The sequence below is a fragment of the Gemmatimonadaceae bacterium genome (genome assembly GCA_036504815.1).
In the GTDB taxonomy this organism is placed as follows: domain Bacteria; phylum Gemmatimonadota; class Gemmatimonadetes; order Gemmatimonadales; family Gemmatimonadaceae; genus PNKL01.
This window is the reverse complement of record DASXUN010000021.1, coordinates 288358-403700: the sequence shown is the minus strand read 5'-3', so window position 1 is coordinate 403700 and position 115343 is coordinate 288358. Positions and strand designations below refer to the sequence as shown.

At 66.8% G+C, this 115343-nt stretch carries 96 protein-coding genes and 1 tRNA gene (2 of these 97 only partly in view); 48 read left to right on the top strand and 49 right to left on the bottom strand.

Annotation, left to right across the window (positions count from 1 at the left end; translation table 11 throughout):
• From VGJ96_11410 to VGJ96_11400, 3 genes are all read right to left on the bottom strand, one after another.
• Window positions 1–2426, bottom strand: the 5' portion of a protein-coding gene (locus VGJ96_11410; GenBank protein ID HEY3287712.1) for an amidohydrolase family protein. Its footprint begins 211 nt before the window's first position; only the first 2426 of its 2637 coding nucleotides appear in the window; the start codon lies at window positions 2424–2426; the stop codon falls past the left edge of the window.
• A gap of 80 nt (window positions 2427–2506) precedes the next feature.
• Window positions 2507–3427: a glutamate--tRNA ligase family protein gene (locus tag VGJ96_11405; protein HEY3287711.1), complete on the bottom strand. Its 921-nt coding sequence runs from the start codon at window positions 3425–3427 to the stop codon at window positions 2507–2509.
• Complete coding sequence (locus VGJ96_11400; protein ID HEY3287710.1) at window positions 3411–4766, bottom strand: DEAD/DEAH box helicase; 1356 nt, start codon at window positions 4764–4766, stop codon at window positions 3411–3413. The genes VGJ96_11405 and VGJ96_11400 overlap by 17 nt, the downstream gene beginning before the upstream one ends.
• Window positions 4767–4859: 93 nt before the next feature.
• Between VGJ96_11400 and VGJ96_11395 the strand changes: the two genes are divergently transcribed.
• Window positions 4860–6188, top strand: a complete 1329-nt coding sequence (locus tag VGJ96_11395) for a Zn-dependent hydrolase (GenBank protein ID HEY3287709.1) — start codon at window positions 4860–4862, stop codon at window positions 6186–6188.
• A gap of 36 nt (window positions 6189–6224) precedes the next feature.
• Here the strand turns inward: VGJ96_11395 and VGJ96_11390 are convergent, their stop codons facing one another.
• Genes VGJ96_11390 through VGJ96_11375 form a run of 4 tightly spaced genes read right to left on the bottom strand, consistent with a single transcriptional unit; the run spans window position 6225 to window position 7638 of the window.
• Entirely contained in the window at window positions 6225–6662 is a 438-nt protein-coding gene (locus VGJ96_11390) for a DUF2721 domain-containing protein (protein ID HEY3287708.1), read from the bottom strand.
• A gap of 16 nt (window positions 6663–6678) precedes the next feature.
• A complete protein-coding gene (locus VGJ96_11385) occupies window positions 6679–6954 on the bottom strand; it encodes a hypothetical protein (GenBank protein ID HEY3287707.1) in 276 nt (91 codons plus the stop codon).
• 6 nt (window positions 6955–6960) lie between these two features.
• Window positions 6961–7476, bottom strand: coding sequence for a GNAT family N-acetyltransferase (locus tag VGJ96_11380; protein HEY3287706.1), 516 nt, complete (start codon window positions 7474–7476; stop codon window positions 6961–6963).
• Between the two features lie 3 nt (window positions 7477–7479).
• The gene (locus tag VGJ96_11375) at window positions 7480–7638 is read right to left on the bottom strand and encodes a hypothetical protein (GenBank protein ID HEY3287705.1); all 159 of its coding nucleotides are present in this window, start codon (window positions 7636–7638) and stop codon (window positions 7480–7482) included.
• Between the two features lie 143 nt (window positions 7639–7781).
• Here VGJ96_11375 and VGJ96_11370 point away from each other — a divergent pair, with 143 nt between their 5' ends.
• On the top strand, window positions 7782–9428 hold the full coding sequence (locus tag VGJ96_11370; GenBank protein ID HEY3287704.1) for an amidohydrolase: 1647 nt from the start codon (window positions 7782–7784) through the stop codon (window positions 9426–9428).
• A gap of 222 nt (window positions 9429–9650) precedes the next feature.
• Here the strand turns inward: VGJ96_11370 and VGJ96_11365 are convergent, their stop codons facing one another.
• Complete coding sequence (locus VGJ96_11365) at window positions 9651–10277, bottom strand: CatB-related O-acetyltransferase (protein ID HEY3287703.1); 627 nt, start codon at window positions 10275–10277, stop codon at window positions 9651–9653.
• A gap of 120 nt (window positions 10278–10397) precedes the next feature.
• Between VGJ96_11365 and VGJ96_11360 the strand changes: the two genes are divergently transcribed.
• The 4 genes from VGJ96_11360 (at window position 10398) to VGJ96_11345 (ending at window position 16342) form a co-directional block, all read left to right on the top strand.
• On the top strand, window positions 10398–12176 hold the full coding sequence (locus VGJ96_11360) for an FAD-dependent oxidoreductase (GenBank protein HEY3287702.1): 1779 nt from the start codon (window positions 10398–10400) through the stop codon (window positions 12174–12176).
• Complete coding sequence (locus VGJ96_11355) at window positions 12173–13972, top strand: 2-oxoacid:acceptor oxidoreductase subunit alpha (GenBank protein HEY3287701.1); 1800 nt, start codon at window positions 12173–12175, stop codon at window positions 13970–13972. The genes VGJ96_11360 and VGJ96_11355 overlap by 4 nt, the downstream gene beginning before the upstream one ends.
• Entirely contained in the window at window positions 13969–15024 is a 1056-nt protein-coding gene (locus VGJ96_11350; GenBank protein ID HEY3287700.1) for a 2-oxoacid:ferredoxin oxidoreductase subunit beta, read from the top strand. Before VGJ96_11355 ends, VGJ96_11350 begins: the two co-directional genes overlap by 4 nt.
• A 127-nt stretch (window positions 15025–15151) precedes the next feature.
• Window positions 15152–16342, top strand: a complete 1191-nt coding sequence (locus VGJ96_11345; GenBank protein HEY3287699.1) for a DHHA1 domain-containing protein — start codon at window positions 15152–15154, stop codon at window positions 16340–16342.
• A 67-nt stretch (window positions 16343–16409) separates the two neighbouring features.
• On the opposite strand, the gene VGJ96_11340 is transcribed toward VGJ96_11345, so the two are convergent.
• On the bottom strand, window positions 16410–18017 hold the full coding sequence (locus VGJ96_11340; protein ID HEY3287698.1) for an O-antigen ligase family protein: 1608 nt from the start codon (window positions 18015–18017) through the stop codon (window positions 16410–16412).
• Between the two features lie 103 nt (window positions 18018–18120).
• On the opposite strand from VGJ96_11340, the gene VGJ96_11335 reads away from it, so the two are divergent.
• The 4 genes from VGJ96_11335 (at window position 18121) to VGJ96_11320 (ending at window position 21759) form a co-directional block, all read left to right on the top strand.
• Window positions 18121–19329 carry a carboxypeptidase regulatory-like domain-containing protein gene (locus VGJ96_11335; GenBank protein HEY3287697.1) on the top strand — a complete coding sequence of 403 codons (1209 nt, stop codon included), beginning with the start codon at window positions 18121–18123 and terminating at the stop codon, window positions 19327–19329.
• A gap of 70 nt (window positions 19330–19399) precedes the next feature.
• Window positions 19400–19975 (top strand): hypothetical protein, encoded by a 576-nt coding sequence (locus VGJ96_11330; GenBank protein ID HEY3287696.1) that lies wholly within the window; start codon window positions 19400–19402, stop codon window positions 19973–19975.
• Window positions 19976–20016: 41 nt separating this feature from the next.
• Window positions 20017–21294 carry an MgtC/SapB family protein gene (locus VGJ96_11325; protein ID HEY3287695.1) on the top strand — a complete coding sequence of 426 codons (1278 nt, stop codon included), beginning with the start codon at window positions 20017–20019 and terminating at the stop codon, window positions 21292–21294.
• Between the two features lie 24 nt (window positions 21295–21318).
• Window positions 21319–21759, top strand: coding sequence for an OsmC family protein (locus tag VGJ96_11320; protein ID HEY3287694.1), 441 nt, complete (start codon window positions 21319–21321; stop codon window positions 21757–21759).
• Between the two features lie 3 nt (window positions 21760–21762).
• Here the strand turns inward: VGJ96_11320 and VGJ96_11315 are convergent, their stop codons facing one another.
• Genes VGJ96_11315 through VGJ96_11305 form a run of 3 tightly spaced genes read right to left on the bottom strand, consistent with a single transcriptional unit; the run spans window position 21763 to window position 22925 of the window.
• Entirely contained in the window at window positions 21763–22218 is a 456-nt protein-coding gene (locus VGJ96_11315; GenBank protein HEY3287693.1) for a cbb3-type cytochrome c oxidase subunit I, read from the bottom strand.
• Between the two features lie 38 nt (window positions 22219–22256).
• Window positions 22257–22703 (bottom strand): cbb3-type cytochrome c oxidase subunit I, encoded by a 447-nt coding sequence (locus tag VGJ96_11310; protein HEY3287692.1) that lies wholly within the window; start codon window positions 22701–22703, stop codon window positions 22257–22259.
• Window positions 22704–22727: 24 nt separating this feature from the next.
• Window positions 22728–22925: a DUF542 domain-containing protein gene (locus VGJ96_11305; GenBank protein HEY3287691.1), complete on the bottom strand. Its 198-nt coding sequence runs from the start codon at window positions 22923–22925 to the stop codon at window positions 22728–22730.
• Between the two features lie 199 nt (window positions 22926–23124).
• Between VGJ96_11305 and VGJ96_11300 the strand changes: the two genes are divergently transcribed.
• Window positions 23125–23301 carry a hypothetical protein gene (locus VGJ96_11300; protein ID HEY3287690.1) on the top strand — a complete coding sequence of 59 codons (177 nt, stop codon included), beginning with the start codon at window positions 23125–23127 and terminating at the stop codon, window positions 23299–23301.
• 36 nt (window positions 23302–23337) lie between these two features.
• Here VGJ96_11300 and VGJ96_11295 read toward each other — a convergent pair whose 3' ends face one another.
• The gene (locus VGJ96_11295; GenBank protein ID HEY3287689.1) at window positions 23338–25038 is read right to left on the bottom strand and encodes an AMP-binding protein; all 1701 of its coding nucleotides are present in this window, start codon (window positions 25036–25038) and stop codon (window positions 23338–23340) included.
• Window positions 25039–25227: 189 nt separating this feature from the next.
• Between VGJ96_11295 and VGJ96_11290 the strand changes: the two genes are divergently transcribed.
• Both VGJ96_11290 and VGJ96_11285 read left to right on the top strand, forming a co-directional pair.
• Entirely contained in the window at window positions 25228–26463 is a 1236-nt protein-coding gene (locus tag VGJ96_11290) for a M20/M25/M40 family metallo-hydrolase (GenBank protein ID HEY3287688.1), read from the top strand.
• A gap of 25 nt (window positions 26464–26488) precedes the next feature.
• Window positions 26489–27133, top strand: a complete 645-nt coding sequence (locus VGJ96_11285) for a thermonuclease family protein (GenBank protein ID HEY3287687.1) — start codon at window positions 26489–26491, stop codon at window positions 27131–27133.
• A 66-nt stretch (window positions 27134–27199) separates the two neighbouring features.
• On the opposite strand, the gene VGJ96_11280 is transcribed toward VGJ96_11285, so the two are convergent.
• The 5 genes from VGJ96_11280 to VGJ96_11260 all read right to left on the bottom strand — a co-directional run bounded on the left by VGJ96_11280 (window position 27200) and on the right by VGJ96_11260 (window position 34205).
• Window positions 27200–27691, bottom strand: coding sequence for a DUF411 domain-containing protein (locus VGJ96_11280; protein HEY3287686.1), 492 nt, complete (start codon window positions 27689–27691; stop codon window positions 27200–27202).
• A gap of 82 nt (window positions 27692–27773) precedes the next feature.
• Window positions 27774–31034, bottom strand: coding sequence for a CusA/CzcA family heavy metal efflux RND transporter (locus VGJ96_11275; GenBank protein ID HEY3287685.1), 3261 nt, complete (start codon window positions 31032–31034; stop codon window positions 27774–27776).
• 10 nt (window positions 31035–31044) lie between these two features.
• A complete protein-coding gene (locus VGJ96_11270; GenBank protein ID HEY3287684.1) occupies window positions 31045–32397 on the bottom strand; it encodes an efflux RND transporter periplasmic adaptor subunit in 1353 nt (450 codons plus the stop codon).
• Between the two features lie 8 nt (window positions 32398–32405).
• A complete protein-coding gene (locus VGJ96_11265; GenBank protein ID HEY3287683.1) occupies window positions 32406–33773 on the bottom strand; it encodes a TolC family protein in 1368 nt (455 codons plus the stop codon).
• Between the two features lie 78 nt (window positions 33774–33851).
• Window positions 33852–34205, bottom strand: a complete 354-nt coding sequence (locus VGJ96_11260) for a hypothetical protein (protein HEY3287682.1) — start codon at window positions 34203–34205, stop codon at window positions 33852–33854.
• Between the two features lie 242 nt (window positions 34206–34447).
• Here VGJ96_11260 and VGJ96_11255 point away from each other — a divergent pair, with 242 nt between their 5' ends.
• A complete protein-coding gene (locus tag VGJ96_11255) occupies window positions 34448–34966 on the top strand; it encodes a hypothetical protein (protein ID HEY3287681.1) in 519 nt (172 codons plus the stop codon).
• A 12-nt stretch (window positions 34967–34978) separates the two neighbouring features.
• On the opposite strand, the gene VGJ96_11250 is transcribed toward VGJ96_11255, so the two are convergent.
• Window positions 34979–35563: a TlpA disulfide reductase family protein gene (locus tag VGJ96_11250; GenBank protein ID HEY3287680.1), complete on the bottom strand. Its 585-nt coding sequence runs from the start codon at window positions 35561–35563 to the stop codon at window positions 34979–34981.
• A gap of 125 nt (window positions 35564–35688) precedes the next feature.
• Between VGJ96_11250 and VGJ96_11245 the strand changes: the two genes are divergently transcribed.
• The 8 genes from VGJ96_11245 (at window position 35689) to VGJ96_11210 (ending at window position 46650) form a co-directional block, all read left to right on the top strand.
• Window positions 35689–37419: an amidohydrolase family protein gene (locus tag VGJ96_11245; protein HEY3287679.1), complete on the top strand. Its 1731-nt coding sequence runs from the start codon at window positions 35689–35691 to the stop codon at window positions 37417–37419.
• A 38-nt stretch (window positions 37420–37457) separates the two neighbouring features.
• Window positions 37458–38852 (top strand): amidohydrolase, encoded by a 1395-nt coding sequence (locus tag VGJ96_11240; GenBank protein HEY3287678.1) that lies wholly within the window; start codon window positions 37458–37460, stop codon window positions 38850–38852.
• 1 nt (window position 38853) lies between these two features.
• Window positions 38854–40194, top strand: a complete 1341-nt coding sequence (locus VGJ96_11235; protein ID HEY3287677.1) for an amidohydrolase family protein — start codon at window positions 38854–38856, stop codon at window positions 40192–40194.
• Window positions 40191–41621 (top strand): M20/M25/M40 family metallo-hydrolase, encoded by a 1431-nt coding sequence (locus VGJ96_11230; GenBank protein ID HEY3287676.1) that lies wholly within the window; start codon window positions 40191–40193, stop codon window positions 41619–41621. Before VGJ96_11235 ends, VGJ96_11230 begins: the two co-directional genes overlap by 4 nt.
• 63 nt (window positions 41622–41684) lie before the next feature.
• The gene (locus VGJ96_11225) at window positions 41685–43943 is read left to right on the top strand and encodes a DUF5916 domain-containing protein (protein HEY3287675.1); all 2259 of its coding nucleotides are present in this window, start codon (window positions 41685–41687) and stop codon (window positions 43941–43943) included.
• Between the two features lie 147 nt (window positions 43944–44090).
• Window positions 44091–44993, top strand: a complete 903-nt coding sequence (gene rocF, locus VGJ96_11220) for an arginase (protein ID HEY3287674.1) — start codon at window positions 44091–44093, stop codon at window positions 44991–44993.
• 59 nt (window positions 44994–45052) lie between these two features.
• Window positions 45053–45976 carry a carbon-nitrogen hydrolase family protein gene (locus tag VGJ96_11215; protein HEY3287673.1) on the top strand — a complete coding sequence of 308 codons (924 nt, stop codon included), beginning with the start codon at window positions 45053–45055 and terminating at the stop codon, window positions 45974–45976.
• 116 nt (window positions 45977–46092) lie between these two features.
• The gene (locus VGJ96_11210) at window positions 46093–46650 is read left to right on the top strand and encodes an ester cyclase (protein ID HEY3287672.1); all 558 of its coding nucleotides are present in this window, start codon (window positions 46093–46095) and stop codon (window positions 46648–46650) included.
• Between the two features lie 63 nt (window positions 46651–46713).
• Here VGJ96_11210 and ettA read toward each other — a convergent pair whose 3' ends face one another.
• Window positions 46714–48387: an energy-dependent translational throttle protein EttA gene (ettA, locus tag VGJ96_11205; GenBank protein ID HEY3287671.1), complete on the bottom strand. Its 1674-nt coding sequence runs from the start codon at window positions 48385–48387 to the stop codon at window positions 46714–46716.
• Between the two features lie 166 nt (window positions 48388–48553).
• Between ettA and VGJ96_11200 the strand changes: the two genes are divergently transcribed.
• The 3 genes from VGJ96_11200 to VGJ96_11190 are packed head-to-tail and all read left to right on the top strand — an operon-like array spanning window position 48554 to window position 50663.
• Window positions 48554–49267: a cytochrome c biogenesis protein CcdA gene (locus tag VGJ96_11200; protein ID HEY3287670.1), complete on the top strand. Its 714-nt coding sequence runs from the start codon at window positions 48554–48556 to the stop codon at window positions 49265–49267.
• Window positions 49258–49770 (top strand): TlpA disulfide reductase family protein, encoded by a 513-nt coding sequence (locus VGJ96_11195; GenBank protein ID HEY3287669.1) that lies wholly within the window; start codon window positions 49258–49260, stop codon window positions 49768–49770. Before VGJ96_11200 ends, VGJ96_11195 begins: the two co-directional genes overlap by 10 nt.
• The gene (locus tag VGJ96_11190) at window positions 49770–50663 is read left to right on the top strand and encodes an alpha/beta hydrolase (protein ID HEY3287668.1); all 894 of its coding nucleotides are present in this window, start codon (window positions 49770–49772) and stop codon (window positions 50661–50663) included. Before VGJ96_11195 ends, VGJ96_11190 begins: the two co-directional genes overlap by 1 nt.
• 45 nt (window positions 50664–50708) lie before the next feature.
• On the opposite strand, the gene VGJ96_11185 is transcribed toward VGJ96_11190, so the two are convergent.
• Window positions 50709–51242 (bottom strand): 2'-5' RNA ligase family protein, encoded by a 534-nt coding sequence (locus VGJ96_11185; protein HEY3287667.1) that lies wholly within the window; start codon window positions 51240–51242, stop codon window positions 50709–50711.
• Window positions 51239–51997, bottom strand: coding sequence for a phosphatase PAP2 family protein (locus VGJ96_11180; protein HEY3287666.1), 759 nt, complete (start codon window positions 51995–51997; stop codon window positions 51239–51241). Before VGJ96_11180 ends, VGJ96_11185 begins: the two co-directional genes overlap by 4 nt.
• Before the next feature lie 93 nt (window positions 51998–52090).
• On the opposite strand from VGJ96_11180, the gene VGJ96_11175 reads away from it, so the two are divergent.
• Genes VGJ96_11175 through VGJ96_11160 form a run of 4 tightly spaced genes read left to right on the top strand, consistent with a single transcriptional unit; the run spans window position 52091 to window position 56218 of the window.
• Window positions 52091–52921: a hypothetical protein gene (locus tag VGJ96_11175; GenBank protein ID HEY3287665.1), complete on the top strand. Its 831-nt coding sequence runs from the start codon at window positions 52091–52093 to the stop codon at window positions 52919–52921.
• A complete protein-coding gene (gene menC, locus VGJ96_11170) occupies window positions 52918–54045 on the top strand; it encodes an o-succinylbenzoate synthase (protein ID HEY3287664.1) in 1128 nt (375 codons plus the stop codon). Before VGJ96_11175 ends, menC begins: the two co-directional genes overlap by 4 nt.
• Entirely contained in the window at window positions 54042–55226 is a 1185-nt protein-coding gene (locus VGJ96_11165; GenBank protein HEY3287663.1) for a M20 family metallopeptidase, read from the top strand. The genes menC and VGJ96_11165 overlap by 4 nt, the downstream gene beginning before the upstream one ends.
• Window positions 55199–56218, top strand: coding sequence for an L-threonylcarbamoyladenylate synthase (locus tag VGJ96_11160; protein ID HEY3287662.1), 1020 nt, complete (start codon window positions 55199–55201; stop codon window positions 56216–56218). Before VGJ96_11165 ends, VGJ96_11160 begins: the two co-directional genes overlap by 28 nt.
• On the opposite strand, the gene VGJ96_11155 is transcribed toward VGJ96_11160, so the two are convergent.
• A complete protein-coding gene (locus VGJ96_11155) occupies window positions 56184–57407 on the bottom strand; it encodes a phospholipase D-like domain-containing protein (GenBank protein HEY3287661.1) in 1224 nt (407 codons plus the stop codon). The two genes, VGJ96_11160 and VGJ96_11155, sit on opposite strands and share 35 nt — an antisense overlap.
• A 224-nt stretch (window positions 57408–57631) precedes the next feature.
• Here VGJ96_11155 and VGJ96_11150 point away from each other — a divergent pair, with 224 nt between their 5' ends.
• The 6 genes from VGJ96_11150 to VGJ96_11125 are packed head-to-tail and all read left to right on the top strand — an operon-like array spanning window position 57632 to window position 65064.
• Entirely contained in the window at window positions 57632–59758 is a 2127-nt protein-coding gene (locus VGJ96_11150; GenBank protein ID HEY3287660.1) for an acyl-CoA dehydrogenase family protein, read from the top strand.
• Between the two features lie 12 nt (window positions 59759–59770).
• Complete coding sequence (locus tag VGJ96_11145) at window positions 59771–61618, top strand: hypothetical protein (GenBank protein HEY3287659.1); 1848 nt, start codon at window positions 59771–59773, stop codon at window positions 61616–61618.
• 27 nt (window positions 61619–61645) lie between these two features.
• The gene (locus tag VGJ96_11140; GenBank protein HEY3287658.1) at window positions 61646–62455 is read left to right on the top strand and encodes a hypothetical protein; all 810 of its coding nucleotides are present in this window, start codon (window positions 61646–61648) and stop codon (window positions 62453–62455) included.
• Between the two features lie 11 nt (window positions 62456–62466).
• Window positions 62467–63492 (top strand): hypothetical protein, encoded by a 1026-nt coding sequence (locus tag VGJ96_11135; protein ID HEY3287657.1) that lies wholly within the window; start codon window positions 62467–62469, stop codon window positions 63490–63492.
• A 30-nt stretch (window positions 63493–63522) separates the two neighbouring features.
• Complete coding sequence (locus VGJ96_11130) at window positions 63523–64446, top strand: enoyl-[acyl-carrier-protein] reductase (GenBank protein HEY3287656.1); 924 nt, start codon at window positions 63523–63525, stop codon at window positions 64444–64446.
• 9 nt (window positions 64447–64455) lie between these two features.
• The gene (locus VGJ96_11125; protein ID HEY3287655.1) at window positions 64456–65064 is read left to right on the top strand and encodes a hypothetical protein; all 609 of its coding nucleotides are present in this window, start codon (window positions 64456–64458) and stop codon (window positions 65062–65064) included.
• Between the two features lie 67 nt (window positions 65065–65131).
• Here the strand turns inward: VGJ96_11125 and VGJ96_11120 are convergent, their stop codons facing one another.
• On the bottom strand, window positions 65132–68308 hold the full coding sequence (locus VGJ96_11120) for a glycosyl hydrolase (protein HEY3287654.1): 3177 nt from the start codon (window positions 68306–68308) through the stop codon (window positions 65132–65134).
• A 141-nt stretch (window positions 68309–68449) separates the two neighbouring features.
• Here VGJ96_11120 and VGJ96_11115 point away from each other — a divergent pair, with 141 nt between their 5' ends.
• The 4 genes from VGJ96_11115 to VGJ96_11100 all read left to right on the top strand — a co-directional run bounded on the left by VGJ96_11115 (window position 68450) and on the right by VGJ96_11100 (window position 73336).
• Entirely contained in the window at window positions 68450–69385 is a 936-nt protein-coding gene (locus VGJ96_11115) for a hypothetical protein (GenBank protein ID HEY3287653.1), read from the top strand.
• Between the two features lie 66 nt (window positions 69386–69451).
• Window positions 69452–71920 (top strand): alkaline phosphatase family protein, encoded by a 2469-nt coding sequence (locus VGJ96_11110; protein HEY3287652.1) that lies wholly within the window; start codon window positions 69452–69454, stop codon window positions 71918–71920.
• Window positions 71917–72948: a lysylphosphatidylglycerol synthase transmembrane domain-containing protein gene (locus VGJ96_11105; GenBank protein ID HEY3287651.1), complete on the top strand. Its 1032-nt coding sequence runs from the start codon at window positions 71917–71919 to the stop codon at window positions 72946–72948. Before VGJ96_11110 ends, VGJ96_11105 begins: the two co-directional genes overlap by 4 nt.
• The gene (locus tag VGJ96_11100) at window positions 72911–73336 is read left to right on the top strand and encodes a hypothetical protein (GenBank protein ID HEY3287650.1); all 426 of its coding nucleotides are present in this window, start codon (window positions 72911–72913) and stop codon (window positions 73334–73336) included. The genes VGJ96_11105 and VGJ96_11100 overlap by 38 nt, the downstream gene beginning before the upstream one ends.
• Window positions 73337–73464: 128 nt before the next feature.
• Here VGJ96_11100 and VGJ96_11095 read toward each other — a convergent pair whose 3' ends face one another.
• From VGJ96_11095 to VGJ96_11085, 3 genes are read right to left on the bottom strand one after another with little or no spacing between them, the layout of a single operon-like run.
• Complete coding sequence (locus VGJ96_11095) at window positions 73465–74349, bottom strand: sensor domain-containing diguanylate cyclase (GenBank protein HEY3287649.1); 885 nt, start codon at window positions 74347–74349, stop codon at window positions 73465–73467.
• Complete coding sequence (locus VGJ96_11090; GenBank protein ID HEY3287648.1) at window positions 74346–75638, bottom strand: HD domain-containing phosphohydrolase; 1293 nt, start codon at window positions 75636–75638, stop codon at window positions 74346–74348. Before VGJ96_11090 ends, VGJ96_11095 begins: the two co-directional genes overlap by 4 nt.
• A complete protein-coding gene (locus tag VGJ96_11085; protein ID HEY3287647.1) occupies window positions 75635–77713 on the bottom strand; it encodes a hypothetical protein in 2079 nt (692 codons plus the stop codon). The genes VGJ96_11090 and VGJ96_11085 overlap by 4 nt, the downstream gene beginning before the upstream one ends.
• A gap of 184 nt (window positions 77714–77897) precedes the next feature.
• Here VGJ96_11085 and tkt point away from each other — a divergent pair, with 184 nt between their 5' ends.
• On the top strand, window positions 77898–79910 hold the full coding sequence (gene tkt / locus VGJ96_11080; GenBank protein ID HEY3287646.1) for a transketolase: 2013 nt from the start codon (window positions 77898–77900) through the stop codon (window positions 79908–79910).
• A gap of 59 nt (window positions 79911–79969) precedes the next feature.
• Here the strand turns inward: tkt and VGJ96_11075 are convergent, their stop codons facing one another.
• Window positions 79970–81292 (bottom strand): MFS transporter, encoded by a 1323-nt coding sequence (locus VGJ96_11075; protein HEY3287645.1) that lies wholly within the window; start codon window positions 81290–81292, stop codon window positions 79970–79972.
• Window positions 81293–81449: 157 nt separating this feature from the next.
• On the opposite strand from VGJ96_11075, the gene VGJ96_11070 reads away from it, so the two are divergent.
• From VGJ96_11070 to VGJ96_11060, 3 genes are read left to right on the top strand one after another with little or no spacing between them, the layout of a single operon-like run.
• Complete coding sequence (locus VGJ96_11070; protein ID HEY3287644.1) at window positions 81450–82484, top strand: putative zinc-binding metallopeptidase; 1035 nt, start codon at window positions 81450–81452, stop codon at window positions 82482–82484.
• On the top strand, window positions 82481–83491 hold the full coding sequence (locus tag VGJ96_11065; protein HEY3287643.1) for a hypothetical protein: 1011 nt from the start codon (window positions 82481–82483) through the stop codon (window positions 83489–83491). Before VGJ96_11070 ends, VGJ96_11065 begins: the two co-directional genes overlap by 4 nt.
• Window positions 83492–83537: 46 nt before the next feature.
• Window positions 83538–85034, top strand: a complete 1497-nt coding sequence (locus VGJ96_11060) for a CoA-acylating methylmalonate-semialdehyde dehydrogenase (protein HEY3287642.1) — start codon at window positions 83538–83540, stop codon at window positions 85032–85034.
• Window positions 85035–85247: 213 nt separating this feature from the next.
• Here VGJ96_11060 and VGJ96_11055 read toward each other — a convergent pair whose 3' ends face one another.
• From VGJ96_11055 to VGJ96_11045, 3 genes are all read right to left on the bottom strand, one after another.
• Complete coding sequence (locus tag VGJ96_11055; protein ID HEY3287641.1) at window positions 85248–86582, bottom strand: aspartate aminotransferase family protein; 1335 nt, start codon at window positions 86580–86582, stop codon at window positions 85248–85250.
• 163 nt (window positions 86583–86745) lie between these two features.
• Window positions 86746–88071: a hypothetical protein gene (locus tag VGJ96_11050; GenBank protein ID HEY3287640.1), complete on the bottom strand. Its 1326-nt coding sequence runs from the start codon at window positions 88069–88071 to the stop codon at window positions 86746–86748.
• A 481-nt stretch (window positions 88072–88552) separates the two neighbouring features.
• Window positions 88553–88625: transfer RNA gene (locus VGJ96_11045), tRNA-Phe, on the bottom strand.
• A 144-nt stretch (window positions 88626–88769) separates the two neighbouring features.
• On the opposite strand from VGJ96_11045, the gene VGJ96_11040 reads away from it, so the two are divergent.
• Window positions 88770–90032, top strand: a complete 1263-nt coding sequence (locus VGJ96_11040; protein ID HEY3287639.1) for an MFS transporter — start codon at window positions 88770–88772, stop codon at window positions 90030–90032.
• Here VGJ96_11040 and VGJ96_11035 read toward each other — a convergent pair whose 3' ends face one another.
• On the bottom strand, window positions 90033–91532 hold the full coding sequence (locus tag VGJ96_11035; GenBank protein HEY3287638.1) for an AMP-binding protein: 1500 nt from the start codon (window positions 91530–91532) through the stop codon (window positions 90033–90035).
• Between the two features lie 127 nt (window positions 91533–91659).
• Here VGJ96_11035 and VGJ96_11030 point away from each other — a divergent pair, with 127 nt between their 5' ends.
• Window positions 91660–92154: a hypothetical protein gene (locus VGJ96_11030; protein HEY3287637.1), complete on the top strand. Its 495-nt coding sequence runs from the start codon at window positions 91660–91662 to the stop codon at window positions 92152–92154.
• Between the two features lie 74 nt (window positions 92155–92228).
• On the opposite strand, the gene VGJ96_11025 is transcribed toward VGJ96_11030, so the two are convergent.
• Window positions 92229–93485, bottom strand: a complete 1257-nt coding sequence (locus VGJ96_11025; GenBank protein HEY3287636.1) for a RagB/SusD family nutrient uptake outer membrane protein — start codon at window positions 93483–93485, stop codon at window positions 92229–92231.
• An 11-nt stretch (window positions 93486–93496) separates the two neighbouring features.
• Window positions 93497–96370, bottom strand: a complete 2874-nt coding sequence (locus VGJ96_11020) for a TonB-dependent receptor (protein HEY3287635.1) — start codon at window positions 96368–96370, stop codon at window positions 93497–93499.
• Window positions 96371–96645: 275 nt separating this feature from the next.
• Here VGJ96_11020 and VGJ96_11015 point away from each other — a divergent pair, with 275 nt between their 5' ends.
• The 3 genes from VGJ96_11015 to VGJ96_11005 are packed head-to-tail and all read left to right on the top strand — an operon-like array spanning window position 96646 to window position 100308.
• Window positions 96646–97992, top strand: a complete 1347-nt coding sequence (locus VGJ96_11015) for a pitrilysin family protein (protein HEY3287634.1) — start codon at window positions 96646–96648, stop codon at window positions 97990–97992.
• Entirely contained in the window at window positions 97989–99416 is a 1428-nt protein-coding gene (locus VGJ96_11010) for a pitrilysin family protein (protein HEY3287633.1), read from the top strand. Before VGJ96_11015 ends, VGJ96_11010 begins: the two co-directional genes overlap by 4 nt.
• Window position 99417: 1 nt before the next feature.
• The gene (locus tag VGJ96_11005; GenBank protein HEY3287632.1) at window positions 99418–100308 is read left to right on the top strand and encodes a prephenate dehydratase; all 891 of its coding nucleotides are present in this window, start codon (window positions 99418–99420) and stop codon (window positions 100306–100308) included.
• Window positions 100309–100507: 199 nt separating this feature from the next.
• On the opposite strand, the gene queF is transcribed toward VGJ96_11005, so the two are convergent.
• The 15 genes from queF to VGJ96_10930 form a co-directional block, all read right to left on the bottom strand.
• Complete coding sequence (gene queF / locus VGJ96_11000; GenBank protein ID HEY3287631.1) at window positions 100508–100903, bottom strand: preQ(1) synthase; 396 nt, start codon at window positions 100901–100903, stop codon at window positions 100508–100510.
• 1 nt (window position 100904) lies between these two features.
• Window positions 100905–101831 (bottom strand): rhomboid family intramembrane serine protease, encoded by a 927-nt coding sequence (locus VGJ96_10995; protein ID HEY3287630.1) that lies wholly within the window; start codon window positions 101829–101831, stop codon window positions 100905–100907.
• A 13-nt stretch (window positions 101832–101844) separates the two neighbouring features.
• On the bottom strand, window positions 101845–102504 hold the full coding sequence (locus VGJ96_10990) for a hypothetical protein (protein ID HEY3287629.1): 660 nt from the start codon (window positions 102502–102504) through the stop codon (window positions 101845–101847).
• Window positions 102501–103520 carry a D-alanine--D-alanine ligase gene (locus VGJ96_10985; GenBank protein HEY3287628.1) on the bottom strand — a complete coding sequence of 340 codons (1020 nt, stop codon included), beginning with the start codon at window positions 103518–103520 and terminating at the stop codon, window positions 102501–102503. Before VGJ96_10985 ends, VGJ96_10990 begins: the two co-directional genes overlap by 4 nt.
• A 4-nt stretch (window positions 103521–103524) precedes the next feature.
• A complete protein-coding gene (locus tag VGJ96_10980; protein HEY3287627.1) occupies window positions 103525–104922 on the bottom strand; it encodes a pyridoxal-phosphate dependent enzyme in 1398 nt (465 codons plus the stop codon).
• Between the two features lie 68 nt (window positions 104923–104990).
• Entirely contained in the window at window positions 104991–105389 is a 399-nt protein-coding gene (locus tag VGJ96_10975; GenBank protein HEY3287626.1) for an energy transducer TonB, read from the bottom strand.
• The gene (gene mutS / locus VGJ96_10970; protein HEY3287625.1) at window positions 105386–108061 is read right to left on the bottom strand and encodes a DNA mismatch repair protein MutS; all 2676 of its coding nucleotides are present in this window, start codon (window positions 108059–108061) and stop codon (window positions 105386–105388) included. Before mutS ends, VGJ96_10975 begins: the two co-directional genes overlap by 4 nt.
• Complete coding sequence (locus VGJ96_10965) at window positions 108058–108837, bottom strand: SPOR domain-containing protein (protein HEY3287624.1); 780 nt, start codon at window positions 108835–108837, stop codon at window positions 108058–108060. Before VGJ96_10965 ends, mutS begins: the two co-directional genes overlap by 4 nt.
• Window positions 108838–108995: 158 nt before the next feature.
• Window positions 108996–110027, bottom strand: a complete 1032-nt coding sequence (gene holA, locus VGJ96_10960) for a DNA polymerase III subunit delta (GenBank protein HEY3287623.1) — start codon at window positions 110025–110027, stop codon at window positions 108996–108998.
• A gap of 40 nt (window positions 110028–110067) precedes the next feature.
• The gene (locus tag VGJ96_10955; protein HEY3287622.1) at window positions 110068–110691 is read right to left on the bottom strand and encodes a hypothetical protein; all 624 of its coding nucleotides are present in this window, start codon (window positions 110689–110691) and stop codon (window positions 110068–110070) included.
• Window positions 110692–110917: 226 nt separating this feature from the next.
• Complete coding sequence (locus VGJ96_10950) at window positions 110918–111547, bottom strand: sigma-70 family RNA polymerase sigma factor (GenBank protein ID HEY3287621.1); 630 nt, start codon at window positions 111545–111547, stop codon at window positions 110918–110920.
• Window positions 111548–111784: 237 nt separating this feature from the next.
• Window positions 111785–112339 (bottom strand): NUDIX hydrolase, encoded by a 555-nt coding sequence (locus VGJ96_10945; GenBank protein ID HEY3287620.1) that lies wholly within the window; start codon window positions 112337–112339, stop codon window positions 111785–111787.
• Window positions 112336–113700: a pitrilysin family protein gene (locus tag VGJ96_10940; GenBank protein HEY3287619.1), complete on the bottom strand. Its 1365-nt coding sequence runs from the start codon at window positions 113698–113700 to the stop codon at window positions 112336–112338. Before VGJ96_10940 ends, VGJ96_10945 begins: the two co-directional genes overlap by 4 nt.
• Complete coding sequence (locus VGJ96_10935) at window positions 113697–114980, bottom strand: pitrilysin family protein (protein ID HEY3287618.1); 1284 nt, start codon at window positions 114978–114980, stop codon at window positions 113697–113699. Before VGJ96_10935 ends, VGJ96_10940 begins: the two co-directional genes overlap by 4 nt.
• 246 nt (window positions 114981–115226) lie before the next feature.
• Window positions 115227–115343, bottom strand: partial view of an MBL fold metallo-hydrolase gene (locus VGJ96_10930; GenBank protein ID HEY3287617.1) — the 3' end only. The gene runs 1275 nt beyond the window's last position; the window shows 117 of its 1392 coding nt (coding positions 1276–1392); its start codon lies off the right edge, out of view; its stop codon occupies window positions 115227–115229.

Here is a 115343-nt window from a genome sequence, read left to right as displayed (position 1 = left end):
CGCAGGTTGAGCCGCGCCGCCGGCATCGCGGTCATCTTGTTGATGGCCTGCTCGAGCGTGAGCACGTGGTCCTCGCGCACGTACTTGCCCAGCACGCGCGGGAAGGTGCCGTAATTGCGCGGGTGCGGCACCCCTTCGCCGAGCTTGGTCAGGCGTCCGTCGCTGGCAATCATCGTCATCGGGTGCGCCATGATGCGCTTCACGTCCGCTTCCTCGATGACGTGATACACCATTCCCGCCCCGCCCTTCAGCACGCCTTCCAGGATGAGCGGCACCGCATTCTCCGGCGTCGGCTTGAGACCGCGCTGGATGGCCCAGTCGGAGAGCGTCTTCCCCTGCAGCGACTTGTCCCACGCGACGATCGCGAACTGCACCCGGCTGATGTCGCCGCCGCCGCGATCGTTGAGCAGCAGGTCGATCATTCCCTTGGTGATGCTGTCCCTCAGCACGGGATTGTCGAGCCGCTTGCGCAGTTCGACGTTGCCGCCGGCCAGCGCCCAGGGTGGGATCAGCACGCTGAGTGACGTGAACGACGCGGTGAACGGGTACTGGTCAATCATCACGTCGGTGCCGGCCTTTCGCGCTGAATCCACCATCGCGAGCGTGATGACGCTCTTCCCCCATGCCTGGCGGCCGATGGCCTTGTGGTGCGTGAGCATCACCGGGATCTTCGCGCGCCGTCCGATCTCAAGTGCCTCGGCGACACCGTCGAGCAGACCCACCCCTTCCTCGCGCAAGTGCGACGTGTAAATGCCGCCGCGTTTCGCCGCCTCCTCGGAGAGGGCAATCACCTCATCCACGTTCGAGTAGTAGCCGGGGATGTAGCGCAGGCCGGTGCTGATGCCGAAGGCGCCTTCGTTCATCGCCTGCGCCACCATGCTCTTCATCCGCGCGAGTTCGGCGGGCGTGGGGGCGCGGTTCTCCGTCCCCATCACCGTTTCGCGGATGATGTTATGTCCGGTCAGGTACGCGACGTTGATGCCGAGCCCGGCGCGGTCGGCCGAGTCCATGTAGGTGCCAAGCGGCCACGGGCCGCCGCCGTCGGGGCCGCCGAGGGCGAGCGTGACGCCCTGGCGCACATGGCTCTCGGCGCCCGGCAGCTGCATCAGCGGTTCGAGATGCACGTGCATGTCGATGAACCCGGGCGCGACAATCAGTCCCGTGGCGTCAATCACACGCTCGGCGTCAGTCGGGTTGAGGTTCGGTGCAACGCGCATGATATGCCGCCCGAGAATGGCGACGTCGGCCTTCACGCCGGGCGCACCCGTGCCGTCAATCACCGTGCCATTCGTCACGATCACATCGTACGGCGGAATGGTCGACTTCTTCGGCTGTGGAAGCGCGCCGGTGCGCGCGGCAACGACCTGGTCCACCAGCGCCCAGAATTGCGGATGCTGCACCCCGGGGCTCCCGGCGCGCGGTTCCGTCTTGTGCGCGATGACGATGTCGAGTTTCGGAATGACCGTGATGTACTGTCCCACGGCGCCGATCCCCGAGTAGGCGCCTTCATACGGCCCCGTGTTCCAGTCGCCGTCGAACGGCCACCACAAATAACCGTAGCCGAAACGGCCGCGGCGCGTGGCCGACGGGTGCATCTGGTTCACGGGCGTGATGGCGCTCGTGCTCTTCTGCACCCAGTCGGCGGGGACGATCTGCTTTCCGTTCCACGCGCCGTTGCGGAGCATCAGGTAGCCGATGCGCGCCATGTCGCGCGTGGAGAAATACATGTGATACGCTTGATACTTGGAGGCCGTCGTGTCGCCCGACTTCTGCTGCAGGTCACGGCGCCAGTCCTGCATGCCGATGGGACGCGCGATCTCCGCTTCGACGGCGTCGTAGATGTTGCGGCCCGTCTGCTGCTCGAAGATGGCGCCGACCGCGTTGAAGTCCCAGTTGCTGTACAGCTGGTACGTGCCGTGCTTCTGCGACCCGCGCGGCGGCGCGTCGGCCAGGTTGTCCCCGGCGTTCGACGCGGGGTGGTAAACCCCCGAGCGCGCGCTCAGCAGGTCCTGTACCGTCGCTTCCTTCTCGCTCGGCAACAGCCCGCCGAGGTCGTCAATGCCGAGCTGCGCAAGCGTCTTGGACGTGTCTACCTTGCCGCGCGCGATCTCGATGCCGTAGAGCATCGAGAGCACGCTCTTCCGCACCGAGGCCAGGTAGCTCTGCCTGGTGAGGTCGCCGTACTCGAAGACGACGCGGCCGTGTTCGGTGACGATCATCGCCGTCGTCGCCATGTGGCTCAGCGTGGCACGCACGCTGTCGAGGCGCTCGCGTGACCAGCCGACGGCGCTAGGATCGCTGACGCGCTCCCAGTCGGCGCCGGGGTAGATGACCGCGGCCGCAACCGGCGTGGCGCGCGAGGACGGAGCGGAAGGCGAGCAGGCCGCGGTGGCGGCGAGGAGCGCAAGCAGGGCGATACGGCGCATCGGAGACCCGGGAAAAAGGCTGCTCCAACTTACGCGTGTCCGGTTGGTGCTGACTAGAAGCAACCGGCGTGTGGCGTCGGCTACGAGACGAAGAACTTCCGCACCTCGTGCGCGCCGCAGGGCGCATCCGCCGCCTGCAGTCCCGCGAGTTGCGCCGCGCGTCCAATCACCTCGGTCGCCTGCGCCCCCGCCGCGCGCAGTTCGCGCACGCCCGTGTCGCCGGCCGACTTGCTCAGCTTGGCGCCGTCTGGATGCCGCACCAGCGAATGGTGCATGAAATGCAGCGGACGCCGCCGCCCGAGCAGTCGCGCCAAGCTACGCTGACGTCCGGTGGAGTCAAGCAGGTCTTCGCCGCGGATCACCAGGTCGATGTGTTGATCGAGATCGTCCACCGTGACCGCGAACTGGTAGGTCCATTGGCCCAGTCGGTCGCGCACGAGGACGTCGCCGCACTGTTCCGCCGGCACCTGCTCCTGCGGGCCGCGCAACAGGTCGAAGAACCGCTCGCGCTCGGGGCCCAGTCTCACGCGTCGCTGCGGAAACTGCGCGGGTGACAGCCCCGCATCGCGGCAGGTGCCGGGATACCGCATCTCCTCGTTGGGTCGGTCTTCCACGAGCCGCGCAATGTCGCCGCGTGAGCAGCGGCACGGATACACGAGGTCGCGAAGTTCGAGCGCGGTGATGGCTGCCGCGTATCGCCACGCGCTGTCGCTCTGGCGCAGCGGGTTCGCCCCCGCGCGAAAGTCCGCGATGGCGCCCTCATCCGGCACGAAGCCCAGCCACTCGAGATCGTCGAGCAACGCCTGCTCGTACTCCGCGCGGCAGCGTGAGCGGTCGTGATCCTCGATGCGCAGGACGACGCGTCCATCGTGCGCGCGCGCCATCCCCCACACATAGATGGCGTTGACCACATGGCCGAGGTGCAGGTAGCCCGTCGGAGCGGGCGCGAAACGCGTCCGCCACCCCGGGGCCAGGTTCAACGCATCAAGAATGCGACCCACGCGACGGCCCGCTGCGTCCACGTCCGCCGCGGAACGGCTTCCGTCCCCGCCCGCCGCCCGACTCCGCGCGCGAGTCGCTTCGCGCCGCCGGGTTCACCGGTCCGCCCTGTTGCCGAGCCAGCTTGGCCGCCGCACGCGCGCGGTCCTCCGACTTCTTCGCGCGAATCGCCGCAATGCGTTCGGCCAGCGGAATCTCGAGCTTGGCCGCCGGCCTCGCCTTGTAGTCGAAGTCCGGCACCGTCACGCGCGGCAGGCGGCGGCTGATCGCCTTCTCGATGGCGCGCAGTTCCTCTTCCTCGTCCGGCGCCACGAAGGTGTACGCCTCGCCGGTGAGTTCAGCCCGCGCCGTGCGTCCCACGCGATGGATGTAATCCTCGGGGACGTTGGGGACATCGAAGTTCACCACGTGCCCCAGCGCTTCCACGTCGATACCGCGCGCCGCGATGTCGGTGGCCACCAGCACGCGGTACGTCCCGTCCTTGAACCCATCGAGCGCCTTGGTGCGCTGCGCCTGCGACCGGTTGCCGTGAATGCGTTCGGTGTTGATGCCGCGCTTCGACAGGAACTCGGCCAGGCGGTTCGCCCGGTGCTTGGTGCGCGTGAAGACCAGCGCTTCCTTCATGGCGCCGCCCGCGAGGAGCTTCACCAGCAGTTCGCCCTTCAGCTCCTGCGCCACCGGATACACCGCCTGCGTGATTCCCGTGGCCGGCGCCGACTTGCGCTCGAGATTGATGGTCGCGGGGTTCCTGAGCAGTTCGTGCGCCAGGGCCGCGATGGGACCCGGCATGGTGGCGCTGAAGAAGAGCGTCTGCTTGCGCGGCGGCAGGTGCTTGAGCACGCGCTTGATGTCGGGCAGGAAGCCCATGTCGAGCATCCGGTCCGCTTCATCGAGGATCAGGTATTCGAGATGCTCGAGCTTCGCGTACGGCTGGCGGAAGTGGTCGAGCAGGCGTCCCGGGCAGGCGACCAGCACGTCCACGCCGATGCGGAAGGCATGTTCCTGCGGCCCCATTCCCACGCCGCCGTATACGGCGGCCGACGTGAGCGGCGTGTGCACCGCCACCTCGTTCATGTCCTCGACGATCTGCGCCGCGAGTTCGCGTGTCGGCGTGATCACCAGCGCCCGCGTGACGCCGCGCTTCTTGTCCATCAGGTGGTTCAGGATGGGCAACAGGAAAGCCAGCGTCTTGCCGCTCCCCGTCTGCGCGCAGGCGAGCAGGTCGCGCCCCTCGAGCGCGGGCGGGATGGCATCCACCTGGATGGGCGTCGGGCGGGTGAAGCCCAGTTCCTTGAGCCCCCGCTGGAGGGAGGCATGCAACTTCAGTGAGGCAAAGGCCACGAGCAGTCGGGTTGGAGGGCAGGCGCCGGGCGCCTACTGAAAGCTAGCAGGGTCGCGTACATTGGACCGTCCCGACAAGCTCCGAGGCCCCTGATGCGCCGACGCGACTTCCTGCACCACTCCGCCGCCGTGGCCGCCCTTCCCTTGCTGGGATCGGGCGTGGCCGGGCGCCTCGCAACGGCCTCCCCGCTTTCGTTCGGCGAGGTGCCGCGCGTGAACGGCAATCGCCTCAACGGATGGCTGGCCGCCTTCGACCGGATAGGCCGCACGGCCGGCGGGATCAATCGCGTGGCGTATTCTCTGGCCGACCTCGAAGGGCGCGCCTTCACGCGCGACCTGTTCGTGCAGTCTGGCCTGGTGCCGCGCGTCGACGCGGCGGGCAACATCCTCGCCCGCATCGAGGGATCCGATGCTTCGTTGAAGCCGATTCTCATCGGATCGCACGTGGACTCGGTCACCGACGGCGGCAACTTCGACGGCCCACTCGGCTCATTCTCGGCCATCGAGGTGGCGCGCACGCTGCGCGAACGCTCGCTCCGATTGCGCCACCCGCTCGAGGTCGTGGTCTGGCAGAACGAAGAGGGCGGCACGATCGGCAGCAAGCTCGTCATTGGCGCCCTCACCGATGCCGACCTCGACAAGGTCGCGCGCTCGGGGAAGACCATCCGCGAAGGGATCGGGCTCATTGGCGGCGATGTGTCCAGGCTGCTAACCGCCGTGCGCAAACGCGGCGACATCGCCTGCTACATTGAGCTGCACATTGAGCAGGGCGGCCGCCTCGAGAAGGCCGGCAAGCAAATTGGCGTCGTGCAGGGCATCGTCGGCCTGCGCTGGTTCGAGATCACCGTCACCGGCTTCGCCAATCACGCCGGCGCAACGCCCATGGACCAGCGGCAGGACGCGATGCTCGCCGCTGCCAAGTTCACCGTGGCCGTCAACGATGCCGTGCGCGGAGAGCCGGGCCGGCAAGTCGCCACCGTCGGTCGCCTGACCGTCTCGCCCAACACCACCAACGTCATTCCGGCCCAGGTGGTGCTCACCGTGGACCTGCGCGACCTCGACCAGTCCAGGATCGAGCACTTCACGCAGCGCTTCGAGCAGCTGGGGCGCGAGATCGGCAGCGCTACCAACACGACGTTCCAGTTCAAGCGTCTCGTGGACAGCGAGCCGGCGTTGTCCGATGCGCACGTGATGGACTGGATTCAGTCGAGCGCCGACGCGCTGGCGCTCTCGCACCAGCGCATGCCAAGCGGCGCGGGGCACGATGCGCAGGAGATCGCGCGCATCGCGCCAATGGGCATGATCTTCGTGCCGAGTGTGGGTGGCATCAGCCACTCGCCGCGCGAGTTCACCCGGCCGGACGATGTGGCGCACGGGGCGGATGTGCTGCTCAACGCGGTGCTGGCGGCGGACAAGGCGTAAGCAGCCCCGCAAGCGCTGCGCTGTTGCCAGTCCGCGCTAGTGCGGCCCGATGCGCAGGCTTGAAGTGGCGAGGCCGATCTCGCGCATGAAGAAGATCAGGCCGCCGATCAGCGCCACCATTGCCACGATGAACAGCCCGGCCACGATGCCGCGGTAGTCGGCGCCCCAGAAGGCGCCTGCGAAGAGCACCATCACGACCGTCGCAATGAAGATCGCCGACGCCACGCATAGGCTGATGGCGACGTTGATCCAGCGCGCCCGCGTGGCCAGCGTGCGCAACCGCTCGTGCGCCGCGATCGTCTCGTGCGGATCTTCCTCGTGCAGTGCGCGCTCGATGACGCGGGCCCGGTCGATCACGCGGGCCAGCCGCCCGGTGAGGACGTTGAGCAGGCCGGCGATACCCGTCAGCAGGAAGACCGGGGCAACCGACAGCTGGATGACGTGGGCGATGGTGGAGACAGGTTCCTGGTCCATACCTCTAACCTATCATTCAGCGGAGAAACCGCTCGGCGAGCTGTTCCAGGCGGTCGTCATGGTCGCGACGTGCGCGCTCGAGGATGCGCTCCACGTGCGGCCGCAGCGTGGGCTCTCCCCAGTAATAGCCGGTCGCCATCTCGGCGCTCCCCGTGTCGCCCGTGCGCGCCGCTTCCAGCAGGGTCTCGGCGGCCGCGGCGTCATAACCCGGGTCGTCACGCGGCGGCAGCGAGAACCGCTTGGACGGATCACCCCAGCTGCCGGAATCTTCCTTGGTGAAGGCGCGGGACATGGTTGGTTACTCCGGCAGCACGCGCCATTCGGAGCGCTTGCGCACCACCTCGAACCCGCGGGCGAGGTAGTTGGGGAGCGCGCCGGGATGGTCGAGCGTGCAGGTGTTCACCATCACGCGATCGGCGCCGGCCTCCCACGCGCGTTCGATGGCGCAGGTGAGCAGGTGCGCACCAAGCCCCTTCCCCGCGAACCACGAGAAGAGGCCGAAGTACTCGATCTCGCGGGTGCGCGGCGACGGCATTGTGAGCAGAAAGAAACCCGCCTCGTCGCCGTCCACCTTGAGCACCCAGAACTCGGTCCCCGGACGCGCCAGCGCATCTTCCCACTGTTCCTCGGACCACGCGGCGCGCTCCAGCCAGAAATAGTCGTTGCCGATGTCACAGTAGAAGTGCGCCGCCATCTCCGCCGACGGCGGGTCGATGCGCTCGACCGCGACGCCGGGGCGTGTGGTCCGCCGGGCCCGGAGCATCGCGGGATGCTCCATCTCCAGGTAGGTGATGGTCACTTCGACCGTAGGCATGCGCTACTCGTATTGCTTGCCGAACTTGCGTCCGTAGTAGAGCCCCACACCGCCACCGACGACGCTCATCATCAGCCCCGCAAACATCCCGATGGGCGCGCCCAGATACCAGCCGGCGTAGCTGCCGACGATCGAACCGACGAATCCGAGCAGCTTGCCCATACGACTCCGTGGTGTACCGGACATTACGCCCGGCGGTGGTTGTCTTCATAATATCGCCGAGTCCCCGCCCCCCGCCCGCCTTCCAACCCACCGCGGGGTTGGTGCGTTACGTTCCCGGACGCCGACCCCACCGGAGGACCCTCATGACCCGTTCGTTGTTCCGATCGCTGGCGCTCGCCAGCCTGACCGCCTGCCTGCCGCTGACGCTCACCGCGCAGCGCCAGAGCACCGCGGCCGACTCGATCAAGTACGTCTACCCGGCCTCGCCAGAACTCGAGGCCCTCAAGACCGAGGTGGCCAAGAAGATTGATGCCAAGGCCAAGCTCGTGCAGGAGATGGTGGATCAGGTCTTCTCGTTCGGCGAACTCGGCATGCAGGAGTTCGAGACCTCCAAGTACCTGACCGGGATTCTCGAGCAGAACGGCTTCAAGGTGGAGCGCGGCGTGGCCGGCATGCCGACCGCGTGGGTGGCCAAGTGGGGCAGCGGCAAGCCGGTGATCTCGCTGGGCAGCGACATCGACGGCATCCCGCAGACCAACACCAAGCCGGGCGTGGGATATCGCGACCAGTACCTGCAGGGCGCGCCCAGCCACGGCGAGGGGCACAACTCGGGCGTGCCGCTGAACATCGCGGCGGCACTCGCCGTGAAGGAGATCATGGAAGCGAAGAAGATGCCCGGGACCCTGGTCCTCTGGCCGGGCGTCGCCGAGGAGCAGATGGCGGGCAAGGCCTTCCTCGTGCGGGCCGGCATCTTCAAGGACGTGGACATCACGCTCTTCACGCACGTCGGGCAGGACCTCGGCGTGTCGTGGGGTCAGAGCAGCAGCACCGCGCTCATCTCGGCGCAGTTCCGGTTCAAGGGACAGAGCGCCCACGCCGCCGGCGCGCCGTGGCGCGGCCGGAGCGCGCTCGACGCCGCCATGCTGATGGGGGTGGGCTGGGAGTTCCGCCGCGAGCATCTCGAGCTGCAGCAGCGGTCGCACTACGTGATCACCGACGGCGGCGACCAGCCCAATGTGGTGCCGAGCACGGCGACCATCTGGTTCTACTTCCGTGAGCGCGACGCCGAGCATGTGAAGGCCAACTTCGAGCTCGGCAAGAAGGTGGCGCTGGGCGCCGCGATGATGAGCGACGTGTCGCTCGACACCGTGATGATTGTCGGCTCCGGGTGGAGCGGCCACTTCTCGCGTCCCGTGGCCGAGGACATGTACGCCAACATCAAGAAGGTCGGGATGCCGGCGTGGGACGAAAAGGACCAGGCGCTCGCGAAGGGGATCCAGCGGGAACTCGGCCAGCCCGAGCGTGGACTGACCACCGGGACCGGACGCATCGAAGGGCCGGTGCCGGAAGCGGCGCGTATGGGCGGCGGTTCGGACGACATCGGCGACGTGAGCTGGAACGTGCCGACCGTCACCCTGCGCTTCCCGTCGAACATCCCGGGGCTGCCGGGCCACAACTGGGCCAACGCCATTGCCATGGCGACGCCGCTCGCGCACAAGGGCGTGGTGGCCGGCGCGAAGGTGCAGGCGATGACGATCCTCGACATCCTCACCACGCCGCAGCTCGTGAAGGATGCGTGGGACTACTTCAACGATGTGCAGACCAAGACCATCAAGTACTACCCGCTCATCGGTCCCACCGACCAGCCGCCCATCTGGCTGAACAAGGACATCCTCATGAAGTACCGTGAGGACATGCGGAAGTACTACTACGATCCCAAGAAGTACAAGTCGTATCTCGACCAGCTCGGGATCACGTATCCGACGGTCCACGACAAGCCTGTTCCGTAGCGCAACGCTGGCTTTTCTCACCACGCCGGACTTCTTCACCACGGAGGCACGGAGGAAAAGCCGAGGGCCACGGAGGAACTACAACTTCTTGGGGTAACAACAGCGCGCCACGCAAATCAATGCGTGGCGCGCGTTGTTATTCAAAGACGTTGCAGTCCTCCGTGGCCCTCAGGCAGTTCTCCGTGCCTCCGTGGTGAAAAAGGCCTGAGTGCCGCGGAGAAGTCAGTCTCGATCGAGCGCGCCGAGATCGGTGCCGGCGATGGCCGCGACGTTGCGCGTGATCTTTTCGATGTCCCAGTCCCACCAACGGAGTGCGAGCAGGCGTGCAATAGTCGCATCGTCGAAGCGGTGGCGGATGACGCGCGCCGGGTTGCCGCCGACGATGGCGTATGGGGGGACATCGCCGGTTACCACGCTCAGGCTGCCGATCACCGCGCCGTCGCCGATGGTCACGCCCGGCAGGATGGTCGCGCCGTAGCCGATCCATACGTCGTTGCCCACGCGGATATCACCCTTGTGCGGCCACGACTCGGGCATCGCCGGCTCCCATCCGTTGCCGAAGATCGCGAACGGGTAGCTCGACAGCGTGGCCACATGATGATTGCCGCCGTTCATCAGGAAGCGCACCCCGGCCGCGATGGAACAGAACTTCCCGATGATCAGCCGGTCGCCGATGAAGTCGAAGTGATACAGGACATTCTTTTCGAACTGTTCCGCGCCGTCGGGGTCGTCGTAATACGTGTAGTCGCCGACCTCGATGGTCGGACGCGTGATGAAGTTCCTGAGGAAGGCGACGCGCTCGGCGCCCGTGATGGGGTGGCGCGTGGTGGGAGAGGGGCCGAGTGGCACGGAAAGACCGCCTGAGAGGTAGGCAGGAAAAGCTGGAGAACGCCGCGGGATTTGCAACGGTCAACTTGCCTCGTCCGCGTCTCAACCCCCTAATTTCCAGACTAGCCCCGAGGCGAACGCATGGCCCCCACGAACGTCACAGACCCACGGTACTTCCATAAAGTCGTTGATTGCCAGTGGGCCTGTCCGGCCCACACCAATGTGCCGCAGTACCTGCGTCTCATTGGGCAGGGACGGTACGCCGACTCGTACCTGCTGAACCGCGAGTCCAACGTCTTCCCGGGCATTCTCGGCCGCACCTGCGACCGTCCCTGCGAGCCGGCCTGCCGGCGCGGACGCGTGGACGACAAGCCGGTGGCCATCTGCCGCCTGAAGCGCGTGGCCGCCGACCTGCGCGGCGACATCACCGGTCGACTTCCCAAGGCGCCAGCCCAGAAGAATGGCAAGCGAGTCGCGCTCGTCGGCGCGGGACCGTCATCCCTTACGGTCGCCAACGAGCTGCTTCCGCTCGGCTACGACGTCACCATCTACGAGAAGTACTGCAACCCGGGCGGGCTGATGCGGTTCAGCATTCCGTCGTTCCGCCTGCCGGCGAGCGTGATCGACGAAGAGTGCGGCTACATCATCGACATGGGCGCGCACATGAAGTACGAGACGCCGGTGACGAGCATGCGCGCGCTGCTCGAAGAAGGCTACGACGCGGTCTTTGTCGGCACCGGCGCGCCCAAGGGAAAGGACCTCGAGATTCCCGGCCGGCACGATGCGCCAACCATCCACGTCGGCCTCGACTGGCTCGCCGGCGTGCACTTCGGCCACATCGAGTCCATCGAACGACGCGTCCTGATCATCGGCGTCGGCAATACCGCCATGGACTGCTGCCGCACGTCCAGGCGGCTGGGCGCCCGCGACGTGTCGGTGGTCGCGCGCCGCGGCCGCGCACACTTCAAGGCATCGCCGTGGGAGCTGGAGGACGCCGAGGAAGAGGGCGTGCACATCCTCGAGAACCACGCCCCCAGGCGCTTCATCGTCGAGAACGGCGTGCTCACGGGGATGGAATTCGACCAGCTGCGCTGGGGCGAGGACGCCGCCGGCAATCAGGCGAGCGAAGTGACCGGCACCGTGGTGATTCCCTGCGACGCCGTCATCCTCGCCATCGGCCAGGACAATGCGGTGCCGTGGATCGAAGGCGACCTCGGCATCGAGTTCGCCGCGCGCCACATGCCGGTGGTGGACAAGGTCACGCACCAGAGCACGCGCCCCGGCGTCTTCTTTGGCGGTGACGCGGCCTTCGGGCCGCAGAACATCATCTGGGCGGTGGCGCACGGCCATCAGGCGGCCATCTCCATCCACCTGCATTGCAGCGGACGCCCGCTCACCGACCGTCCGCCCGAGGGCATGACGCTGACGAGCACCAAGCTGGGGATGGGCGCATGGGAGTACAGCAACGACTACAACCCGTCGTCGCGCGCCAAGATGCAGCATGAGGAACTCGTGAAGCGCTTCAGCGACGTGAGCGTCGAGGTCGAGCTGGGCTACACCCCGGAACAGGCCGCGCGCGAAGTCGAGCGCTGCCTCAACTGCGACATCCAGACCGCGTTCACCGACGCCCTGTGCATCGAGTGCGACGCCTGCATCGACATCTGCCCGACGAGCTGTCTCACCATCACCGAGGAGCGCGCCTCCGAAGAGGAACTCCGTCAGCATCTCTCGGCACCCGCACGCAACATGATGCAGGATCTCTTCGTCTCGGGGCCGCTGCCGCAGACCAAGCGGTTGATGGTGAAGGATGAGGATGTCTGCCTGCACTGCGGGCTCTGCGCCGACCGCTGCCCCACCGCGGCCTGGGACATGCAGCGATTCGACCTGAAGCTCGCCTACGCGGGCGTGGAGGCGCGATGAGCGGCATCAACGACTTCGCCTTCAAGTCGGCCACCGTCAACGGGACCGGCTCGGCCAGCGCCAACACCCTCCTGATGCAGGCGATCTTCCGCATGGGCATTCCCGTCACGGGCAAGAACATCTTCCCGTCGAACATCCAGGGGCTGCCCACGTGGTACGAGATTCGCGTGAGCCACGAGGGCTTCACGGCGCGTCCGCCGGTGATCGACCTCATCGTCGCGCTCAACCCTTCCACCTATCCGCAGGACATCGCCTCGCTGCGCCCGGGCGGCTACCTGATGTACGACTCGTCCTGGCCGCTCGACCCGAAGCTCGTGCGCGACGACGTCACCATCCTCGGCGTGCCGCTGGGCCAGATGTGCCGCGAGGCGTTCACGCGCGACCGCGACCGCACGCTGCTGCGCAACATCGCGTACGCCGGCGCGCTCGCCGCCCTGCTGCAGATCGACATGGCCGTGATCGAGCAGATGCTGACCGAGAATTACGGCCGCAAGAAATCGCTGCTCGAGGCCAACCATCGCGCCGTGCGCATGGGTTACGACTACGCGCGCAGGCACTTCGACTGTCCGTTGCCGTTCCGCTGCGAGCCGATGAACGAGACTGCCGGCGCGGTGCTCATGGACGGCAACACGGCCTGCGCGCTCGGCGCGCTCTATGCCGGCGCAACGGTTGGTGCGTGGTATCCCATCACGCCCAGCACCTCGCTGATGGATGCGTTCAAGGAATTCTGCCAGGAATTCCGCGTCGACCCCGACACCAAACTCAACCGCTACTGCATCATCCAGGCCGAGGATGAGCTGGCCGCGGCAGGGATGGTCATCGGCGCCGGCTGGATGGGGGCGCGGTCGTTCACCTGCACGTCGGGACCCGGCATCTCGCTGATGCAGGAATTCCTCGGTTACGCCTACTACGCCGAGATTCCCGGCGTGTTCATCAACGTGCAGCGTGCGGGACCGGCCACCGGCCTGCCCACGCGCACGCAGCAGGCCGACCTGTTGACGATGGCATATGCGTCTCACGGCGACACCAAGCACATCATCCTCTTTCCCGCCGATCCGCGCGAGTGCTTCACCCTGACGGTGGCGGCATTCGATGCGGCGGAGCGCTTCCAGACGCCGGTCTTCGTGGCGTCGGACCTCGACATCGGCATGAATGACTGGATGATGCCGCGCCTGACGTGGGATGACGGTTATCGCCCCGACCGCGGCAAGGTGCTCGATGCCGCGGCGCTCGAGCAGGTGAAGAATTTCTCGCGCTACCTCGACGCCGATGGCGATGGGGTTGCCGCCCGCACGCTGCCCGGCGTCAGCGGCAAGGGCGCGTACTTCACGCGCGGCTCGGGGCACGACAAGCACGGCGCCTATACCGAGGACTCCGCGGCTTACGCGGAAGTGCTCGACCGCATTCGCCGGAAGCTCGAGACGGCCGCGCACACGCTTCCCAAGCCGGTGATCTCCCGACAGGACGGCGCCGACGTCGGCATTGTCTTCCTTGGCAGTTCCGAGGCGCCGGTGCGCGAGGCGGTGGTGCGGCTGCGCGAACACGGCGTTCGCGCCGACGCGATGCGCATCTGCGCGTTCCCGTTTGCTCCCGAGGTGCGGGAGTTCCTCGATCGGTACAAGACGCTCTTCGTGGTGGAGCAGAACCGTGACGCCCAACTGCGCGCGCTGCTGACCATCGAGACCGGCTTCCCGCGCGACCAGATGATCCCGGTGCTCGACTTCGCCGGCCAACCGATGACGGCTGATGAATTGGTGACCGCAATGTCCACGCATCTCGCCGGAGCGTCCGCATGAGTTCCATCAGCAAGCCGTCGGTGCGCCACCCGAGCGCGCAGAAGAACCAGATCGGGCTGTCGAAGGCCGATTACGAAGGGGCCATGTCGACGCTCTGCGCCGGCTGCGGCCACGACTCGGTGACGGCCGCGCTCGTGCAGGCGTTCTGGGAGCTCGACCTGCCGCCGCACCGCGCCGCGAAGATGAGCGGCATCGGCTGCTCGTCCAAGACCACCGCGTACTTCATGAAGCAGTCGCACGGCTTCAATGCCGTGCACGGCCGCATGCCGTCAGTGACGGCCGGCGCCAACGCGGCCAACCGTGAGCTGACGTACATCGGCATTTCCGGCGATGGTGATTCGCTCAACATCGGACTCGGCCAGCTCGCGCATGCAATCCGCCGCAACGTGAACATGCTGTACGTGATCGAGAACAACGGCGTCTACGGCCTCACCAAGGGGCAGTTCTCGGCGTCGGCCGATCTCGGCAGCATGTCGCGCAAGGGTGAGGTGAACGAACAGACGCCCATTGATCCCGTGCTGCTCGCGCTCACCCTCGGCGCGACGTTCGTGGCGCGCTCCTTCTCGGGCGACAAGAGCCAGCTGGTGCCGATCCTCAAGGCCGCGATGACGCACCGCGGGTTCGCACTCGTGGACGTGATCTCGCCGTGCGTGTCGTTCAACGACCACGAAGGGTCGGCCAAGAGCTACGCCTACATGCGCCGTCACGAGGTGGAAACGGTGATGACCGACTTCGTCCCTCTGCGGCGCGAGATCAAGGTCCCCGAGACGCACGAGGAGATGACGGTGGTTCGCATGCATGACGGCAGCGAGGTGCGGCTGCACGCGACGGCGCCCGGCTACAATCCGCGCAGCCGTGATATGGCGTATCGCCACGTGCAGGCGTGCATCAGGAAGGGCGAAGTGGCCACCGGCATCCTGTTCATCGACGACGCCGGCCGCTGCATGCACGACATGCAGCGCACCGTGCCGACGCCGCTGGCTCACTTGCCGTTCGAGCAGCTGTGCCCGGGGAGTGCGGCACTCAATCACCTGATGGAACGATACAGATGATGTGCACGCTTACCTTCGGTGTGGCCTCTTGGTGATGGCCGATGGCGGACGGCTGATGGCTGATGAAGAGACCAAATACCCATTAACATCCGCCATCAGCCCTCCGCCATCTGCCATCACTGTTTCCATGACGAACCGTCTCTACTACACCGACACTTACCTCCGTTCGTTCGATGCGTCGATCGTAGCGCGCGCCGAGGGCGGCCGGCGCCTGTATCTCGACCGCTCGGCGTTCTATCCGACGTCCGGCGGCCAGCCGAACGACCTGGGAACGCTTGGCGGCGTGAGCGTCGTGGATGTCGTGGATGAGGACGAACGCGTGGCGCACCTGCTCGCCGCGCCGTACGACGGTCCGGATGCCGTGCATGGCGAGATTGACTGGGCGCGACGCTGGGACTTCGCGCAGCAGCACACGGGGCAGCACCTGCTTTCGGGAACGTGCGACGCCCTCTTCGACTGGCCCACGGTGAGCGTGCACTTTGGTGACGGCATGTCCACGCTCGAGATCGGCGCCTCGTCCGTCTCACCCAAGCAGCTTCGGCGCCTCGAGGAGTATGCCAACGCGCTCATCACCGAGAATCGCCCCGTGACGGTGACGTTCGAGGATGCCGCGGCGGTGGCGCCGCGCCTGCGCCGCCCTTCGGCCCGCACTGGAACCCTGCGCATCGTCACCATCGAAGGCCACGACGTGAGTGCCTGCGGCGGCACGCACCTGCGCGCCACCGGTGAAATCGGCGCCATCCTGCTCCGCCGGGTCGAGAAGATCCGCGACAACGTGCGCCTCGAGTTTGTCTGCGGCGCCCGCGCCACGCGCCGCGCACGCGCCGACTACGATGTGCTCAGCGGCATCGCCGAACGTCTGTCAGCGGGCATCGATGAAGTGCCGGCGATCGTGCAGGCGCGCGTGGAGGACGCCAAGTCGCTCGCGTCGGTGAACCGCAAGCTCATCGAGGAGGTGGCCGGGTATCGCGCGCGCGCGCAGTGGGCGGCCACGGCACCCGGAGCCGACGGCATTTGCCGCCTTCGCGCCGCCGACGGCATGTCCGCCGATGAGCTGCGGGCCTGGGCAGCCGCGTGTGCTGCGCTCCCGGCTACAATTGCCGCCGGCGCAGTGGGTACATCGCGCACGCTTGCCGTGGCGGTGTCGGCCGATGTCGATGCCAACGCGGGCGCGCTGCTCAAGGAGGCCTTGCAGCCGGTTGGCGGACGAGGCGGCGGCTCGCCGCGCACGGCGCAAGGAACGGTCTCCGAGGACGCGCACCTCGATGCCGTGCTGGGCGCCATCCTCGGCGCCGCCTATCGCCTCAAGACGTCGTGAACGAGCCGAGCGACTGCGTCGCTCACTGAGCGTGGCGGCGCTCGCCGCGATGGTGGCGGCGTGCCGGCTAGCGCCCGTTCTTGCACCCGGCGGCAAGACGCCGCGCGTCGGGTGAGCGCGGAAAGAGCTCCAGCGCCGCCTTGGCCTCGACGCAGCCGCGCGTGCGGCTGGTGCGTGCCATCATGAGTTGCGCATAGCGCAGGCGGGCTCGGAATGACCCTGGATCGAGCGAAACCGCCCGCCCCATCTGGCCTGAGCTATACGCCGCCATCGATGCGATCTTGAGCGCGCTGTATTCCGCGGCCATCAGTCCCAGCAGGAGCGCCGAGATGGCGAGCAGGATGCGGCGTCCTCGCCCCAGAGGGGCGGGCAGCTGTTCCACCGGGACAGGTGGAATCAGCGCGCCCATCGTCGCCCAGAAGATCAGGGTGGGAGTCGCCAGCAAGAGCACGGCGTCGAAGGCGCCTTCGACGGCGACGACGGCCACCACGGCGGTCGCCGTAACGGCTCGCAATCGTTCGTCGAGCGGCAAGTCGAGCCGTCCCCACCCGATGAGTCCGCTGATGGCCAGTCCGGCGAGCAGCATGGCCCACACTACGAAAGCGGGAATCCCGCGCTCCGACAGCATCGCCATCCAGTCGCTCGACGGCCACGGATTGGCCGTCATGCCCGTCTCCTGGTTCAACGACGGATCATTGGGCGGCGCGACGCCGGGATATTCGACCGCCCAGTTCCCCGGTCCCACGCCAAGCGTCGGGTGCTGCAGCGACAGCGTCACCGAGTTCACGTACTGCCTGAGGCGCCCACGGCCGCTTCCCTCGCGGTAGTTGACCATCCCCTTGGCCGATTCGAGATACGGATTGTCACTGCGCCAGTCGAGGGAATTGGGAAGAACGACCGCCCCGGCGCCGCCGACGACCACCCCGGCGATGATGAGAATGAGCCCGCGCCGAGCCGCCGCATCACGCCAGAGCGTGCCACGCCGCCACAGCCACGCGAGCACGACGATCATCGCACAGACCACCAGCGCCAGCCAGGCGGCCCGCGTCCGCGAAAGCACCAACGCCGCCGCATTGATCCCGAGTCCCACCGCGGCCAGCAGCGCGCCGGGAAATCCGCGCGCCGTCAGCGCCAGATACCCCAGCAGCGGCACGCCCGCTGCCGCCACGTGCGCCATGAAGTTGCGATTGCCGAATGTGCCGCCCGGCGCCCGGCTCATCGAGGCGAGCTCGCTCGACACCCCATACGCCTGCGCCAGCGCCGTGGCCGCACCGAGTACCGTCGCGGTCGCGAGACCGCGAATGAGCACCTCGCGGCCGCCGTGGACCGCCGTGGCGCGCGCCGCCCACCAGACGAAGGCCGCGCTTACGCTGATCGACAGCGCGCGCAACGCCAGCCAGCCGTTGACCGCGAGGAGCGCGGATACCGCCGAGAGGGCGAGAAAGACGATGAGGTTGCGGTCGGTGCGCGTGCGCGGCAGCGCAATGCCGCTCGCAACCACCAGCGTCAGCGTCAGCGCCGCACCGACGTGCAGGGCCATCTCCTTGGGCACGAAGAACCGGTCGAGGTCGAACGACCGGTACGGCAGCGCCACGAGCACGGCGACGCCCGCCAATACCACGAGGGTCCAGGCGCTGGCCAGGCTCGTTCGACGAAGGGCGGCGGCGGATTGCACGCCGTAAGAGCTAACGGACTCCCTCTGTCGCCGAAAGGGCTCGCGGCACTTGCGGTGAAACGGCAGAGGGGAGACGTTCCGCATCTCACTCCAGCGCCATCCTGTGCGGACGTTTCTTTCCGTCATCTTGCTTGCGGTCACCTGCTCCGCGTCGCTGCTGCCGGCGCAGGGGCGCACCGGGCGCGTGCGGGGCGTCGTGGTTGATTCGCTGCTGGGCGATGTCCTCCCCGGCGCCGTGGTGCAGCTCCCCAAGCTTGGCCGGGGCGTGACCACCGACAGCGCCGGGCGGTTCGTGATCGACAGCGTGCCGCCCGGTGAGTGGGCGGTGATCTTTAGCCATCCCGCGCTCGATTCCGTGGGCGTCCTCGGCTCCACGCTCACCGTGCGCGTATTTGCGGGCGCGAGCGCCTTCGTGGCACTGGGAACGCCGGCGTTCGATCCGATTCGTCGCCGGCTGTGCGGCGAGACGCCTGACAGCCTCTCGCCAACCGTGGCGTTCGGCAATGTGCGCGCGGCCGACGGGACGCGGCGCAGGGTCAATGTGTCGGTCAGTTGGATGCTCGGCAGCATGTCGGGCGAATCGGCGCGTCCCGGCACCGTGCGGACCCTCCCCGAGGAATCGCGGCAGGTCTGGATTGCGTGCGGTATCCCGCGCGACGCCTGGTTCCATGCCTATGCGCGCGACTCGGCGCACACGGCGTCGGCATTCATCAGGATGGGACCGCGCGGCCTTGCGGCGAGTGACCTGGTGCTCTCCTCGGGCGTGGAATCGCTGTGGGGGACGGTGCGCGACGCCGAGGGGCGGCCCGTGCCGGGTGCATACGTCACGGTGGAAGGGACCGAGCGGCACGCCACGACGAATGCGGAGGGGGCGTTCACCGTTGCTGATGTCCCGAATGGCACGGTGACGGTCGACGTGCGTGCCGCCGGATACGCGCCGTGGGTGGCCCCCATCGTCGGCAGCGATCGGCCCGTCACCGTGCAACTCCAGCCGATGCTCGCGGCGAACGATGACGGCGCGCGCGGCAGCGATTACCTCCGCTTGCTGCAGCGCGGCGACCGGAGTGGCATCCAACTTCTCACGGGCGCGGCGCTGACCAGTGACAGCGCAGCGCTGGTCACGCTCCCGCTCGCCCAGACCTGCCGTTGGTGGCTCGATGGGCGCCCCGTGGCGCGAGAGTTCTTCGTCGCCCAGCCACGCTGGACGTGGCGCGCGCTGGAACTGTATCCTCGCGGGCAGGACGCGCCGCCCGAATACCGGACCGCGGACTGTCCGGTCGCCCTGCTCTGGACCACGTTCGCCGACTGGTAGCGCGGCGCCAGTTGCCGGAACTGCCGTTCCGGCCCCATGGTATGGTAGGCATCAACGATTGGAGTTTTCCGTGACCAAGGCCGCCCTGCTCGTCGTCGTGCTTGTTGCGCTATCCGCCGCCGGATGCGCCGGCTCCAAAGGCGGAACCGCGGCGAATCCAACCCCCACGACCATCACCCCCATCACCCAGCGCGTCGTCACGCCGACCTCGAACATCAACATCAACACCGTCGACGTGAATGCGGGCTACACGCAGTTGATCGTGGGCTCCATGGACGCGGCCTGGACGGCGCTCAACGTCACGTACGGGGAACTGAAGATTCCGATCGGAACGCTGGTGGACGGGCAGCACCTGATCGGCAACGACGCCTACAAGGTGCGCCGTCGCATCGGCCGCCTGCCGATGCAGCAGATTCTTGACTGCGGCAACGCGCAGGGCATCCCGAATGCCGAGACGTACGACATCATGATGTCGATCTCGAGCACGCTCACGACGAACCCCAAGGGCGGGCTCAACCTCATCACGCGCATCGATGCCACCGGCAAGTCGCCGAACTTCTCGCGCGACGCGTCGGTCGCCTGCCATTCGAGCGGCGCGCTGGAGAAGGAAATCGCGGAACTCGTGCGCAAGAAGGTCGGCGGCTAGTCCCGGCGGCGGCCCCTCAGGGCTGCCGGCCGGTCACTCACATGTCCTTGCCCGTCTTTCCCGAGACACTCGACACCGCCACCCGGCTGGCGGTGGCCGGACTCGTGGGGTTGGCCGTCGGCATTGAACGGCAGCGGTCCGGACATGCCATCGGGCCCGACCAGGACTTTGCCGGCATTCGCACCTTCCTGCTCATCGGCCTGCTCGGCGGGTTGGGCGGACTTTTCGTGGCCCACGATGCCGCACTCATCGGCGTCGCCCTCGTGGCCGCCGGGGCCCTGCTGGCCGTCGGCGCCTACGTCGTGACGGCCCAGAAGGACACCGAGCACGCCGTGGACGGCACCACCGAGACCGCCGCGCTCGTTGTGCTCGCCCTTGGCGTGATGGCGGGCACCGGCGCGCTGCGGTTCGCCGCAGGCATCGGAGCGCTGGTCGTCCTCGCGCTGGCCGAGAAGCATCGGCTGCACGGATGGGTGGACCACCTTGATCCGGTGGAGATGCGGGCCGCCTTGCATTTCGCCGTGCTCGCGCTCGTGGTGCTTCCCGTGCTTCCCACCACGATTGCGACACCGGTCGGCGAGGTCACGCCACGCGCCACGTGGATGCTCGTGCTGGTCATCTCGGGACTCAACTTCATCGGTCACCTCGCACGGCGCGTCGTGGGCCGCGAGCGCGGATATGCCGTGACGGGCGCGCTGGGCGGGCTCGTGTCGTCCACCGCCGTCACATGGGGATTCGCGCGCAGCAGCCGCGACGAGGAGGCGCTGCGCCCCGCCTATGCGGCCGGCGTGATCGGCGCCTCCACGGTGCTCTTTCCGCGCGTGATCATCGTGGTGCTGCTCCTGAACGCCTCCGTCGGAATCGCGGCCCTGCCCTACCTCGCCGCGCCATTCGTCGTTGGCGTTGTCTGTTCGTGGTGGGCCGCCCGCACCCCGGTCACGTCGCAGTCCGCGGCCGAGGAATCTCCGCGCAGTCCGCTCAACCTCACGGCCGCGCTGCAGATGGCGCTGGCCTTCCAGGTGGTGCTGCTCTTCATGGCCTTCGTGCGCAGCACCTTCGGCGAGACGGGCATCTACTCCACCGCCGCGCTCTTCGGCGTGACCGACGTCGACGCCATCTCGGTGGCAATGACACGCCTGGGCGGGGCCGACACCAGCACCACCGCGGCACGTGCCATCGCGGTGGCCGTCGCATCCAATACGCTCGCCAAGGGTATCATCGCTGGTATCGTCGGCCGCGGGACGTTCCGGCTGCGCGTCGCCGCGGCGCTCTCGCTGATGTTCGTGGCACTGGCGGCGACGCTCGTGCTGCTTCCCTGACCTGCCTGCCTGGTGGCGCCTCCCATGTCCGAAGATTCCCCGGTGTCGTTCTCGCTCACGCTCAAGGACAACTACGCCTTCACGGTCGACTTCGGCGACAGCGGCATTCCGCCGATGACCATCGACGAGACATCCCCGCTCGGCCACGATGAAGGTCCTGATCCCTCGCGACTGCTCGCCGCGGGCATCGCCGGCTGCCTGGGCGCCAGCCTGCTCTTCTGCCTGCGGAAGTCGCACGTGGAGGTGCCGGCCATGCGCACCGAGGTGCATGTCACGAACGGGCGCAATGAACGGGGGCGACTGCGCGTGAAGAAGGTGGCGGTGCGTCTCGCGCCTTCGGTGCCGGTCGACCAGCAACAGCGCATGGTGCGCTGCCTCGAGATCTTCGAGGACTTCTGCGTGGTGAGCGCCGCCATTCGCGAGGGGATCGAGATTGACGTGAGCGTCGATCCCCAGCCGGCGTAGGCCCTAGAAGCGCTCGCCCTTCGCCTCGCGCTGCGCACTCCCGGCGGCGCGAATGCGCGGAAAGAGCGTCCAGAAAACCAGCCCCAGCCCCACCGCCTGCAACAGGCCGCCAAGGACGATGACGAGCCGCAGGCCCGGGCCGGGATCGAATCCGGCCAGCACCTCCGCGCTGATGCGCAGCGCGGTCCCCGGGGCGATGCACCACCACGCCGTTTCGGCAAGCCTGGGCTGGTATCGCCGGTCTTCCGCCGTCGGCCGCGGGAAGAGCCAGAGCGCGACGCCGGCAATCATCATCATCACGAAACCGACGAGCAGAGCGTGCGTGTGCGCGCTGAGTTCGCGCGCCGAGATGGCGGCACCGCCCAACTCGCGGCGCAGCAGGAGCCAGACGCCGAGCATCAACCCGACGACGAGAAAGACGATGGCCGTCTTCAGATAGCGGCGCGCGAGGGAATGCATGCGTCTATCCTAGTGAGCCCGCGCGCCGGCGCCAGCGACTAGCCCGACATCGGCAGCCGGCGTGCCTGCCCGTTGTCCATGCGCGGCTTTGGCCCCGTGCCGTCGAGCGTTCGCCACAGGTTGTAGATGAAGGCAAACGCTCCCGCCGCCGCCAGCACCGCCCCCGCTTCGATCGCCAGGCGCGCCTCCGGTCTCCACGGGAGGAAGATGAAACCGAGCACCAGCGTCACCAGCCCGGTGTTCGATGCCCACCAGTGCACTTCGGCCAGCCGGCGGCTGTGCAATGGATGGCCCGTGAACCGGGGGATCACATGGTACGCCACGCCGAAGATGAGCATCGACACGAAGCCGAGCAGGTTCAGGTGGGCGTGCGCCGGACGGTAGATGACGGCGTTCGGCGAATAGCCCATCCAGATACCGAAGCAGATGCCGAGGCCCAGATAGACGAGGGCGCTCTTGATGAAATAGCGGACGAACCAATCCATGGGCAGAGCCGGGTAGACGTGACGTTACAGCGCGCGCAGTTCCGCAAGCACGGACTCGAGATCGAGGCCATGCCGTTCACAGACGAAAGCGAGCGTCTTGGCGCCGCCGCAGCAACTGTCGAGCCCATGGCGTTCGAAGACCTCGAGAGCGCGGGGCTGGGCGAGGCTGATCTCGTTGAGCGTCAGGTCGCCGGTGATCGTGGCGGTCGTGGTGTCAGGCACGATGTCCTCCAGAAGGTGAAGTAGGAACTTACGTAGAAAGTGGTATATAATCTACCACTTATCTGTCGGGGAATCCACGGATTGTCGCGGCGCGGCGGCCCAAGGCGCCGGCCGTCATTGTCCCACAGGCCACCGAAGGGCATTTCTGTGGCGGGCGCTTTGGTTAGATTGCAGGCACGTCCCTCAGCCATCCGGTGCCATGGCCAATCCGCGCGACAACGAAGTGCAGAAGCTGCTGAAGAAACTCGCCAAGGCGGGGCCGGTGAAGCCGCGCAGCGAGTTCGGCAAGACCTACGACAAGACGGCGCCCAAGCGGGCGGAAGAAGACTTCGAGAATCAGGCCTTCTTCAAGGAAATGAAACGGCGCGAATTCTAGTCGCGCCGTTCGTGCGTTCCGGAGTGCCGGCGGGCGCTACGTCGCCTCGCCCGCCTCGAGCGTGAGCATCCGGCGGAGCACTTTTCCGACCAGCGACTTGGGCAGGTCCTTCCGGAAGACGACCTTGCCCGGAACCTTGTAGAACGCCAGGTGCTCCTTGCAGTACGCGCGCAGTTCCTCGGCGGTCGCCGACGCGTGCGGGCGCAGCACCACGAAGGCCACGGCGATTTCGCCCTTGTAGTCATCGGGGAATCCGCGCACCCCCACCTCGGCCACCGCGGGGTGCGACTGGATCACTTCCTCGATCTCGCGCGGCCAGACCTGCATGCCGCCCGGCTTGATGAGGTCCTTCTTGCGGTCGACGATGAAGATGTAGCCGTCTTCGTCCATGTAGCCGAGGTCGGCGCTGTAGATCCACTCCCGGCCGTCGGGACCGACCCGCCGCATGATGGCGGTCTCCTCCGGGTTGTTCCAGTAGCCGCGCATGATCTGGCGACCGGTCAGGATGATCTCTCCCACCTGTCCCGCCGGGAGCACCTTCATCGGGTCATCGGCATCCACGATCATGGCGTCCACGTCGGGAAACGGAATTCCCACCGACCCGAGCTTCTGCACGCCGAGAATCGGATTGATCGTTGCGGCGAGGAGCGTCTCGGTGAGCGCGTACCCTTCGACGATGCGCGCCCCGGTGGCTGCCTCAAACCGCTTCTTCGTCTCGGCCAGCAGCGGCGCGGCGCCGGATACGCAGGCGCGCAGTGACGAGAAATGCGCCGTGCCGTTCTTCACGTCGGCGTGGTTCAGGAGCGCGTTGTACAGCGTTGGCACCCCGCAGAAGATCGCCGGCTTCACCTGCTTGAAGGTCTTGACCGTGTCGTCGAGGTCGCGCGGGTTCGGCACCAGGGCAATGGGATTGTGCCCGATGAAGCAGACCGATTGCACGCCGCACGCGCCATATGAGTGGAACATCGGCAGCGGCAGCATGTAGACGTCCGTCCACGGGTGGAACGCGTCGGCAAACCAGGCGCGCACCTGCAGGCCCGTGCTGACGAGACCGTTGTGGTGCACACGGACGCCCTTGGGCGTACCCGTCGTGCCGCCGCTCAGCAGGATCATGCAGTCGTCGTCCGGGCCTGGACGGAACGTTGGGCCCGGCACGCTGGCATGGCTCGCCAGCAGGTCCTGCAGCCAGTGGTCGCCCGCCTGCAGCGCAATGCGGTGCCCGAGCTTCTTCTCCAGGAACAGGGTGAAGAGCAGGCGCGACGCCGTGGGCAGGTACTCCTTGATGCTCGTGGCGATGATGTGCGGATTGCCGACCGTCGGCTGCACGTACTTCACGCGCGCGTAGAGCGGCGTGAGCGTCACCACCACCTTGGGCGCCGTGTCCTTCAGCGGTCCGACGAGTTCGTCGTCGGTGTAGATCGGGTTCAGCGGCACCGCGATGGCGCCGATCTTCCAGGCGCCCAGCTCGCAGATGAAGAACTGCGGCGAGTTGGGCAGCAGCAGGGCCACGCGATCGCCCTTGGTCACGCCAAGGCCCAGCAGCGTGTTCGCGAAGGCGTTGCTCAGCTGGTCGAGTTCCCGCAGGGTGATCGTGCGCCCCTTGAAGAGCAGGGCCGGCGCATCGGGGCGCTCGCGCAACCCGTCGTCAATGAAGTCGAGCAGGGTGCGATCCGGGTACTCACCGATCGTGTGAGGAACACCGGGATCGTAGTGCTTGAGCCAGGGACGATTGACCATGGGAGCGGAGGGGTGGGATGGACGACCCGGCAATATGGCAGGGTCGCGGGTTCGCGTCACGGGGTTCACCGCCGGGGCGGACATCGCGCCCGGTCCTGCCGGACGCGCCCCTGATCATCCGGCGTCTAGGCGACTATCCTTTGAATGGCAACGCCGCCGCTCTCGTTCCCATCCGCCACCCGCCGACCCATGCGCCGAACTGCCTTCCTGCTTTTCGCCCCCATCGCGCTCGCCGCGCAACAGCCGACTGCCGACTCCCCCGCCCTCGCCAGGGCGCTCGCCCAGCTGAAGACCGACAACGCGTGGACGCTGCAGAAGCAGGTCGCTCTCTGCGAGATTCCCGCGCCGCCATTCAAGGAGCAGGCACGCGGCCTCGCGTTCCAGAAGGAGATGCTCGCCCTCGGCTATGCCGACGCCCATGTCGACCAGGTCGGCAACGTGGTCGCCGAACTGGCGGGCGTGTCGAAGGGTCCCACGGTCGTGATCGCCGGCCACCTCGACACGGTCTTCCCCGAGGGGACCAACGTGGCGGTCACGCGTGACGGCACGCGGTACAAGGGCGCCGGCATCGGCGACGACTGCCGCGGTCTTGCGGTGGTGCTCAGCACGGCGCGCGCCGTCAAGCAGTCGGGGCTCCGCTTTGCGGGGCGCGTGATCTTCGTCGCCAACGTGGGCGAAGAAGGGCCGGGCAACCTGCGCGGCACGCGTCACCTGCTTGGCACGACGCACAAGGGACAGGTGGACTACTTCATCTCGGTGGACGGCGCCGGCAACGACATCGTCAGCCGCGCTGTCGGGAGCAACCGCTACAACGTCCACTTCCGCAGCCCCGGCGGTCACAGCTATGGCGCGTTCGGCATGCCGAACCCCATTCATGCGATGGGACGCGCCATTGCCACGATCAGCGACATCAAGGTCCCCCGTTCACCGAAGACGACCTTCAACGTCGGCATCGTCTCTGGCGGCACGTCCGTGAACTCCATCGCCATGGAAGCGGTGATGGACGTGGACATGCGCAGCGAATCCGCCGAGGAGCTGGCCAAGGTGGACGTGCTGGTGCGCAAGGCCATTGATGATGCCGTCGCGGCGGAATTGGCGCGGTGGCCCGGCTCGACCAAGGGACTCACGGTGCGCCTCGACACCATCGGCATTCGGCCGACCGGGGCGCAATCCGACTCGGCACTCATCGTGCGCACGGCGGTCGCGGCGGCCCGGCAGTTGGGGCTGAAGCCGAGCATCGGCGCCTCGAGCACCGACTCCAACTATCCCATTTCACTTGGCATTCCCGCCATCACCATTGATGGCGGCGGCGACGGCAATGGCGCGCACTCGCACGATGAATGGTACGATGACGGCGCGGCAGGGTATCTCGGACCGCAGTGGGCGCTGCGCATCATTGCCGCGCTTGCTGGCACTGCCCCCTGAACGCGGGTGGGACGGGCGTGAACCAATGACCCACACGGCGCGGCGTGCGCGGCGGATGGCGTGGATCCTGGCCATGTTCCTCACGGGATGTGGCCAGGCGTCGCTCGAGCGACAGGCCGCGGCCGTATTCGACACTTCGCTGTCGCGGGGTGACACCCGCAGCCGCACACCAGCGACGGCCGCCGTGCAGTTCGCCGCGGTGCCGCCGACTATCGAGTCAAGCGCGTTGCCTTCCGCGAGCGCGTTCATGTGCGTCGTGGCACGGCTGTCCGATGGCGATTCGTTCACGTGCGCCGATGGGCGCCAGGTGCGCCTGCTGCTCATCGACGCACCCGAAATGGCGCAGAAGCCGTGGGGGGAGATGGCCAAGAGGCAACTCGCGTCACTGGCCGGCCCCAGCACCACGGTGCGTCTTGAACTCGACCGTTCGCCGACCGACCGCTACGGCCGCACGCTGGCCTATGCGTGGGTCGGGTCGGTGATGATCAACGAGCGGATGGTCGCGAACGGTTGGGCGTTGGTGCTCGCCTACGAAAACGTGCGCTATCTCGAGCGGATGCAGCGGGCGGAACGCGCCGCGCGCGAGGCGAGGAAGGGATTCTGGCAGGCGTGGGCGTTTCGGTGCCGGCCCGTGGATTTCCGGGCCCGCCGTTGTGGAGCCAGCGGATGAAAGACCGCGATCGGTTCGCGTTCGAGAAGTTCGAACGCGAACCGATCGATAGTGCGGCAGCCTGGCCTAGACGCGCGCGAACACCCGCGTGGTGCCGTCCGCGCGGAAGGCCAGCACCTCGTACGGCACCTTGGGATCGCTCTCCATCCCCGGCGACCCCCCCGGCATGCCCGGCACCGCGAGGCCGCGTTCGGAGGACCCCTCGGCGAGAAAGCGCTTCAACTGGTCGGCGGGGACATGCCCTTCCACGACATATCCCCCGATCTCCGCGCTGTGGCACGATTCCAGCTCGGGCGGCACGCCAAGCGAACGCTTCACCGGCGTCAGGTCGTCCACCAGGTTGGTCCGCACGCGGAAGCCGTTGCTCTCGAGATGTGCCGCCCACTTGTGGCAGCACGGACAGTCCTTTGTGGTGTGAAGAGTCAGTTGCGTGGCGTCGGCCGCGCCTCCGACGCGCCGGAACGCAAAGACCGCCGCGAACGTCGCCACGCCACCGGCGGTGATGCCGATCCACTGACGACGCGAAAGCAATGGTGTGGTGCGAGTCCCATCCGTCATATCTGCTCCATGCCGGCCGCAGCCGGCGTCGATGTCGGGCACGCCACCGTGGCATGCCTCAGGGTTTTGGTGTCCGCGCCGCTCACTCCGCGGACGTGTTGATGGTGCGTTCCTTCCACAGCGAGTAGACGGCCGGGATCACGACGAGCGTCAGCACGGTGCTCGAGAGCATGCCGCCGACCATCGGCGCGGCGATGCGCTTCATCACGCTGGCGCCCGTCCCGTTGCCCCACAGGATCGGCAGCAGGCCGGCCATGATTGCGCACACGGTCATCATCTTGGGCCGCACACGCTCCACCGCCCCTTCGATGACGGCCTGGTACAAGTCGCCCAGCGTCGGACGGCCGACCCGCGCCATCTGCGCCTTCCACGCGTGGTCAAGGTAGATGAGCATCACCACCCCGGTTTCCGCGGCGACGCCGGCGAGCGCGATGAAGCCGATGGCGACCGCCACCGACCAGTTGTAGCCCAGCGCCCAGATGAACCAGATGCCGCCGACCAGCGCAAACGGCAGCGAGAGCATCACGATCAGCGTCTCGCCGACGCTCTTGAAGTTGAAGTAGAGCAGGAGGAAGATGATGGCGAGCGTCGCGGGAATCACGAGCTTCATCGTCTCCTTGGCCCGCTGCATGTACTCGTACTGGCCGCTCCACACGATGGAGTAGCCGGGCGCCAGCTTCACCATGTCGTCGACCATTCGCCGGGCGTCGGCCACATAGCTGCCGATGTCGCGGCCGGCCACGTCCACGTAGACCCACGCCGTGGGCATCGCGCCCTCGGTGCGCACCACCATCGGCCCGGCCACCTGCTTGATCGTGGCGAGCTGCCCGAGCGGAATCTGCGCCGTGCCAGCGGACATCACCGAACCGCCCATCGCCGAGCCACCCATGGCCCCGCCACCACCCAGCGACGCCGGTGCGCCGGCATCGTGGTTCATCGGCACCAGCACCGACGCGAGCTGCTCGGGCGTTTCGCGCAGTTCCTGCGGATAGCGCACGCGCACGCCGTAGCGCTCACGTCCTTCCACCGTCTGCGTGATGGTCATGCCGCCGATCGCGGTGGCGATCACCGCCTGCACGTCGGCGATGTTCACGCCGTGACGTGCCGCGGCCGCGCGATCGATGTCGATGTCCAGGTAATAGCCGGACACCGCACGTTCGGCGAACACGCTGCGCGTCCCCGGCACCATCTGCACGGCCTGTTCGATCTCCTTCCCGATGCGCTCCAGCTCGCCCAGGTCCGGACCGAACACCTTGATGCCCACCGGCGTGCGAATGCCGGTGGCGAGCATATCGATGCGCCCCTTGATGGGCATGGTCCACGCATTGGTCACGCCGGGCATGCGGACAGCCGAGTCCATGGCCGCCACGAGCCCGTCGTACGTCAGTCCCGGACGCCACTGGTCCTTCGGCTTCAGGGAGATGGTGGTCTCGATCATGTCGAAACCCGCCGGGTCGGTGGCCGTGTTGGCGCGGCCCGACTTGCCCCACACGTGCTCCACTTCCGGGAAGCTCTTGAGCACCGAATCCTGCTGCTTCAGGAGTTCGCGGGCGCGCGCCACCGGAATGCCCGGAAGCGTCGTGGGCATGAAGAGGATCGTGCCTTCCTCCAGCACCGGCATGAACTCGCTGCCGATGCGCGTCCACGGCACCCAGGTCACGATGAGCGTCACCATGCCCGCCACGATCACCGGCCCGCGGCGATGCAGCACGAAGTCGATGACCGGGCGATAGAGCCGGATCAGCGCGCGGTTGAGCGGATTCGCCCGCTCCCGGAAGATCCGGCCGCGGATGAACAATCCCATCGCGACCGGCACGAGCGTCACCGAGAGCAGGCTGGCGGCGGCCATGGAAAACGTCTTGGTGAACGCGAGCGGCCGGAACATCCGTCCTTCCTGTCCCTCGAGGCTGAAGACGGGCAGGAACGCCACGGTGATGATGAGCAGCGAAAAGAAGAGCGCCGGCCCGACTTCCTTGGAACTCTCCACGACCACCTGCCACCGTTCGGCCGTCGTGAGCACCGACGAGTTGAAGGACGCGGGGCGTTGGCCGCCCACCGACGGACCTTCCCTCGCCTCCACCGCCCGCTCAAGGTGCTTGTGCATGTTCTCGATCATCACGATGGCACCATCGATCATGGCGCCGATGGCAATGGCGATGCCGCCGAGCGACATGATGTCGGCATTGACACCAACCCACCGCATCGCGATGAACGCCATCAGGATGCCGATCGGCAGCGTGAGGATGGCCACCAGCGCCGACTGCGCATGGAACAGGAAGAGCACGCAGACGAGCGCGACGATCACGGACTCCTCGAACAGTTTCCCCTTGAGTGTCTCGATGGCCTGCTCGATCAGCGAGCTGCGATCGTAGACGGGGCGCACGATGACCCCCGGCGGCAGGCCCTTCTGCACGCTCGCGAGCTTTGCCTTCACGTTCTGGATGGTAGTCAGCGCGTTCTGGCCGAAGCGCATCACCACGATGCCGCCCACGGCATCACCGCGCCCGTCCAGTTCCGCCACGCCGCGTCGAATGGCCGGCCCCACGCTCACGCGCCCCAGCTCGTGCACGCGAATGGGCGTGCCGTCGCGCGTCGCCCCGACCACGACGTTCTCGATGTCGGCAATCGACTTCAGGTATCCGAGGCCGCGCACCATGTACTCGCGCTCCGAGAGCTCCATGGTCATGGCGCCGACATCGTTGTTCGCGTTCTGCAGCGCCGCCATCACGCGCGTCACCGGGATGCCGAAGGCCAGCAGCTTCGCCGGATCGATGTCCACCTGGTATTGCTTCTCGTAGCCGCCGATGCTCGCCACCTCCGAGACGCCAGGCACGGCGGTCAGCGCGTAGCGCAGGTACCAGTCCTGCACACTTCGCAGCTCGGCGAGGTTGAGCCGTCCGGTCGTGTCCTCCAGTGCGTACTGATAGACCCAGCCGAGACCCGTCGCGTCGGGGCCAAGCGTCGGGGTCACCGTCGCCGGCAGCTTCCCCTTGATGCCATTCAGGTACTCGAGCACGCGCGACCGCGCCCAGTACAGGTCGGTGCCGTCGTCGAAGATGATGTAGACGAACGAGACGCCGAAGAACGAGTACCCGCGCACCGCATGCGCGCCGGGCACCTTCAGCATCTCCGCGGCGATGGGGTACGTGACCTGGTCCTCGACGATCCGCGGCGCCTGCTCGTTGTAATCGGCTTGCACGATGACCTGCACGTCCGACAGGTCGGGGAGCGCCTCCAGCGGCGTGCGCTGGATGGCAATCACACCGCCGATGGCCGCGGCGATGGTGAAGAGCACGACGATCAGCCGGTTGGCGACCGCCCACTCGATGATGCGCTTGAGCATGGTCGTCGCCTCAGGGCTTCTTGGGAGCGGTGTGCGCCGAGTGATCCATGCCTTCCATTCCCGGCATATCGGCCATCGGATCCTTCGTCTTCGTGGGCGCGGTGCCGGGCGGCTTGGTGGCCGATGGCGCCGCGTCGAGCCGCTTGGGCGGTGTCGTCATCTCCATGCCCGGCATGTTGCCCATGCCGCCAAGCGCCGTGCCAAGGTTCGATTCCGCGTCGACGAGGAACGTCGCCGAAGACACCACGGTTTCTCCCGCTTCGAGTCCGCGCAGGATCTCGACGCGCTCGTCGTTGGATGCGCCCAGCGCCACTTCACGCGGCGTGAGATGACCCGACGTGTCGCGCACGAAGACGATGCTGCGTTCGCCGGTCGAGAGCACCGCCGTGCGCGGCACGGTCAGCACCCGAGGGCGTGCGGTGCCCGCAATCAGGAGGGTGGCATACATCCCCGGCTTGAGCTGCAGGCCGGGGTTGGCCAGCACGACGCGCACGCGCACGGTGCGGGTCTGGGGGTCGAGCGTGGGATAGATGTACGAGATCCGTCCCATCAGGTGCCGGCCGGTGAGCGCGTCGAAATCGGCGTGCACCGACTGGCCCGTGCGCACGTTCGCCATGTCCTGCTCAAAGACCTCGCCTTCCACCCAGACGGTGCTGAGGTCGGCCACCCGGTACAGCGCATCGCCGGCCATGATCTTCTGCCCGGCGACGACGTTCTTCTGCAGCACGTAGCCGCTGGCCGTAGCACGCAGCGTCAGCGTCTTCTGCACCTGTCCGGTGCGTTCGATCTCCGCAATCTCGCCAGCCGGAATGTCCCAGTACGAGAGGCGCCGTCGCGCGGAGGCCAGCAGGTCGGCGGCATTCTGCCGCGCATCCGCACCCGCCGCGGTGACATCGTGCGCGAGCCGCTTGGCCAGCAACAGCTCCTCCTGCGCACTGACCAGCATTGGCGAGTAGACGGTGAGCAGGGGTTCACCCGATGCCACCAACTGCCCGGTGGCGTTGACGAACAGCTGGTCGACCCATCCGTCGATCTTCGGGGAGATCGTCCGCAGGCGCGTTTCGTCGAACGTCACCTGGCCGACGGTCCGAACTTCCTTCGCCAGCGGGCCTAGCGTCGCCACCGCGAAGGTGACGCCGATGCGCCGCTGGTCAGCGGCCGACATCATCACCGGCGTGGCCGCACCGGCGCCGGTCGCCGCCGCACCGTGATTGTGACCCGCGGCCGTTGGCGCGGGAGTGCCACGCCCCCGCGTGGCGAACCAGGCGCCGGCGGCGGCGAGCGCCAGCACGCCCAGGTAGATGAGGCCGCGCACGAGCGTCAGGCCGGTCGTCGGCGTCGCGCGGTGCGTGGGTTCAGTCATGTGGCCCGTCACTTGTCACCTCGCGTCGCCGCGGAAACCTTGTTCGAGTCGAGTAGCACCCGGCTGGTCAGCATCTCGAGCTCCGCCCAGGCCTTGCCCTGGTCGGCGTCGAGCGCGAAGAGCTCCTGCCGGTACTTGTTCACGGTCATCTGATTGTCGAGCAGCGTCATGAAGTCGACGCTGCCAACCCGGTACGCCGAAAGCGCCGATGCCACGGCCGCCCCCGCCTGCGGCAGCACCGTGCTGCGGTACAGCTGCGCCAGGTTCCGCGCGCGCACGAGATTGGCATAGGCTTCACCAATCTTGCCGCGCGTCTCGGCGCGCATCTGCGCCACATCTGCTTCGGCCATCCGCTTCATCGCGAAGGTCTCTTCGCGCATCCGGTATTGCCGACTCCGGGCGAAGATGGGGACCGTCGCGCCGACCATCAGGCTTCCCATCCGCTCGGTGCCGCCCATGTCGCCGCCCCGCTGCGCGTATTGCGCGCCAACCTGCAGGTCGGGCCAGATCTCCTTGCGCGCGAGCTTCTCGGAGGCCTCGGCCGCCCGAACCTCCTCGAGCCCAGCGCGGATCATCGGGCGATTGCCGTACGCCAGCGAATCAAGCCGGGCTCGTGGCGGCATCGAATCCGGGAACTGCGGCAGCGCCGGGTTGCCGATGGGTGTGTCGGCTGGGCGATCGAGCAACGCATTGAGCTTGGCCACCATGGTTTCCCGCATGGCCAGCATGCGCAGCGTGTCCTCGACCATCCGCGCAATTTCGACCTGCGCTCGCAGCACATCGGTCTGTCGCCCTTCGCCGACGCGGTACATCGATGCGGCCGTCTTCTCGATGTCCTGCAGCAGGCGCACGGTCTCGCGCATCACGTCGAGGCGGCGGTCAGTCGCGTACAGGTCGTAGAAGGACATCGCCGCTTCGCTGCGAAGTTCCCACGTCACCTCTTCGGCGCGCTCGCCGGCCGCGGATGCCTGTGCACCGGCCACCTGGCCCGCCAGCGCGAGCTTGCCGCCCAGCGGCAGCATCTGCATCACCTGCACTTGCCGCATGCCCAGCGTCGCCATCGGTGCCAGCGACGGGAGTGTGTAGTTCATGAACCCGAGCTGCACTTGCGGGTCAGGGGGCCGCGTGGCGCCGGGCACGCGCGCCACCGCCGCTTGCGCGAGCGACCGGGAGGCCGCCGCGCGCGGATTCGCGCGCTGTATCTGTGTGTAGAGGTCGCCGAGCAGGACACTCCCGGGGCGGCTGACCGCGGCCGGTGTCGGGACGGCGGGATCCTGCGCAACGAGCGACAGGGGAGCGAACGCAAGGGCGCTGACCATCCAGAGATAGCCACGTGCCGCACCGCGTCGCGCGATGGGTTTGATCGAAGTTGACATGGAACTGAGGGAGTGCAGGTCAGCCGGCGCGATGGGGCGCGCGGCTCTCGCCCGCGTCAGGCGCGGGCGTGACTCACCTCAGGCACGCGGAGGCGGTGGCTCCGGAGCGTTGGAGACCGACAGACCCCACGTGGCGTAGGCCGGGCGGGGCGCGGTGATCACGGTCGTGACGGACGACGTCACCAGCGTCAGCACTTCGACGGCCGCAACCGTGCACGCCGCACTCGTGCAGCCTGCCGGCATGGTCGGGCAGCACGGCGGTTCGTTGTGCCTAGGCGAAGGAGCCTCGGGCATCGGCATCTGATGACCGGCATGCGTCATCGGAGCAGAAGCATGCTCCATCTGGTCACACGCCTGCGCCGGCGACGCCATCGTGAGATGGAGTGTCACGGCCGCAACGGCGACGCGAAGGAGGCGGAAAGCGAGGGTCATTCGTGAACCGATTCGTACACCCGAAATGTCCTGTGGTGCGAATTGTCGCCAATCGGGGTTCGATGTGGAAGATGTAAGGTTTTGCCTGAAAGGGAAACACGGGACACGATTTCCAGTCTTTCTTGGCCGCCAAGCAGCCATAGGAGGATGGCGACGCCGGAGGAGGCGCTGCGGGGGATGGCGCGAGAGTATCTTCGACGGGCGATCAAACGGCCCGCAATTTCCTCATCTCCCCATCCTCGATGCCCGCCAGTTCGCCTCGCACGATCCGCCTGCTCGTCGTATTCACCCTACTGGTCGCGGTCGGCTGCGGCCCGGCTGAACAGAAGACGGCCGAGGTGAGCGTCGTCGCGACACCGCCCGCGGAGCTTCCGCCTTTCCAGCAGGAGATCGCCTCGATCAAGGCCGAAGCCACCTTCCCCGGCGTCTGGAAATACGGCTATCGGATGATCGATCATCCCGACACCACGTTCGGCGGGTACCGGGCCGTCGAATTCCACTACACGGCGGACTCGGCAGCCGGTGTGCCGCCGCGCCTGCTGCTGGTCATTCGCGCCTACAAGAAGGCCGCGTGGGAGAAGGCGCGCGCCGCGCAGAAGGACAAGTCGAAGGTGATCGCGGAGCACGGGGGCGATGTCTTTACCTGGTCCATCGTGACGGCCAGCCCGTATCCGATTGGCACGGCATCGACCATTCGGGTCGATCAGATGATGCTGGCGCTGATCGCCGAAACGACACCGTTCAAATTGACATTCAAGTAACCGCGCCAGCGTTTACTTCGCGGGGTCTGCCGTCGACTCGTTGAGCAACCGGCGGACCGCCGGCTCGAGCGAGGCCATGGCGAGCGGGCCAAGCACCTTGTAGCGCACCGTGCCGGTACGGTCGAGCAGGACCGACGTTGGATATCCCTGCACGCCGCCGAAGGCGGTTTCGGCATCTCGGCCCACTATCGCCACCGGATACGTGATGTCCCGTTCGCGCAGCCACTGCGTCACGGTTTCCGGAGCGGTGCGATCCACCGAGAGGCCGAGCACGACGAGCCCCGCCGCCTTGTGGCGGTTGGCCATGGCCTGCAACAGCGGCATTTCGGCGCGGCACGGCAGGCACCACGTGGCCCAGAAGTTGACCAGCACCACGTGCCCCCGGAGCGTGCTGTCGCTGACCGGTGCGCCCGTGAGAGTCGCCACGGCGAAGACCGGCCGCTGATGATCACCGCTCTCAACGCCGAAGATCGCCCCCAGATGCGGCAGGAACCGCGGGCCCAGCCAGAGCACGACCAGGAGGGTCGCGATCGTGTTGAGCGGGACTCGCCAGCGAGGACGGCGTGGGCTGGGGGTCGGGGTTGGCGGCGTGGTCACATCTGTAATCTAGGCATCCTCCGCAACGCCGGGCCGGGCGATATCGTAATCATACGACTGATTGGCGCCCGCGGGTCCTCGCCTTCCCCGCGGGCGCAAGCATTGCCCCTCCGGAGAGTGTTCACATGAACGCACCACGCCGCCTATTGGCGCTGGGACTCACGGCCAGCGTCCTGGCCGCTCCCCCCACCGCCGCCCAGCTCGCGTCGCCCCGCAGCATCCCGGCGACCTACGCCATCACCAACGCCCGGCTCGTGCCGGTTTCATCACCCGTCATCGACAAGGGAACGATCGTCGTGCGCGATGGGCTGATCGCCGCCATCGGCGCGAATGTCGCCATTCCCGGCGATGCCCGCGTGATCGACGGCACCGGATTGACGGTCTACCCGGGACTCATCGACGCCTACGGCACGCTCGGCGTGCCGAACGCGCCCGCGGCGCCGAGTGGCGGAGGCCGTGGCGGTGGCGGGTTTGGCGGCCCGAGTGCCGCGCCGGTCCGTGTCGCGGCCAACTCCAACTACCCGGCTGGGCTGCAGCCTGAACTCTCGGTGCTCGAACTGCTCAAGGCGGACGAAGAGGCGTTCAGCGGCCCGACCAGCGCCGGTATCACGACCGCGCTCACTGCGTCGGGGAGCGGCATCTTCCAGGGCCAGTCGGCGGTCATCAACCTCGCCGGGACCGACGTGAATGCGATGGTCGTCAAGGCGCCCGTCGCGCAGCACATTGGCTTCTCGCCGCTGCGCAGCGGCGGGTTTCCGAACTCGCTGATGGGCGTCTTCGCCGCCCTGCGCCAGCAGCTGCTCGACGCGCAGCACTATCGCGATGTGAAGACCGCGTATGACAGGAATCCGCGCGGGATGACGCGTCCGGAGTTTGATCCGTCGCTCGAGGCGCTGCTCCCGGTGCTCGCGCGCACGCAGCCGGTCGTGATGTACGCCACCACCGAGCGCGAGATCGAACGCGCGCTCGACCTGGCCAGGGAGTTCGGCCTGCGGTCAATCATCGCCGGCGGCAACGAAGCACATTTGGTGGCGGCGCGCCTCAAGGCCGAGAACGTGCCAGTGCTGTTGACGCTCAACTTTCCGCGCCGCACGACGGCGCCGTCAGCTGACGCCGACCCCGAGCCGCTTCGCGTGCTGCGCGAGCGGGCCGACGCCCCCAAGGTGGCTGGCCGGCTGGCGCAGGCAGGCGTGAAGTTCGCCTTCCAGTCGGGCGGCCTGTCTACCTGGTCGGACTTCACCGGCAACGCGCAGAAGGCCGTCGAGAACGGCCTCAGTGGCGATGCCGCGCTCCGGGCGCTCACACTGCAATCGGCCGAGATCCTCGGCGTCAGTGACCGGCTCGGCTCGCTCGAGACGGGCAAGATCGCGAACCTCACCATCACCCGCGGTGACCTGCTCGACCGCGGACGCGTCACCCAGCTCTTCATTGATGGGCGCCCGGTGGCCGTGCGCGCGCCGGTGGCGACCGGCACGGCGGCAGCCGGCATCACCGGCACATGGACCGTCACCGTTTCCCTCGACGGCAGCGATTACCCCACCACGTGGTCGCTTCGGCAGGACGGCACGCGCCTGCTGGGCTCGATCCAGGGGACGCTGGGCACGATGGAAATCCAGAATGGCACGATGGGCGTGGACAACGAGCTGCGCTTCACCGCGTCCATCACGCTGAAGGAAGGAACCGAAGAGGCCACGTTCATTGGCACGCTCGACGGCAACGCCGTGCGCGGCCGCATGGCGATCGTCGGCCACACCCCGGGAACGTTTGCCGGCACGCGACCGCAGCGTGCGGGCGAATCGCCGGCCGGCCCACCGTCGGCGGCGGGTGCTCCGCGCACGCCGAACGGAGGCCGCTAATGCGACGCCCATCCACGACCAGCCCGCTCGAGGTTTCCATGAAGAGGACTCTGCTGCTCGCGGCGTCGCTCACGCTCGCTGCGGGTTCACTCAGTGCGCAGGCGAATCCGGCGGCGGCCGGCGCTGGCGCCACGTTGATCCGGAATGCGACCGTGCTCACGGTCACCAAGGGGACGCTCAAGAACACCGACGTCCTCATCCAGAATGGCAAGATCGCGCAAGTCGGGCCGAACATCACCGCTCCGGCCGGGGCGACGGTCATTGACGCCACCGGCAAGTACCTGATGCCCGGCATCATCGACCCGCATACGCATACGATGAGCGACGCCATCAACGAGGGGTCGCTCTCGGTGACTTCGATGGTCCGCATTCAGGATGTGCTCAACCCCACGGCGGTGAACATCTACCGCGCCCTCGCGGGCGGCGTGACGAGCATCAACATCCTGCACGGCTCGGCCAACACCATCGGCGGGCAGAACGCGACGGTGAAGCTCAAGTGGGGCGAGAGCGTCGACCAGATGATGTTCCCGGGCGCGCCCCCGGGCATCAAGTTCGCCCTTGGCGAGAACGTGACGCGCAAGAACATGAACCAGATCGTGATTCCGGGGCAGCCGATGACGCGTCGCTACCCGGTGTCGCGCATGGGGCAGGAAGAGGTGGTGCGTGATGCGTTCGTGCGCGCCCGCGACTACAAGGCGACGCTCGACGACTACAAGGCACGCGTGGCGAAGGGCGAAAAGAACCTCGTCCCGCCGCGCCGGGATCTCGAGCTCGAGCCGCTGGTCGAGGTGCTCGAGGGGAAGCGGCTGGTGCACGCCCATTCGTACCGTTCCGACGAGATGCTGATGCTGCTCAATCTTGCCGATGAGTTCGGCTTCAGGATCCAGACGCTGCAGCACGGCCTCGAGGGGTACAAGATCGCGTCGGAAATCGCAAAGCACGGCGCGGGACTGTCGTCCTTCGCCGACAGCTGGTCGTACAAGATCGAGGCGTACGACGCCATTCCGTACAACGTGGCCATCCTCCTGCGCCACGGCGTCGTCGCCACCCTCAACTCCGACAGCGACGAGCGCATGCGCCGCCTCAACATCGACGCTGCCAAGCTGGTGCGGTACGGCGGTCTCACCGAAGACGAGGCGCTCGCCACGATCACCATCAATGGCGCCAAGCAGCTCGGCGTCGCCGACAAGGTGGGCTCCATCGAGGTCGGCAAGGATGCCGACCTGGGACTGTGGAACAACCATCCGCTGAGCGTCTACGCCGCGGTCGACAAGACGTTCGTGGACGGCAAGGTCTATTTCGACCGCCAGCAGGACCTGGCGATGCGCGACCAGAAGGCGAAGGAGCGCGCCGAACTCGAGAAGGCCGAGGCCAATCAGGCACCGGCGGCTCGCCGCGGGGTGCAGCCGGTCCTGCCGCAGGAGGAGCGCTAACATGATGCGCATTCGTATCGTCGCCGTGACGGCACTCGTGGCGCTGGCGGCTTTGCCCGCCCGCGCCCAGCTGGGCTCGTTCAATCCGCCGCCCGGACCGCAGAAGACAGTCGCCATCACCAACGCGCACATCGTGCCGGTGAGCGGGCCGGAAATCGCGAACGGCACCATCGTCATCAGCGGCGGCAAGATCCAAGCCGTCGGCAGTTCCGTCGCCGTGCCCAGTGGCGCGGAAGTTATCGACGCCAGGGGGCTGTACGTCTACCCCGGCATGATGGATGCCGGCACCTCGATTGGGCTCTCGGAAATTGGCCAGGGTGCCAATGCCACGGTGGACATCAGTGAGGTGGGGAGCTTCAACCCCAACGCGATGGCCTACTACGGCCTCAATCCGCATTCGGCGCACATTGGTGTCACGCGCGTGGTGGGCATCACGCACGTCATCACCCGCCCAACCGGCGGCATTCTCTCCGGGCAGGCCGCGCTGGTGAACCTGGCAGGGTCCACGGCGCCGCAGATGGCCGTGAACCGCGCCATCGCGACGGTCATCGAGCTGCCACGGAGCGGCTTCGGCGGGCGTGGCTTCGGCGGTTTCGCCGCCGCGCAGGGGCCGTCGAGCACGCAGGACGTCAACCGCACGCGCCAGCGTCAGCTCGATTCCCTGCGCACGATGCTTCGCGACGCCGAGGCGTACGGCAAGGCGATGGACGCCTACGCGAAGGACAAGACGCTGCCGCGTCCGAAGCACGACGTCGTGCTGGCCTCGCTGGTGCCGGTCGTGCGCGGCCAGATGCCGGTGATCATGGTGGCCGACCGCGTGAACGACATCAAGGAAGCGGTCGGCTTCGCCGAGGAGAACAAGCTGCGCCCCATCATCGTGGGCGGACGCGACGCCTGGCAGATCACGTCGTTCCTGAAGGACCACGATGTCCCGGTGCTGATCACCTCGGTGATGGACCTGCCGACGCTTGAGGACGATCCGTACGACGTGAATTACGGCGCGCCGGGCAAGCTCGCGCAGGGCGGCGTACGGTTCGCCATCACGTCGGGCGATGCGGGGGCGGACGCGCGCAACCTGCCGTATACCGCCGGCATGGCGGCCGCCTTCGGCCTCAGCCGTGAGGACGCCCTCAAGTCGGTGACACTCTGGCCGGCGCAGATCTTCGGCATTGCCGATCGCTTCGGCACGCTCGAGCCGGGCAAGGTGGCCAACCTCGTCGTGACCGACGGCGACCTGCTCGAGGCCAAGACCAGTACGAAGTATCTCTTCATCGACGGCCGGATGGTGCCGCTCGACACCAAGCACACCGACCTCAACGACAAATTCAAGGACCGGCCGTGAGATTCATCCAGGTAATGGCAGGGGCGGCGCTGCTGAGCGCCGCCGTCTCCCTTGGTGCGCAGCAGAAGCCGCTCACCCCGACGCAGCTTCTGGCGCGTGACATCTACAAGGAACTCGTCGAGATCAACACCTCGGTCTGGACCGGGAGCACCACACCGGCGGCCAACGCGATGGCCAAGCGGTTCCGCGACGCGGGCTTCCCCGAGAAGGACATCTTCGTCGGCGGCCCTACGGAGAGGAAGCACAATCTCGTGGTCCGCTTCCGTGGCAAGGACGGTGTCGGCGCTCCGAAGCCGGTGCTGCTGCTGGCGCACCTCGACGTCGTCGAGGCGTTGAAGGCCGACTGGTCCGACAACCTCGACCCGTTCAAGTTCACCGAGCGTGACGGCTTCTACTACGGGCGCGGCACGTCGGACGACAAGGCGATGGCCTCGCTCTTCGTCGCGGCGGTCCTTCGCCTGAAGCAGGAAGGGTACGTGCCGCAACGCGACATTATCGTCGCGCTCACCGCGGATGAAGAAGGCGGCGCGTACAACGGCGTGGACTGGCTCATCAAGAACCATCGCGACCTGGTGGACGCCGCGTGGGTGATCAACGAGGGGGGCGGCGGGGCCCTGCGCGACGGCAAGCCGCTGCTGCAGTCGGTGCAGGCGGCGGAGAAGGTCTACAACGACTTCACCTTCCGCGTCACGAATCCGGGCGGCCATTCGTCGGTGCCGCGCCCCGACAATGCCATCTACCAGCTGTCGGAAGCGCTGGCGCGGCTGTCGAAGTTCCAATTCCCGGTCGAACTGAATCCCGTCTCGCGCGCCTTCTTCGAGCAAACGGCGAGGGTCGAGAAGCCCGAGATGGCCGCCGCGATGGCCGCCATCGCGAAGGACCCGACCGACGAGGCCGCGGCGGCGGTCATCTCGAAGGATCCACGGTACGCCTCGATGCTGCGCACCACCTGCGTGGCCACGATGCTCAAGGGCGGACATGCCGTGAATGCGCTCCCGCAGCTGGCCGAGGCCAACGTCAACTGCCGCATGGCGCCGACGTCGACCAAGGCATCGGTGCAGGCGGCGCTGCAGAAGGTGGCGGGCGATCCCAAAGTCGTGGCTGTGCTCGACACCAGTTCGGAGAACCGCGCGTCACCGCCGTCCGAGATGCGCCCCGAAGTGATGGGACCGGTGGAGAAACTCACGCGCGAGATGTACGGCGACATTCCCGTCGTGCCGACGATGTCCACGGGCGCCACGGACTCCCGCTACTTCCGCGCACTCGGCGTCCCCGCCTTTGGCGTGTCGGGGCTCTTCAGCGATCCCACGGTGGACGCGCGCGCCCATGGCCGTGACGAGCGCGTGCGCATCGAGTGGTATTACAAGGCGCAGGAGTTCCTGTACCAGTTCACGCGGTTGCTCTCCTCAAGCGTTCCCGTACCCTGATAGATTTCGCGCGGGCCCGGTTGATGCCGGGCCCGCGTTGCGTTCTCCCCACCCCGCAAGCTCATGACGCGCTTTCCTCTGTCGCGCACGCTGTCGCTGGCGCTCGCCTCGCTTCCCCTCGTGCTGTCGGCGCAGGGTCCGTCCGTTCGCACCGGCACGGCCACCGCCATCAGCAAGCCGCCGGTCATCGACGGCCGTCTGAACGATGACGCCTGGCGGGGCGCCGCCGTTCTCTCCGGCTTCGTTCAGCGCGAACCCCACGAAGGAACCACCGTCAGTGAACGCACCGAAGTGCGGCTGCTCACCGACGGCGAAGCGCTCTACATCGGCGCCTGGATGTACGACCGCGATGCGTCCGCGATCGTGGCTGGCGAGAAGATCCGCGACGTCACGCTGACCAACAGCGACTACTTCGGCATCCTGCTCGACACCTACAAGGACCGGCAGAACGGCTTCCTCTTCGCCACCACGCCGGCTGGTGTGGAGTACGACGGCCAGATCATCCGCGAAGGCGAAGGTGGTGGCGTCACCATGACGGGCCAGAACCGGGCGCAGTCGGGGGCGCTCGGCGGCTTCAACCTGAACTGGGACGGCTCCTGGAAGGTGATGACCTCCCGCGACTCGGCGGGGTGGTATGCCGAGTTCCGCATTCCCTTCTCGACGCTCCGCTATGGCGGGGGCGCCAAACAGGAATGGGGACTCAACCTCGTGCGCATGATCCGCCGCCGCAACGAGGAAGCCTTCTGGTCGCCCATCTCGCGCCAGTTCAACCTGTACCGCATGTCGCAGGGCGGCACGCTCACCGGCCTGCAGGTTCCGGTGCGACGCGTGGCCACGATCACGCCGTACATCCTCAGCGCCGTCACCCGCAACTTCGCCACGAGTACCGATCCCGTGACCTCCGGGCAGGTGGGCGTGGATGCGAAGTACGGCCTGACGCCCAGTCTCACCCTCGATCTCACCGTCAACACCGACTTCGCGCAGGTCGAGGTGGACGAGCAGCGCACCAACCTGACCCGATTCCCGCTCTTCTTCCCGGAAAAGCGTCCCTTCTTCCTCGAGAACGCGGGGACGTTTGCGGCCGGAACGCCACAGGCCGTGGACCTGTTCTTCACGCGGCGCATCGGCATCGATTCGCTGGGCCAGCCCGTGAAGATCCGCGGGGGCGGCCGGCTGACGGGACGCGTGGGCGGCATGACCGTGGGCCTCATGCAGATCTTCACGGCCGAGCATAAGGGCGTGCAGAGCGCGCAGTCGTTCTCCGTGGCGCGGGCCATCAAGGAGGTCGGTCGTCGCTCGCGCGTGGGTGTCATCGGCGTCCAGCGCCTTGGTCTTGGGGACCGCGTGGGACCGATGTGCACCGGCTGCCCCGCCCTACCGGAAGACGTGAACCGCACCTTCGGCGTGGATGGCCGCCTTGGCCTCGGCGACGCCTGGACCATTGATGCCTGGGCGGCGAAGACGGAGACGCCCGGACGCTCGGGTGACGATTACTCGGGCAGTGCCCGCGCGGTCTACCTGACCCGCAATTGGAACGGCAGCGCCCGCTTCCTGCGCGTTGGCGCCGACTTCAACCCCGAAGTTGGATTCGTCAGCCGCACCCCCGGGTACACCTTCCGTGAAGTGCAGGTCATGCGCATGGTGCGCCGTGAGAGCTGGCGGCATGTGCGCGAGTGGAATCCGCACGTGACGTACCGCGAGTACTACGGATTCGACGGCTTTCACCAGTCGGGACAGTTGCATATCGACGTCAGTGAGGTGTCGTTCAAGAATGGCGGACGTTTCGGCCCCGAAGTCAACCTGTACCACGAGGGGCTGCAGCGGCCGTTCCAGATCGCCAAGGGCGTCACGCTTCCCGTCGGGAGCTACGACTACACCAACATCGGCCTCGACTGGGAAACGAACGCCGCGGCCCCGCTGTCGATGGTCCTGCGCGGCGACTTTGCCGGGTTCTACAACGGGACCCGCTCCGGCGGCACGATGACCGTCACGTACCGGCGCGGCGCGTCCATCACCTCGTCGCTGCTCCTCGACTACAATGACGTCACGCTCGACCAGGGGCATTTCATCAAGTCGATCATCGGCGCGCGTGTCGCGTACTTCTTCACGCCGCACGTGTTCGTGCAGTCGCTGGCACAGTTCAACGATCAGGCCTCGGCGTGGACGACCAATGTGCGGTTTGGCTGGCTGAACACCGCCGCCACGGGGTTGTTCATCGTGCTCAATGACGGGGAGCAGGCGGACAGCTTCTTCAACTGGCAGCGTCCAATGGCGCGGTCGCTGACGGTGAAGTTCACGCGGCAGTTCGGCACGGGACAGTAGCGCTGCATATCGGGCGGGACACCCTGACCGAGTGTCCCGCGCATCGCCATGCACGGGACGCGCATCTTCGCGCACCGGCGGCCGCTTGCCAGCCGGGGAACCCCCGGGATCAATTCATATGCCCCCTGTTCCCTGCACCCTGCACTCATGACCTTGATCGACCTGATGGGCGTTCCCCTCGACCTCGGTGCCAGCCGCCGTGGCGTTGACATGGGACCGTATGCGGTACGCGCCGCCGGACTGCGCAACGCGCTGGCGGTCCTTGGTCACGATGTGCGCGACCACGGGAACCTGCCGGTGCCCGACCGCGGCACCTTTCCCCCCGATGCCCGGGGCGCGGACTTCCTGCCAACCATCGCCGCCATCTGCGGCGACCTGGCATCGCGTGTGGAAGCTTCCGTTCAGGAACGCCACTTCCCGGTCGTCCTCGGCGGCGATCATTCGCTGGCGACCGGGTCGGTGGCCGGTGCGTCGCGTGCGTTGCACGCGCGCGGCGAGCGCCTGGGACTCGTGTGGGTGGATGCGCACGGTGACATCAACACGCCCGAAACGAGCCTGTCGGGAAATGTGCACGGCATGCCGGTGGCGCATCTGCTCGGGCACGGTGACCCACGCCTTCACTTCACGACCGGGGCGGCGGTGCTCGCCGAGCATACCGTCCTCGTGGGCATCCGCGATCTCGATCCCGGTGAACGGGCACACCTCCGTTCCTACGGCGTGCACGTCTTCACCATGCACGACGTCGACCGGCGCGGCTTGTCGGACGTGATGGAAGAGGCGCTCGTCTTCGCCAGCATCGGCACGGGCGGACTGTGGGTGTCGTACGATGTGGACGTGCAGGATCCCGTGCATGCGCCGGGCGTCGGCACGCCGGTGTCGGGCGGCTTCTCGTGGCGCGAAGGACACCTGGTGATGGAAATGGTCGCCGATTCGGGGCTGCTCGTCGGGCTTGACCTCGTGGAGGTCAACCCGATTCTCGACGTCGCCAACCGCACCGCCGAACTCGCCGTGGGACTCATCGCAAGCGCGCTCGGCGAGCGGATCTTGTAGCGAGATTCGGAACCATCGCATGACTTCCGCCGTCAGCCGCCACCTTTCAGGCCACCGCCATGCCACAGTCCGTAATCGCCGCGCTTCAGGTCGGCTCCGCTGCCGGCGGAATGAGCGAGACCCTTTCCCGCATCCTGTCGTTCGAGCGCGAGATCACGGCCGTCGGTGCTCGACTGGTCGTCATGCCCGAGGCACTGCTCGGCGGCTATCCGAAAGGAGAACTCTTCGGCACCCATTTGGGATACCGATTGCCGGAGGGCCGGGACGCGTTCGCGCACTATTATGGCAACGCCATCGACGTGCCCGGGCCGGAGACGGCGGCGCTGGCTGATCTGTCGCAGCGCACTGGTGCGAGCATCGTGGTCGGCGTCATCGAGCGCGACGGCAGTACGCTCTACTGCACCGCCCTGTTCTTTGATGCGGTGCGTGGCCTGGCGGCCAAGCATCGCAAGCTCATGCCGACCGGCACCGAACGGTTGATCTGGGGACAGGGCGATGGTTCCACGCTCCCCGTCGTCGATTCTCCCGCAGGGCGCCTCGGCGCCGCCATCTGCTGGGAGAACCACATGCCGCTGATGCGCACCACGATGTACGCGAAGGGCGTGGAGATCTGGTGCGCACCCACGGTGGACGAACGCGACATCTGGCAATGCTCGATGCGGCACATCGCCCACGAGGGGCGGTGCTTCGTCGTCAGCGCCTGTCAGGTGCAGCCATCACCGAAGGCCCTCGGCGTCCTCGTTCCCGGCTGGGAGGCCGATCGCCCGTTGATTCGCGGCGGTTCCGTGATCGTCGGCCCGCTGGGAGACGTGCTGGCGGGCCCGCTCCTCAACCAGACGGGACTGCTCACGGCGTCCATCGACACCGCCCAGATTGCCGGCGCACGCTTCGACTTCGACGTCGTCGGCCACTACGCGCGACCGGACGTCTTCACGCTGAGCGTGGACGAGCGGGAGAAGCGGGCGGTGGAATTCGTGCGGTGAGCGCCCGGGACCCCTTGCGGAATATTATCTTAGTACTAAACTAATTATCACGGCCAGCGAGAGCTGCTGCTCCCCCACCGCGCCGCACGTCCCGTACCAGACCAAGGAGCCCCCCAATGACCGGTTCCATCCGCCGTTTCATCACGGCCACCGGCGCGATCTTCGCCGCGGCGACCATCCACGCCCAGACTCCCGCCGAGAAGCCCGGGCATCCGGCGCCCCCACATGAAAAGCAGGCTCCCGCGGTTGAACGGCATCTCAAGGTGTTCGACGTCCTTGATTTTGACGTGTTCAGCGGCCAGAAGTGGGACCGTCTTGGCGAAAGCCATGACCAGAACATCGTCGTCACCTGGCCTGACGGTCATGAGACGGTGGGCCTCACCAAGCATACGGCGGACCTGAAGGAGATGTTCGTCTACGCGCCGGACATCACGATCAAGGTGCACCCGATCCGATTCGGCTCAGGCAGCTGGACCACCGCCACGGGCGTGATGACTGGTACGTTCAGCAAGCCGATGCCCATTGGCGACGGCAAGTTCATTCAGCCCACCGGCAAGCGCTTCGCCATCAGCATGGCGACCATCGGCCACTGGGGTGCCAACGGTCGCATGGATCATGAGTGGCTGTTCTGGGACAGCCAGGACTTCATGAGGCAGATGGGGTTGGCGAAGTAGCGCGCATTGTCGTGGTGGCAATGCACAGGCATTGCCACCACGGACATTTCCGTTGCCGGCGGCCTACCGCACCAGCTTCTTGTACTTGATCCGGTGCGGCTGGTCGGCGTCGGGACCCTTCCGCTTCTTCAGGTCCTCGATGTACGCCTGGAAGTTCCCCTCGAACCAGACGGCCTCCGACTCACCCTCGAAGGCGAGGATGTGCGTCGCCACACGATCCAGGAACCAGCGATCGTGTGAGATGATCACCGCGCAGCCACTGAAGTCGAGCACCGCCTCTTCCAGCGCGCGCAGCGTGTCGACGTCGAGATCGTTGGTGGGTTCGTCGAGCAGCAGCAGGTTGCCGCCCTGCATCAGCGTCTTGGCGAGGTGCAGGCGGTTCCGTTCGCCGCCGGAAAGGTTGGCCACGAGCTTCTGCTGGTCGGCCCCCTTGAAGCCGAACGCCGAGCAGTAGCCGCGTGAGTTGATCTCCTTCTTGCCCACTTGGAGCATCTCGCGGCCGCCGGTCATCTCGTCCCAGACGGTACGCTTGCCTTCGAGAGTGCGGTCCTGATCCTGATACGAGATCTGGACGGTCTCACCAATCTTCAGCTCGCCCGCATCAGGCTTCTCAACGGCGTTGACCATCCGGAACAACGTCGTCTTGCCGGCGCCGTTGGGCCCGATGATCCCCACGATGCCCGCGCGCGGCAGGTCAAACGACAAATCCTCGAAGAGCAGCTTGTCGCCGTATCCCTTCTTGAGCTTCTTGGCGATCACCACGTCGTTGCCCAACCGCGGCGCCGGCGGAATGACAATTTCGTTCTGCGTGATTTTTTCCTGCTGCGCCTCGCTCAACATCTCTTCGTAGTTCTGCAGGCGCGCCTTGTTCTTGGCCTGCCGCGCCTTGGGCGACATGCGCACCCACTCGAGTTCCTTCTCGAGCGTCTTCTGTCGCTGTCCGGCCTGCTTCTCCTCGATCGCCAGGCGGGCGCGCTTCTGTTCCAGCCAGCCGCTGTAGTTCCCCTCGTACGGCACGCCGCGGCCGCGGTCGAGCTCGAGAATCCACTTGGCCACGTTGTCCAGGAAGTAGCGGTCGTGCGTGATGGCCACCACCGTCCCGGGGAAGCGCTCGAGGTGATGCTCCAGCCACGCCACCGACTCGGCGTCCAGGTGGTTGGTGGGTTCGTCGAGCAGCAGCATGTCGGGCTCTTCCAGCAGGATGCGGCAGAGCGCCACACGGCGCTTCTCGCCGCCGGACAGCACCTTCACATCGGCATCCGGAGGCGGCAGGCGCAGCGCGTCCATGGCCACCTCGATCTTGTTGTCGAGGTTCCACAGGTCGTGGTGGTCGATGTATTCCTGCAGCTTCCCCTGCTCGTCGAGCAGCGCGTTCATCTTGTCGTCGTCCATGGGTTCCGCGAACTCCATGGCGATGGCATTGAACCGGTCGAGCTTGGCGCGCTGTTCCTGGAGGGCCAGTTCGACATTGCCGCGCACGTCGAGCGTCTCGTCGAGCTGCGGTTCCTGCGGCAGGTAGCCGATCTTCGTCCCCTTGTGCGGCCACGCCTCGCCCTGAAACTCGTTGTCGAGGCCGGCCATGATCTTCAGCAGCGACGACTTGCCGGAACCATTGGGGCCGATGACGCCGATCTTCGCGCCGGGGTAGAACGACAGCCAGATATCGTCGAGGATGATGCGCTGTGGGGGAACCACCTTGCGCAGTCCTTTCATTACATAGATGAACTGTGGGGCCACGGTCGAACGCTCGCTAAAGGGGGTGCGGGGGTAATCATGAAGAATAACCCACCCCCGCTCGCCAAACGTCACCCAACGAAGCTACCGTACGGGGAGGGGTCGTTCCCTGCACTTTGCACCTCACTGTGCCCGTGCCCCTGCACCACACACTTCTTCCGTCCGCACCGTGGACTTCTCCGGCATCGCCGATCGCCTCTCCCAGAGCCCCGTTACCGCCATTCCGGTGCTCTTTGCCGCCGGGGTGCTGACCAGCCTCACGCCGTGCATCTACCCGATGATTCCCATTACCGCCGCGATCGTCGGCGGCACGGGCACAGGCACGGAGAACGGTCGAAAGCGGGTCGTCCTCCTCACCCTGTCGTACGTTATCGGTCTCGCGCTGGTCTATTCGCTCCTCGGATTGCTCGCGGGACTTTCGGGGACGCTGTTTGGGTCGGTCAGTGCCAACCCCTGGCTCCTCTTCGGAATGGCCAACCTGCTCCTGCTCGCCGCGTTGGCGATGCTCGACGTCATTCCCGTCCGCCTGCCGGCCGCCGTCACGGCCAGGTCCGCCACGGTGGGGGAGAGCGGTCGTGTCGGCGGGGCCTTCCTGATGGGCGCCGCCTCAGGGCTCGTGGCGGCGCCGTGCTCTGCCCCGGTGATGGCCGCGGTCCTCACCTGGGTGTCGCGAACGAAGTCCGCGGCCCTGGGGTTTACCTATCTGTTCGCGTTCTCGCTCGGCATGTGCACCCTGCTCGTCATCGTCGGCCTCTTCAGCGGCTCGGTCAGCCGACTGCCGCGCGCTGGCGCATGGATGCTCTGGGTCAAGCGGCTCTTCGCTTTCGCGATGATCGGTGCGGCCGAGTACTACCTCATCAAGGCAGGTCAGGGATGGTTTTGAACTACGGGGCGCGGTGGGGATTGGTGATGGCGGCGATTGTTGCGCTCCTCGCGCCGGGGGCACAGGCACGGGCACAGGATAGCGGCATTGAGGTGGGCTCCAAGGCGCCCGCCGCCGCGGTTGAGACGCTCAGCGGGCAGGCGGCGGATCTCTCCTCCGTGCTCGGCAAGGGTCCCGTGCTCATCCAGTTCTGGGCCACATGGTGCCCCACCTGCAAGGCGATGGAGCCGGCAATGCAGGCCGCACAGCAGAAGTACGCCGGCAAGGTCACGTTCGTGGGCGTCGCGGTGAGCGTGAACCAGAGCCCGCGTGCGGTGCAGGCGTTTGCCGCAAAGCACTCGCCCAGGATGACCCACTTCTTCGACCGGCGCGGCAAGGCGGTGGACGCGTATGAAGTGCCGGCCACCGGCTTCGTGGTCGTCGTGAACAAGGCGGGGGTGGTGGTCTACACCGGGCTCGGTGCGCAACAGGATCTCGACGCGGCCATCAAGAAGGCGATGTGATGACCAGGGCCGTGCGCCGCGGCGTCGTTGCGGTCGCCGTGCTCGCCGGCGTGGGCTACACCACGCCGATCGTGTACCTGATGGCGAACGAGAAGCGCATGGTCTTCCAGCCCGAGGCATTTGGCGGGCGCACGGTGCTGCCGCTCCCCGATTCGCTCGGCCTCGTATCGAACCGATTGACGCTGACGAGCGGCGACGGCGCAAAGATCACGGGCCTCGTCATTCCCGCCACGGACACGGCGGCCCAGTGGCTGCTCTACCTGCACGGCAATGCCGGCAACGTCACGTCGTCGGTGCTTCCCCAGTTCTACAAGCGGTGGCATGCGCTGGGCCTCAACATCCTGGCCATCGATTACCGCGGCTTTGGCGAGAGCGAATCGCGCGCGCCCGACGAGCAGGGGACGTACGCGGATGCCCGCGCCGCGTACGACTGGCTGCGCGTCACGCGCGGCATTCCGGCGGCACGCATCATCATCTACGGGCATTCGTTGGGATCCGGCGTCGCCACCGAACTGGCCCTGCACGTGCAGGCGGGCGGCCTGATCATCGAAGGGGCCTTCACGTCCGCGCCCGACATCGGCGCCGCGATGTATCCGTGGTTTCCCGTGCGCCTGATCGCGTCGCAGCGCTTCGACAATCTCGACAAGATCGCCCGCGTCGCCGTGCCCAAGCTGATCATGCACGCGAGCGACGACCGCATCGTCCCCTACGCGCACGGTCAGCGCCTGTTCGCGGCGGCCAGCGCCCCCAAGGAGTGGGTGGAACTCAAGGGCGGGCATATGCGCGCATTCCTGAATGACAGCGCGCATTTCTGGGGACATGCCGGGGCGTTCGTGCAGCGCCTGCGTACCGACCTGCCGGTGAGCGAGTCCCCGCCACCTGAACGTCCGTAGACCGCGACGACTTGCGATGGGACGGCAAATGCCGTCCGGCGGCGGTCAGGCGCTGCCGGTCAGCGCAATATCGAGCAGGTGCACCGGGGCTTGCGGCGCACGGGTGTGATACACGCGCAGCGTGTCGATCACAAAGGGCTCATCCACGCGCACCGCCATCAGGGCGCGTACGTTGTCGGGCGTGAGCGTGGGATAGAAACTGAGCGTGCAGTGTGGCGTGAACGGATAGCGCGCCAGTTCATACGATAGCCCGGTCCCTTTCAGCCGCTCATGCAGCGCCCGAATGGGGCCGTGTGGGTCGACGGGAAGCACCACGATCTCGCGTCCGATGAAACGGTACGGCACCTCGAACCGCAGGTGCAGCGGTCGCGTTTCCGCGCCAACCGGCGTGAGCGCGGCACGCAATTCCTCCTTCGGCGTGTCGGCGCGGATGGGGCCGGCTCCGGATGATCCGAGCAGCGTGATGTGTGGCGGCAGTTCGTTCGCGAGCTTCGGGTCGAATCGGCGCTGCAGTTCGCGCAGGCGCTCCCCAACGGGTCCCACCAGTTCCGCGGTGATGAAGATGCCGTTGGTGCTCATCGCGGGTCGCGCGGCAGCAGGTGCCGGTCGAGCCAGTTGCCGGGGCGATCGGCGTGGTAGCGCGCAATCACTCGGCCGCTCACCACGCCGATCCCGGCGCCGAGGATGACGTCGCTGGCCCAGTGCTTGTCGGCATGCATCCGCGCCAGACCGGTGAGTGCGGCCGCCGTGTACAGCGCCGGCGCGGCCCAGCGTGTGGTGGAGGGATGCGACATTCGCAGTTCGCGCGATGCGGCGCTCGCGAACGCGAATGCCGCGGTCGTGTGTCCGGACGGAAACGACTGCCGCGTGGCGTCATGCACGCCCGAGAGCAGGCGAAAATTGCCGGGCTCTCCCGGGCTCGCAAATGGCCGCGCCCGCCCGGCGAAACCCTTGATCCCCCCGGTGACGATGCCGCTCAGCACGACGGCCTCGCCGGCGCGCATCCCCAAGCGCGCAACGTTCGAACGCCCGGTCGCCCAGCCGGCCGCATAGAGCACGGCCGAACCGGCGATGACCCCAGGGCTGCCGTACGCATTGAAGAGGTCGGCCCCGTGCGAGAACAACGGCGATTCCTGCACCCACCGCCGTTGCATCAATCGCTGGCCGTCGCGGTCCGCCGGCATCACGAGGACGGATGCGAGCGTGAAGGCGCCGAGCAGCCGGGCATCCTTCCACGTTACAGGAGACGGCGCGTGCGTCGCCGGCCCCGCGGCGGCTGGCGCCGGCGGGGCGATCGTCGCTTGCGCCCCGGCGATGGCGACCCCAGCCCCCAAGGCCGCCGAAACCCGGAGGGCCGTGGCCGCTGAGTTCGTGACGTGTCGCCACGCACGTTGGTAAAGGTCGTGATGTCGCATCAGATTAAGGATATGGACACCGCCGCGGCCGCGCCCCCTGCCGGGCTGCAGATTCGCGACCTCGTTTCCCACGAGGATCGCCGCCAGTGCGTCGCCTTGCAGGAGGCGACGTGGGGGGCCGACTTCAGTGAACTCGTCCCGCCGGCCATCCTGCAGGTGGGTCCCAAGGTGGGGGGCATCACCGCCGGCGCCTTCGACCAATCGGGACGTCTCGTGGCGTTCGTCTTCGGCCTCACCGGCATCCGCCACGGCGTGCTCGCCCACTGGAGCGACATGCTGGCCGTCGTCCCCGAACTGCGCGGCACGGGAATCGGCGCGCGACTCAAGGCCTGGCAGCGCGCCCGCTGCGAGGAGATGGGCGTCCGGGTCATCTACTGGACCTGGGATCCGCTCGTCTCGCGCAACTCCCACCTGAACCTCAACAAGCTGGGCGCGCGCGTCGACGAGTTCGTCGAGAACATGTACGGCGTCACCGATAGCTCCCAGATGGGGCCGCTCCCGACCGACCGGTTCGTGGCGGCATGGGAACTCGACCACGTCATGATCGCCCGCCGCCTCGCGGCGCGGGCGGACGATGCGCCGACGCTGGCGAGCCTGCCACTGGCCGCTGGCGGGCCCGGCGCGCCGCCGCCCGCCACCTGGCTCGATGCCCCCGCCGTGCGCGTGGACATCCCGCGCGATTTCCCCGCGCTGCTGGCGACCGACCCGGCCGCGGCCGCGGCGTACCGCCGCCATTCGCACGCGGCGTTTATGCATTATTTCGCACTTGGCTACCAAATCAGCTCCTTCCACCCGGCGCCGGATGGCGACGGGTCCTACGTGCTCACGAGGCCCCTGACATGATCCGCCTCGACCGCCTCACGCTGCGCGAGATCCGTCTCCCGCTGCGCGAACCGTTCCGCATTTCCTCGGGGTCCGTCTCCGAGCGCCGCATTTGCCTGCTCGAGCTTCACGACGCGAGCGGCGCCGTAGCGTGGAGCGAGTGCGTCGCCGGCGAGTGGCCCAACTACTCGTCGGAGACCATCGACACCGCCTGGCTGGCCATCGAGGCGTACGTGGCGCCGCGCGTGCTTGGCGTGCGCATCGACAAGCCGGCCGACGCGCACGCGCTGTTCGAGCGCGACTTCCGCGGGCACCAGATGGCGAAGGCCGCGGTGGAGATGGGCCTCTGGGGCGTTGCCGCCGCGCAGGCGGGCGTCCCGCTCGCCCAGCTCATCGGCGGCGTCCGGGAACGCATCGCCGTCGGCATCTCGCTGGGCATCCAGGCATCGCCGCAGGCGCTCGCCGACAAGGCGTGCGCGGCCATCGCCGAGGGCTACCAGAAGGTGAAGATCAAGGTCGAGCCCGGCCGCGACGTGGCGTTCGTGCGCGCGGCGCGTGAGGCGCTCCCGAGCGCCGAACTGATGGCCGATGCCAACAATGCGTACACGCTCGCCGATGCCGCGGTCCTGGCCGAGTTCGACGCACTCGACCTGATGATGATCGAGCAGCCGCTCGCGCACGATGACCTCGTGCGGCATGCGGACCTGCAGCGGCGGCTGAAGACGGCCATCTGCCTCGATGAGTCCATCACGTCGCTCGAGCGGGCGCAGGACATGGTGACGCTGGGCGCGGGACGCATCATCAACATCAAGCCGGGGCGGGTCGGCGGATTCCACACCTCGATTTCCATTCACAACTACTGCCAGCGTCAGGGCATCCCGGTCTGGTGCGGCGGCATGCTGGAGAGCGGCATCGGGCGCGCCTACAACGTGGCGCTGGCCTCGCTCCCCAACTTCACCCTTCCCGGCGACCTGTCGCCGAGCCGCCGGTACTGGGCGCAGGACATCGTCACGCCGGAGTGGACGATGGCCGCCGATGGCACCATGGCGGTTCCGCTCGACCGGCCGGGCATTGGGGTGGATGTCGATATCGACCGCATTGACGCGCTGACGGTGCGCCGGGCGACGATGAGGGCCCCGGCATGAGCGTGAACGTCCCCGGAGCCGTGCGTGCGCTCTTCACCGAGGCGGATGCCGCGCTGCTCGTCGAGTTGCGCCGCGACCTGCACGCGCACCCGGAACTTTCGTGGAAGGAAGTCCGCACCCAGGCGCGGCTCGAGGATGCGCTGCACCACATCGGCATCGCCGAGGTGCGACGGATCGCCGGCACGGGGTTGGTGGCGCGCGTGCCGGGGACGGTTCCGGGCGCGCCGGTCATCGCGCTGCGCGGCGACATTGACGCGCTGCCGATCCAGGAAGCGACCGGCCTGCCGTATGCCTCCCGTCACGAGGGCGTGATGCATGCCTGCGGCCATGATGTGCACGCCGCCTGGGCCATCGGCGCCGCGCTGCTGCTGCACCGCGCGCCTGCCGCTGGCGACGTGATCATCGTGCTGCAACCGGCGGAGGAGGTCGGCGCGGGCGCGTCGCGAGTGCTCGAGAGCGGTGCGCTGCAGGGCGTGCAGGCCATCTTTGGCGGCCATGTGGATCGCCGCTTCGAGGTCGGCCAGGTCTGCGCCCAACCGGGGCCGCTGGCCGCCTCCACCGATACGTTCACCATCACGCTCGCGGGAACGGGCGCCCATGGGGCGCGTCCGCACGAATCGGCCGACCCGGTGGTCGGACTCGCCGCGCTCGTCACCGCCCTGCAGACCATCGTGTCGCGCCGGCTCGACCCGGCGCAGCCCGGTGTCGTAACGGTCGGGATGCTCCACGCGGGCTCTGCACCCAACATCATTCCCGAGACCGCCGCGCTACAGGGCACCGTACGCGCCACCACGGCGGCTTCGCGTGACCTGATTGTCGGCGAGGTGGACCGGCTCGCCTTCGGTGTCGCCGCCGCGTACCGGCTTGAAGCCACGATTGCGTGGGGACATCGCACACCGCCGGTCGTCAACTCGCCGGATGGCGCGCGCTGGGCCGCGGAAGCTGCGGCGCGCGTGCTGGGCGCGGACGCCATCGTCCCGCTTGGCACCACCAACATGGGCGGCGAGGATTTTGCCTTCTACCTCGAGCAGATCCCCGGCTGCTTCCTGCGCATCGGCGCCCGCGAGCCCCATGGCGAACGCACGGCAGCGCACTCGCCGCGTTTCCATGCGGCGGAGGAAGCGCTCTTCATCGGCGCCGCCGTGCTCGCCGAGTGCGCGCGCGTGGCCAGTCGTTCGTGATCCGGCACGCCGTTGATCCCGAGCATCCGTCGCTGGAGATCATTTCGGCCGCTGCGGCGGTGATCCGGCGCGGTGGCCTCGTGGCCTTTCCCACCGAAACGGTCTACGGACTCGGCGCCGATGCGCTGAGTGAACGGGCGGTGCTCGGCATCTTCACCGCCAAGGGGCGGCCGTCCTACAACCCGATCATCGCGCACGTGGCGAGCATCGAACACGCGAAGTCACTCGTCACGCAGTGGCCGCAGGCGGCGGCGCGGCTTGCCGCGCGCTTCTGGCCCGGCCCGCTGACCATGGTGCTGCCTCGCGCGCCGCACGTGCCGCTGGCGCTCACCGCGGGCCGCGACACCGTGGCCGTGCGGATGCCGGCGCATCCCGTGGCGCTCGCGCTGATCACGGCCGCCGACTGTCCCATCGCGGCGCCCAGCGCCAACCGCTTCACGGAAGTGAGTCCCACGACCGCCGATCATGTGGCGCGCGGCCTCGGTGATCGCGTGGACATGATTCTCGACGGCGGGCCGTCATCGGTTGGCATCGAGAGCACGGTGGTCGACCTCTCCGGGGACATCCCGGTGCTGCTGCGCCCGGGGATCCTCTCGCGCACCGACCTCGAACGGGAACTCGGCGTCCCGCTGCGCGATCCCGCGCCTGCCACCCATGCCACCGAAGCCCGCGTGTCGCCCGGGATGATCGATCGGCACTATGCCCCGCGGGCGCGCGTCGTGCTGGCGGCGCCGGCCGACGTTGGCGCCGTGATCGCGCGCGAGGCAGGCAACGGACGGCGCGTCGGCGCGATGGTTGTCGTCGCCGACGCCGCGGGCGCCGCGCACGTGCAGCGGATGCCCGCCGATCCCCTGGGCTATGCGCACGCCCTCTACGCGGCGTTGCATGCCGCCGACGACGCGGCGTGCGACGTACTGTGCATTGAAGAGCCGCCCGATGGCCCCGAATGGGCCGGTGTCAACGACCGCCTGCGACGCGCCGCGCACCCTTGATCGCGCGCGACAGCCGCGACGGCTGCCGCTTCACTTCCTTTGAATGCTCGAGATCGGAGAGGAACATCTCCTCCGCCTGGGTGCCGAACTCCCGGCTGCCGATGATGGCGTCGAGTTCGTAGTTGATGGCCGCGCCGAGCGGGTTGAAATCGGTGGAACCGATGCGGGTGATCACGCCGTCCATCACCGTCGACTTGGCGTGCATCATCTCGCCTTGCCATTCCCAGATGCGCACGCCGTTCTGCAGCAGCGACGAATAGTAACTGGCCGCGTAGCTGTTCACCCACGGATGGTCGTTGCTCCCGGGGACGAGCACGCGCACGTCGACGCCGTCCCGCGCCGCCCCTTTCAGTGATTCCACCACGCCGAAGGCGGGAATGAAGTACGCGGTGGCAATCCACAGCCGTTCGCGTGCGGCGGCGGCCTGCACTTCCAGCGCGCGCGAGATGCGAAACCGCCCGGGCTCTCCTTCGACGATGCCCACGAGCGCCGGGGGTGCATCGGCAAAATCCATCCACGAATTGCGCGCCGCCCGCACCATGCGTCGCTGCTGTCGGCGGGTGGGGCCCTGCCCCACCGCGCGCAGCCACATGGTGTCAAAGGCGCGTTCCATCGCCTCGGCGGCCGGGCCCTGGATCAGCACGGCGGTGTCGCGCCACGGACGGCGCTTCGGGCCCACGGCTCCCATGCGCCATTCCTCGCCGATGCCAATCCCCCCGGTAATCCCCACCTTGCCGTCGGCTACGAGCACCTTGCGATGGTCGCGCGGCAGCAGGCCGAGCCAGGCACGCAATCCCACGGGACTGAAGATGCGAACGTTCACGCCGCCCGCGCGCAGGACCTTCCAGACACGCCGTGGGGTGCCACGGCCGCCGATCCAGTCCACGAGCAGACGGACGCGAACACCGCGCTGGACGGCGGCGATGAGGGCCTGCACGAACCGCTGTCCCACCTCGTCGGCGCCGCGGAAGATGTAGCACTCGAGATCGAGCGTATATCGCGCCTGTTGCATCATCGTCAGCATCGCCTCGAATGCCGCGGCCCCATCGCGCAGCAGCACCGGGTGATTGCCGGCCGACACGTCCGCCGCCGCAACACGCCAGAGCCCGCGGGCAAAGCTGACGCCGGCCGACGGGCCAGCCGGCGGTGGCCACTGGGGCGGATCAGAGGGTTCGAGCGGTGTGGGCATTCAGATGGAAGGTGCGGCACGGTCGTGCCACAAGGAAGCGCAACCGGCGCGCGAAAACGCTGGCTCGGAGCGTGCCCCGAGGGCATCTTTCCTGCCGCATCGTAGCAGAGGTGCTGCCGCCCCCCGAGGTACTGCCTGCCGCTGCTGCGGCGCCGCTCGTTCGCGGCGCCGGCACGCGGGCTGTCGCATTCGGCCTTTGGACTTATTACACAGGGAACGGCACCATGAATCAGGACGGCTCGTCGAATCAACCGCCGGCGCTGCTGCAGACGCTCCCCGGGGACGACGTTCGGCAGATCATGTGGCGCTTTGCCGAGCGATTCGACTACCAGATGGTCGTCCAGTCGGCGCGCGCCGTCGCCCGTGGCCCGGTGGCACGGGCGGTCGCCAAGGGCGCGCGAAATACGCACGAGTGGACCGAGGACAAGGCGGCCCTGCTGACCGAGTTCGATGTGGCGGGCATTACGGCGGCGTCGATCGACCCCGAATTTGGCGGTTTCCTCGAAGGTCCCAAGAACTTCGTCCTCGGCCTGCTCGCCTTTGAGCTGGCCTGGGTGGATGCCGGGTCCGGCACCTCGAGCATGGCCAACACACTGGCCCTGGCGCCAATTCACGAGCGCGGCACCCCGGAGCAGAAGCAGAAGTACATGTCGGCCTCCGTGCCGCCCCAGCCGGGCGAGGATCGCAAGATCTGGCGCGGCGCCTTTGCGCTGACGGAGTCCATCCCGTACGTGGGCGTGGACACGGGCGTCCTGAGCGGCCGCGTGCGCGTGACCGAGTGGCGAGATGGTGAGGAGCCGTTGCTGCACGTCGACAAGCGCGGTCGCTTCATCACCAACATGGGCTCGGCCAACTTCGTGACAGCGGCCGTGGATTCTGGCGATCCGAGGATCAAGGGCAGCTGCATGATCATCCTCGAGGAGACCGACCCGGGCACGTGGGACCGCGGCATCCCCACCAAGAAGCTCGCGCACCAACTCTCGTCCACGCGCGATCCGGTCTTCAGCCTGCAGGTGCCGGCCAGCCGCATCATCGGCGGGTACACGGTCAAGGACGGCGTCATCATCCCGAACTACAGCCACGCCGATGTCATCGAGGCCGTGTTCACGCGCACGCGCGCCACGCCGGCCATCATGACATCGGCGAAGCTTCTTTCCGCCGTGGAGCCGGTCATTCGCTACCATCGGCGGCGGTTCCGCGGCGCGGCGGGGATCACCGAAGGGACGCCGCGGTTCGACATGGGACTGCAGCAGAAGGAAGATGCGCTGCACCGCCTGCTCGACGTCTGGGCGGCGGGCGAGGCGGGCGCATCGCTCGGATTCGAGACGTCGCGCCTGCTGGACACGTACGACGCCATCGAGAAGGCCAAGGCCCAGGTGCTCGCCCAGCAGGGCATCGCGGGCGGACGCGCCGAACTCAAGGCGCTGCGCGCCCGTGAGAAGGACGCCGCGGAGTACGTGGCGCTGGCGTACAAGCGGTCGCCAACGGCCGAAGAGTCGGCGCGTCTGGCCGCGCTCGACGCCGACGCCGTGGTCAAGTTCATCGTCACCGAGTCGCTGTCGAGCGTGCTGATTCCGTCGGCCAAGCTCTGGAACACCGGTCATGGCGTGAACATGATGCGCGAAGCCGTCAGCATGATGGGCGGCTACGGCATTACCGAGGACTGCCCCGGCTTCCTCGGCACCAAGTGGATCGATGGCCAGCTCGAGGCGACTTACGAAGGGCCCGAAGTCGTGCAGCGCCGCCAGCTCTCCGTCACGATGTCGCGCCCGATCTTCCTGCAGCAGTTCCAGCAGTGGATTGCGCACCTGCGCGAGGTGGCCAGGGCGCATCCAACGCTTGGCGCCGGCACGCTGGCGTCGGCCATGGAACTCTGGTTCTGGTCGCGCGAGCATCTCTCGTCGGCCAAGGATGCCCACGGCCGCGATCTCTATTCCAACCAGCGACATGGCGTCACCTATCCGCTGGCTGATGCACTGGCCTGGTTGGTTGCGACGTACCACCTGGTGCTCGATGTGATCGAGCTCAAGCAGAAGGGACCCGAGAACGCCGCCCTTGCCGAGGGCATCGACGGCCTGGTGAGCTTCTACTCGGACCTGACGCACATTCATTGCGCCACGGCCGCGGGCGAGGCAACCAGGATCTGCGCCGAACTCGTCTTTGGCTATCGAGCCGAGCCGGAGGCGCCGGGCAGCGTGCCGGGCGCGGATGCGTTCAGCGACGTCGCGCCGTTCGTTGCGCTGCGAACCAAGGTGGATGCCTCGCTCGCTGGGTCGAAGCTCGCCAAGGATCGCGCGGCGGAATCGCTGGCGCACGTGATGATTCCCGAAGTGCTGGACTATCCGGTATAGCGGGATGCGCTCATGACCGACCTGCGCAGCACCATGGAAACCGATATCGTCTGTGTCGGATTCGGCCCGGCCACGGGCGGATTCCTCACGACCTTGTCGCGCGCGCTGGTGGACGAGCAGGGTAACACCCTGCTCGAGAGCCGCGTGATGCCCGGCATGCCGCTGCAGGTGCTCTGCTACGAACGTGCGGATGACATTTCCTTCGGCGTCTCCGGCGTGGTGACACCGGCGCGCAGCATTCGCGCCTCGTTCACGCCGGAGCAGCTGGCCGAAGTTCCCATGTCGACGCTCGTGAAGCGTGAAGAGGTGCTCTACCTGCAGGATCCCATTGGCGCGAGCCGGCGATCCTCCGGCGTGCGGGCGCTTGATGCGGTGATTGGAGCGCTCAAAGGGGCGCTTCCCTGGACTGATCATGCCATTGCGCTGCCGTGGATTCCGCCGTTCCTGCAGAAGCACGACGGGATGATCTTCTCGCTCGGTCAGTTGAATCAGTGGGTCGGCTCGCAGCTCATGGGATCGGGACTGGTGCAGATCTGGCCGGGAATGCCGGTCCGCGAGCCGCTGTATGACGGCGATCGCGTCATTGGCGTGCGGCTCGTCGATCAGGGCGTCGAGAAGGATGGCACGCCAACGGGCGCGTTCATGCCTGGCATGGACGTGCATGCCGCATTGACCGTCGTTGGCGACGGTCCCATCGGTCCTGTCGGCCAGCAGCTCAACCAGCGGTTCGGTTTCCCAGAGGGGCATCACCAGCGGGAATGGGCCATCGGCATGAAGGCCGTGGTCGAGCTCGCGCCGGATTGCGATCTCGAACCCGGCGCCGTGCTGCACACGTTCGGCTATCCCGAGCCCGAGATCTTCGGCTTCCTCTATGTGCACCCCGACCGCATGGCGTCGGCCGGCATCTTCATTCCGTCGTGGTTCGACAACCCGGCGCGCACGGCCTATCGCTATCTCCAGCACTGGATGACGCACCCGCGTCTCTGGAAGCACCTCAAGGGGAGCACGATGCGCTCGTGGGGCGCGAGGACGCTCCAGGAGAGCGGCCGGCGGGGCGAGCCCTATCTCGTCGGCGATGGCTACGCGCGCATCGGTGAAGGCTCGGGGAGCACGAATGTGCTCACCGGTTCCGGGGTGGACGAAGCGTGGGCCACCGGCGTGCAGCTCGCGGAAGCGGTCATTAAACTCGCCAAGGCGGACAAGCCGTTCACCCGGGAGAACCTCGACGCCACGTACGTCGCGCGCCGCCGCGCGAGCTGGGTGGACCGCGAGTCGAAGGTCGCCGAGAAGGCGCGCGACGGTTTCAACGCCGGCTTCCTGCGCGGACTCATTGGCATGGGCCTCACCGGGATGACGCGCGGCCTCGTCAACATGCCGGGCCGGGTGAAACCGCCGCATGACCGGCTCCCGTCGCTCGAAGCGTACTTCGGAGACCGCATCCCGCCCGCCGAAGTGCGCGACATCCGCCGTCAGTGCCAGGCAACAGGCATGCCGGTGCACGATGCGCTGATGGATCGGTCAGGTTGGCCAAAGATCGAGTTGGATGGCGCGCTGCTCGTCTCGCATCAGGACGCCCTGCTCATGGGCGGCAAGGTGCAGGCTGCTGGCGGCTTCGCCGATCACGTAACCTTCCTGAACACGTCGACGTGCGCCGGGTGCGGGGAGCAGGTGTGCATCGATGGCTGCTCAGGCCAGGCGATCATGCCGGGTCCTGGCGGCATCCCGCTCTTCGACCGGGAGAAGTGCATTCATTGCGGCGTCTGCATGTGGAACTGCTCCAAGCCGCATGCGGCCGACCCGGAACGCAGCAACGTTGGATTCGCCGCCGGGTCGGGCGGCCTCCATTCGCCCATCAACTAGCCAACGCCCCACAGGGAGCGCGAAGCGATGTCCACGGGTTTTCACGTCGTTGTCCTTGGCAGCCTGGTACCGGACCTCCTGCAGACTCTGGAGCCGGTGCAGGGCCCCACTGGCCCCGCCCTCAAGAACGAATTGATGCTTCCCGCCGTGCTCGATCCGTGGGCCGGGCACGCGCTGTTCGAAGCGGCGCACCTCGCCTCCAGGCACCCCGGCAGCAAGGTCTGGCTTGTCAGCCTCGGCCCGAAGGCCAAGCTGCACCAGCTCATGATGAGCATCGCGCAGAAGGTCCCCTTCGAACTGGTGGCGGTGGACGGCTCGGCGAGCGGCTTCACCGATTCCTTCGAGGTCGCCGAGGCGCTCGCGGGCGCCATCGAGAGGATTCCCGCCCTCGACCGGTCGCGCCTGCTCCTGTTCGGCGGTTGCGCCTCGGCGTCGCGTGATGCGGGCACCACGGTACAGATGGTGGGCGAACGGCTCGCTATCGCCGACCAGTTCCTCTCGGCTGATGAACTGACCGTCTCGGCGGATGGGACGCTCACCGTGCTCGAGCGCGTCGAGGGCGGAAAGTATCTCGTGTCGGAGGTGTCGGGTCCTCCCTGTGCGATCGCGTGGGCCACCGGCAACCTGCCCGAGCCGCCCAACAACCCGCAGGTCGGCATGATGAACATGCGCACCATCATGCCCGCGCTGCAGAAGGCACCGGCGGTGAAGCTTGCCGCGCAGGGAACCACCTTCATGGGCGTCGAGCTTCCCAGGCAGGAACGCAAGACGCGCATCGTGAAGGACGTGCCGCTTGACGACATGGCGAAGGAAATCGCCGAATGGATCAAGGCCTAGGGGCGACGATCATGGAAACCATCCTGTTTCTTGCGCATACCGAAGACGACGGCTCACTGGGGCGCGCGGCATTCGAGGCGCTGTCCGGAGCGACCGATCTCCACCGGCAAATGAGCACCGCCACCTTCGCCGTGGGAATCATCGGCGGCGAGGTATCGGCTGCCGCCACCGCGGTGTCCGGATGTGGCGCCAGTGCCTTCTATGCCGTTGCGGGTTCAGACTTTGCCGTGTCCCGATATGCCACGGACGCTGCTGCGCTCGACGCCATCTGTCGTGCGGCGGGGGCGACCATCGTCGTGGCCCCTGCCACCGCGCGCTTCAATCGCGTGCTCCCCGGGGTCGCGCAGCGGCTCGGCGGACGCATCGACACGCATGTGGGCGGATTTGTCGTGAACGGCGCGGAACTCCGGATTCAGCGCGGGTATTATCGCCAGCGCATGATCGCCACGCTCAGCCGTACCGTGCGTCCCTGGTTCCTGACTGTGGACGGCGGCGTCTTCCCGCGGTGGGAGGGCGCGACGGCGACCGTGCCGATTCAGTCGCTGACTGTCCCTGTCGGCGACGAATTGAGAAAAACCAAAGTGGTCGGCTTCAAGGCACCGCTGGCCAATGCCCAGACCATTCGTCCGGACGCCAAGCTGCTCTTCGTGGCCGGTGTGGGCTGGACCAAGAAGCAGGGCGACGGCCAGGTGCATCTGGACGACGCCGCCACGACCATTCTCGGCTTCCTCGACAAGGCCAACGCGTCGCTGGGCAGCAGCAAGTCGCTCGTGGACCAGTCCAGCGAAGGGCAGAACGTCTTCTCATTCATGAGCCATCTCAACCAGGTCGGGCAGACCGGCTCGACGCCCCGCCATCCCAAGGGGCTCTCCACCTGCTGCCATGGTGAGGAACCGCACGTGGTGGGGTGGCGGTTTATCGGCGAACGTCGCGCCATAAACCTCGACACCAACTGCGGTTGGGCGCAGGGCAAGGCCGATGTGCTCTACGTGGCCGATGCATTCGAGCTTGTCAGGAAAGTCACCGAACTCTTGTAGGGATAGCCGAGCCCCCCTAGTGTTCCCTTCATGCTGAACATCGATCTTCGCGGGAAGCGGGCGCTCGTCGCCGGTGTGTCGGATGACAATGGTTTTGGCTTCGCCATTGCCAAGGCGCTGGCCGAGGCTGGCGCCAGCATCACCGTGGCCACGTGGCCGCCGGCGCTGAACATTTTCCGGAACCTCCTCGAGCGCGGCAAGCTCGATGAGTCGCGCACGCTCTCCGATGGCTCCATGCTCACCTTCGAGCACATCTACCCGTTGGACGCCGCGTACGACACGATGGCTGACGTCCCGCAAGAGGTGCGCGAGAACAAGCGGTATCGGGACCTCGGTGACTTCTCCATTGAAGGCCTCGCCAGGCAATACCAGGCCGACTACGGCGAACAGTCGCTCGATATTCTTGTGCACTCGCTGGCGAATGGCCCCGAAGTGAAGAAGCAACTGCTCGACACCAGTCGGGCCGGTTACCTCACGGCGCTGAGCATCTCGTCGTACTCGCTCGTGTCGATGCTGTCGTACCTCGGCCCGCTGATGCGACGCGAAGGGGCGGTGATCTCGCTCTCATATCTCGCCGGCCAGCGGGTCATCCCCGGATATGGCGGTGGCATGTCGACGGCCAAGGGCGCGCTCGAAAGCGATACGCGCACGCTGGCCTTCGAGGCGGGCCGGCGGTTTGGCATTCGCGTGAATACCATTTCGGCGGGACCCATGGCATCGCGGGCTGCCAGCGCCATCGGGATCGTCGAGACGCTCGTCGATTATTACAAGCTCAACTCACCCCTTCCCGAAGTGCTGACCGCCACCGAGGTCGCCTACGCCGCCGCGTTTCTCTGCTCGCCGTTGAGCAGTGGCATCACGGGATCAACCACTTACGTGGACAAGGGGTACAACGCCATGGGCATGGCGGTGGCAATGCCCCCCGATTTCCCGGATCTCACATCACGCACATAAAGAGTCATCATGCGCAGTCTGTTTCTTGTCATTACCGCCGCGGGTCTCGTTGCCTGCGGCGCACCCGCGCGGCAGGATGCGCCTGCCGCTGACCCGAAGGCACCGGCGACCGATCCTGCCGTCGTCAGCGTGCCGCTGAATCTTCCCCGGCTTGCGAGCGACGCGCCGGATACCACCAGGAAGTCCCCGCTGATTCCCGCCGATGATCGTGAACGCATGCGGGCCATTTCCGCGCTCTATGCGCTCGTCACGGCCACCATGATCAACCAGGATAGCCGGATGCTGAGCCAGCTGTATGCGCTCAACGCCGTGCTGCATGCCCCCGACTCCACTGTCCGCGGCAGCACCGAGGTCGTTCATCACCTCATCACCTACGCGCGCTCCAAGTCGCTTGCCGACTTCCAGCGCATCTCGCATGGCCAGCGGATCATGGACGACTCGACGCTCGCGGACAGCGGCATCTACCAAATGGTGCTCAGGCGTTCGCCCAAGGATTCGGTGATTGAACGCGGGCAGTACAGCGCAGTGGTGCGAGCGCGCAAGGACATCAACGCCTGGGTGATACTCGAGGATCAGTTCAAGGTCGGCGCGCCCGCGAAGCGAAAGGGCGCCAGGTAGGCAGGCGAAAACAACGAAGGGAGCGGCCTCGGCCGCTCCCTTCGCACATCCGGACCTTGGCGCCACCTCAGTCAGCGGCCACCTTCGGCGCCTTCTTCTTGGGCGTCACTTCCGGCAGCCCCAGCTTCTTGAGCTGTTCATTGAAGCCCTTGAGATCCTCCGCATAGACCTTCTCCATGCGCTTGGTCTGCACGTCGAGCTTGCCATTCAGTTCCTTGAAGACCTGCATGGCCTGGGCCGGCGGACGGCCCGGTGAGGACCCGGCCATACCGAGCAACGCAGCAATCTTGTTGTTCAGCTTGATCGGGTAGTTCAGCGGATCCTGCGAACTCTGGTTCTTGATCTGGTAGATCTCGCCCTCCACGGTGGTCACCTTGCCTTTGAGCGCCTTGCCCTGATCGCCAAGCTGCGGCGCCTGCTTCAGGCGGTCATTCACCTGCGCCTTTACATCGCGCGCGGTGACCACGGCTTCGTTGGCTTCGCTCACCTTGTCCCGCACCTGGATGAGGAAGTCGAACTGGGCCACAAGATCCGCCATCGGCACCTTGAACCGCGGGTCGGCCTTGACCGTGAAGGTCTGTGCCTGCATTTCGCCGCCGGCCGTCATGCGCACGGTGTACGTGCCGGGAAGGGCAAGCGGCCCGGTGACATTGCCAGCCCAGAAGATCATGCCATCGAACCGTGTGGCGTCGGGATAGCGCAGGTTCCAGTTGAACTGGTTGAGCCCCGCCTTGTTGGCCACGCGCTGCGGCCTTGGCGGGCCGCCGCGGCCCCCTTCGCCTTCCCCACCGGCGGCCGGCGCCGGAGCAGCCACCGAGTCGCTGGTGAAGGTCTTGATCAGGTTCCCCTTCGCATCGAGGAACTCGAGCGTTACGCGTGTGCCGGGTTCCTTCAGCTGATAGTAGATCACCGCGCCCGACGGCGGATTCTGGCCGGTCGGCGTCTCGCCGCCGTACCCCGCCCCTGGAATGCGGAAGCCACCGCCCCAGTCGATGCGATACGCGTCCGACGGCTTGTAGAGGTGCGCCTTCTTCTCGGTCACCGCGGCGGCGAGCTGCCGCAACGGTGAGATATCATCCATGATCCAGAACGACCGGCCGTGCGTTCCCAGCACGAGGTCGTTGTCCTTGATGACCAGGTCGTGCACCGGCACGGAGGGCATGTTGCGGCGCAGCGACTGCCAGTGGGCACCGTCGTCAAAGGAAACCCAGACGCCCTTCTCGGTGCTCGCGTACAGCAAGCCTGCCTTCTTGGGGTCTTCACGAATGGCACGCGTGAACTCGTCGCCCGGAATACCGGTCACCATTCTGGTCCACGTCTTGCCGAAGTCATTCGTCTTGTAGAGGATCGGCGCAAAGTCATTCTGTTGATAGCGGTTCGCGGCCAGGTACGCCGTGCCGGCATTGAAGTGGCCCGCGTCAATGAGCGAGACGCGCGTGAAGTCGCCGATGTCCCTGGGCGTCACGTTCGTCCAGTGCGCCCCGCCGTCGCGCGTGATCCACACCAGGCCGTCATCCGTTCCTGCCCAGATCAGCCCCGGCGTGATGGGCGACTCGCTCAGCGCGAAGATCACGCCATACGTCTCGACGCCGGTCTGGTCCTTCGTGATCGGGCCGCCCGACGCACCCATCGTCTTCGGGTCACGGCGCGCGAGTGGTGGTGAGATGATCGTCCAGCTCTCGCCTTCCGTCGTCGTCTTGAAGAGCTGCGACCCCGCCGCGTACAGGATGTTCGGGTTGTGCGGCGAGAAAATAATCGGGAACGTCCACTGGAAGCGGTACTGGATGTCTTCCGAGGAATAACCCATCGGGTTGTCCGGCCACGGGCTGACGTTGCGCTCGAGCCCGGTACTCAGGTCCTTGCGCGTCAACAGGCCACCGTAGCTGCCGGCAAAGATGATGTCCGGCTTCACTGGATTCGAGGCGATGTATCCCGACTCGCCACCGCCTGCATCCTTGAAGTCGGCGATCGTCATGCCGCCTTCCTTGCGCGACGGCCCGCACAGCGTGCTGTTGTCCTGCTGTGCACCGCACACCTGGTACGGGAAGTGATTCGTGGTGGTCACGTGGTACATCTGGGCGGTGGCATACGCCTGGTTCGTCCACGCGCGCCCGCCGTTGAACGACACGTTGGCCCCGCCGTCGTTCGCCTCGATCATTCGGTTCGGGTCGTTGGGCGCGATCCACAGGTCGTGGTTGTCGCCGTGGGGCACCGGCATGTTCTGCGGGAACGTCTTGCCCCCGTCACGCGACCGGAACCACTGCACGTTCAGCGCATACACGACATTGGAGTCCCTGGGATCGGCCACCATGCGCGAGTAGTACCAGGCGCGCTGCCGCAGCTTGCGCTCGTCATTCAGCTTGGTCCACGTGGCACCGCCATCATCCGAGCGGTACACCCCGCCTTCATCCGCCTCGATCAGCGCCCAGAGGCGATTCGACTTTCCACCCGAGACCGTGAGCCCGATCTTCCCGAGCACGCCCTTGGGCAGTCCGGGGTTGGACGTCAGCTCCGTCCACGTCTCGCCGCCATCGGTGCTCTTGAAGATGCCGCCGCCCGGACCGCCGGAATTCATCGACCATGGCGTTCGGTATGCATGCCAGAATGCGGCGTACAGCACGTTCGGGTCATTCGGGTCGATGGCCATGTCCGAAATGCCCGTGTTGGCGTCGCGATACAGCACCTTGTGCCACGTCACGCCGCCATCGGTCGTCTTGAAGACCCCGCGCTGCTCGTTGGCCCCGAAGGCATGGCCGAGGACGCCGATCCAGACGATGTCCGGGTTCGTGGGATGGACGATGATCCGGCGAGCATGATTCTTGACGTCGAAGTACGTGATGCGAGACCAGCTCTTGCCGGCGTCCCTGGTCACCCAGACGCCATCGCCGGGTGCCGTGTTGCCACGAATGTCCCCTTCACCGCCCGCCGACCAGACGATGTCGGGATTCGACTCCGACACGGCCAGGGCGCCCACCGTGCCGCCGAAGAACCTGTCCGTTGCCGGCTGCCAGCTCATCCCACCGTCCGTGGTCTTGAACACGCCACTGCCGGTGGTCCCCATCCAGTACTCGTATGGGCGCTTCGCCGAACCGGCGACGGCCACGGATCGGCCGCCGCGATATGGCCCGATCTCACGCCAACGCAATGCCGCAAAGGTGGTGGAATCGAAGGACTGCGCGGCGAGCACGGCCGGCAGCAGGAGCAACAGGGGTGCGGCAATCATCCGGCGGGAGAACAGCAGCATGGGGAGTCCTCACAAAGTCGGGCGGGGCAGCGCCGGCGCGTGACAGCACACGCTGGCCGGACCTCGTACATTCAGTAAAGTTGGCCACTCGCGCCATCCGAGGCGAGAGTCCCCCACGAAAACCACCACGGGCCGCCCACCATGAAAACCTCCACCCGCATTCTCATTTTGTCCGCCGTGCTCGCCACGGGATGTGCCAAGCCGGATCAGAAGCCCGCCGCCGAGCAGGCAGCGCCTACTGGGCCGCAGCGCATCGGCGAAGCGGCCGGCATGAAAGTCCCTGAGTCGGTCCGGTATGACGCCGCGCAGGATCTCTGGTTCGTCACCAACATCAACGGCAACCCTTCGCAGGTCGACGGCAACGGCTTCATCGTGCGCCTGACGGCCGATGGCGCCGCCATGGACTCGACGCCGTTCATCGAGGGCGGCAAGAAAGGGGTCACGCTCAACGCCCCCAAGGGGATGGCCATTGTCGGTGATACGCTCTGGGTGGCCGACATCACCGCCGTGCGCGCCTTCAATACCAGGACCGGTGCACCGCTTGCCTCCATCGAGATCAAGGACTCGGCGTTCCTCAACGATGTCGTTGCCGGCCCCGACGGATCGGTCTACATCACCGACACCGGCGTCCGGTTTGACGAGAAGGGGCAGATGACCCACCCGGGACCGGATCGCATCGTGCGGGTAATCGGCCGCCAGTACAAGGCGGTGGCAGGGTTCGCCGGAGCGCCGGGCCCGAACGGCATCGCCTACGACGCCGCAAATCATCGTTTTCTCGTGAATGCGTTTGCCAGTGCGAACTTCTTCAGTTGGAAGCCCGGGATGGCCACCGCCGACTCAGTGGGTGTGGGCGCTGGTGCCGGCGATGGCCTTGAAGTGCTGCCTGACGGCCGCGCGCTGTATACGAGTTGGGCCGACTCCTCGCTCAGCGTCTTCGCCAACGGCACCTCGACGACACTCCTCAAGGGACTGCCGAGTCCGGCGGACATCGGCTACGATCCGAAGCGTCAACGCGTAGCGGTCCCGCTGTTCAACGACGGCAAGGTGGTGTTCATCAGCTTGGGTGCCAGCAAGTAGACCCTCGCCGGCCCCTGACCGTCTTCCGTCCCCCGTCTCCCGTCTCCCGTCTCCCGTCTGCCCGTAATGCGCCCCTTCGCTCTCGTACTCTCGCTGGCCGTTCTCTCGGCTTGCACCCCGACGCCGAACTCGAAGCCCACATCCACGACGTTGGATGAGGGGCCCCGGCGGCTTCCAACCGGCCGGGTACTCGACCCGAACGGCACGGTGTGGCCCGTCGGCTCCATGCCGCTGGCCATGACGCTGTCGCCGAGCGGTCGTGAAGTCGTGGTTCTGCTCAACGGCTGGCGGGAGCAGGGCGTGCAGGTCGTGGACCGGACCTCAGGTCGCATTCTGCAGACGCTGCCGCAGGCGGCGGCCTTCCTGGGTCTCACATTCTCACCCGACGGTCGCACGCTATATGCGAGCGGCGGCAATCAGGATGTCGTCTACCGCTATGCCTGGGCCGACGGCCGGGCTACGCTCACGGACTCGATCGTCATCGAGCCAAAGGCGCCGGGAAAGAACGGCAAGCGCTATCCAGCCGGCATCGCGCTCTCGCCCGACGGCGCGCGCCTGTATGTCGCCGAGAACCTCACCGATTCACTGGCCGTGGTGGACCTGGCCACCGCGAGCGTCGTGCAGCGGCTCGGTGTCGAGCGCTACCCGTATGCGGTCGTCGTTGATGCCCAAGGCAGGGTGTATGTGTCATCGTGGGGTGGCTCGACGGTCGCCGCCTTCACGCCGACTCTCGATGGGCTCGCCCCGGCAGGACGCATGAGCGGCGGGCGGCATCCGTCGGCCCTGCTGCTCAATCGCGACGGCAGCCGACTCTTCGTCGCCTCCGGTTCCACGGATCGCATCACGGTGCTGGACCCTCGCCGGCGTCGCCTGATCACCAGCATTGTCGTCACGCCACCGGGCGGACCTGGTGAGGGCTCGACACCCAACGCGCTCGCGCTTTCCGATGATGGTCGTCGCCTGTTCGTGGCCGAGGCCGACAACAATGCCGTGGCGTTGATCGATCTGGCCTCGGAAACCGCCGGCGTGCCAGATGCCACTGGCGCGGATACCGTGGCAGGCCGCGTCCCCGTGGAATGGTATCCGACCGCCGTCATCGTGCGCGGTGATTCCCTGCTCACGCTGACCGGGAAGGGGCACGGAACGGGACCGAACCGGGAAGGTCCGCGTCCAGGACGCGGGCGTGATGACGCCGGCTTTGACAAGACCCAATACACACTCGGCCAGACCACGGGTTCATTGGTCACGTCGCTGGTGGCACGCGCGGACGTGGTCGGCTTGGGGCCGTTGTCGGCGCGCGTGGCGCGGGCGAATCGCTGGGGGGGGCCGCGCGAGAAGTTCTCGTACCCGCCCCTGGAGCACGTGATCTACATCATCAAGGAGAACCGCACCTACGACCAGGTGCTCGGCGACCTGCCGCAGGGTGACGGGGATACGTCGCTCACGTTCTTCCCGCGCGCCGTCTCGCCCAACCATCACGCACTGGCTGAACGGTTTGGCCTCTTCGATCGCTTCCTCGTGAACGCGGAGGTCAGCCCGGACGGGCATAACTGGTCCATGGCGGCGTACACCACCGACTACCTGCAGAAGACCGTGCCGTCCAACTACTCCAGCCGGGGGCGGACCTACGACTGGGAAGGGACGAACCGCGGACGGGTGCCCGAGAACGACGACGACGTCGCCGAACCCGCGAATGGATATCTGTGGAATCTCGCGCAGCGCGCCGGCATCTCGTTCCGCAACTTCGGCGAGTTCGTGATTCCGGCAAACGTCGACCGCGACGACCCGATGCCCACGGGCTACAAGGGGAACAAGCCCTTCCTTCGCGCGCATACGAGTCCCACCTATCCCTCGTACGACCTCGAGATCCGCGATCAGCGACGCGTCGACGCCTGGCTCGGCGAGTTTACCGGGTGGGTCAAGCGTGGCAGCATGCCGCGCCTGCAGATCATGCGCCTGCCCAACGATCATACGTCGGGCGCGCGTGCCGGGGCGCCGACGCCGCGGGCACACGTTGCAGACAACGATCTCGCGTTGGGCCGTGTCGTCGAGGCGCTCTCCTCGTCGCCTTTCTGGAAGAACACCGTGGTCTTCGTGCTCGAAGACGACGCGCAGAATGGCCCCGACCACGTCGACTCGCACCGGTCGCCGCTGTTCGTCATATCGCCCTACTCGGCGGGCGGCGTGATTCACCGGTTCGCGAACACGACCGATGTGCTCCTGACGATCGAGGAGATTTTGGGGCTCGGCTCGCTGAGCCAGTTCGACTACTTCGGCCAGCCGCTGCGCGAGATCTGGCGCAAGGACCCCGATTTGCGCCCGTACGTGGCCATCGTGCCTGGCATCAACTTCGATGAAGTCAACCGGCCCAACACGCGGGAGGCCCGCGAGTCGGCCCGGCTTGACCTGCGCTTCGAGGACATTGCGGACGAAGACCTCTTCAACCGCGTCCTCTGGCGTACGATCAAGGGAGAGGCGGTGCCGTATCCCGGTGCGCGCCGCATTCCGCTGCTCGAACTCGCCCGCGCCCGGTGAGCCGCAAGCGCTGGCTGCTGGTCGCGCTGTCGTTCTTCGCCGCCATCGCCATGTCGACGGCGGTGGTCTGGCGTGGCTGGCGGCATGACGGGAACACGCCGGTGCTCCCGTGGTATGTGCACGTGGCGGCGTTTCTCGTCTTCGCCTTCGAGGTGCTCGCGAGGGCGACCAAGGTGCAGTGGGGAGCCAAGGCGCTGCGCATTCCACTGCGCTGGATGACGGCGTTCCGCGTCAGCGTCGGCGGTGACTTTGGCGCCTCCATCACGCCATCGCGCGCCGGCGCCGAGCCGGCGCGGTTCCTGATGCTCGCGGAAGGCGGCGTGTCCACCGGCCCCGCCTTGCTCATTCTCTTTTTCGAGCTCGCGCTCGAGTTAGTGTCGCTCGTGGTCGTTTGCGCGATCCTCGCCGTCTTCACCGAGAGCGGGGCGTTGGCAGGCGGCATGATTGGCGTCATTGGCGGTTACGCACTGTTCCTCATCGGTGTTGCCGTGGCGGCGTTCGTGATCGCGAGCCGACGCACCATTGGCCCGCCGCCTCGCTGGCTGCGCCTGCTCGGCATTCATGCCGGTCGCTGGCGCGCGATTCGCCGCGCGCTGCGGCATGTGCGCACCGGCATGGACGGACTGCGACGGGCGCGCCCCGGTGCGATGCTCGTCGCCTTCGCGCTGTCCATGGCGCACGTGGCGCTGCGGATCGCCATGTTGCCCGTCATCGTGCTCGGCAGCGGGGTTTCCGCTCCCTGGACGCCGCTCATCGTCTGGCCTCTCCTGCTGCTGTACGGCGGCGCCCTCGCGCCGGCGCCGGCGGGCGGCGGCGCGGTGGAGTTCGCCTTCGCCGTCGGCCTGCGAAACGTGCTCGGTCCGTCGGAACTTGCCGGCGCGCTGGTCTGGTGGCGATTCTACTCGTTCTACATCTACTTGATCGCCGGCGCGATCGTCGCGGGCACAACGGTGCTTCGGGCGATCAACGGCGCCGCAAAGAAATCCCGCCGTGACCCTTCTCCGCCCCTTCACGCAGACCTGGGCTGATGCCCTGCGCAACGCCATCAACGGCAATGCGGCGTACCGGGCCGCAGCCGTCGGATGGACGTGGCCCATCGCGCTGGTGCTCGAGGCGGCGCCCCAGTTCGACTATCACGCCGACACGGCGGTCCAGTTCATGCTGGAGCGGGGCACCTGCACCGACGCGCGCGTCGTCGATCCGTCGGGGGTCACCGCGCCGTTCGTCCTGCGGGCGCCGTACGCCGTGTGGAAGCGTATCGTGCGCGGTGCGCTCGATCCGGTGATGGCCGTCGCCCTGCGTCAGGTGTCGCTGCAGGGCTCGCTGACCACGCTCTTGCTGCACGCGGGTGCCGCCAAGGCCTTGGTCGCTTGCGCACGGCTGGTCCCCACGCACTTTCCTGACGAGACCGGCTGACCGCGACGCCCATATGGAGAGACGCCGGACTCTTTTCCCACGGAGAAGTCACCGTGGCGCAATTTAGTACCATATCGCTACTAAATAGTCATCGCCGACCTGACCCCGCGTCGTGCACGCCGCGGCAGTCACTCCGGCGGAGTCGCGCTCCGCTTGCCCGAACGCTCCATCACGCGCACCGAGAGCAGGCGCTGGTCCGCCCGGTTCACCGTGTCCTGCACCGATTCGCCCGGCCGCCGGGCGCTCCAGCCCAGGCTGAACGGCACCGGCGCCGTGCGAATGGCCGCCAGCTGCAGGCGGCGCGCCACCATCTCGACCGCGTCTTCATCCGCTGGATTCAGCACCAGCAGGAACTCATCGCCGCCCAGGCGAATCACCGGCTCCTCCGCCCGCACCTGACGCATCAGGAACCGGCTCATGCGCACGAGCGTGGTGTCGCCCATCGCATGGCCGTGCAGGTCGTTGTACTGCTTGAAATGATCGATGTCGATGAAGATGCAGCCGAAGGGCGACTCGGAGCTCTCCAGTTCCGGTTCGATCTGCTCGAGGTAGCGCCGGTTATAGCAGCCGGTCAGCGGATCGCGCACGCTTTGTTCGCGCAACGCGTCTTCCTGCCGCTTGCGGTCTGTGATGTCCACCATCACGCCGTGGTAGAACGGCTCGTTGGTGGCCGCGTCAACGCACACGTAGCAGCTGTCCAGCACCGTGCGCTCGGCGCCGTCGGGACGCACGATTTCGATCTCGAAGTCGCGCACGAACCCTGTGGTATCGAGCGTCTCGAGTTCCTCCATTCGCCTCCGCGGGTCGGCCACCATATCCGACAACGAATACGAGCGCAGGTCATCGAGGGCGCGGACGCCGAGCATGGAAAGGAAGGCCGGGTTCGCGTCCACCACTTCGCCGCGGGCGTTCAGGATGTAGAACGACTCGCGCAGGTTCTCCATCAGCGCGAGAAGCGCGCCTGGATGCTTCAGCGACCGGAAGCGGGCCGTCGGATCGTTCGGTGACGTCATGGGGCGGGTGGTGCGCCTGGGGCAGCGGCGTCCGGTGAATCTGGCACCGCCGGGAAACCGGCGGGAGGCGTCGCCGCCGTCCCCGCCTCGCTGGCCGCCGCGGCCATCGCCGCGGCGTATTGCGGCAGCGGCGTCTTGTCGTCCACGACCGCGACGCGACGCTCCCATTGTCCCATCATCTGGATGAAGGCGCGCGCTGGCTCCTCGTCGAAGTCCCAGCCGATTCCCTTCTCGATCTGCGAGAGCACGCGTTCGGCGTCCCACGCCTCGCGATACGGCCGGTTGGTGCGCAACGCATCGTAGACGTCGCAGATGTGCACCAGCTTGCTCGCCTTGTGGCAGTCCCGCTGGAAGTGGCGGTTCGGATAGCCGCCGCCGTTGATCATGATGTGGTGCTCATACGCGACCGCCGACGCGAGATCCAGTTGGCGATCGCTCTCGTAGATGATCTTGGCGCCGTCCACCGGATGCCGCCGCATGATCGTCCACTCGTCGTCCGTCAGCTTGCCGGGTTTGGTGAGCACTTCCTTCGGAATGCGCACCTTGCCGAGGTCATGCAGCAGCCCGGCCACGCCGAAGCCGCGCACGTCCTTGGGGCCCATCCCCATGTACTCGGCCAACGCCATCGCCAGCACCGAGACGTTGAGCGAGTGCGTGGTCGTGTACTGGTCGAACTCCTTCAACTGCAGCAGCGGAATCACGATCTCCCGGTCTCCGTGCATCGCCACGGACAGCGACTTCACGACTGACTCCGCTTCCAGCAGCGGGAGTTCGCCGCGCACCTCCACTTCGTCGTGCAGCCAGCGGATGGTGTCGGCCTCTTCCTGCAGGGAATAGGCGATGGTCGCCGTCGGCAGCAGGTCCTCCGGCCTTATCATGCCTTCTGCGCCCTTCACGCCGATCGCGCCAAACCGGATGGCCGTCTTTCGTTCCGGACTTCGTGTGGCCGAGTCGATGAACTGCAGGGTCAGTCGCGCCAGGCATTCGTCGAGGAAGACCTCGAAGTCGTCGCGCGTCACGTCGTAGCTGAACTCGAGGCGCTGGATGCCGGCGTTGGCCAGGCGCACCCCCCAGTCCCACTCCTTCAACTCGCGCAACGCGACGTTGCCGTAGACGACATCGTAGCCGAGGAACGAGAACTGCGGATGTGAGTCGACCGCCTGCAGTGCGCGCAGTTGCTCGAACGCCAGGTCGATGGCGCGTTCGCGGGCGGGATGGCCGTCCGCGTACAGCGTCATCGTGGACAGCGCCTGCGCCAGTGACGTCAGGAATCGTGCCGGTTCGCTCACCGCGCCCCTCCACGACGCGTCGCGGCGTCGCTGATCTCGGGATCTGAATTCTTGCTGGCCTGCGCGAGGACTTCCTTGGCCGCCGGCTCCGATGCCCAGTGGGCCGCCAGGCCGGTCAACGCCGCAAGCATCTCGGGAGACTTCGCCGCCAGGGTGCGGCGGAACATCAGGACCTTGCTGCCCGCGACGCGGCCAAGCAGGAAGTTCAGCGTCTCCATCGACCGATGAGTGGCAACGGCGCGGATGCCGAGCGCGCGCAAATCGGGCGACAGCGACGTGTCGTCGGCGCGCGCCATCAGGACGGAAGCCTGCGCCGCCGTGCACCCCTGCATGACGGCCCCCAGCGCGAGGCGCACGTTGCGTTCATCCACGTCGGCCAGGGCGGCCGTGATGGCCTGCTCGCGATACGCCGGCTGCTTGATGAGCAGGCGCACCGCCTCCCGCCGGACACTGGCGTCGGGATGACGCGTGAAGTCCCGCGCATCGAAGCCCTCCGGCCATTGCTCCATGCGATTGATCGCCGCCAGGAGGTGCCGCACCATCGGCCAGCGCGAGACACTGAGGCGGGTCACGATCAGCGGTCCGACTTCGGGACCAATCGAACCCAGCAGGTCGACGAGGGGGATGGCCGAGGTCTCGCTCTCGCGGGCGAGCGCGGCCAGCAGCGGCTCGACGGCCGCCAGTCCCATGCGGGCAACCAGCCGTTCGACCGCCTTGCTGGTTGCGGGGAAGTGCTCGAGCTGCGCCTCCAGCCGTTCCGGGGTGGCCACGTGTCGCCAGAGCGCCTCCCGCATCCATCCGTCGTTGGCGGCATCAAGCAGATCCAGCAATGGCGTGAGATCCTGGCGCGCGGTCATTTGGTCGATGGAGCGCCAGACCGGTTCGCCGAGGACTTCGATCTCCAGGCCCATCGCCAGCAATCGTTCAGGTTCGGCCGGGAAACTGTCCTCGCCACGAAAGCTCGGCGCCATTTGCGACATCTTCTCGAGCGCCTTGCGGTAGTTGTCCGGGTTCGGATCCTCGAGATTCCATCCGCTCACCAGCTTGTGCACCTGGTCACGCAGCGCGCTGTCCGCCGCCGGTCGTGCCAGGGGACTCCCGTCGTCGGCATGCACCGCCAGCTTCGACAGCATGCGGACGAGGGAGTGCGAGATCGTCTGTTGCGACGACTCGGCGGCGGCCTGCACGAGGTCGACGACCGCTTCGACGGCCATGCCCTGCGTCGCATCAAGCACGAACTTGCGACGCTGCATCACGTCGCCACCCATGTGCATCAGGTTGTGCAGGGTCTCCGGCTGCAGCGTGGAGACCAGCCGCGAGATGCGCTTCTGCAGCGCAGCCGCCTCCTTGCCGCCCTTCGCCTTGAGCTCTTCCGCGATTTGCAGCAGGTAGCCCACCACCACCTGGTCATACGCGGCGTCGCGCTTGTGATCGTCGATGGCCTTGGCGACCACCACCGGATCCGCGGAATCCGCGGCGTCGAGCTCCGTCGCCTCGTCGAGGTCCCGCGCGAGCGCGGCGCGGGCGAGGCCGATCCACAGCTGCGCGGCGCGGCTGCGGCTGCCGCGCATTTCGGCCTTGTCTTCCTCCTGGTCGTTTTCCTCTTCCAGCAGCTGAAGCTGCTCGAACGTCAGCGGAAACAGCCGAATGTGCGGCCACTGGGCGAGCACATCCTCATTTTCGAGGCCAAGGGGGCGCGGGCGTCGCCCGGCCTCGACCGCCAGGGTGGCCAGGACGTCCGCAACCTCATCGGTGGTGACTCCCTCGCTGAATTTCACCGCGCCCAGATGGTGCCGGTGCAGGCGCAAGGCGAGATCGCGCAGCACCGGGTTGTTCTCCTCGGTCGCCACCCCCTCGATGATCAACTGGTGGCGGGCGACGCCGAGTGACAGCGTCGGCCGAACGAGCAGCAGCGCGCTGAGCCGGCGGGTGATGAGATCGGCGGCGGATTCCCGCAGCGGATGGCCGGCGGGATAGATCGCGTTCTTGTGCAGACCGATCGAAAACTCGATCAGAAAGTCCGAGAGATCGCGCGAAAGGGTGGCCGATTCGCCAACCGTCGTGAGGCGGCTCATCACGACGGGAATATGTCCCTCGGCCAGAGGCCGTGGAAGGAGCCGCTCGCCGGGGCGCCGGGGAAGCGGCTGTGCTTCTCCGGCGCCATATCCGCATCGCACCGCAGGCGTCGGTCGGCTACTTTTCTGTGTTGCGCCGCATCACGCCGCGCGCCCTCACCCCAGACTGCCGGAGCTTCGGCCCGTGGCTGCTTCCGACGCCCTTGATCGCCTCGCCATCAATACGGTCCGCACCCTCGCCATGGACGCGGTGCAAGCCGCGGATTCCGGGCACCCCGGGACGCCGATGGCGCTTGCCCCGCTGACCTACGCGCTCTTCACCAGGCACCTGCGCCACGCGCCGTCGAACCCGCACTGGCAGGATCGCGACCGATTCGTCCTCTCGGCCGGCCATGCCTCGATGCTGCTCTACGGCACCCTGTTCATGTCCGGGTACGAGCTGACGCTCGATGACCTCAAGAACTTCCGGCAGTGGAGGAGCAAGACACCCGGACATCCCGAAGTGGGCCACACGGCCGGGGTGGAGACGACCACGGGGCCGCTCGGCCAGGGCATTGCCAACGCGGTGGGCTTGGCGCTGGCCGAACGAACGCTTGCCGCGACTTTCAACAAGCCCGGTCACCAAATTATCGACCACCATACGTGGTTCATCGCCGGCGATGGTTGCCTGATGGAGGGGATCTCGCACGAGGCGGCCTCGTTTGCCGGCCACCAGAAGCTTGGCAAGCTGATCGGTTTCTTTGACGACAACGGCATCTCCATTGACGGGCGCACCGACCTCACCTGCAGCGACGATGCCGCCAAGCGTTTCGAGGCCTACGGCTGGCAGGTGCTGCACATCGCCGACGTCAACGATCAGGCCGCGATCGACCGTGCCGTCGCCGAGGCGAAGGCCGAGACGAAGCGCCCCACGCTCGTCATCACCCGGAGTGTCATCGGCTTCGGTTCGCCCAATCGGGCTGGAACGGCCAAGGCTCACGGCGAACCGCTGGGGAAGGACGAAATTGCGCTCACCAAGAAGGCGCTCGGCTGGCCCCATGCCGAACCGTTCGTTGTGCCGGAGGAGGCGGTGGCCCACTGGCGCGCCCAGGTGGTCGCCCACGGCGAGGCCGCACAGCAGGACTGGATGAAGCGGTTCATGTTCTTCACCAAGGCCAATCCCGAGGATGCCAAGGAACTGGGCCGGCGTTGGCATGGGGATCTCCCGGCCAACTGGGGAACCCATCTTCCCGTCTTCACCGCCGAGAACGGGGCCGTGGCCAGCCGGGCGGCAAGCGGCGCGGTCATCAACGCCATTGCCCCGCACGTGCCGGAACTGCTCGGCGGGTCCGCCGACCTCGCGGGCTCGAACCTCACGATGGTCAAGGGTGCTGCCGGCGTCTCCGCCGAGCACCCTGATGGTCGCAACCTGTTTTTCGGCATTCGCGAGCACGCGATGGGCGCCATCATGAACGGCATGGCGCTGCACGGCGGGTTTATACCGTACGGCGGAACGTTCCTCGTCTTTGCCGATTATATGCGCCCGGCAATTCGCCTGGCAGCGCTGATGAAGCAGCACGTCATCTATGTCTTCACGCACGACTCCATCGGGTTGGGCGAAGACGGCCCGACGCATCAGCCCGTGGAACACATCACGTCGCTGCGCTGCATTCCCAACCTGCTGGTCGTGCGCCCGGCTGACGCGAGTGAGGTCGCCGAGTCGTGGCGCGTCGCGCTTGAACACAAGGACGGCCCGGTCGCGCTGATCCTGTCGCGGCAGAAGCTCCCTTTCATCGACCGTACCAATCGCACGGCGGCGGTGCACGCCGCCCGTGGCGCGTACGTGCTGGGCAACACGCTCGACGGCACCGTCCCCAAGGCCATCGTGATGGCCACCGGGTCGGAGGTGTCGATCGCCCTGGCCGCACAGCAGATGCTGGCGGACGATGGCATTTCGGTGCGCGTCGTCAGCGCGCCGTCGCTCGAACTCTTCGCGCAGCAGGAACCCAAGTGGCGCGAAGCCGTGCTGCCCACGGGTATTCCGCGCGTCGCCATCGAAGCAGGTCACCCGATGAGCTGGTACCGCTGGGTCGGCGAGCGTGGCAAGGTGATCGGCATCGAGACCTTCGGCGCATCGGCGCCGGCGCCCAAGCTCTACGCCGAGTACGGTATCACCGCCAATGCCGTGGTCACCGCCGTCAAGTCGCTGGTCAACTGATCGGTCACCGGGCAAGCAGCGGGGCGTCGCGTAATGCGACGCCCCGTTCGTGTTGCTCCTTACGCGCCCCTTCGCGGCGACGCGCGCGCCGTCGTCCCTCCTGATCGTTCCAGGACGGGTACGGCCCCTGACCATTCCCCCAGCTCATGGATCCGCCGGAGCCCGCGCAACGCCGGATTCCGCGTGAAGATCACGGCCACCACGAGCAGCGTCGCGAAGCCGCCGAGCAGCACCGACGGCACCGTGCCGAACAGCTGCGCCGTGACACCGCTCTCGAACATCCCGATCTCGTTCGACGAACCCACAAACACGCTGTTCACCGACGACACACGTCCAAAAAGATGTGTCGGGGTGATGGTCTGCAACAGGTTCGAACGGATCGAGACACTCACCATGTCCGACGCCCCGGCCAGCGCCAGCATCAGGACGGACAGCCAGAATGACGTGGAAAGCCCGAACCCGATCGTGAAGACGCCGAATCCGCACACGGCCAGCGCCAGCGTGCGCCCCGCACGTTCGAATGGCGGACGGTGCACGATGATCAGTGACGTCACGACGGCGCCAAGCGCGGGCGCGGCCCGCAGCATCCCCAATCCCTGCGGTCCAACGTGGAGGATGTCGTCCGCAAAGACAGGAAGCAGCGCGGTCGCGCCGCCGAAGAAGACCGAGAACAGGTCAAGCGAAAGTGCGCTCAGCAGGATGGGCTCACGGAAGACAAACCGAAGCCCCTCGCCGAGACTCTCACCCACATCATTGGTGTGATCACGATTGATGACGCTCCGATGCTGGATCGAGACGATGGCGAGCAACCCGATGACGATGAGGAGCACGTCGCCGGCATACGCCACCGTCGTTCCGCCAACGGCGTAGAGCGCGCCGCCGATGGCCGGACCCATCACCGCCGCCAACTGCCATGTCCCGCTGCGCCAGGTGACCGCGTTGTGGAAGAGCGCGCGCGGCACCAGCTCCTGGCTCAACGCCTGGCGCGCCGGCTGGAGGAAGCTCCGCGCCACACCGCTGGCCACCATAGTCACGTAGATCAGCGTGGTCACCCGGCGCGGGCTGTGCGGCAGGGCCATCGGCAGCACGAGGAGCGCCACGGAGCACAGCACTAGCACCGAGAGTGCCAGGATCGCCACGCGACGTCGGTCGTGCCGGTCGGCCACGTGCCCCGCATACAGCGCAAACCCGATGAACGGCAGCGCCTCGGCCAGTCCAATGAGGCCCAGTGCCAGCTTGTCGTGGGTCAGTTCGTAGATTTGCCACCCGACGACGGTTCCCTGGATCTGCACGGCCATCGTGAAGGCCAGCAGCCCCACGACGTATCGCCGGAAGTTGGGGTGCAACAGCGCCGCATACGGGCCGGTGGGGGTGATAGTCACGCCCGAAGTTTACCCCCCTCCCCCCACCCCCCGCACCACACCGCGCCCGCGCACCACACCGTGCCCCTTCCCGTGCACCACACCGTGCCCGTGCCCCTGCACCCCACCGTGCCCGTTCCCTTGCACTCTGGGGTTCAACGCCGTACGCTCTGCGCGCATGCCTTCCCGCTCCCGCCGTTTCCCGTGGGCCAACTGGCCCTCCAAGGAACTGCTCCAACTGCGCATCAAGGACCTCGGTGTCAGCATCGAGGGGACCTGGCTGGAGGGGTGCGTCAACGATCTCTACGCGGAGCTCGACGCCCGTGGGTTGCGGGTGCATCCGCATGTCTGGATCAGCGACGAGTGGTTCTCACCGGGCAACGTGCCCGGCATTGCCATCCCGTTTTACCTCACCCATCCGCGCCTGATGAAGCTCGAGCGCTCGCAGCTGCTCGAGGTCGAGGGTGGGACCTACGCCGAGTGCATGCAGATCCTGCGGCACGAGTGCGGGCATGCCGTGCAGCATGCCTTCCAGATCCATCGTCGCCGCGAATGGCAGCGCCTGTTCGGCAAGTCCTCCACGAAATACCCAGAGTCGTACCGGCCCAATCCCGCCAGCAAGAAGTACGTGCAGCACCTGCGCCGGTGGTACGCCCAAAGCCATCCCGACGAGGATTTTGCCGAGACGTTTGCGGTCTGGCTGGCGCCGCGCGCCGATTGGCGGCGCCGTTACGCCGGCTGGTTTGCGCTGCAGAAGCTGCAGTACGTGGACCAGCTCATGGCCGAGCTCGCCGGCCACCGGCCGCGCGTCACCACCCGCACCGTCATCGATCCGGCGCGCTCGCTCACGCGCACGCTGTTCGAGCACTACACCTACCGGCGGGCGCTCTACTCCGTGGAGCATCCCACGACCTACGATGAGGATCTCTTGCGCCTTTTCTCCGATGCGCCGCGCGACCGCGCGCGCGAGGCGGCCGGCAGTTTCCTGCGCCGGCACCGCAAGGAGATTCGGCGCGTCGTCTCCCGCTGGACGGGTGAGTATCAATTCACCCTCGACCAGGTCCTGCACGACATGATCGGCCGTTGCCGTCAGCTCAGGCTGCGCGTCGTCGGCCGGGAGCGTCAGTTGCTCATGGATTTCATGGTGCTCCTCACGGCCCGCACCATGGAATTTCTGTCCAAGCACGGCCGTCGCGACTGGATCGCCGTATGAAGAAGCACCGTGTGCTCGCCCTCATGCATCCGCAGCTGGTGCCGCCCGACTCGCTCGAGGGACAGAGCGACAAGGACATCAACCTGTGGAAGACGGAATTCGACGTGGTCAGCCATCTGCGCGCGTGCGGTCATGAAGTGCGGCCGCTGGGGGTGCAGTATGAACTCGCGCCCGTCCGCGACGCCGTCGAACAGTTCCAGCCGCACGTCGTCTTCAACCTGCTGGAGGAGTTCCACGGCGAGGTGGTCTTCGACCACAACGTCGTCAGCTACCTCGAACTCCTGAAGATCCCGTACACCGGGTGCAACCCGCGCGGCATGATCCTCTCGCGCGGCAAGGCGCTCTCCAAGAAGCTCTGCGCGTACCACCGCATCCGCGTGCCCGAGTTTGCGGTCTTCCCGATGGGTCGCAAGGTGCGACGGCCCTCGCACCTGAATTACCCGCTCATCGTGAAGTCGCTCATCGAGCACGCCTCGGTGGGCATCGCCAAGGCGTCGGTGGTGGACTCGGACGACAAGCTGGCCGAGCGCGTGCGGTTCGTGCACGAGCGCATCCGCACGGACGCCATTGCCGAGCAGTTCATCGACGGGCGCGAGCTGTACGTGAGTGTCATGGGCAATGAACGGCTGGTGGCGTACCCCGCCTTCGAGTTGGTCGCCGAAAAACGGTCGGCCGACGAACCGCTGATCGCGACGGCGCGCGCCAAGCATGACCTGGATTATCAGGAACGTCACGGCATCGACATCCGGCCGGCCGAGTTGCCGCCCGATCTTTCGGCCGAAGCGGCGCACGTCAGCAAGCGCATCTACCGCATTCTGGAACTCAGCGGCTACGCGCGCCTCGATTTTCGCCTCGACGCGCACGGCGACCTCTACTTCCTCGAGGCGAATCCGAACCCCGAAATCGCCGAGCGTGAGGAATTCGCTTCGTCCGCGCGCCATGCGGGAGTGGCATACTCCGACCTGCTCGAGCGTATCTTGCGCCTTGGCCTCCGGCAGCGTCCGTGAACCGGCTTCGGTGGCTCGCTTCGGCGAGCCATCGTAGCTTGGTGACATGACGCCTCACCTGCTGACGCATTTTGCCGGCGGAGTTCGCGCTGGCGCTCACTCCGCGCGCGTGGCTCCGGTCTACAATCCAGCCACCGGACTGCAAGCCACCAACGTTCCGCTTGCCGATGCGGCCGACATCGACCGCGTCATTGCCGACGCCTACGCGGCTGCCCCGGCGTGGGGCGAACGCTCCGCGCTCGATCGGGCCCGCGTCTTGTTTCGGTTCCGCGAACTCTGCCTCGCGCACGCCGATGAGCTCGCCACGCTCATCAGCAGCGAGCATGGCAAGGTCTTCGCCGATGCCCGCGGCGAGTTGCAGCGCGGACTCGAGGTGGTCGAATTCGCCGTCGGCATCCCGCACCTGATGAAGGGCGAGTTCAGCGATGGCGTCTCGCCCGGCATCGACATGCACTCCCTGCGGCAGCCGCTCGGCGTGGTCGCTGCCATCACGCCCTTCAATTTCCCGGCGATGGTGCCGCTCTGGATGGTCGCCCCGGCGCTTGCCTGCGGCAACGCGGTCGTCCTCAAGCCGTCGGAGCGCGACCCGTCTTGCCCGCTGCGGCTGGCGGAACTGTTCGTCGAGGCGGGCGGGCCGCCCGGTGTCCTCAACGTGCTCAACGGCGACGCCGAGGCCGTCAATGCGCTTCTGGTGGATCCGCGCGTTCAGGCGGTGAGTTTCGTCGGATCCACCCCCGTCGCCCGCCATGTCTACGAGACCGCTGCCCGTCACGGCAAGCGCGTGCAGGCGATGGGCGGCGCCAAGAACCATCTGGTCGTGCTCCCCGATGCCGATCTCGACCAGGTGGTCGAGTCGCTGATGGGCGCCGCCTATGGATCGGCGGGCGAGCGCTGCATGGCCATCTCCGTGGCCGTGGTCGTTGGCGACGCGACCGCCGATGCCCTCCTCCCGCGGCTCGCCGAGCGCGTGCACCGGCTGCACATCGGGGCGCCCACCGATCCCGCCAGCGAGATGGGACCGCTCGTGACTTCCGCGCACCGCGACCGAATTCGCGGCTACATCGAGCACGGCGTCCGCGAGGGCGCGTCGCTCGTCGTGGACGGTCGAGCTCATCCGCTTGCCGACGGTGCGGGGTTCTTCCTCGGCGGGACGCTCTTCGATCGGGTCACCGCGGACATGACCATCTATCAGGAGGAGATCTTCGGGCCCGTGCTGTGTGTCGTGCGGGTGGCGACGGCGGCCGAGGCGCTGGCGCTCTGCAACACGCATCGCTACGGCAATGGCGTCGCCATCTTCACGCGCAGCGGCGGTGCGGCGCACGAGTTCGCGCACCGCGTGCAGTGCGGGATGGTGGGCATCAACGTGCCCATTCCCGTGCCGCTTGCCTTCTACTCCTTCGGCGGCTGGAAGGACTCCGCTTTCGGCGACCAGAACCAGCACGGCATGGACGGCGTGCGCTTCTTCACGCGCGTGAAGACCGTCACGTCACGCTGGCCCGCCGCGGCCGACGCCGCATCGTTTACGATGCCGGTTTTGCGATAGAGCGCTGGGTTTTTCACCACGGAGGCACGGAAAACTGCCAGAGGGCCACGGAGAACCACCACAACTAAGGAGAACGACATCGCGCCACGCAAAACTCTGCGTGGCGCGCGCTGTTCCCCCAAGAAGTTGCAGTTCCTCCGTGGCCCTCGGCTTTTCCTCCGTGCCTCCGTAATGAAAAAGCCCAGCGTGGCGCCATTTAGTATCAATACGCTACTAAGCCGTGGCCTCCAGCGCCCGACGCAGCTTCGCCACCAGCTCGTCGATCTGCGCCTCGCTGATGATCAGCGGCGGCGACAGCGCGAGGATGTCGCCGGTCACGCGCACCAGCAGGTTCTGGTTGAAGAAGCAATCGACGAACACGTCATACGCGCGCGATCCGGGGCGTCCGGCCCTCGATTCGAGTTCCACGCCGGCCACTAGGCCGAGATTGCGCACGTCGATCACGTGCTTCGCGCCGCGCAATGAGTGCACCGCCTGCTCCCACTTCGGCGCCAGGGCGGCCGCGCGCGCGAAGATCCCTTCGGCGGCGTACAGGTCGAGCGTCGCCAGTCCGGCCGCCGCGGCCAGTGGATGCCCGCTGTAGGTGTAGCCGTGAAAGAACTCGATCCCCTGCTCGGTCGCGTTGATGACCGTGTCGTAGATCTTCCCCTGCACGCAGGTCGCGCCCATGGGCACCGCCGCATTGGTTACGCCCTTGGCCAGCGTGATCAGGTCGGGCGTCACGCGGAAGTGCTGCGCGGCAAACGGCGTGCCGAGTCGTCCAAAGCCGGTGATCACTTCGTCGAAGATCAGCAGGATCCCGTGCTTGGTGCACAGCGCGCGGAGTTTCTCCAGGTAGCCCACGGGCGGAATCAGCACGCCCGTCGACCCCGCCATCGGCTCCACGATCACCGCGGCGATCGTGTCGGCGCCGCGCTGCGCGACGATCTCCTCGAGGGCGTCGGCCAGATGCGCACCCCACACCGGCTGTCCCTTGGCGAACGCGTTGTGCGCCAGGTCGTGCGTGTGCGGCAGGTGGTCCACCTGTGGCAGGAGTTGCGCGGCGAACGCCTTCTTGTTCGGCTCGATGCCGCCCACGGAGATGCCGCCGAAACCGACGCCATGGTAGCCGCGGATGCGTCCCACGAACCGCGTGCGCTGCGGCTCGCCGCGCGCAATGTGGTATGCCATCGCGATCTTGAGCGCGCTGTCGACGGCCTCCGACCCCGAGTTGGAGAAGAAGACGTGGTCAATGCCCTTCGGCAGGAGGCCCGTGAGCTTCGTGGCGAGCTCGAAGCTCCACGGATGGCCCATTTGGAAGCCCGGGGCAAAATCGAGCGAGGCCGCCGCGCGGCTGATGGCCTCGATGATCGGCGTGCGGCAGTGGCCGGCATTCACGCACCACAAACCCGCCGTGCCGTCGAGAATCTCGCGGCCGTCGTCGGACCGATAGTGCATGTCCTTGGCGCCCACGAGCAGTCGCGGGCGCGCCTTGAACGCCTTGTTGGCGGTGAATGGCATCCACAGCGCTTCAAGCGCCGGATCGTGAGTCAGTGCAGGGGTCGTCATGGTTGGAATCCTCGTACGCGGAACGTGCCAACTCGCACGTACGCCGGCAACCCCTGCGCCGATGTTCACGCTACGTCCGTCGTATTCCGTCGTATTCTGTCGTACTCTGTCGTACTCTGTCGTACTCTGTCGTACTCTGTCGTACTCTGTCGTACTCTGCCGTTCAGAAACTCATGACCATCGTGCTCCCCCCGCCCCCGAACGCGCCGAACCGCTGGTTCACCACCGAGTTGAAGATCGAACCAAACTGGTAGCGCAACCCCGCCATGACGTAGTAGCGATAGTTCGTGGACAGCGCCTGCTGCCGGGCGATGACATCCGCGTCGGTTGCTTCGCCGCGCGGGAGGTAGAGCTGGTCGCGGACACGCGCCAGGTTGCCGTACAGGTTCACGCTGAAGCCCTTGCCGAGCCGAACATCCACGCCGCCGTTGAGACTCGCGTTGTAGTGCTTGAGCGCGTTGAGAAATTGCGAACCCGTCAGTGAGGCGCTCGCCGATCCCCATGGCTGCCGCTTGCTGAGCCCCACCGCGAGAAAGTGCATCGGCCGCGTTTCGCGGTCCCGGTTGTAGATGGTCGTTTCCCGGTAGTCGTAGTGCTGCACGGCCACCGAATAAAGCACGGTCAGCCGGCGCCGGGTGTACTCCTTGTACGGGTAGTAATCCCACTCGACGGCCGGCCCGGCCACGATGTTGGCATTCGTGTTGTAGTAATCCGACCGGTCCGCCTGCGCCTTGCCGCCCATGGACCAGTGGGCGCCGAGGCTCCGCACGACGATGCTGCTCAGGCCGAAGCTGCGCTGCAGCGTCGAGTACTTCGTGCCGTTGCTGAACGAAAACGACGACTGGTCATACGAGAAATTTCCGCTGAGCCTGATCTTCCACGTCTCGGTCGTGCGGTTGGCGGAGAGACTGCTCCAGAGGTTCTCGAAAGACTGCCGCTTCTCGCCGCTCCCATAGCCGTTCGCGGAAATGCTGTAGGTCCAGAAGTTCCACTTGTCCCGCGCCGCAGCGCCCGGCGCGGCATCATTCGTCGCCGGAGCCGCAAACGATACGCTCAGCCGGGGTCCCAGCGGTGTGCGTGCCGCGTACGGGAGCAGCAGCTGGCTGATCACCCGCAGCAGCCCGCGCCGGCGGGTGTCATCCGCGTCGTTCGCATTGGCCGTATACGTCAGCGTGTCGGCGACGCCGGCATATTGCTTCTGCCCGATTGTCACCACGGTGAACTGGCGTCCCCCCGAGCCGGTCGCGGCGGACGTGACCAGCACGTGGATCTCGGCGTCCAGCCGCTCGCGCATCCAGTTCACCCACTTCATTTCGGTGACCAGGAAGTCGCGATCGCATCCCCATTCCTGACAATCCAGATAGGCTCGCAACGCCGCGTTCTGCACCGTATCGCGGGCGGGACCCACCGGGTTTTGTGCGGACAACGGATTGGCCAACAGCAACAGCGCGACTGCTCCGGACGCCAGCATCGTGCGGCCTGATCGCATGAAGAGTCCTGGTGGAGGATGACAACAGGGTGCAGCCACTTCCTAAGTCTTTGCTTGCGAACACATTAGCGGATGATGAATGATCGATGACATTTCCCGTGCCCGCTGCTGTTCGCCGCACCTCAGACACCGGGGGGACGACCCAAGGTTGCCGAGCGTCTCGCCAACAACCGCCGAACGCACGCGCAAACATTCGTTCCGACGCGGTCAATCCGCAAACACCGAACTTTGCTCAGTCGCAATTCTGGCGTAAGTCGACCTGCCGGAGACGATGGGCGAGACGACCGCGACGTTCACCCCCTGCTCGCCGGCGTTGCCGTGGACGCGAACGCCACAGGTGGCGCAGAAAGACAACAGAGAAACAACAGAGAAACAACAGAGAAACAACAGAGAGACAACAGACCCGGGAGCCAATTTCGCCCCGTCTTCTGTTGTCTCTCTGTTGTTTCTCTGTTGTCTTTCTGTTGTTTCTCTGCTTGTATGGCCAGGGGCAGAATCGAACTGCCGACACGCAGATTTTCAGTCTGCTGCTCTACCAACTGAGCTACCTGGCCGCAGTCCGTAATTGTAGTCAGGCCAAGGCCTTGGGCCAAGGGGGCGACCCTCCGTTTTTCCCTCCCCCTCACGCTCCGCACCCCTTCGACCCATCTTCTCCCGCCATCCGCCATCCGCCGTCCGCCATCTGCCATCACTATCCCGTGAGAACTCCCCTCAATCGCCAGCAGATCCTCGGCTTCTGGGCCGCGTGGGCCGGATGGACGCTCGATGGCATGGATTCGGTCATCTATGCCCTCGTCATGGCGCCGGCGCTGACGGAACTGCTTCCCGCCTCGGGCTATGAAGCCACGCCGGCGCGCATCGGCTTCATTGGGTCCATCATGTTCGCCCTCTTCCTCGTCGGGTGGGGGTGTTCGTTCATCTGGGGTCCGATCGCCGACAAGTACGGCCGGTCACGGGCGCTGGCCGCCACCATTCTGGTCTACGCTCTCTTTACGGGAGCCGCCGCCTTTGCCACCGACATCTGGCAGCTCGGCATCTTCCGCCTGCTCGCCGGCATTGGCGTAGGTGGCGAGTGGGCGATGGCCGGCACTTACGTCGCCGAGGCGTGGCCCGAGGACCGCCGCAAGATGGGAGCGGGCTACCTGCAGACCGGGTACTACTTCGGCTTCTTCATGGCAGCCGCGCTGAACTACACGGTGGGGGCACAGTTCGGCTGGCGGGCGATGTTCCTCTGCGGATTGGCGCCGATGGTGGTGGCATTTCTCACCATGGCCAAGGTGCAGGAACCGCCGCGCTGGAAGGCGCACGAAGCCGAGGCGAAGCGCGCGCATCCACTCGCCGAGATCTTTGGAGACCAGTATCGCCGCCGGACCATCGTCAACGCCCTGCTCCTCACCGTCGCCATCATTGGCCTCTGGGCAGGCGTCGTCTATGAACCGGCCGCCATCACCCAGCTCGCCAAGAGGGCCGGGATGGACGCGCCCGCCGCGGCCCGCATGGTGTCGGTGGGCACCGCCGTGCTCTCGATCGGCACCATCCTTGGCTGCATTGCGCTGCCAGCGATCGCTGAACGTATCGGCCGCAAGCGAACCCTCGCCTTGTACTTCACTGGCATGATGGTGAGCATCCCGACCGCGTTTGGGTGGGCCTTCTACCTCGAGCAGGGGCTCGTGCCGTTCATCACGGTACTCTTCTTCCTCGGATTCGCCGGCGGGAACTTCGCCGTCTTCAGCCTCTGGCTTCCCGAGCAGTACGACACACGGGTGCGTGCCACCGCCTTCGCGTTCTCGACGTCGGTCGGACGGTTCATCGGCGCCGGCGTCAACTTCGTGCTCGGCAGCGCGGTGCTGCGCTCGGGAACGCTCGGCACCCCGGTCGCCTGGACCGGCGCGGCCTTCCTGGTCGGACTGCTCATCATCCCGTTCGCCATCGAGACGAAGGGGCAGCAGCTTCCGTCGTAGCTACGCCGAGGCGGGTTTGGGAAGCAGGTGCTTCTGCACCTTGCCGAGCGCCGTGCGCGGCAGGGCCTCCACGCGCACGATGCCGCGCGGGATCTTGAAGCTCGCCAGTTGCGTGCGGAGCTGGGCCAGCACCGCGGCGTCATCGACCGGTCCGTCCGTCACGAGATAGGCAATGGGCACTTCGCCGCGCAGCGGGTCGGCAACGCCCACCACCGCGGCCTCGCGCACCCCCTCGTGCTCCAGCAGCAGTTCTTCGATCTCGCGGGGGTAGATGTTGAATCCGCCCGAGATGATCAGGTCGCTGCGCCGCCCCTCGAGCGTGATGTAACCGTCGGCCGAGATGCGCCCCATGTCGCCGGTTCGGAACCATCCGTCGCGCCAGGATGCCGCGGTGGCATCGGGCCGCTTCCAGTAGCCGTCGCACACATTGGGTCCCTTGACCCACAGCTCGCCCGTTGCCTCCACGCCGACATCCTTCCCGTCTTCATCGAGGATCTTCACGGCGACATGTGGCAGCGGGAAACCGACGGTTCCGGGATGCCGCTCGCCATCGTACGGGTTGCTGATGTTCATCAGCGTCTCGGTCATTCCGTATCGCTCGAGAATGACGTGCCCGTACTTCGCCTCGAACGCCGTGAGCACCTGCGCCGGCAGCGGCGCCGAGCCCGACACGAAGAGCCGCGCTGCCGTACCAATGCGCCGTGCGCGATCGTCCGGCACCTCGAGCAGGCGCACGTACATCGTCGGCACGCCGAAGAACAGCGTTGGGCGGTACGTCTCGAACAACTCGGCGGCCGTGGCGTGGTCAAATCGCTCGACGAGCCGCATATGGCACCCGCTCGCCAGCCAGACGTGCAGGCCGTTGCCCAGTCCGTGGACATGGAAGAGCGGCAGCGCGGCGAGATACCGATCATCGCTCGTGATGCGCCAGTTTTCGACCAGCGACAGGCCGTTCGCCACGAAGTTCCCGTGCGTCAGGATCGCGCCCTTCGACGTGCCGGTGGTTCCCGAGGTGTAGACCAGGGCGGCGGGAGTTTGCGCCGAAACTGCGACCACCGGCCGCACCGCGTCCAATCGCGCCGCCTTCGACGAGAGTTCTTCCACGTCCCAGCACGTCGTGCCCGCCGGGAAGACGGCCGCCTGTGCCGGCGTCGTCACCACCGCCTTCGGCTCGGCATCGCCCATGATGTGCCGGATCTCGCGTTCGCGATACAGCACGTTGATGGGCACCACGATCACCCCCAGCTTGGCGCACGCAATCCAGAGGTCGATGATCTCCACCCGGTTTGCCAGGTAGAACGCCAACCGGTCACCCGCATGAAGCCCGAGCGTTACGAGCAGTTGCGCCAGCTGGTCGCTGCGCCGGTCGAGTTCACCGAAGGTCAGTGACTCGACGCTGGCGGCAGGATGATCGTACGTGATCGCGCATATCTGGCGCCTGTCGCGCAGGGACAGGTCGAAGAGTTCGACGAGATGCATGCCGCAGAAGTTACTGCGCACCCAACGGTCGAGTGAGGTTCGCGGGCAGCGGCACGGCCGGGACAGCTGGTTGGGGATTGGGGCAGAGTGGTGGCGGGATGGCCGGCGCTTCCCTATCTATGAGTGCTCATTCCTCGGCCCCGTGCGCATGTCCTCCCTCGTTTCGTTGATGCGTCGTCCGTCGCTCCGTCGCCCGTTTGTCTGGGTTGCCGCCGGCGCGCTGTTCTCGCAATCCGCCTGCTACAGCTATCGTCCGGCCGCGCCGTCTGCCCTGAAGGCATCGGATGACGTCCGCCTGGTGTTGTCGAGCGAAGGGAGTGTGGCGCTTCAGCCGATGCTTGGCCCCGACGTGGGACGCATCGCGGGTGCCGTGCAGGAGACGATTGGCGACTCCAGTGTCGTGCTCCTGATCGATGACGTGACGACCAAGGCCGGCGCCACCGTCGCCTGGCGTCGCGGGCGAGTGACTGTCCCCATTCGTGCGATTGCGGCGATTGAACGGCGTACGCTGGACCGTCGGCGCACGCGAACGTTTGCGGTCGTCGCCACGACGGCGTTCGTCGCGGTGGTCGTGGCGGCCATCAAGCAGGCGAGTTCCAGCGGCTCCTCGCGCTCCGGACCCGGCAGCGGACCACCGGAATAGGGCATCGCCCGGAACACAGAACCGGCGGGGCGCTTGGCGTCCCCCCGGTTCTGTGCGCTGCCACTCCCGGAGGTTCAGGGCCTGAGATTGGTGTTCGACTGCTTCTCCTGCAGCGAGACGGGGAAACAGAGGTCACGGGTGGCCAGGTCCTCGCGGGCGTCGAAGGCGCCGGGACGGCTGGCCGCCTTCCACCGGCGAAGGTCGCCCAGGCGTCGCCCTTCGAGCCAGAGTTCAATGGCACGCTCCCGCTTCAACGCCGTCCAGGCATCGGCGCTCGTGATAGCTGTCACGAGCGGAACGTTCACCGCCGCGCGCCGCGCGTTGATGATAGCCACGGCACCCAGGACGTCGTTGCCAATGAGCTTTGCCTCGGCTTCGATGAGGCGCATCTCCCAGCCGGTGACGAGGTTCACGTTGGCGTTCTGCGCCGGATACTTCGTCTGGAAGTACCAGCGCACCTTGCCCGACGTGCCGTCCGGCTGACCGCCCACGGCGCCATCGCCTTCCCGAAGGGTGGCGCTGCTGTCGTAGGGAACGCGCGAATCCTTGGTGGTCGCGCGATACGCCTCCACCCACGTCCAGCGTTGTGTGTACGCCCGGTATGGTTGGTTGGCGTTGGCAAAGTAGATGCGATTGTACTGCGCCTGTTCGTTGGTGTAGTACGGCATCCGGTACGCGAAGGTGTTCGCCACCCCCGCGGCGTCGGCCGTGGCTCCCGCCAGGTTGTTGAGGTTCAGGCGCACCGACGCGCGCCCCGCAAGCGCGGCCGTGGCCAGCGTGGTGTTCCCGACCGCGGTCGCGATCGTCATGGCGTCCGTGAAGTTCGCCTCGGCGCGCGTGAAGTACACCTTCGAATCCTGCGCGGCGCCGCCATCGATGACACCGGTGCACACGTTCTCGCCGAGCAGCCGGTTGGCGAAGCCGGCCCAGACGAGGATCTGCGCCGCCTGGGCGCTCTTGGCGTAGTCCGCGTCGCCGAGCACGGTCTTGAGGCGGACGGCGCCTTGTTCCGCCGTCCAGCGGGCTCGCTGTCCGCGGTCCCAGTAATCGCCACTTTCGTCTTCCGTGAGTCGCCCGTTCTGCACGTTCACGCTGATGCCGAAGCTGCCGGTCGATCCGGCCGGCCAGATTTCGCGCGCCGCGGCGGCGCTCGTGTACAACGTCCAGTTCAGCGCGTCGGCGAGGTCGCGCCCGGCGCCGTTCACGATGGCCGGAAGCGCCGACTTGTCGTTCAGGAAGTCCGCATTCACGGGCCCGGGGTTGGTCACCTTCAGTTCACAGCCCGCCGTGAGCATCGTCCCGGCCAGCACGAGGAGAATTCGCTTGGTCATGGGTCGGCTCCTCAGAAGGAAACACGCAGTGAGGTCAGGAACACCGCCGGAGCGGGGATATGCTCCGAGATGTAGCGCGCGGCCACGTTGTAGCCGTCGTTCCCCGACTGCTCGGGATCGAACATCGGCAGGCCGTAGTTCCGGCGGAAGAAGTTCTGTGCCGTGAACACCAGCGAGCTGCTGGTCGTGCCCGGGATCGCCTTGCCCAGCGGCACGGTGACCGTCAGGTCGCGCAGCTTGAAGAAGTCGGCCTTGAAGATGAATGTGTCCTCGCGGATGTTCTTCTGCACGCAGGTGGCGTTCTCCCAGTTCGTGATCTGCTCTCCCGCCTTGATGCGGTCGTACGCGCGAAAGCAGGTCGGCCATAGCACGGTGCGCGACAGTGCCTGGAACGACGAGTTCTCGCTGATGTACGCGCCGCCCTGGTACTCGCCGCGAAGCGACGCCGTGATGCCGCGCCACGTGCGCACGGTCACGGTGCCGCCGATGATGCGTGTTGGCGCCGCCGGGCCGAAGATGTGGTTGCCGACGGTGTCGGGCGCCGATCCCGGCGTGACGAGTGCGTTCTTGTTGCGCACCAGGCGGCCGCGGATCACCGGCACCGGCTGCCCCTCCATGACCCAGGCAAACGCGTTGCCGGAGCCGATGGTGAACGCCGGCGCGCCGCCCAGGCTGACCACCTTCGAGGCGTTGGTCGTGATGGACAGCGTGGCGTTGACGCCAAGGTTCTTGCGATCGAGCACGGTGCCGCCCACCGTCATTTCCAGTCCGTGCTTTTCCATCGTGCCGACGTTCTTCAGTTGGCTGTTGAGGAAGCCGAGCGATGGCACTGACGTCACCGGGAAAAGGGCGTCCGTCGTCCGTGCGGTATAGGCGGTGAAATCCACCGTGACGCGATTGTCCAGCGCCGTCAGGTCGAAGCCGGCTTCCTTCTCCGTCGTGCGTTCGGGTCCGAGGTTCGGGTTGCCGAGATTGGACGGACGGAAGGCCGGTTGGGTGCCCCAGCCCACGGGCGTCCAGGTCTGCACGGCGTCAAACGCGCCGGGCGCGCGGCCGGCCTGGCCGAGCGCGGCGCGCAGCTTGAGTGTGGCACCGAAACGCGACGGCCACCACGGTTCGTCGCTCGCCACCCACGATCCGCTGATCTTCGGGTACTTCTGCAGGCCGAAGTTCTCGCCGAAGGCGCTGTTGCCGTCTACACGCAGGCCCACCGTCGCAAAGTATCGATCCTTGTAACCCATCATCGCCTGCAGGAAGCCACCCCCCGTGATGACCATCTGCCGGTTCTCGAAGGCGTTCTTCAATGACCCGCTCGATACCGTGGGCTGACCCGGGCCGGGGAAGTTCTCGGAATACGAGGAATTGTCGGCGACGTTCGAGTTCACGTATTGGGTGCCGAACGAGAGCGTGATGTGGAAGTCGTTGTTCAGGTAGTTCTGGTCCAGGCTATTGACCCAGTCCACCGAGAGTGTGCGGTTCTCCCACCGCTGGTCATTCACGATGCCCTGCGCGGCGCCGTAGAAGCCGTAGGGTCGCAGGTTGCGATTTTCGACGGCCGCGCGGTCCATGCCGAGCGTCATCTTGCTGTTGAAGAGCGGATGCGGAGCCCATGTCCCGGTCAGGCCAAGCACCGCCCGGTCGATGTAGGTGTTCAGCTTGTATCGCAGCACCTGGCGAATCGTGTCGGGGTTCGCGTTCGCGAAATAATTGCGGTCGCGCCGGAACGCGTTGAGGGTGATGCCGTGCGCGTTGTTCCCCGCGGGCGTGTTCGCGATGTTCGAGTTCGAGAATGACGAATTCCAGTTCATCGTCACGGTCTTCAGCGGCGCAAAGTCGAGGTTTGCGCGCATGTTGTACTTCCGGTCGAGGTCGAGCGGGAGCACCCCCTCCGCCGAGCTGCCCGATGCCGACAGGAAATAGCGGACGTTGTTCGCCGTGCCGCCCGATACCTGCGCTTCGGCGCTCACGCTCTTGCCCCGGCGCAGGAACGGATCCATGAAGAGCAGCTTGGCGTCGTCGGTGCCGAACTGCTGCAGCTTGTTGAAGCCGGTGGAGACGTTGGTCTGCCACTTCGCCGCGCCCTGCGCGCCGCGCTTGGTGAAGATCTGGATCACGCCCGCCGCGGCATCGGTGCCGTAGAGCGTCGCCGCGGCGGCTCCCTTCACGACCTCGATGCGCTCGATATCATCGGGCGAGATGTCGTTGAGCGGGCTCGCGTTGATGTTGCCGCTCCGCAGGTTGCTCCCCGCTTCCGGCAGGTTCTTCGGGTATTCGTCGCTTCGCACGCGCACGCCGTCGATGTAGAGGAGCGGCTGGTTCGACAGCGCCACGCTCGTGTTGCCGCGCAGCCGGATCGCCTTGCCGGCGCCGGCATTGCCCGATCCGCCCGTGACCTGCACGCCGGACAGGCTGCCGGCGATCATGGAGCCGAAGTCGCTCTGCACCTTCGGCGCCGTGGCGAGGTTGATCGTGCCGATCGAGTTGCCCACCTCGCGCTTGCGCGCGGCGCCGGCCGTTCCGGTCACCACCACCTCGTCAAGCGCCATCGCCTGGACGACGAGTTCGAAGTCCACCGTAGCACTGCCGCCCGCCGGTATCGTGACCGGCGCCGACGCAGGGGCGTAGCCGATCATGCGCACGCGCAGCGTGCGTGCGCCGGCCGGTGCATTGCGGATCACATACTCGCCGTCGCGAGCACTCGCCGCTCCGATGACGGTGCCGACCACGGAGACCTGCGCATTCCCCACGGGAATGCCGCCTGGCGCCGTGATCTTGCCGCGGATGGTCCCGGTCGGCGTGTCCTGCGTGCGCGCCGACGTCGGCGATGCCAGCCACCACAAGGCGAAGATGGCGGTCGGAAAGAGGCGTGCTCGCAGCCGGAACATTGGGAACTCCTTGCTGAGACGGGGGTGAGGAGTACTGGCTCACAAAAATGTGTTTGCGATTCTGCGAAATAGCACCGCTCGCCGCAAGGGATTACTTCAAAAATTGTAGGCAATTGCCCTTCACAATCCCGAGATCCATGCCCCCGAATCGACGAGTCCCGCTGGACTCCTCCGACACCTCTCCCAACGCCATGGCTGCCCAACTGACCGCCGTCCTTTGCGTTGCGCGCCTGGTGCGTCTGCCAGTTCATCGATCATTTCCGTATTGTTGTGTCATGCGCAACCTCCTCCTGCTCGCGATCCTCGTCCCGGCCTTGGCCGCCGGACAAGGTCCGCTGCGCGTCCCCGCCACGGTCGACACGCTCCCGAACGGCCTGACTCTCATCATTCATGAGGATCACTCCGTCCCTATCGTCACCACGAATGTCTGGTTCCACGTGGGATCGGGAGACGAGAAACCGGGCCGCACCGGATTCGCCCATCTCTTCGAACACCTGATGTTCATGGGTTCGCAGAACGCGCCGTATCCGCAGTTCGATCGCCTCCTCGAGGCGGCTGGCGCCAACAACAACGGTTCGACCACCGAGGATCGCACCAACTACTACGAGGAAGGACCGAGTACCGCGCTGCCCCTGATGATCTGGCTCGAGGCCGATCGCATGGGATGGCTGCTTCCGACGATGGATGCCCCCAAGGTCGATCTCCAGCGCGACGTCGTGAAGAACGAGCGTCGGCAGAGCTACGAGAACCAGCCCTACGGCTTGGTCTACGACTACCTGCCCAAGCTCATGTACCCGGCGGGCCATCCGTACAACTGGCCCGTCATCGGCAGCATGACCGACCTGTCGGCTGCGTCGCTTGAGGACGTGAAGGATTTCTTCCGCCGGTATTACGCACCCAACAACGCGACGCTGGTCGTCGCCGGCGATGTGAAGCCCGACGATGTGCGCGCGCTCGTGCGAAGATATTTCGCCGATATTCCGCGCGGCCCGGCCCTGGAGCGTCCCGCGCCGGCACCGTTCACGGTGAAGGACACGGCCATCACGCTCGAGGATCGTGTGCAGTTGCCGCGCCTTTTCATGAACTGGCACACGGTCAAGGGATGGCATGCAGACGACGCGGCACTCGAGATCGCCTCGTATGTCCTCACCGGATCGCGGACCAGCCGGCTGACCCAGGCGCTGGTGTATGCGGGTGAACTTGCCACCGGCGTCCAGGCCTATCAGGATGGCAAGCGGCTCGACGGGGATTTCATGCTCGTGGCGACGGCGCGTCCCGGCAAGGGTCTCGATACGCTGCGCACCGTCATTGACGCCGAGCTTGCCAAGCTCGCCGCCGAGGGACCAACGGCTCGCGAACTCGAGGAAGCCAAGAACGCCACCGAGGCGTCATTCCTTCGCGGCATCCAGCAGGTGAGCGGCAAGGCGGATCGCCTGAACGCGTACTACTATCAGACCGGCAACCCCGATTCCTTCCAGGCCGATCTCGACCGATACAAGGCGGTGACGGCCGCCGACGTCCAGCGCGTCGTCAAGCAGTATCTCCGGGCAAGCCGCGTGATGGCATCGGTTGTCCCGCAGGGCAAGCTCGACCTCGCGGCCAAGAAGGGAGTGATTCAATGAGACCCGCCGCACTTCTCCTCGCTCTTGCGCCGGTCGCCGCGTTCGGGCAGCAGATCGACCGTACCCAGGTGCCGGCCCTCGAAAAGCCGCCGGCATTGAAACTGCCAACACTTGAGCGCGCCTCGCTGCCCAACGGGGTCACGTTGCAGTTGGTCCAGCAGCACGAGCTTCCGCTCGTGCAGGTGACGCTTGTCATCGCCGGCGGCACCAAGCTCGATGCCAGGCAGCCCGGGCTCGCCTCGTTCACGACGCGCATGCTCACCGAAGGGGCCGGCACGCGCGACGCCAACGCCCTGCAGGGTGAGCTGGCCTTCCTCGGCGCCCAGCTCTTCGCGTCGGCAGCGAGCGATGCGTTCACCATTTCGCTCAATGTGCCCAAGCGCACGCTGGGCGAGGCGCTCGACCTGCTCGGTGACGTCGTCCTGCGCCCGACCTTCCGCGCCGCCGATGTGCGCCGCCAGCGCGATCTTCGCCTGGCCAGCATCCTGCAGCGCCGCGACAATGCCAACGTGCTTGCCAGCTTGGCCTTCAGTCAGGCCGTTTTCCCGGCGGGCCATCCGTATCACCAGCCAACGGACGGCGATTCGGCTTCGACGGCGTCGCTCGATTCCGCGACGGTCCGCGCGTTTTATGCGCAGACCTTCGTTCCGGAGCGCGCGAAGTTCATTATCGTCGGCGATGTCACCGTCCCCGAGATGCGCGGCCTCCTTGCCCGGCGGTTCGAGTCGTGGCCGCGCGGGACGACGGCGCGCACGATGGCGGCGGTCACCGCCAGGCCGGTCGCCAATTCGGCGGTGAAGATCTACCTGGTCGACAAGCCCAACGCCGCGCAGTCGGTCATCTACCTCGGTGCGCCCGGCGCGGAGCGCCTGTCGCCGGATTATCCCGCGCTGATGGTGATGAACACCATTCTCGGTGGTTCGTTCTCGTCGCGGCTGATGTCGAACTTGCGGGAGACGAAAGGCTACACCTACGGCATCACGTCGCGCTTCAGTTGGGCGCCCCTGGCCGGCCCGTTCGTCATCTCCAGCAGCGTGCGCACCGGCGTCACCGACAGCGCGCTCGTCGAAGTCTTCAAGGAAGTGAAGATGCTGCGCGACCTGCCGGTCGATGCCACCGAACTCGAACGCGCCAAAGCCTACGTCGCACTCGGCGTCCCGCAGCGCTTTGAGACGATCGGCCAAATCGCCGCCCAGCTCGTGGACCTCGGCACGTTCAGTCTCCCGTTGGCCTCACTCGGCGACTTTGTCGCCAAGGTCAATCAGGTGACGGCGGCGGATGTGCAGCGCGTCGCGCGGCAGTACCTGCCGGCGGAGACCGCCACGCTGGTCGTCGTGGGCGACATCGCCAAGATCCGCGCCGGCATCGAGGCGCTGAAGCTCGGCTCCATCTCGGTGCTCGACGTCCAGCAGGTCGCGCGCTGAGATGACCGTGCCGTTGCTGCGCGTCGCCTTCCAGGGCGAGCTGGGGGCCTTCTCCGAGGAGGCCATCCATCAGCTGTGGACGAGCGGCGCGGAGCCCATGCCGCATCGCGACTTCAGCGATGTGGTGCAGGCGGTGCAATCGGGCGCCGCCGATCGCGGGGTGCTTCCCATCGAGAACACCATTGTCGGCGGCATTCCCGCCGCCCATGACGTCATCAGCGACGCGCTCGACTTGTTCGTGACGGGTGAGACGGTGGTCCCCGTGCATCATTGCCTGCTCGGGCCACCTGGCACCCGGTTCGAGCAGGTGAAGATGGTGCTCAGTCACCCGGTGGCGCTGGCACAATGCGGGGAATTCTTCGCCAAGCACGCGCGCCTCGAGGTGCACGCCGTCTACGACACCGGCGGTGCCGCACTCGATGTCGCGAATGTCGCCGACCCTGAGATTGCGGCCGTCGCCAGCCGCAATGCCGCGCATCGCTACAAGCTGGCGATCCTGATGCCAGACATCGAGGATCGCCCGGATAACCAGACGCGGTTCCTCGTGATCTCGCGCGTTCGCGAAGTCGTCCCCGAAGGGACGCCCGTCCGCACCTCGGTGATCATCACGCACGAGGATCGCCCCGGCGCGCTGCTGCGCGTGCTCGAACCGCTGGCACGGCACGGCATCGACATCCGTCGCCTGGAGTCACGCCCCACCGGCGAACCCTGGTCGTACTGCTTCTTCCTCGATTTCGACCACACCTGCGGTGATCCGATTGTCGATGTCGTGCTCAGGGAGATGACGGCGTCCGCGCGCGTGCTCCGCATCCTCGGCACCTTCCCCCGCTGGAACCCCGGCCGCCGCGGTTCCATCGGCTGGCACTCAGGCTCCATGCCGTCGGTGCGATAAGAAGCTGGCTTTCTTCACCACGGAGACACGGAGAAGCACGGACGGCCACGGAGAACGGCCAAGAACTGAGGGTAAAGACATCGCGCCACGCAGATCATTGCGTGGCGCGCACAGTTCCCCCAAGAAGTGGCAGTCCTCCGTGGCCCTCCGTGCTCCTCCGTGCTCCTCCGTGCCTTCGTGGTGAAAAAGGCCAGAGGAACTATCGCGCAGCCCCGTACCGCGCCGTGATCACCGACTTGATCCCGCCACGCACGTTGAAGTCGCCGACGACGGTCATCGCCACGGGGGAGCACGCTGCGGACAGGTCGTCGAGAATCCGGTTCACCGCGCGCTCATAGAAGATGCCGTCGTTGCGGAAGCTCCACAGGTAGAGCTTCAGGCTCTTCAATTCAAGGCACGTATCGCCCGGCGTATAGGTGATGTGAATGACACCGAAGTCCGGCGCACCACCCTTTAGAAGCTCCAGTTCCGCGGCGTCCGTCTCCACCCCGCCCAGTGGGCAGAGTGAGGTGAACTCGTCGCAGGTCATGCGGATTTCGTAATCGCGCCCGGGGTACGGGTTCGCGAAGGTCTCAATCAGGTCGGCACGCGGCATGTCAGTCCTGGCGGCGCTGCTTCGACGCATCGTCGAGCAGCTGGCGTTCGTCCGCCGTCAGGCTGTCGAGCCCCGTGGCGGAAATCTTGTCGAGCACCCGATTCAGGCGTGCGGCATCAGTCTCGGCCGGTGACGTCGCGCCAGGCGGACGCTGTCGCGCCGCATGGTGCTGCGCGGTCATCGCCTTGCTGCGCGCCACGGCATCGTCGGCATCCGGCTCGCGCGGCTGCCGATGCGACTTGGGCACCGCATGCGGGAGGTCCTCGTCCGGCACGTCCGGCACGGGCTCCACGTGGCGTCGCACGCCGGCAAGATTCACGCGCGCCGAAGTGCGCAGGTACAGCCATCCGGCCCCGAGACCGCCCAGGTGTGCCAGATAGGCGATCCCGCCGTCCGGCATCGACGCAATGCCGCCCAGCAGGTTCATCAGCACGACCAGCACCATCAGCCAGCGCACCGTCATCGGCACCATGCCGAACAGGTACACGGTCTCGTGCGGCCATAGTGTGGCATAGGCAAGCATCACCCCCATCACCGCCGCCGACGCGCCGATCAGCACCGTGTCGCCGGCCATGAACAGGTGCAGGAACCAGCCGCCGAGGCCGCAGAACAGGTAGTACCGGGTAAACTCGCCCGGTGTCCACACCGCCTCCACGCGTGGGCCAAATAGCCAGAGCGTGTAGACGCTCAGCGCCAGATGCCAGAAACCACCGTGCACGAACATGTACGTGCCGATCGTCCACCACGCCCGGCCAATCGACCCCAGGTCGCGCGAGTGGAAGCCCAGGGCCGCGAACATGTCGCTGGGACTCACCACCGTGACCTGCAGGAAGTACACGGCGATGTTGAGACCGAGCAGCCAAGCCACCGCCACGCCAAATCGGCTGGGGCGTTGCGACGTCAGGCTGGGTGACTCGGCGAGGGGCATGTTCGAAATATCGTCAGCGCAGGCCGGTGGGGGCAGGGAGCCGCAGGGTCAGGCGCGTATCGGCGTGCAACGCAACGGCGTGCTCCAACAACGTAGACCAACGGCGATCCAGGACTGGTGGTTCCCCGGTGAGGAATGGGTGGATCACCACCTGCGTCTCCAGGCTCGTGGCGTGCGCCTGTTCGATCAGGCGCAGGATCTGTGAATCGCTGGTGTCGTCACGGGGGCACAGCACCAGGGCGTGGGCGCATCCGGCGCCCGCTGCCGCGGCCAGCGTCTCGATGGCGCTGGATCGCCCGGCTTCCGGCCCGACGAATTCCACCGTGACCTGCGTCATCGCCAGGCTGGGCGCCAGCATGGCCAACGCCTCGGGACGCTGGCCATCGCTGTCGAGCATCAGCGGCACCGGCATGGGGTGATTGCCGAAGGCCGCCATCAGGAACTCGAGATTTCCCAGGGGATCACGTCCGCCGACGGCGATCGCGTGGATCTTCGTCCGTGCCAGTTGACGGTCAATCTCCTTCAGGAGCGCCGCCGACGTGTACATCGTGGCCGTCTCCGCCTCGCCCGCAAAGCGCACGAAGAGTTGGCGGCGGCCCGACCAGATGCCTTGCGCCTGCACGCCGGCTGGAACGCCCGCCAGGGCGGCGGCCGGCAATCGCGGTGTCGTCATACCGACGTTCCTCCCTTGGCGTGCAGTGCCAACTGCACGATGCGCTCGCACAACTCGTCGAAGGAGACCCCGGCGGCCGCTGCCGCCTGTGGAATGAGGCTCAGCTCGGTCATCCCCGGGAGCGTGTTCGCTTCCAGGCAGTAGAAAGTACCGTCTTCCGTCATCCGGAAGTCAATGCGGGCGTAGCCGTGCAGCTTGAGCGCCCGGAATGCCCGCCGCGCCTGCGCCTGCACCGCCGCCACCTGCGACTTGGTCAGCTTGGCCGGAAACTCCTCGCGGGCCATGCCGGCCGTGTACTTGCATTCGTAGTCGTACAACTCGTGCTTCGGAATGATCTCGCCGACGGGAAGCGACGTGTCACCCAGGATCCCCACGGTCAGTTCGCGCCCCGGGATGAACCGCTCGATCATCACTTCGTCGTCATACAGGAACGCCTCGCGCACCGCGGCGTCCAGCGTTTCGGGGGAGGTCACCTTCGTCAGCCCGACGGTTGATCCCTGCTTCGACGGCTTGACGATCACCGGCCACCCCAGGTGTGCCGCGACGCGTTCGGCGGTCGCAGGCGCCATCAGCCAATCGGCGGTGGTGACTCCCGCACTGCGGAACAGCGTTTTTGACAGGTCCTTGTCCATCGCGAGCGCGCTCGCCAGGTGGCCACTCCCGGTGTAGCACACGTGCGCGGCGTCGAGCATCGCCTGGACGGTGCCATCCTCGCCGTGGCCGCCGTGCAGGGCGAGGAACACCACGTCCGCCCCGCGCACCGCCGGCAGCGATCCCAGCACCGGACTGAGTTCGGCGCTCTCGAAATGCTTCAACTGCTCCAGCGACGGCGGCTCGCGCTTCATCGCGCCCTGCGCCAGTTCCGCGAATTCCCGTTCGCTCAGCATGCCAACCGCTGGATCGATGGGTGTCACCGTGTGCCCGCCGCGGCGCAGCGCCTCCACGATCCGCACCCCCGATGCGAGCGACACATCGCGCTCGGCGGAGGTTCCGCCCATCATCACCGTGATCTTCATGCCATCACCGTGCCATGAGGAAATGCAGCAGGTCCGACCGCGTCAGGATGCCGGCCATCGTGCCATTGCGTCGCACCAGCACCGCCGGATTGTTCTTCGTCACCAGCTTGACCACCTGATCCACGGGCTGGCCGTCCTCCACCACCGGGAACGGGGCGTCCATCACGTCGCCCACGCTCCGGTCGAGCACCTTCGAATCCTCGAGCCCGCGCGAAGCCAGCACGCTCTCGCTCACGGAGCCGATGCAATTGACCCCGTCCAGCACCGGAAGTTGCGACACGTCATGCTGGCTCATCAGGCGAAGCGCCTGTCGCACCGTGGCCCCGGGGGCGATGCTCACCACCGAGGGCGTGTCGCCCGTCTTGGCGCCGAGGAGTTGTCCAATGGCCGCTTTCTCGCTGTCAAGCAGCTGGTTCTCGCGCATCCACTCGTCGTTGTAGAGCTTCGACAGGTAGCGCTCCCCGGTGTCGCAGAGGAACGTCACTACCAGGGCGTTGGGATCGTTGACGCGGCGCGCCACGTTGAGCGCGGCGTGCGTGATGAGCCCCGCCGATCCGCCGACGAAGAGCCCTTCCTCGCGTGTGAGCCGCCGGGCCATCGCGAACGCATCGCGATCGCTGACCGTCTGGTACTCGTCAATCACGCGCATGTCGAGCGTTCCCGGCACCTTGTCCTGTCCGATCCCCTCGACCTTGTATGGCGCACCTTCCGGCGTCGTCGCGCCCTGGCTGCGCCAGACCTCGGCCAGGATCGACCCCTGCGGGTCGCCGCCAATGATCTGCACCTTCGGGTTCTTCGATTTCAGGTAACGCCCCGTCCCCGTCAGCGTGCCGCCCGTCCCTGCCGCGCCCACGAAGTGCGTGATGCGCCCGTTCGTCTGTTCCCACAGCTCAGGTCCCGTGGTCGCGAAATGCGCGTCGGGGTTGGCTTCGTTGTAGAACTGGTTGGCGAGGATCGCATTGGGCGTTTCCTTCGCGATGCGCTTCGCCATGATCACGTAGTTGTCGGGATGATCCGGCGGCACCGCCGTCGGTGTGATGATCACCTCGGCGCCGAAGGCCTTGAGCAGGCGCACTTTCTCCTGCGACATCTTGTCGGGCATCGTGAAGATGCACTTGTAGCCCTTGAGCGCGGCCGCGATCGCGATCCCCACGCCGGTGTTGCCGCTCGTCCCCTCGACGATCGTGCCGCCCGGCTGGAGTGCGCCGGATTTCTCCGCCGCCTCGATGATCGGCAGGCCGATGCGGTCCTTCACCGACCCGCCCGGATTGAAGAACTCCGCCTTGGCGTAGACCGGGGTGACGATCCCCTTCGTCACCCGCGACAGGCGGATCAGCGGCGTCCACCCGATGGTCTCGAGGACATTCTCGTACGGGGCGCGATGGCGTTCGTGTGCGGTCATCTGTCAGGCTCGGGGTATGGGCTCACGCGAGCCCGCGGAAGACTGGTTCAAATCTGTCGACTCTGCATTCATCTGGCTTGCTCCGGTCTCCGAAACCGTACTGGGAGGAGCACGGACACCTCCACCGGCCGACCCGTTTGCATCGCCGGTGAGAAACGCAACTGGGGCGCCCCCGCCAGCGCGGCGCTGTCAAAGGCGACGTGGATGGCGTGCTCCTGCACCGCTGTCGAGTCAGCCACCGGCGTGCCGCTTGTGTCAATCCACAGGCGAAGCAGGACGTCGCCATCTACCCGCGCATCGTACTGGGCTCTGGGATAGACAAACGGCGCGGGGTCGTTGAGCAGGCGGGGCATCACCTCCGGCCGAGTGCCGCTCGGCAGCATCGCGTCGATGGCGCGCTGCGCGCCGGACTGATCAATGCACGCCGCCGCGAGCATCGTTGTGGCCGCCCACCCAAGACGCTTCATGCGCGCTCCGAAGACGACCGGGCATCGACGGCGCGCTTCGCATCCGCAATGATGGTAGCCAACCGCGCCAACGCATCCAGCGGCGTCATCTGGTTCACGTCCATGGTCGCCAGCTGCCGTAGCAGCGGATGCGGTTCCGCAGCGAAGAGCCCCAGCTGCGCCGCCGCTTTGTCCGCCCCTCCCCCCGTCCCCCGCCCCCCTGCCGTCTTCTGTCGTACTCCGTCGTTTTCTGTCGTATTCGCCGTCAACGCCCCCGCCAGATCCTCCCCCTCGAGCAGCCGCAACAATGCCCGCGCCCGCGCGATGACCGGCGCCGGCAGCCCCGCCAGCCGCCCCACCTCGATGCCGTACGACCGATCCGCGCCGCCCGGCTGCAGCCGGTGCAGGAAGAGCACCTCGTCGCCCGCCTCGCGCACCGCGACGTTATAGTTGCGAACTGCTACTAATTCATCGGCCAGTTGGGTCAGTTCGTGGTAATGCGTCGCGAAGACCGTCTTGCACCCCACGCGGTCGTGCAGGTGCTCGCTTACCGCCCACGCAATGCTCACGCCGTCCCACGTCGACGTGCCACGGCCGATCTCGTCCAGCAGCACCAGGCTGCGCGCCGTCGCGGTATGCAGGATCGCGCTGGTCTCCGACATCTCCACCATGAACGTCGACTGCCCGCGCACCAGGTTGTCGCTCGCCCCCACGCGCGTGAAGACGCGGTCCGCAATCCCCACCCGCGCCCGCGTCGCGGGCACCCAGCACCCCATCTGCGCCATGAGCGCGATCAACCCGATCTGCCGCAGGATGGTGCTCTTGCCGGCCATGTTCGGGCCGGTCAGGATGATCATCCGGGCGTCGGCCATCAACGACACGTCGTTCGGAATGAACTGGTCACGCGCTATCATCCGCTCCACGACAGGATGGCGCCCCGCGGTGATCTCGAGGGCGAATTCGTCGCTCACGTCGGGACGCACGTACCCCTCGCGCGCCGCCACGTCGGCCAGCGTGGTCAGCACGTCAAGGCGGGCGAGTGATGCGGCAATCACCTGCAGTCGCCCGATCTCGGCTGCCACCTGGCTCCGCAGCGCCTCAAAGAGCTGTCGTTCGAGTTGTTCGCTGCGTTCGGTCGCATGCAGCACCTTCTCCTCAAATTCCTTCAGCGCCGGCGTGACATACCGCTCGGCGCCGGTCAGCGTCTGCCGGCGCTGATAGTCCGCCGGCACCAGGTCCTTGTTGGCGTTCGTGATTTCGATGTAATACCCGAAGACGCGGTTATACCCGACCTTGAGCGAGCCAATGCCCGTCCGCGCCCGCTCCTGCGCCTGCAATTCCGCGATGGCGTCCTTGCCGCCGGCCATGATGGTCCGCAACTCGTCGAGCGCGGCGTCCACGCCGGGGGCGATCGTCTCCCCGTCGCCAATCGAAAGCGGCGGGCGGGCAACCAGCGTCGATGCAATCGCCGTCATGATGGGCACGGCGTCATCCCACTCATCGCGCAGTGATTGCAGCAGCCCCACCGCCGGCACGCGCTGCAGCGCCGTGTGCACCGAGGGGAGTCGCGCCAGCGAATCCCCCAACGCGCGCAGGTCGCGCGGCGTGGCGCGCCCTGCGGCGGTCTTGCCCGAGAGCCGTTCCACGTCGCGCACGCCGTCCAGCGCCTCGCGCACCGCTGCGCGCGCTGATGCGTCCTGTACGAATGCACCGACCGCGTCGAGGCGGGCGTCAATCGCTACGCGCTCGGTGAGCGGCGCCAGGATCCACTGGCGCAGCGCACGCGCGCCCATTGGCGTCTGCGTCCGGTCGAGCACACTCAGCAGCGTGCCGCTGCTGTCGCCACCGCGCAGCGACTCCACGAGCTCGAGATTGCGCCGCGTCATGTCGTCCAGCGGCATCGTCCCGCCGGGACGCTCGATCACCGGGCGCGCGAGATGCGGCACGCCGCCGGGCTGCAATTCACGCAGGTAGCGCAGCAGGGCGCCTGCTGCCCCCACCGCCACCCGGTCGTTCGCCCCCACGCCAAGCCCTTCGAGCGACTGCACCCGGAAGTGCTGCGCCAGCGCGTCGCTCGCCATGTCGGCGTCGAACTCCCACGCGTCGCGTTCCGTCAGCAACACGTCGAGGCCATGCAGCGCGTCCTGCGATGCGCGATCGCCCGCCACCACCAGCACCTCGCGCGGCGTCAGCCGGCCCAGCATTGCGCCCGCGTCGCCGCGCGCGCCAACCATCAGCACGAACTCGCCCGTCGAGAGATCGGCGGCCGCCATGCCGAGGCGCTCCCCTTCCACGCGCACGGCGCACAGGAAGTTGTTGCGCGCCCCGTCCAGCAGGTCGTCGCTGAACGCGGCGCCGGGCGTGATCGTCTCGATCACTTCACGTTTCACGATCCCCTTGGCGAGCTTGGGATCCTCCACCTGCTCGCAGATCGCCACGCGATACCCTTGCTGCACCAGGCGGCGCACATACTCGTTCACGGCCTTCGCCGGCACGCCGGCCAGCGGCACTTCGGCCGCGCCGCCGTTGTTGCGGCTGGTCAGCGTGAGTCCCAGGACCCGCGATGCCGTTTCGGCGTCTTCGTAGAACGTCTCGAAGAAATCGCCCATCCGGAAGAACAGGATCGCGTGCTGGTGCCGCGCCTTGATCTCCCGGTACTGCTGCATCAGCGGCGTGGCCTGGTCTCGGCTCACCTCCCCTCCGCCTCGACGACAATCGCCTTCGATTTCCTGGTGCTGAACTCACGCGCCGCTTCCGCCGCGTCGGCGCGTGACTTGTAGTGTCCAACCCGTACGCGCCACGGCTTGGTCGGCGTCACGCGCGCATCCACGCCGCGCGCCTTCAGTCGCTTCACCAGGGCCTGCGCCTCACTCTTGCTGCCGTACGCCGCCAGCTGCACGGACCATTTGCCTTTCGTGCCCGTCGAGCGCTTGGCGTCCGCGGTCGCGCGCTTGGTGTCGGTGGTCGCGCGCGTCGAGTCGGCGGCGGTCGAGTCGGCTCGCGCCTTGGCGTCGGCTTCGATCGCGTCGCACGGACGCGCGTAGTAGTCGATCTGGTTGATCAACTCGATGTCGGAGGACGCCGCCAGGCGCTTGCCTTCTCGCAGCGCTGCGCAGGCGTCGGCCGGCTTGCCGTCCTCGAGCAGCACGCGCCCCGCCCAGTAGCGCCCGGCGGCACGGGAGGGCGCCGTCGGATGTTCGCGCGCCAGGCGGTCGAGGTGACGCAAGGCGGTCATGCGGTCACCCCGCGTGAATTCCAGCTGGGCCAGCCGCAGCAGCGCCTCGCTCGCTCGCGGCGACAGCGGAAATTCGATCGCCACGCGCAGCAGGTCGGTGCGCGCCGCGTCCCCTTCCTCGGCCAGCACGCCGCGCCAATAGAGGGCCTCAACGTACGCCGGCGATCCCGTCGGCGCCGCCGCCAGCGCCGAATCCACCAGCGCCCGCCCCGCCTTCCCGTCGCCGTCGTTCACCAGCCGCCGCGCCCGCGCAAAAACGTCCCCCTCCCCCTGCGCCAGAACTGATGAGGCACAGCAGAAAAGAAGCAGAACTGCTCGCAAGACTCTCATGAGGTGGTAGTAACTGTTGTCTCTCTGTTGTCTGTCTGTTGTCTCTCTGTTGTTTCTCTGTCTCATACGCAGAGTGCCAAGACAAGAGTCTCCAGCACCTGCTCTTCCGTGCTCGCCCGTGTGTCCTTCAACGCCAGGTCTGTCGTCAACAACAACTCCAGCGCCCGATCACACCGCGCCGCATCCCAATGCGGCAGCGCCTTCATCCAGTGCTGGATCGCCTCGCTCCACGGCCGCCCCACGAACGCGCCCCCTTCGCGAAGGACATCGAAGTACGCGCGGCTCAGGGTGCCCGGGTTCATCCCGCCGGCGCGCGCGGCCGCGCCCCACGCGAGCGCGAAGGTCTGCGCCGTCAGCGCGATCACCACGGAGACACCCGTGGTCTTCGGTTGCGACATGACGCGAGGCAACATCGCCAGCGCGCCCTTTGCGTCGCGTGTCGCCACGCAATCCAGCAGGTCGGCCAGCGTCTCCCCGTGCCGCACCCCGACCACCGCCTGCACCGCGTCGGCCGTGATCTCCGCGCCGTTGGTGTAGCTCATCAGCTTGTCCAGTTCGCCGCAGAGCTGCGCCAGGTCATTGCCCACGTGGCTCACGAGAAGCGATGCGGCATCGGCGGTGATGCTGCCGCGCAGGGTCTCGTGCAGGTAATGCGTGATCCACTTCATCACGCCGTCTTCACTGAGTGCCTTGCATTCGCACGTGGTGCTGCGCGAGGGCCACTGCTTCGGCGGTTCCTCGCCGGTCGACAGCACGAGCACCAGCACGATGTCGCGCGAGGGCTTCGCCAGATAGCCGTCGAGCACGCCCAGTGGCGCCTTCTTGATCGCCTGCGCCTCACGAACGATGACCACGCGCCGCTCGGCCAGCATCGGCAGCTGTTCGAGGAGGCTTCGCAGGCCGGCCGCGTCAAGTTCCGGCCCACGCCGGACGTCGACATTGAAGTCCCGCATCGACGGGTCCACGGCACGCGCGACCAGCAGGCGCAGGACTTCTTCCTTGATGTACTCCTCGTCGCCAAACAGCACGTACACCGGGTCAAATGACCCGGCGTCAAAGGCGGTCCTGAGGGCGCGGGGAGTGGCGGCCGGCATCGGGGAGAATTATACCCCCGCGCCGCCCCTCTCGCCGACGCTATTGGCCGATGTAGGTGACCGTCTGGAGGCGCACGGATTGCGGACGCGTTTGCGACGCGTCCGTCCGTAGCGGCGCCTGTCCCGGCAGCGCCTCAAACCGGGCCGTTCGAGCATTCTCCGATGCCGTGTTCTTGGGGGCTCGTGATTTCGGAGGCAGAACGGCTGAGGCGGACGCTGCCGGGATCACCGCCACCTGCCGGCTCGCCGCATCGCGCGGGGACGATTTCCCAAGCAGGACGGGAGCCTGTACGATCGTAACGCCGGAGGGATGTGCTCCGCGCGGCTGGGGCGGTGCGGCAATGAGCAGGGCCACCGAGGCCGCGAGGATTGCGACCGTCACACCCCATCGGACGCGCGGCGGGACAGCCGGCGCGTAATGCATCGTATCGTTCGCCAGCCGGTCACACAGCCGCCGGTGAAAATCGGCGGAAGGCTCGATGACCGGGAGTGCCTGCAGGGCGATCAGTGAGCGCCGCACCATTACGTCCTGCCGCCGACAGACGGAGCACTCGTCAAGGTGCGTCTCGCACGCGTGCAGGAGATCACCGGCGAGGAATCCGTCGACGTACTCGACGTGCTGAGCCCGGAACTGGCGGCAGGAAAGCGAAAGGCGGTGAGGCATCGACCTTCGATACCCGCCGCCGTTCACAGGGTTCCGGGCCGTCCAAGCTGGCCTTTTTCACCACGGAGGCACGGAGAAACGCGGAGGGCCACGGAGAACGGCCACAACTGGGGGTAAAGACATCGCGCCACGCAAAGAACCGCGTGGCGCACGTTGTAACCCAAGAAGTTGCCGTCCTCCGTGGCCCTCAGGCAGCTCTCCGTGCCTCCGTGGTGAAAAAGGCCAGCTAGAGCACCGGCCCCACGATCTCGGCGAACGCCGCCCGGGCCCGATTCAGCCGCGACTTCACGGTGCCGAGGTTGCAGTTGGTCATCTCGGCGATCTCTTCGTAGGACCGCCCATCCAGCTCCCGCAGGACAAAGACCTGCCGGTGATGCGCCGGCAACCGGCGCACGGCGGCGTCTACCAGCTCCCGCAGGTGTCGGCGATCGAAGGCATCGTCCGGGCGAGCCGAGGTATCCTCGAACTCGAGCGGCCGATCCTCATCTTCCCACCCCGACGTCATCGTCTGGAAATAGACCAGCGGATTCCGCGCCCGGTTCCGGAGTTCGTTCTTCGCCAGGTTCGACGCGATCGTGTAGATCCACGTCGAGAACTTCTTCGACCGGTCGAAGCGGGCAAGGTGCCGGTGCACGCGGATGAAGACTTCCTGCACCAGGTCCTCGGCGCGTTCCCGGTCACCCACGGTGCGGTACACGAAGTTCAGCAGCCGCGTCTGATAGCGCTCGACCAGCACGTCGAAGGCAAAGCTGACACCGTCCAAGTATGAGGTGACCAGCTGATTGTCATCGAGCGTTTGCAGATCCGCTTTCCTGAACGGAACAACAGGCTGAACCTTGAGGGCCGTCTGTCGCATCTGCTCCTCCTGAGGGGCGAGACCATCTTCTGCCTCCTCAGTAGTGCAGGGTCCGTACCACCTCAGATGACGGCCTATAAGAATGGCAAGTCATTGAAATACAATGACTTGCCAATATGCATCTTAGTAAATTCTGTCTGTTTTGTTAGAAGTCAGCGTCCCATTTAGAGGACACTGGCGAAGTCTCCCGTTCCTGCACTCGTCCCTCGTCCCTTGGCCTCTACCCCCTCCCCGTTCCTACCCCCCGCAGTAGAACCCCGCCACATACAGTATCCCCATCCCCGTCTTCAAATCCTCAATCTCCCCCTTCCGTACCATCTCCAGCGCCTTCGACATCGTCACCGGAAACGCCTCCACATACTCGTCGGCATCGAACTTCGTCTCATGGCGCGTGATGCCATGCGCGACAAACAGGTGCAGTTTCTCGTCGGTGAAGCCCGGCGTCGTATACCCCGACAGCAACGGCTCCAGGTGCTCGGCCACGCACCCCGTCTCCTCGCGCAGCTCACGCGCCGCGCATTCGGCGGGAGTTTCGCCCGGATTCGGGCGCCCAGCCGGCAGTTCGTACAGGTAGCCGTTGCTCGCGTAACGATACTGCCGCACCAGGAGCAGCTGCGGATCTGCGCCGTGCGGATCACTCAGGAACGGCACCACGACGCTCGCCCCCGTGTGCCGGATGATCTCCTGTTCACCCACGCGGCCATCGGGGAAGCGCACCTGGTCGACGTTCAGCGTCACTACGCGTCCCGTGAAGATGTTCCGGCTGCTCACCGTTCCGGTCTGCTCCGTCATCCGTCCTCTCCTTCGTCAGCCGCAGTCACTGACGGTGTCCCCAGGTGCAAGGCAGCCAGCGGTTCAGTGATCGCGTCGGCATTGCCGACGGCGAGTATCTGCATCGATTCAGGGTGCAGGTGTGCGCGCGCCACGCGCAGCACGTCGTCGCGCGTGACCGCGGTGATGCGGTCACGATAGGTGCTGAAGTAGTCATCCGGCAGGCCGTAGACCGTCGACAGGGCCAGCGCCGACGCGACGGCACCGGTCGTTTCGTAGCGAATCGGGAAGACGCCCGCAAGATATTTCGTCGCCAGGTCGAGTTCGTCGGTGCTCACCGGCGCTTCGCGAATGCGGTCGATCTCCAGCAGGATCTCGCGCACGGCGGCATCGGTCACCTCGGTCTTCACCGCCGTCCCCACCACGAACGGTCCCGCCGCGCGGCGCCAGTCGAACCCGGAGTGTGCGCCGTATGTGTACGCGTGCCGCTCGCGCAGGTTCAGGTTGATGCGCGACGAGAAGAGCCCGCCCAGCACCGCGTTCATGACGACCGTCGGGAAATAGTCGTGATGTGTGCGCGGCAGCCCCACATGTCCCACGCGCAATTCCGACTGCGGCGCATCGGCTTTCGACACCACGTGGACGTCCCGCGTGCGTGCGCGGCCGGTGGCCTGTACCTCAGCCGTCGCCTGCAGCGGTCGCGACCACGTGCCCAGGTATCGCTCGACGATCGGTCGAACCCGCTCGGGCGTCACGTCGCCAACGACGATCAGCGTGGTGGTCGCCCCGCTGAAACGCGCCGCATAGAAGTCCTGCACCTGCTCCACGGTCAGCGCGCGCACCGACGCCGGTGTGCCGCCCGACGGATGCGCATACCGCGAATTCGGCGCATACACCACCCGCGCAAATCGTTCGTCAGCGAGGCCGCGGGGCTCGACGCGCTGCTGCAACAGTTCGGCCAGCCGCTCTGCCCTGAGCCGGTTGACGTCCCCTTCCGCAAAGCGCGGCGCCGTCAGCACTTCGGCCAGCAGCGCCGTCGCGTCCTCGAGCCGCGATGGCGTCACCGTTAACTGAACCGACGCCTCGTCCCAATCGGCACCGCTTTCGATGGTCGTTCCGAGCCGCTCGAGCGCTTCGACGAGCGACGGTCCGTCGCGATCCACCGTCCCTTCCGACAACGCAGACGCGGTGAGCATCGCCAGCCCTTCGTGTCCAGCGACATCGCCGGACGCGCCGGCATCAACCACCGCGATGACGGACACCAGCGGCAGTCGATTCATTGGCGCGACGATGACGCGCAGGCCATTGGCCAGCGTGAACTTCGTTGACTGCGGAAACTCATAGGGACCCGGAATGCCGGGCCGGGGGCGCGGCGCGTTCATGGGGTCTCCTCCGCACCGGCGCGTGGCACATACACCAGAGACACTCGATTGTCCTCGCCGAGATATTCGCGCGCGAAGGCAGTCACATCCTCGGCGCTCACGGCGCGGTACTTCTCCAGTTGCGTGTTCACGAGCGACGCATCGCCCAGCAGCGTCGCGAATTTCGAGATTGCATCGGCCCGGTCGCCGGCCGTCTGCATCGCCGACACGAAGTCTGTCTCAAGCAGCGCCTTGGCCCGCTCGATCTCGTCCGCGCGAACACCTTCCGCGCGCAGCCGGTCCACTTCGGCAACCACGGCCGCTTCGAGCGTCGCCGCATCGGTGCCTGGACGGGCCGTGGCATCCGCCACGAAGAGGTCGGCTCCCTTCGCCAGGTCCCACGTGAATGCGCTCACGTCGCTCGCGACTTCCTGCTCGCGCACCAGGGCCCGGTAGAGCCGGCTTCCGCGCCGCTGGCCCAGCACAGCGGCACACAGGCTCCCCGCGAAGTACGCGGGGGTGCCAAAGACCGGCGCGCGGAAGGCGAGGAAAAGACGCGGCAACATCACATCATCTTCCACCACCTCGCGCGACCATCCGCCGAACGTCCGCGGCACATCCATCGGCGGCAGCGCCGGCCGCCCCGTTCCGCGAGGAATAGGCCCGAAGTGTTTCTCGACCAGTGCCTTCGCCTGCGCACCGTCAAAGTCGCCGGCGATCGTCAGCACCGCGTTGTCGGGCGTGTAATACGTCCGGAAGAACTCGGCGATGTCGTCGAGGCTTGCGGCGCTCAGGTCTTCCATCGAGCCGATGAGCGAGTGATGGAACGGATGCTCCGGCGGAAAGCACAACGCCGGCAGCCGCTCCCACCACGTGCCATACGGCTGATTGTCCACCGACCAGCGCCGCTCGTTCTTCACCACGTCGCGCTGCGTGTCCAGCTTCTCCTGTGTCATCGCCGGGAGCAGTGCCCCCATCCGATCCGCTTCGAGCCAGAGCGCGAGTTCGAGATGATGCGACGGCACCGTCTCGAAGTAGTTCGTGCGCTCCAGCCAGGTCGATCCATTCAGCGTCCCGCCAGCGCGCTGGATTAGCTCGAAGTGCTCGTTGGCCCCCACGTTCGCCGAGCCCTGAAAGAGCATGTGCTCGAACAGGTGGGCAAATCCCGTACGCCCCGGACGCTCGTTGGCCGAGCCCACGTGGTACCAGAGGTTCACCGCCACCACCGGCGCGGAATGATCCTCCGACAGCGTCACCAGCAGTCCGTTGGGGAGACGATACGACTCAAGCGGCAGTTGCATGCCGCTGAATTTGGGCCCGGCACGCTGGCACAGGTACCCCATTGCTAGCCTTTTTCACCACGGAGACCCGGAGGAGCACGGAGGGCCACGGAGAACTGCTACAACTGGGGTAACGACATCGCGCCACGCAGATCTATGCGTGGCGCGCGCAGTTCCCCCAAGAAGTTGCAGTTGCAGCCTCCGTGGCCCTCAAGCAGTTCTCCGTGCCTCCGTGGTGAAAAAGCCCAGCCGAAAGCGCACAAGAACTCAGCCGAGCGAGATATGCTCCCCCATCACAGGCGCGTGTACCCGATACCCGCCCGCCCGCAGCTGTTCGGCGAACGCGTCCTGCGCCTCTGGTTCGCCGTGGACCAGGAATACGTC

Bases quoted from the DNA above. Each gene is read 5' to 3' on its own strand.
- VGJ96_11395 (HEY3287709.1), top strand. From the start codon at position 4,860: ATGCGCCGACGCGACTTCCTGCACCACTCCGCCGCCGTGGCCGCCCTT.
- VGJ96_11390 (HEY3287708.1), bottom strand. From the start codon at position 6,662: ATGGACCAGGAACCTGTCTCCACCATCGCCCACGTCATCCAGCTGTCG.
- VGJ96_11385 (HEY3287707.1), bottom strand. From the start codon at position 6,954: ATGTCCCGCGCCTTCACCAAGGAAGATTCCGGCAGCTGGGGTGATCCG.
- VGJ96_11380 (HEY3287706.1), bottom strand. From the start codon at position 7,476: ATGCCTACGGTCGAAGTGACCATCACCTACCTGGAGATGGAGCATCCC.
- VGJ96_11375 (HEY3287705.1), bottom strand. From the start codon at position 7,638: ATGGGCAAGCTGCTCGGATTCGTCGGTTCGATCGTCGGCAGCTACGCC.
- VGJ96_11370 (HEY3287704.1), top strand. From the start codon at position 7,782: ATGACCCGTTCGTTGTTCCGATCGCTGGCGCTCGCCAGCCTGACCGCC.
- VGJ96_11360 (HEY3287702.1), top strand. From the start codon at position 10,398: ATGGCCCCCACGAACGTCACAGACCCACGGTACTTCCATAAAGTCGTT.
- VGJ96_11355 (HEY3287701.1), top strand. From the start codon at position 12,173: ATGAGCGGCATCAACGACTTCGCCTTCAAGTCGGCCACCGTCAACGGG.
- VGJ96_11350 (HEY3287700.1), top strand. From the start codon at position 13,969: ATGAGTTCCATCAGCAAGCCGTCGGTGCGCCACCCGAGCGCGCAGAAG.
- VGJ96_11345 (HEY3287699.1), top strand. From the start codon at position 15,152: ATGACGAACCGTCTCTACTACACCGACACTTACCTCCGTTCGTTCGAT.
- VGJ96_11325 (HEY3287695.1), top strand. From the start codon at position 20,017: ATGTCCTTGCCCGTCTTTCCCGAGACACTCGACACCGCCACCCGGCTG.
- VGJ96_11320 (HEY3287694.1), top strand. From the start codon at position 21,319: ATGTCCGAAGATTCCCCGGTGTCGTTCTCGCTCACGCTCAAGGACAAC.
- VGJ96_11315 (HEY3287693.1), bottom strand. From the start codon at position 22,218: ATGCATTCCCTCGCGCGCCGCTATCTGAAGACGGCCATCGTCTTTCTC.
- VGJ96_11310 (HEY3287692.1), bottom strand. From the start codon at position 22,703: ATGGATTGGTTCGTCCGCTATTTCATCAAGAGCGCCCTCGTCTATCTG.
- VGJ96_11300 (HEY3287690.1), top strand. From the start codon at position 23,125: ATGGCCAATCCGCGCGACAACGAAGTGCAGAAGCTGCTGAAGAAACTC.
- VGJ96_11295 (HEY3287689.1), bottom strand. From the start codon at position 25,038: ATGGTCAATCGTCCCTGGCTCAAGCACTACGATCCCGGTGTTCCTCAC.
- VGJ96_11290 (HEY3287688.1), top strand. From the start codon at position 25,228: ATGCGCCGAACTGCCTTCCTGCTTTTCGCCCCCATCGCGCTCGCCGCG.
- VGJ96_11285 (HEY3287687.1), top strand. From the start codon at position 26,489: ATGACCCACACGGCGCGGCGTGCGCGGCGGATGGCGTGGATCCTGGCC.
- VGJ96_11280 (HEY3287686.1), bottom strand. From the start codon at position 27,691: ATGACGGATGGGACTCGCACCACACCATTGCTTTCGCGTCGTCAGTGG.
- VGJ96_11275 (HEY3287685.1), bottom strand. From the start codon at position 31,034: ATGCTCAAGCGCATCATCGAGTGGGCGGTCGCCAACCGGCTGATCGTC.
- VGJ96_11270 (HEY3287684.1), bottom strand. From the start codon at position 32,397: ATGACTGAACCCACGCACCGCGCGACGCCGACGACCGGCCTGACGCTC.
- VGJ96_11265 (HEY3287683.1), bottom strand. From the start codon at position 33,773: ATGTCAACTTCGATCAAACCCATCGCGCGACGCGGTGCGGCACGTGGC.
- VGJ96_11260 (HEY3287682.1), bottom strand. From the start codon at position 34,205: ATGACCCTCGCTTTCCGCCTCCTTCGCGTCGCCGTTGCGGCCGTGACA.
- VGJ96_11255 (HEY3287681.1), top strand. From the start codon at position 34,448: ATGCCCGCCAGTTCGCCTCGCACGATCCGCCTGCTCGTCGTATTCACC.
- VGJ96_11245 (HEY3287679.1), top strand. From the start codon at position 35,689: ATGAACGCACCACGCCGCCTATTGGCGCTGGGACTCACGGCCAGCGTC.
- VGJ96_11240 (HEY3287678.1), top strand. From the start codon at position 37,458: ATGAAGAGGACTCTGCTGCTCGCGGCGTCGCTCACGCTCGCTGCGGGT.
- VGJ96_11235 (HEY3287677.1), top strand. From the start codon at position 38,854: ATGATGCGCATTCGTATCGTCGCCGTGACGGCACTCGTGGCGCTGGCG.
- VGJ96_11225 (HEY3287675.1), top strand. From the start codon at position 41,685: ATGACGCGCTTTCCTCTGTCGCGCACGCTGTCGCTGGCGCTCGCCTCG.
- rocF (HEY3287674.1), top strand. From the start codon at position 44,091: ATGACCTTGATCGACCTGATGGGCGTTCCCCTCGACCTCGGTGCCAGC.
- VGJ96_11215 (HEY3287673.1), top strand. From the start codon at position 45,053: ATGCCACAGTCCGTAATCGCCGCGCTTCAGGTCGGCTCCGCTGCCGGC.
- VGJ96_11210 (HEY3287672.1), top strand. From the start codon at position 46,093: ATGACCGGTTCCATCCGCCGTTTCATCACGGCCACCGGCGCGATCTTC.
- VGJ96_11195 (HEY3287669.1), top strand. From the start codon at position 49,258: ATGGTTTTGAACTACGGGGCGCGGTGGGGATTGGTGATGGCGGCGATT.
- VGJ96_11190 (HEY3287668.1), top strand. From the start codon at position 49,770: ATGACCAGGGCCGTGCGCCGCGGCGTCGTTGCGGTCGCCGTGCTCGCC.
- VGJ96_11185 (HEY3287667.1), bottom strand. From the start codon at position 51,242: ATGAGCACCAACGGCATCTTCATCACCGCGGAACTGGTGGGACCCGTT.
- VGJ96_11175 (HEY3287665.1), top strand. From the start codon at position 52,091: ATGGACACCGCCGCGGCCGCGCCCCCTGCCGGGCTGCAGATTCGCGAC.
- menC (HEY3287664.1), top strand. From the start codon at position 52,918: ATGATCCGCCTCGACCGCCTCACGCTGCGCGAGATCCGTCTCCCGCTG.
- VGJ96_11165 (HEY3287663.1), top strand. From the start codon at position 54,042: ATGAGCGTGAACGTCCCCGGAGCCGTGCGTGCGCTCTTCACCGAGGCG.
- VGJ96_11155 (HEY3287661.1), bottom strand. From the start codon at position 57,407: ATGCCCACACCGCTCGAACCCTCTGATCCGCCCCAGTGGCCACCGCCG.
- VGJ96_11150 (HEY3287660.1), top strand. From the start codon at position 57,632: ATGAATCAGGACGGCTCGTCGAATCAACCGCCGGCGCTGCTGCAGACG.
- VGJ96_11145 (HEY3287659.1), top strand. From the start codon at position 59,771: ATGACCGACCTGCGCAGCACCATGGAAACCGATATCGTCTGTGTCGGA.
- VGJ96_11140 (HEY3287658.1), top strand. From the start codon at position 61,646: ATGTCCACGGGTTTTCACGTCGTTGTCCTTGGCAGCCTGGTACCGGAC.
- VGJ96_11135 (HEY3287657.1), top strand. From the start codon at position 62,467: ATGGAAACCATCCTGTTTCTTGCGCATACCGAAGACGACGGCTCACTG.
- VGJ96_11130 (HEY3287656.1), top strand. From the start codon at position 63,523: ATGCTGAACATCGATCTTCGCGGGAAGCGGGCGCTCGTCGCCGGTGTG.
- VGJ96_11125 (HEY3287655.1), top strand. From the start codon at position 64,456: ATGCGCAGTCTGTTTCTTGTCATTACCGCCGCGGGTCTCGTTGCCTGC.
- VGJ96_11120 (HEY3287654.1), bottom strand. From the start codon at position 68,308: ATGCTGCTGTTCTCCCGCCGGATGATTGCCGCACCCCTGTTGCTCCTG.
- VGJ96_11115 (HEY3287653.1), top strand. From the start codon at position 68,450: ATGAAAACCTCCACCCGCATTCTCATTTTGTCCGCCGTGCTCGCCACG.
- VGJ96_11110 (HEY3287652.1), top strand. From the start codon at position 69,452: ATGCGCCCCTTCGCTCTCGTACTCTCGCTGGCCGTTCTCTCGGCTTGC.
- VGJ96_11095 (HEY3287649.1), bottom strand. From the start codon at position 74,349: ATGACGTCACCGAACGATCCGACGGCCCGCTTCCGGTCGCTGAAGCAT.
- VGJ96_11085 (HEY3287647.1), bottom strand. From the start codon at position 77,713: ATGAGCCGCCTCACGACGGTTGGCGAATCGGCCACCCTTTCGCGCGAT.
- VGJ96_11070 (HEY3287644.1), top strand. From the start codon at position 81,450: ATGCCTTCCCGCTCCCGCCGTTTCCCGTGGGCCAACTGGCCCTCCAAG.
- VGJ96_11065 (HEY3287643.1), top strand. From the start codon at position 82,481: ATGAAGAAGCACCGTGTGCTCGCCCTCATGCATCCGCAGCTGGTGCCG.
- VGJ96_11060 (HEY3287642.1), top strand. From the start codon at position 83,538: ATGACGCCTCACCTGCTGACGCATTTTGCCGGCGGAGTTCGCGCTGGC.
- VGJ96_11055 (HEY3287641.1), bottom strand. From the start codon at position 86,582: ATGACGACCCCTGCACTGACTCACGATCCGGCGCTTGAAGCGCTGTGG.
- VGJ96_11050 (HEY3287640.1), bottom strand. From the start codon at position 88,071: ATGCGATCAGGCCGCACGATGCTGGCGTCCGGAGCAGTCGCGCTGTTG.
- VGJ96_11030 (HEY3287637.1), top strand. From the start codon at position 91,660: ATGTCCTCCCTCGTTTCGTTGATGCGTCGTCCGTCGCTCCGTCGCCCG.
- VGJ96_11025 (HEY3287636.1), bottom strand. From the start codon at position 93,485: ATGACCAAGCGAATTCTCCTCGTGCTGGCCGGGACGATGCTCACGGCG.
- VGJ96_11020 (HEY3287635.1), bottom strand. From the start codon at position 96,370: ATGTTCCGGCTGCGAGCACGCCTCTTTCCGACCGCCATCTTCGCCTTG.
- VGJ96_11015 (HEY3287634.1), top strand. From the start codon at position 96,646: ATGCGCAACCTCCTCCTGCTCGCGATCCTCGTCCCGGCCTTGGCCGCC.
- VGJ96_11010 (HEY3287633.1), top strand. From the start codon at position 97,989: ATGAGACCCGCCGCACTTCTCCTCGCTCTTGCGCCGGTCGCCGCGTTC.
- VGJ96_11005 (HEY3287632.1), top strand. From the start codon at position 99,418: ATGACCGTGCCGTTGCTGCGCGTCGCCTTCCAGGGCGAGCTGGGGGCC.
- queF (HEY3287631.1), bottom strand. From the start codon at position 100,903: ATGCCGCGTGCCGACCTGATTGAGACCTTCGCGAACCCGTACCCCGGG.
- VGJ96_10995 (HEY3287630.1), bottom strand. From the start codon at position 101,831: ATGCCCCTCGCCGAGTCACCCAGCCTGACGTCGCAACGCCCCAGCCGA.
- VGJ96_10990 (HEY3287629.1), bottom strand. From the start codon at position 102,504: ATGACGACACCGCGATTGCCGGCCGCCGCCCTGGCGGGCGTTCCAGCC.
- VGJ96_10985 (HEY3287628.1), bottom strand. From the start codon at position 103,520: ATGAAGATCACGGTGATGATGGGCGGAACCTCCGCCGAGCGCGATGTG.
- VGJ96_10980 (HEY3287627.1), bottom strand. From the start codon at position 104,922: ATGACCGCACACGAACGCCATCGCGCCCCGTACGAGAATGTCCTCGAG.
- VGJ96_10975 (HEY3287626.1), bottom strand. From the start codon at position 105,389: ATGAAGCGTCTTGGGTGGGCGGCCACAACGATGCTCGCGGCGGCGTGC.
- holA (HEY3287623.1), bottom strand. From the start codon at position 110,027: ATGCCGGCCGCCACTCCCCGCGCCCTCAGGACCGCCTTTGACGCCGGG.
- VGJ96_10955 (HEY3287622.1), bottom strand. From the start codon at position 110,691: ATGCCTCACCGCCTTTCGCTTTCCTGCCGCCAGTTCCGGGCTCAGCAC.
- VGJ96_10950 (HEY3287621.1), bottom strand. From the start codon at position 111,547: ATGCGACAGACGGCCCTCAAGGTTCAGCCTGTTGTTCCGTTCAGGAAA.
- VGJ96_10945 (HEY3287620.1), bottom strand. From the start codon at position 112,339: ATGACGGAGCAGACCGGAACGGTGAGCAGCCGGAACATCTTCACGGGA.
- VGJ96_10940 (HEY3287619.1), bottom strand. From the start codon at position 113,700: ATGAACGCGCCGCGCCCCCGGCCCGGCATTCCGGGTCCCTATGAGTTT.
- VGJ96_10935 (HEY3287618.1), bottom strand. From the start codon at position 114,980: ATGCAACTGCCGCTTGAGTCGTATCGTCTCCCCAACGGACTGCTGGTG.